102 protein-coding genes and 1 pseudogene (1 of these 103 running past the window's edge) are annotated in these 115,343 nt (G+C 59.5%); 51 read left to right on the top strand and 52 right to left on the bottom strand.

Translation table 11 applies throughout. The annotated features are described in order from the left end of the window. From ASC74_RS18450 to ASC74_RS18425, 6 genes are all read left to right on the top strand, one after another. Positions 1-183, top strand: partial view of a HopJ type III effector protein gene (locus ASC74_RS18450; protein WP_008037347.1) — the 3' portion only. Its footprint begins 156 nt before the window's first position; only the last 183 of its 339 coding nucleotides appear in the window; its start codon lies beyond the left edge, outside the window; the stop codon is at positions 181-183. Between the two features lie 123 nt (positions 184-306). Then, positions 307-1,557 (top strand): 2-aminoadipate transaminase, encoded by a 1,251-nt coding sequence (locus tag ASC74_RS18445; protein WP_056742991.1) that lies wholly within the window; start codon positions 307-309, stop codon positions 1,555-1,557. 131 nt (positions 1,558-1,688) lie between these two features. Further along, a complete protein-coding gene (locus ASC74_RS18440) occupies positions 1,689-2,663 on the top strand; it encodes an amino acid ABC transporter permease (protein WP_056742990.1) in 975 nt (324 codons plus the stop codon). Between the two features lie 6 nt (positions 2,664-2,669). After that, positions 2,670-3,461, top strand: coding sequence for an amino acid ABC transporter ATP-binding protein (locus ASC74_RS18435; protein WP_056742988.1), 792 nt, complete (start codon positions 2,670-2,672; stop codon positions 3,459-3,461). A gap of 46 nt (positions 3,462-3,507) precedes the next feature. Beyond that, positions 3,508-4,335 carry a transporter substrate-binding domain-containing protein gene (locus ASC74_RS18430; RefSeq protein WP_082555850.1) on the top strand — a complete coding sequence of 276 codons (828 nt, stop codon included), beginning with the start codon at positions 3,508-3,510 and terminating at the stop codon, positions 4,333-4,335. Positions 4,336-4,501: 166 nt separating this feature from the next. Then, positions 4,502-5,785, top strand: coding sequence for an NAD(P)/FAD-dependent oxidoreductase (locus ASC74_RS18425; protein ID WP_056742984.1), 1,284 nt, complete (start codon positions 4,502-4,504; stop codon positions 5,783-5,785). Between the two features lie 84 nt (positions 5,786-5,869). Here ASC74_RS18425 and trxB read toward each other — a convergent pair whose 3' ends face one another. After that, entirely contained in the window at positions 5,870-6,826 is a 957-nt protein-coding gene (gene trxB / locus ASC74_RS18420; RefSeq protein WP_008150707.1) for a thioredoxin-disulfide reductase, read from the bottom strand. Positions 6,827-7,142: 316 nt separating this feature from the next. Between trxB and cysZ the strand changes: the two genes are divergently transcribed. Together cysZ and ASC74_RS18410 are read left to right on the top strand one after the other, a co-directional pair. Beyond that, positions 7,143-7,895, top strand: a complete 753-nt coding sequence (cysZ, locus tag ASC74_RS18415; RefSeq protein WP_056742982.1) for a sulfate transporter CysZ — start codon at positions 7,143-7,145, stop codon at positions 7,893-7,895. 40 nt (positions 7,896-7,935) lie between these two features. Then, positions 7,936-9,135, top strand: coding sequence for a glycosyltransferase family 4 protein (locus tag ASC74_RS18410; protein ID WP_056742980.1), 1,200 nt, complete (start codon positions 7,936-7,938; stop codon positions 9,133-9,135). A gap of 126 nt (positions 9,136-9,261) precedes the next feature. On the opposite strand, the gene ASC74_RS18405 is transcribed toward ASC74_RS18410, so the two are convergent. The 3 genes from ASC74_RS18405 to ASC74_RS18395 form a co-directional block, all read right to left on the bottom strand. Continuing rightward, positions 9,262-10,365: an NADH:flavin oxidoreductase gene (locus ASC74_RS18405; RefSeq protein WP_056742978.1), complete on the bottom strand. Its 1,104-nt coding sequence runs from the start codon at positions 10,363-10,365 to the stop codon at positions 9,262-9,264. Between the two features lie 156 nt (positions 10,366-10,521). Then, complete coding sequence (locus tag ASC74_RS18400; RefSeq protein ID WP_056742975.1) at positions 10,522-11,004, bottom strand: glutathione peroxidase; 483 nt, start codon at positions 11,002-11,004, stop codon at positions 10,522-10,524. Positions 11,005-11,128: 124 nt separating this feature from the next. Further along, complete coding sequence (locus tag ASC74_RS18395; protein WP_007901600.1) at positions 11,129-11,614, bottom strand: FKBP-type peptidyl-prolyl cis-trans isomerase; 486 nt, start codon at positions 11,612-11,614, stop codon at positions 11,129-11,131. Between ASC74_RS18395 and ASC74_RS18390 the strand changes: the two genes are divergently transcribed. From ASC74_RS18390 to ASC74_RS18380, 3 genes are read left to right on the top strand one after another with little or no spacing between them, the layout of a single operon-like run. Next, the gene (locus ASC74_RS18390; protein ID WP_056742973.1) at positions 11,583-11,921 is read left to right on the top strand and encodes a DUF3565 domain-containing protein; all 339 of its coding nucleotides are present in this window, start codon (positions 11,583-11,585) and stop codon (positions 11,919-11,921) included. The two genes, ASC74_RS18395 and ASC74_RS18390, sit on opposite strands and share 32 nt — an antisense overlap. Positions 11,922-11,981: 60 nt before the next feature. Further along, entirely contained in the window at positions 11,982-14,081 is a 2,100-nt protein-coding gene (gene pta / locus ASC74_RS18385; protein WP_008150719.1) for a phosphate acetyltransferase, read from the top strand. Then, positions 14,082-14,990 carry an acyltransferase gene (locus ASC74_RS18380; RefSeq protein WP_056742971.1) on the top strand — a complete coding sequence of 303 codons (909 nt, stop codon included), beginning with the start codon at positions 14,082-14,084 and terminating at the stop codon, positions 14,988-14,990. A gap of 168 nt (positions 14,991-15,158) precedes the next feature. Here ASC74_RS18380 and cysN read toward each other — a convergent pair whose 3' ends face one another. The 3 genes from cysN to ASC74_RS18365 form a co-directional block, all read right to left on the bottom strand. Further along, positions 15,159-17,057, bottom strand: coding sequence for a sulfate adenylyltransferase subunit CysN (cysN, locus tag ASC74_RS18375; protein WP_056742969.1), 1,899 nt, complete (start codon positions 17,055-17,057; stop codon positions 15,159-15,161). Positions 17,058-17,066: 9 nt separating this feature from the next. After that, the gene (cysD, locus tag ASC74_RS18370; RefSeq protein ID WP_008008639.1) at positions 17,067-17,984 is read right to left on the bottom strand and encodes a sulfate adenylyltransferase subunit CysD; all 918 of its coding nucleotides are present in this window, start codon (positions 17,982-17,984) and stop codon (positions 17,067-17,069) included. A gap of 135 nt (positions 17,985-18,119) precedes the next feature. Then, a complete protein-coding gene (locus ASC74_RS18365; RefSeq protein WP_046045869.1) occupies positions 18,120-18,878 on the bottom strand; it encodes a Nif3-like dinuclear metal center hexameric protein in 759 nt (252 codons plus the stop codon). Between the two features lie 102 nt (positions 18,879-18,980). Between ASC74_RS18365 and algW the strand changes: the two genes are divergently transcribed. Beyond that, positions 18,981-20,141 carry a Do family serine endopeptidase AlgW gene (gene algW / locus ASC74_RS18360; RefSeq protein ID WP_046045868.1) on the top strand — a complete coding sequence of 387 codons (1,161 nt, stop codon included), beginning with the start codon at positions 18,981-18,983 and terminating at the stop codon, positions 20,139-20,141. Positions 20,142-20,261: 120 nt separating this feature from the next. Here the strand turns inward: algW and hisC are convergent, their stop codons facing one another. The 10 genes from hisC to ASC74_RS18310 form a co-directional block, all read right to left on the bottom strand. After that, positions 20,262-21,314 carry a histidinol-phosphate transaminase gene (gene hisC, locus ASC74_RS18355; protein ID WP_056742967.1) on the bottom strand — a complete coding sequence of 351 codons (1,053 nt, stop codon included), beginning with the start codon at positions 21,312-21,314 and terminating at the stop codon, positions 20,262-20,264. Positions 21,315-21,316: 2 nt separating this feature from the next. Beyond that, a complete protein-coding gene (hisD, locus tag ASC74_RS18350) occupies positions 21,317-22,642 on the bottom strand; it encodes a histidinol dehydrogenase (RefSeq protein WP_056742965.1) in 1,326 nt (441 codons plus the stop codon). Positions 22,643-22,766: 124 nt separating this feature from the next. Next, entirely contained in the window at positions 22,767-23,402 is a 636-nt protein-coding gene (gene hisG, locus ASC74_RS18345) for an ATP phosphoribosyltransferase (RefSeq protein WP_007901570.1), read from the bottom strand. A gap of 126 nt (positions 23,403-23,528) precedes the next feature. Beyond that, positions 23,529-24,794, bottom strand: coding sequence for a UDP-N-acetylglucosamine 1-carboxyvinyltransferase (gene murA / locus ASC74_RS18340; RefSeq protein WP_046045865.1), 1,266 nt, complete (start codon positions 24,792-24,794; stop codon positions 23,529-23,531). A 22-nt stretch (positions 24,795-24,816) separates the two neighbouring features. Beyond that, the gene (locus ASC74_RS18335) at positions 24,817-25,068 is read right to left on the bottom strand and encodes a BolA family protein (RefSeq protein ID WP_046045864.1); all 252 of its coding nucleotides are present in this window, start codon (positions 25,066-25,068) and stop codon (positions 24,817-24,819) included. Positions 25,069-25,181: 113 nt separating this feature from the next. Then, entirely contained in the window at positions 25,182-25,487 is a 306-nt protein-coding gene (locus tag ASC74_RS18330) for an STAS domain-containing protein (protein ID WP_056742963.1), read from the bottom strand. Next, entirely contained in the window at positions 25,484-26,140 is a 657-nt protein-coding gene (locus tag ASC74_RS18325; protein WP_056742961.1) for an MlaC/ttg2D family ABC transporter substrate-binding protein, read from the bottom strand. Before ASC74_RS18325 ends, ASC74_RS18330 begins: the two co-directional genes overlap by 4 nt. Positions 26,141-26,151: 11 nt before the next feature. Beyond that, positions 26,152-26,619: an outer membrane lipid asymmetry maintenance protein MlaD gene (gene mlaD, locus ASC74_RS18320; protein ID WP_046045861.1), complete on the bottom strand. Its 468-nt coding sequence runs from the start codon at positions 26,617-26,619 to the stop codon at positions 26,152-26,154. Then, a complete protein-coding gene (gene mlaE, locus ASC74_RS18315; protein ID WP_008150745.1) occupies positions 26,619-27,416 on the bottom strand; it encodes a lipid asymmetry maintenance ABC transporter permease subunit MlaE in 798 nt (265 codons plus the stop codon). Before mlaE ends, mlaD begins: the two co-directional genes overlap by 1 nt. Beyond that, the gene (locus ASC74_RS18310; RefSeq protein ID WP_056742959.1) at positions 27,416-28,225 is read right to left on the bottom strand and encodes an ATP-binding cassette domain-containing protein; all 810 of its coding nucleotides are present in this window, start codon (positions 28,223-28,225) and stop codon (positions 27,416-27,418) included. Before ASC74_RS18310 ends, mlaE begins: the two co-directional genes overlap by 1 nt. 276 nt (positions 28,226-28,501) lie before the next feature. Between ASC74_RS18310 and ASC74_RS18305 the strand changes: the two genes are divergently transcribed. The 10 genes from ASC74_RS18305 (at position 28,502) to ASC74_RS18260 (ending at position 35,529) form a co-directional block, all read left to right on the top strand. Next, on the top strand, positions 28,502-29,476 hold the full coding sequence (locus ASC74_RS18305) for a KpsF/GutQ family sugar-phosphate isomerase (RefSeq protein WP_008150750.1): 975 nt from the start codon (positions 28,502-28,504) through the stop codon (positions 29,474-29,476). Continuing rightward, positions 29,476-30,000, top strand: coding sequence for a KdsC family phosphatase (locus ASC74_RS18300; RefSeq protein ID WP_056742957.1), 525 nt, complete (start codon positions 29,476-29,478; stop codon positions 29,998-30,000). The genes ASC74_RS18305 and ASC74_RS18300 overlap by 1 nt, the downstream gene beginning before the upstream one ends. Positions 30,001-30,007: 7 nt before the next feature. Next, positions 30,008-30,580, top strand: coding sequence for an LPS export ABC transporter periplasmic protein LptC (gene lptC, locus ASC74_RS18295; RefSeq protein ID WP_056742955.1), 573 nt, complete (start codon positions 30,008-30,010; stop codon positions 30,578-30,580). Beyond that, the gene (lptA, locus tag ASC74_RS18290) at positions 30,567-31,115 is read left to right on the top strand and encodes a lipopolysaccharide transport periplasmic protein LptA (RefSeq protein ID WP_056742953.1); all 549 of its coding nucleotides are present in this window, start codon (positions 30,567-30,569) and stop codon (positions 31,113-31,115) included. Before lptC ends, lptA begins: the two co-directional genes overlap by 14 nt. Next, on the top strand, positions 31,115-31,840 hold the full coding sequence (gene lptB / locus ASC74_RS18285; RefSeq protein WP_033057997.1) for an LPS export ABC transporter ATP-binding protein: 726 nt from the start codon (positions 31,115-31,117) through the stop codon (positions 31,838-31,840). Before lptA ends, lptB begins: the two co-directional genes overlap by 1 nt. A gap of 184 nt (positions 31,841-32,024) precedes the next feature. Then, the gene (locus ASC74_RS18280; RefSeq protein ID WP_046045855.1) at positions 32,025-33,518 is read left to right on the top strand and encodes an RNA polymerase factor sigma-54; all 1,494 of its coding nucleotides are present in this window, start codon (positions 32,025-32,027) and stop codon (positions 33,516-33,518) included. A 74-nt stretch (positions 33,519-33,592) separates the two neighbouring features. Further along, a complete protein-coding gene (gene hpf, locus ASC74_RS18275) occupies positions 33,593-33,901 on the top strand; it encodes a ribosome hibernation-promoting factor, HPF/YfiA family (protein ID WP_007941242.1) in 309 nt (102 codons plus the stop codon). A 12-nt stretch (positions 33,902-33,913) separates the two neighbouring features. Further along, positions 33,914-34,378, top strand: a complete 465-nt coding sequence (gene ptsN / locus ASC74_RS18270) for a PTS IIA-like nitrogen regulatory protein PtsN (protein ID WP_056742951.1) — start codon at positions 33,914-33,916, stop codon at positions 34,376-34,378. 2 nt (positions 34,379-34,380) lie between these two features. Then, entirely contained in the window at positions 34,381-35,238 is an 858-nt protein-coding gene (rapZ, locus tag ASC74_RS18265) for an RNase adapter RapZ (RefSeq protein ID WP_046052884.1), read from the top strand. A gap of 15 nt (positions 35,239-35,253) precedes the next feature. Further along, on the top strand, positions 35,254-35,529 hold the full coding sequence (locus ASC74_RS18260) for an HPr family phosphocarrier protein (RefSeq protein ID WP_033058002.1): 276 nt from the start codon (positions 35,254-35,256) through the stop codon (positions 35,527-35,529). Between the two features lie 161 nt (positions 35,530-35,690). On the opposite strand, the gene ASC74_RS18255 is transcribed toward ASC74_RS18260, so the two are convergent. The 6 genes from ASC74_RS18255 to pmbA all read right to left on the bottom strand — a co-directional run bounded on the left by ASC74_RS18255 (position 35,691) and on the right by pmbA (position 40,932). Beyond that, positions 35,691-36,584 carry a ZIP family metal transporter gene (locus tag ASC74_RS18255; RefSeq protein WP_056742949.1) on the bottom strand — a complete coding sequence of 298 codons (894 nt, stop codon included), beginning with the start codon at positions 36,582-36,584 and terminating at the stop codon, positions 35,691-35,693. A 30-nt stretch (positions 36,585-36,614) separates the two neighbouring features. Beyond that, entirely contained in the window at positions 36,615-37,226 is a 612-nt protein-coding gene (locus ASC74_RS18250) for a superoxide dismutase (RefSeq protein WP_056742948.1), read from the bottom strand. A 1-nt stretch (position 37,227) separates the two neighbouring features. Further along, complete coding sequence (locus ASC74_RS18245) at positions 37,228-37,656, bottom strand: hypothetical protein (protein WP_056742946.1); 429 nt, start codon at positions 37,654-37,656, stop codon at positions 37,228-37,230. 27 nt (positions 37,657-37,683) lie between these two features. Next, positions 37,684-39,060: a class II fumarate hydratase gene (locus ASC74_RS18240; protein WP_056742945.1), complete on the bottom strand. Its 1,377-nt coding sequence runs from the start codon at positions 39,058-39,060 to the stop codon at positions 37,684-37,686. Further along, entirely contained in the window at positions 39,041-39,448 is a 408-nt protein-coding gene (locus ASC74_RS18235; RefSeq protein WP_056742943.1) for a hypothetical protein, read from the bottom strand. The genes ASC74_RS18240 and ASC74_RS18235 overlap by 20 nt, the downstream gene beginning before the upstream one ends. A gap of 137 nt (positions 39,449-39,585) precedes the next feature. Continuing rightward, positions 39,586-40,932 (bottom strand): metalloprotease PmbA, encoded by a 1,347-nt coding sequence (pmbA, locus tag ASC74_RS18230; RefSeq protein ID WP_056742941.1) that lies wholly within the window; start codon positions 40,930-40,932, stop codon positions 39,586-39,588. 108 nt (positions 40,933-41,040) lie between these two features. On the opposite strand from pmbA, the gene yjgA reads away from it, so the two are divergent. After that, positions 41,041-41,565: a ribosome biogenesis factor YjgA gene (gene yjgA, locus ASC74_RS18225; RefSeq protein ID WP_046045847.1), complete on the top strand. Its 525-nt coding sequence runs from the start codon at positions 41,041-41,043 to the stop codon at positions 41,563-41,565. Between the two features lie 48 nt (positions 41,566-41,613). On the opposite strand, the gene tldD is transcribed toward yjgA, so the two are convergent. From tldD to mreB, 8 genes are all read right to left on the bottom strand, one after another. Further along, the gene (gene tldD / locus ASC74_RS18220; protein WP_008148876.1) at positions 41,614-43,056 is read right to left on the bottom strand and encodes a metalloprotease TldD; all 1,443 of its coding nucleotides are present in this window, start codon (positions 43,054-43,056) and stop codon (positions 41,614-41,616) included. Positions 43,057-43,074: 18 nt separating this feature from the next. After that, positions 43,075-43,923 (bottom strand): carbon-nitrogen hydrolase family protein, encoded by an 849-nt coding sequence (locus ASC74_RS18215; RefSeq protein WP_056742939.1) that lies wholly within the window; start codon positions 43,921-43,923, stop codon positions 43,075-43,077. 88 nt (positions 43,924-44,011) lie between these two features. Further along, a complete protein-coding gene (locus ASC74_RS18210) occupies positions 44,012-47,815 on the bottom strand; it encodes a YhdP family protein (protein WP_056742937.1) in 3,804 nt (1,267 codons plus the stop codon). A gap of 75 nt (positions 47,816-47,890) precedes the next feature. Next, positions 47,891-49,348: a ribonuclease G gene (gene rng / locus ASC74_RS18205; RefSeq protein WP_033058026.1), complete on the bottom strand. Its 1,458-nt coding sequence runs from the start codon at positions 49,346-49,348 to the stop codon at positions 47,891-47,893. A gap of 57 nt (positions 49,349-49,405) precedes the next feature. After that, positions 49,406-50,002, bottom strand: a complete 597-nt coding sequence (locus ASC74_RS18200) for a Maf family protein (protein WP_056742936.1) — start codon at positions 50,000-50,002, stop codon at positions 49,406-49,408. 203 nt (positions 50,003-50,205) lie between these two features. After that, entirely contained in the window at positions 50,206-50,697 is a 492-nt protein-coding gene (mreD, locus tag ASC74_RS18195) for a rod shape-determining protein MreD (RefSeq protein WP_008148886.1), read from the bottom strand. Next, entirely contained in the window at positions 50,697-51,821 is a 1,125-nt protein-coding gene (gene mreC, locus ASC74_RS18190) for a rod shape-determining protein MreC (protein ID WP_082555844.1), read from the bottom strand. Before mreC ends, mreD begins: the two co-directional genes overlap by 1 nt. 143 nt (positions 51,822-51,964) lie before the next feature. Next, on the bottom strand, positions 51,965-53,002 hold the full coding sequence (gene mreB / locus ASC74_RS18185; RefSeq protein WP_002555108.1) for a rod shape-determining protein MreB: 1,038 nt from the start codon (positions 53,000-53,002) through the stop codon (positions 51,965-51,967). 214 nt (positions 53,003-53,216) lie between these two features. On the opposite strand from mreB, the gene gatC reads away from it, so the two are divergent. The 6 genes from gatC (at position 53,217) to ASC74_RS18155 (ending at position 58,441) form a co-directional block, all read left to right on the top strand. Beyond that, entirely contained in the window at positions 53,217-53,504 is a 288-nt protein-coding gene (gene gatC, locus ASC74_RS18180; RefSeq protein WP_008026876.1) for an Asp-tRNA(Asn)/Glu-tRNA(Gln) amidotransferase subunit GatC, read from the top strand. A 16-nt stretch (positions 53,505-53,520) separates the two neighbouring features. Beyond that, positions 53,521-54,972, top strand: a complete 1,452-nt coding sequence (gene gatA / locus ASC74_RS18175) for an Asp-tRNA(Asn)/Glu-tRNA(Gln) amidotransferase subunit GatA (protein ID WP_056742931.1) — start codon at positions 53,521-53,523, stop codon at positions 54,970-54,972. A gap of 10 nt (positions 54,973-54,982) precedes the next feature. Then, a complete protein-coding gene (gene gatB, locus ASC74_RS18170) occupies positions 54,983-56,428 on the top strand; it encodes an Asp-tRNA(Asn)/Glu-tRNA(Gln) amidotransferase subunit GatB (RefSeq protein WP_056742929.1) in 1,446 nt (481 codons plus the stop codon). Between the two features lie 149 nt (positions 56,429-56,577). After that, positions 56,578-56,952: a septal ring lytic transglycosylase RlpA family protein gene (locus ASC74_RS18165; protein WP_056742926.1), complete on the top strand. Its 375-nt coding sequence runs from the start codon at positions 56,578-56,580 to the stop codon at positions 56,950-56,952. A 50-nt stretch (positions 56,953-57,002) separates the two neighbouring features. Further along, on the top strand, positions 57,003-58,064 hold the full coding sequence (locus ASC74_RS18160) for a calcium/sodium antiporter (protein ID WP_056742924.1): 1,062 nt from the start codon (positions 57,003-57,005) through the stop codon (positions 58,062-58,064). Next, positions 58,061-58,441 carry a carboxymuconolactone decarboxylase family protein gene (locus ASC74_RS18155; RefSeq protein WP_008148900.1) on the top strand — a complete coding sequence of 127 codons (381 nt, stop codon included), beginning with the start codon at positions 58,061-58,063 and terminating at the stop codon, positions 58,439-58,441. The genes ASC74_RS18160 and ASC74_RS18155 overlap by 4 nt, the downstream gene beginning before the upstream one ends. A 143-nt stretch (positions 58,442-58,584) precedes the next feature. Here ASC74_RS18155 and ASC74_RS18150 read toward each other — a convergent pair whose 3' ends face one another. From ASC74_RS18150 to kdgD, 5 genes and pseudogenes are all read right to left on the bottom strand, one after another. Continuing rightward, entirely contained in the window at positions 58,585-59,526 is a 942-nt protein-coding gene (locus tag ASC74_RS18150) for an AEC family transporter (protein ID WP_056742922.1), read from the bottom strand. Between the two features lie 200 nt (positions 59,527-59,726). Next, the gene (gene garD, locus ASC74_RS18145; RefSeq protein ID WP_056742921.1) at positions 59,727-61,280 is read right to left on the bottom strand and encodes a galactarate dehydratase; all 1,554 of its coding nucleotides are present in this window, start codon (positions 61,278-61,280) and stop codon (positions 59,727-59,729) included. A gap of 11 nt (positions 61,281-61,291) precedes the next feature. After that, positions 61,292-62,689: pseudogene (locus tag ASC74_RS18140) on the bottom strand (MFS transporter); the annotation flags it as partial. 121 nt (positions 62,690-62,810) lie between these two features. After that, positions 62,811-64,256 carry an aldehyde dehydrogenase family protein gene (locus ASC74_RS18135; protein WP_056742919.1) on the bottom strand — a complete coding sequence of 482 codons (1,446 nt, stop codon included), beginning with the start codon at positions 64,254-64,256 and terminating at the stop codon, positions 62,811-62,813. A gap of 61 nt (positions 64,257-64,317) precedes the next feature. Then, positions 64,318-65,229 (bottom strand): 5-dehydro-4-deoxyglucarate dehydratase, encoded by a 912-nt coding sequence (gene kdgD, locus ASC74_RS18130; protein WP_046045831.1) that lies wholly within the window; start codon positions 65,227-65,229, stop codon positions 64,318-64,320. A 238-nt stretch (positions 65,230-65,467) separates the two neighbouring features. Between kdgD and ASC74_RS18125 the strand changes: the two genes are divergently transcribed. Together ASC74_RS18125 and ASC74_RS18120 are read left to right on the top strand one after the other, a co-directional pair. Next, on the top strand, positions 65,468-66,784 hold the full coding sequence (locus tag ASC74_RS18125) for a hypothetical protein (RefSeq protein WP_056742917.1): 1,317 nt from the start codon (positions 65,468-65,470) through the stop codon (positions 66,782-66,784). Positions 66,785-66,798: 14 nt separating this feature from the next. Next, positions 66,799-66,990 carry a hypothetical protein gene (locus tag ASC74_RS18120; protein WP_056742915.1) on the top strand — a complete coding sequence of 64 codons (192 nt, stop codon included), beginning with the start codon at positions 66,799-66,801 and terminating at the stop codon, positions 66,988-66,990. Between the two features lie 127 nt (positions 66,991-67,117). On the opposite strand, the gene ASC74_RS18115 is transcribed toward ASC74_RS18120, so the two are convergent. Together ASC74_RS18115 and ASC74_RS18110 are read right to left on the bottom strand one after the other, a co-directional pair. Next, on the bottom strand, positions 67,118-67,867 hold the full coding sequence (locus ASC74_RS18115) for a FadR/GntR family transcriptional regulator (protein WP_046045828.1): 750 nt from the start codon (positions 67,865-67,867) through the stop codon (positions 67,118-67,120). Between the two features lie 195 nt (positions 67,868-68,062). Next, on the bottom strand, positions 68,063-69,790 hold the full coding sequence (locus ASC74_RS18110) for an ABC transporter ATP-binding protein/permease (protein WP_056742913.1): 1,728 nt from the start codon (positions 69,788-69,790) through the stop codon (positions 68,063-68,065). A gap of 242 nt (positions 69,791-70,032) precedes the next feature. Here ASC74_RS18110 and ASC74_RS18105 point away from each other — a divergent pair, with 242 nt between their 5' ends. Further along, positions 70,033-70,392 carry a hypothetical protein gene (locus ASC74_RS18105; RefSeq protein ID WP_056742910.1) on the top strand — a complete coding sequence of 120 codons (360 nt, stop codon included), beginning with the start codon at positions 70,033-70,035 and terminating at the stop codon, positions 70,390-70,392. A gap of 136 nt (positions 70,393-70,528) precedes the next feature. Here the strand turns inward: ASC74_RS18105 and ASC74_RS18100 are convergent, their stop codons facing one another. Together ASC74_RS18100 and ASC74_RS18095 are read right to left on the bottom strand one after the other, a co-directional pair. Then, positions 70,529-71,095, bottom strand: a complete 567-nt coding sequence (locus ASC74_RS18100) for a response regulator transcription factor (RefSeq protein ID WP_008148925.1) — start codon at positions 71,093-71,095, stop codon at positions 70,529-70,531. Continuing rightward, positions 71,088-72,350: an ATP-binding protein gene (locus tag ASC74_RS18095; RefSeq protein WP_056742908.1), complete on the bottom strand. Its 1,263-nt coding sequence runs from the start codon at positions 72,348-72,350 to the stop codon at positions 71,088-71,090. The genes ASC74_RS18100 and ASC74_RS18095 overlap by 8 nt, the downstream gene beginning before the upstream one ends. Positions 72,351-72,668: 318 nt before the next feature. On the opposite strand from ASC74_RS18095, the gene ASC74_RS18090 reads away from it, so the two are divergent. The 9 genes from ASC74_RS18090 (at position 72,669) to ASC74_RS18050 (ending at position 84,734) form a co-directional block, all read left to right on the top strand. Further along, entirely contained in the window at positions 72,669-73,385 is a 717-nt protein-coding gene (locus ASC74_RS18090; protein WP_056742907.1) for an SIMPL domain-containing protein, read from the top strand. A gap of 573 nt (positions 73,386-73,958) precedes the next feature. Further along, positions 73,959-75,584, top strand: coding sequence for an ABC transporter substrate-binding protein (locus tag ASC74_RS18085; protein ID WP_056742905.1), 1,626 nt, complete (start codon positions 73,959-73,961; stop codon positions 75,582-75,584). Between the two features lie 309 nt (positions 75,585-75,893). Next, on the top strand, positions 75,894-77,495 hold the full coding sequence (locus ASC74_RS18080) for an ABC transporter substrate-binding protein (RefSeq protein ID WP_056742903.1): 1,602 nt from the start codon (positions 75,894-75,896) through the stop codon (positions 77,493-77,495). A gap of 173 nt (positions 77,496-77,668) precedes the next feature. Then, entirely contained in the window at positions 77,669-79,090 is a 1,422-nt protein-coding gene (locus ASC74_RS18075; protein WP_056742901.1) for an OprD family porin, read from the top strand. 79 nt (positions 79,091-79,169) lie between these two features. Further along, positions 79,170-80,765 carry an ABC transporter substrate-binding protein gene (locus tag ASC74_RS18070; protein WP_056742899.1) on the top strand — a complete coding sequence of 532 codons (1,596 nt, stop codon included), beginning with the start codon at positions 79,170-79,172 and terminating at the stop codon, positions 80,763-80,765. Positions 80,766-80,839: 74 nt separating this feature from the next. Further along, the gene (locus ASC74_RS18065; protein ID WP_008148942.1) at positions 80,840-81,850 is read left to right on the top strand and encodes an ABC transporter permease subunit; all 1,011 of its coding nucleotides are present in this window, start codon (positions 80,840-80,842) and stop codon (positions 81,848-81,850) included. 13 nt (positions 81,851-81,863) lie between these two features. Further along, positions 81,864-82,775 (top strand): ABC transporter permease subunit, encoded by a 912-nt coding sequence (locus ASC74_RS18060; RefSeq protein WP_056743242.1) that lies wholly within the window; start codon positions 81,864-81,866, stop codon positions 82,773-82,775. Positions 82,776-82,785: 10 nt separating this feature from the next. Beyond that, positions 82,786-83,754, top strand: coding sequence for an ABC transporter ATP-binding protein (locus ASC74_RS18055; protein WP_046045820.1), 969 nt, complete (start codon positions 82,786-82,788; stop codon positions 83,752-83,754). Next, the gene (locus ASC74_RS18050; RefSeq protein ID WP_046045819.1) at positions 83,754-84,734 is read left to right on the top strand and encodes a peptide ABC transporter ATP-binding protein; all 981 of its coding nucleotides are present in this window, start codon (positions 83,754-83,756) and stop codon (positions 84,732-84,734) included. The genes ASC74_RS18055 and ASC74_RS18050 overlap by 1 nt, the downstream gene beginning before the upstream one ends. 176 nt (positions 84,735-84,910) lie before the next feature. On the opposite strand, the gene ASC74_RS18045 is transcribed toward ASC74_RS18050, so the two are convergent. Continuing rightward, positions 84,911-85,156, bottom strand: coding sequence for a hypothetical protein (locus ASC74_RS18045; RefSeq protein WP_056742897.1), 246 nt, complete (start codon positions 85,154-85,156; stop codon positions 84,911-84,913). A gap of 165 nt (positions 85,157-85,321) precedes the next feature. Next, on the bottom strand, positions 85,322-86,551 hold the full coding sequence (locus tag ASC74_RS18040; RefSeq protein ID WP_056742895.1) for an MFS transporter: 1,230 nt from the start codon (positions 86,549-86,551) through the stop codon (positions 85,322-85,324). A 513-nt stretch (positions 86,552-87,064) separates the two neighbouring features. Here ASC74_RS18040 and ASC74_RS18035 point away from each other — a divergent pair. Next, positions 87,065-87,430, top strand: a complete 366-nt coding sequence (locus tag ASC74_RS18035) for a nuclear transport factor 2 family protein (RefSeq protein ID WP_056742892.1) — start codon at positions 87,065-87,067, stop codon at positions 87,428-87,430. Positions 87,431-87,615: 185 nt separating this feature from the next. Here ASC74_RS18035 and ASC74_RS18030 read toward each other — a convergent pair whose 3' ends face one another. Next, a complete protein-coding gene (locus ASC74_RS18030) occupies positions 87,616-89,199 on the bottom strand; it encodes a peptide chain release factor 3 (protein WP_056742891.1) in 1,584 nt (527 codons plus the stop codon). 489 nt (positions 89,200-89,688) lie between these two features. On the opposite strand from ASC74_RS18030, the gene ASC74_RS18025 reads away from it, so the two are divergent. The 5 genes from ASC74_RS18025 to ASC74_RS18005 all read left to right on the top strand — a co-directional run bounded on the left by ASC74_RS18025 (position 89,689) and on the right by ASC74_RS18005 (position 94,771). After that, the gene (locus ASC74_RS18025) at positions 89,689-90,405 is read left to right on the top strand and encodes an ABC transporter permease (protein ID WP_008148956.1); all 717 of its coding nucleotides are present in this window, start codon (positions 89,689-89,691) and stop codon (positions 90,403-90,405) included. A gap of 20 nt (positions 90,406-90,425) precedes the next feature. Beyond that, positions 90,426-91,319, top strand: coding sequence for a glycine betaine ABC transporter substrate-binding protein (locus ASC74_RS18020; protein WP_056742888.1), 894 nt, complete (start codon positions 90,426-90,428; stop codon positions 91,317-91,319). 12 nt (positions 91,320-91,331) lie between these two features. Continuing rightward, complete coding sequence (locus ASC74_RS18015; RefSeq protein ID WP_008148960.1) at positions 91,332-91,985, top strand: ABC transporter permease; 654 nt, start codon at positions 91,332-91,334, stop codon at positions 91,983-91,985. Beyond that, on the top strand, positions 91,982-93,139 hold the full coding sequence (locus ASC74_RS18010) for an osmoprotectant ABC transporter ATP-binding protein OsmV (RefSeq protein WP_056742886.1): 1,158 nt from the start codon (positions 91,982-91,984) through the stop codon (positions 93,137-93,139). The genes ASC74_RS18015 and ASC74_RS18010 overlap by 4 nt, the downstream gene beginning before the upstream one ends. A 468-nt stretch (positions 93,140-93,607) precedes the next feature. Then, positions 93,608-94,771, top strand: a complete 1,164-nt coding sequence (locus tag ASC74_RS18005) for a type III PLP-dependent enzyme (protein WP_033058084.1) — start codon at positions 93,608-93,610, stop codon at positions 94,769-94,771. 35 nt (positions 94,772-94,806) lie between these two features. On the opposite strand, the gene ASC74_RS18000 is transcribed toward ASC74_RS18005, so the two are convergent. Beyond that, positions 94,807-95,574 (bottom strand): tetratricopeptide repeat protein, encoded by a 768-nt coding sequence (locus tag ASC74_RS18000; RefSeq protein ID WP_056742884.1) that lies wholly within the window; start codon positions 95,572-95,574, stop codon positions 94,807-94,809. Next, positions 95,571-96,251 (bottom strand): Fe2+-dependent dioxygenase, encoded by a 681-nt coding sequence (locus tag ASC74_RS17995; protein WP_056742882.1) that lies wholly within the window; start codon positions 96,249-96,251, stop codon positions 95,571-95,573. Before ASC74_RS17995 ends, ASC74_RS18000 begins: the two co-directional genes overlap by 4 nt. Positions 96,252-96,457: 206 nt before the next feature. Here ASC74_RS17995 and ASC74_RS17990 point away from each other — a divergent pair, with 206 nt between their 5' ends. Beyond that, positions 96,458-98,800 (top strand): TonB-dependent receptor, encoded by a 2,343-nt coding sequence (locus tag ASC74_RS17990; RefSeq protein ID WP_056742881.1) that lies wholly within the window; start codon positions 96,458-96,460, stop codon positions 98,798-98,800. Between the two features lie 259 nt (positions 98,801-99,059). Further along, the gene (locus tag ASC74_RS17985; protein WP_056743240.1) at positions 99,060-101,588 is read left to right on the top strand and encodes a PepSY domain-containing protein; all 2,529 of its coding nucleotides are present in this window, start codon (positions 99,060-99,062) and stop codon (positions 101,586-101,588) included. Positions 101,589-101,645: 57 nt separating this feature from the next. On the opposite strand, the gene ASC74_RS17980 is transcribed toward ASC74_RS17985, so the two are convergent. The 4 genes from ASC74_RS17980 to ptsP form a co-directional block, all read right to left on the bottom strand. Further along, positions 101,646-103,187: an alkaline phosphatase D family protein gene (locus ASC74_RS17980; RefSeq protein ID WP_056742879.1), complete on the bottom strand. Its 1,542-nt coding sequence runs from the start codon at positions 103,185-103,187 to the stop codon at positions 101,646-101,648. 186 nt (positions 103,188-103,373) lie between these two features. Next, on the bottom strand, positions 103,374-105,113 hold the full coding sequence (locus ASC74_RS17975; protein WP_056742877.1) for a PTS fructose-like transporter subunit IIB: 1,740 nt from the start codon (positions 105,111-105,113) through the stop codon (positions 103,374-103,376). A gap of 11 nt (positions 105,114-105,124) precedes the next feature. After that, positions 105,125-106,066 carry a 1-phosphofructokinase gene (gene pfkB / locus ASC74_RS17970; protein WP_056742875.1) on the bottom strand — a complete coding sequence of 314 codons (942 nt, stop codon included), beginning with the start codon at positions 106,064-106,066 and terminating at the stop codon, positions 105,125-105,127. Then, entirely contained in the window at positions 106,066-108,927 is a 2,862-nt protein-coding gene (gene ptsP / locus ASC74_RS17965; RefSeq protein WP_056742873.1) for a phosphoenolpyruvate--protein phosphotransferase, read from the bottom strand. Before ptsP ends, pfkB begins: the two co-directional genes overlap by 1 nt. 301 nt (positions 108,928-109,228) lie before the next feature. On the opposite strand from ptsP, the gene cra reads away from it, so the two are divergent. Together cra and ASC74_RS17955 are read left to right on the top strand one after the other, a co-directional pair. Beyond that, entirely contained in the window at positions 109,229-110,224 is a 996-nt protein-coding gene (cra, locus tag ASC74_RS17960; RefSeq protein ID WP_056742871.1) for a catabolite repressor/activator, read from the top strand. Positions 110,225-110,227: 3 nt separating this feature from the next. After that, the gene (locus tag ASC74_RS17955; protein WP_056742869.1) at positions 110,228-111,004 is read left to right on the top strand and encodes a TatD family hydrolase; all 777 of its coding nucleotides are present in this window, start codon (positions 110,228-110,230) and stop codon (positions 111,002-111,004) included. On the opposite strand, the gene ASC74_RS17950 is transcribed toward ASC74_RS17955, so the two are convergent. From ASC74_RS17950 to ASC74_RS17940, 3 genes are all read right to left on the bottom strand, one after another. Beyond that, positions 111,005-111,394: a hypothetical protein gene (locus tag ASC74_RS17950; protein ID WP_056742867.1), complete on the bottom strand. Its 390-nt coding sequence runs from the start codon at positions 111,392-111,394 to the stop codon at positions 111,005-111,007. It lies immediately after the preceding gene. A 116-nt stretch (positions 111,395-111,510) separates the two neighbouring features. Then, positions 111,511-113,541 (bottom strand): methyl-accepting chemotaxis protein, encoded by a 2,031-nt coding sequence (locus tag ASC74_RS17945; RefSeq protein ID WP_056742865.1) that lies wholly within the window; start codon positions 113,539-113,541, stop codon positions 111,511-111,513. A 630-nt stretch (positions 113,542-114,171) separates the two neighbouring features. Next, positions 114,172-115,275 carry an IS110 family transposase gene (locus ASC74_RS17940; RefSeq protein ID WP_056742862.1) on the bottom strand — a complete coding sequence of 368 codons (1,104 nt, stop codon included), beginning with the start codon at positions 115,273-115,275 and terminating at the stop codon, positions 114,172-114,174. Between the last annotated feature and the right edge of the window lie 68 nt (positions 115,276-115,343).

The raw sequence follows: 115,343 nt of genomic DNA, 5'->3' as shown, positions 1-115,343 counted from the left end.
AAGACCCTGGGTCTGGCGCTGTTGGAAGGCTTGAGCGATGAAGAAGCGCTGTTGGCGTTCGGCGAGCATTATCGTTCGGTGGTGGCCACGCCTGAAGGCAGCGATCACGGCAATATCCGCGCGTTGATTGCTCATGGATTAGCCGGTGTGAAGTTCACTCAACAGCCGCTGACTCGCCGCTGATTCAACACCTTCCAAACACATCCCGACTTTTAAGATTGACCCGGCAACTTTATTTCGTTTGCCGGGCACCGCTGCTCACGGCTTAGATAAAAAGAAGCATCCCTTCTTCTGAGTCAGGTATCCATGAGCAGCGAAACCATCAGCCAGTCGATCAACATCGTTCATCCCGTCACACTAAGCCACGGCAAAAATGCCGAGGTCTGGGACACCGATGGCAAACGCTACATCGACTTCGTCGGTGGCATCGGTGTACTGAACCTCGGCCATTGCCATCCACGCATCGTCGAGGCCATTCGCGAACAAGCCACCCGGCTGACCCACTACGCGTTCAACGCCGCCCCGCATGTGCCCTACATCGAACTGATGGATCGTCTCACCGCATTTATTCCGGTGGACTACCCGGTCAGCGGCATGCTCACCAACAGCGGCGCGGAAGCGGCGGAAAACGCCCTGAAGATCGTCCGTGGCGCCACCGGTCGCACGGCCGTCATCGCCTTTGACGGCGCCTTCCATGGCCGCACCCTCGCCACGCTCAACCTCAACGGCAAAGTCGCGCCCTACAAACAGAAAGTCGGCGTGCTACCGGGTCCGGTTTTTCACCTGCCCTTCCCGAGCAAGGACAACGGCGTGACCTGCGCCGAGGCATTGAAGGCCATGGATCGACTGTTCAGCGTCGAAATCGATGTCGAAGACGTGGCGTGTTTCATCGTCGAACCGGTGCAAGGTGAAGCGGGCTTCCTGGCGATGGACGTGGAGTTCGCCCAGGCGCTACGTCGCTTCTGTGATGAAAAAAACATCTTGCTGATCGCTGATGAAATCCAGTCCGGCTTCGGTCGCACCGGCCAGCGTTTTGCGTTTTCGCGACTGGGTATTGAACCCGATCTGATCCTGCTCGCTAAAAGCATCGCCGGTGGCGTACCGCTGGGCGCGGTGGTCGGGCGCAAGTCGCTGCTCGACACCTTGCCAAAGGGCGGACTGGGAGGCACCTATTCAGGCAACCCGATTGCCTGCGCCGCAGCGTTGGCGACCCTGGACGAAATGACTGACGCGAATCTGCAAGCCTGGGGCGCACAACAGGAAGAAGCGATTGTCAGCCGTTACCAATCCTGGCGCACCCGCAAGCTGTCACCGTATCTGGGCCGCTTGACCGGCGTTGGCGCGATGCGCGGTATCGAGCTGACCAATGCCGACGGCACACCGGCCTCGGCGCAATTGACGCAGCTGCTGGCCCTGGCGCGAGACGCGGGTTTACTGCTGATGCCCAGCGGCAAGTCGCGGCACATCATTCGGCTTTTGGCGCCATTGACCACTGAGGCAGCGGTGCTGGAAGAAGGGCTGGATATTCTCGAGACCTGCCTGGCGAAGCTTTCCTGAAAAGCAAACTGCGATCTGGGACTGACATAGCGAATTATGTTCGCTTGTAGTCCCCGATTTTGCGTCGCAATACTGGCCAAATACCCCTTTTACCAAGCGAGATCACTACCACCTACAAGCCTGAGGCATTCATGTATCACGACAATATAATTTATAAAAAAAAGTCCAATGATCCTCAATTCCTGCTTGGCGTAGCCGTGGTGCTGTTTCTCGGCTCCTACCTGATGAACCTGGGTAACAGCGCCCTCAGTCATTTCCTGCATCCGTTGTTGGGCAATACCCCGGACAGCCTGACCGCTCGCAATATCGCCTTCGGCCTGGCGATTGCCGCACTGGGCACCCTGAACTTTCACGTCCTCGGACGCTTGAAGTTCAAGGTACAGACCACCGTGGTATGGATCGAACTGCTGATCCTGTTCCTGGCGTTCTTCGACACCTTCGACCTCTCCTACAGCTTCATCCTCGACAAGATCGGTTTCCTGATCATCCAGGGCGCGGCGACCACGCTGTACATCTCCGCCGTGGCGATCGTGATTGCCTTCGTGCTGGCGTTGATCGGTGCCGTAGCCAAGCTGTCGAACAACGGCCTGGCCAACGCCATCGCCTCGTTCTACACCTCGTTCTTTCGCGGTGTTCCGCTGCTGATCCAGATCTACCTGATTTACCTCGGACTGCCGCAACTGGGTTATGTGGTGGACGCAGTGCCGGCCGGCATCCTCGCGTTGTCGCTGTGCTACGGCGCCTACATGACCGAGATTTTTCGTGCGGGCATCCAGAGCATTCCGGTGGGCCAATGGGAAGCCTCACGAGCCCTGGGCATCAGCCCGCTCAAGACCCTGAGCCGGGTGATCATGCCGCAAGCCTTGCGGGTGATCATCCCGCCCACCGGCAACCAGTTCATCGCCATGCTCAAGGACAGTTCGCTGGTGTCGGTGATCGGCGTCTGGGAATTGATGTACCTGGCCAAGACCCAGGGCCGCGCGGACTTCCGCCACCTGGAAATGCTGATCACCGCCGCAATGATTTACTGGGCCCTGTCGTTCATTCTCGAACGGGTGCAGGCGCGAATCGAAAAACGGGTCAACCGATCCATTGCCAGGGGTTGATGCGTGATGACTCGAACCAATACCGCTGAACAACTCAACCTTGCGCCTGCAGCGCAACCCCGCCAGTCAATGATTTCCATCACCGGTCTGAACAAGTGGTACGGCGATTTTCACGCGTTGCGCGATGTCGACCTGAACGTCGCCACGGGCGAAATCCTGGTGGTGTGCGGGCCATCAGGCTCGGGTAAATCGACGATGATTCGTTGCATCAACCATCTGGAGAATTTCCAGAAAGGTCATATTCAGGTCAACGGCATCACCCTCACCAGCGAGGCCGAAAGTGTCAGCGCGGTACGCCGGGAAATCGGCATGGTGTTCCAGAGCTTCAACCTGTTCCCACACTTAAGCGTGATGGACAACCTGACCCTGGCCCCGCAACTGGTGCAAGGCGTGACATCTGCCGAAGCGAAAAAGCGCGCTCAGGTCTACCTGGAGCGGGTGCGAATTGCCGAACACGCCGACAAGTACCCTTCGCAACTGTCCGGTGGCCAGCAGCAACGCGTGGCGATTGCCCGGGCGCTGTGCATGAACCCCAAAGTGATGCTGTTCGACGAACCCACCTCGGCCCTCGATCCGGAAATGGTCCACGAAGTGCTGGACGTGATGGGTGAGTTGGCCACCGACGGCATGACCATGATTTGCGTAACCCACGAAATGGGTTTTGCCAGCAAGGTCGCCGACCGCGTGCTGTTCATGGACCAGGGCCAGGTCATCGAACAAGCCACCCCTTCCGAGTTTTTCAACAACCCGCAAACCGAACGCGCACAGAAATTCCTGTCACAGATCATTGGTCACTGAGCACCGCTTTGCCCCTTCATAACAATAACGATAAGTGGAGATGGACATGGTCAGCAAAAAACACGTAATCGCAGCCGCAATGTCGCTGGTGTTCGTCGGCACCGCCAACGCCGGAGCTGTACTGGACAAAATCCAGAGCAGTAAATCAATGACCGTCGCCACGTCGGCGACCTGGCCACCCCAAGGGTTTATCAACGACAAGAATGAAATCGACGGGTTTGATATCGACGTTTCCAAGGAGATCGCCAAGCGTCTCGGCGTCGAGGTCAAGTTCATTACCCCCGATTGGGACGTGATCACCGCCGGCAAGTGGAACGGGCGCTGGGACATGTCCGTGGGCTCGATGACCGCCACTAAAAGCCGCGCGCGAATTCTCGACTTCCCCGCGACCTATTACTACGTGCCCTACGTGTTTGCGGTTCACAACAAATCCACACTCACCGACCACAAAGCGCTCAATGGCAAAACGATCGGTGTCGAAGGCGGCACCACGTCCGAGGATTACCTGAACCAGGCACTGGCCATCGAAGCGACTGACATGCCGCCCGTCGCCTACGACGTACAGACCAAGAAGATGAAGACCTATGCCGGTTCCCTCGGGCCGTTGGATGACTTGCGTCTGGGTGACGGCGTTCGTCTCGACGGCATCCTCACTCAGCGCAGCACGCTGGAAGCGGCCATCAAGAAAAACTACCCGCTGCGTGCCGTCGATAACGACGTGGTGTTCTACGAGCCCCTGGCCATTGCCACCGACAAGGGTGACGCGGAATTGAAGGCCAAGCTCGGTGAAATCATCGGCGCGATGCACAAGGACGGCACGCTGACCAAGCTGTCGACCAAGTGGTACGGCGTGGATTACTCAACCGTCAAATAACCACATCGCCCACCTGTGGGAGCGAGCCTGCTCGCGATGAGGCCATAACATTCAATATCAATGTTGAATGTGAGACCGCCATCGTCGGAACGCCGCCCGGAGCAGGCTCACTCCCACAAAAGCCAGGCGTTCGCTTCATTGACCGGCAACTAGTCAAGGATTCAGCATGTCCTTCCCCACCACGTGGTATTCCCAAACCTCGCTACCCCGAGCGGCCAGGCCCGAACTGAGCACTGACGAAACTTGCGACGTCTGCATCATCGGCGCCGGGATCGCGGGCCTTACCGCTGCCCTGGAGCTGACCCGGCGCGGCAAACGCGTGATCATCCTCGAAGACCGGCAAGTTGCCTGGGGCGCGTCCGGTCGAAATGGCGGCGTGGTCTCGCCGGGCTGGGCTCAGGGTTCGGGAGCGATCCGCAAGAAGCTGGGACTGGAACAGGCCAAGGCGCTGTTTCAAATGTCGGTCGAGGGTGTGGAGATTGTCCGCCGCAACATCGCCGAACTGGCACTGACTGGCTGCGATCCATCCGCTGGCACGATTCAGGTCAAGCGTTACGACGACAGTGCTGGTGTGAAAAACCACATCGACACGATGCGCCGGGACTTCGGCTATGAACTCAACTACCTCGACACCCCTCAGGTCCGCGAGCGGGCCCACACCCTGCGTTATTTCCAAGGCATCGAAGATCCCAACGCCCTGCACTTTCATCCACTGAATTATTGCCTGGGACTGGCCCTCGCCATCGAAGCAGCGGGAGGCCGGATTTTCGAACAATCAAAAATGCTGGCCTGGCGGCGCGACGGCGCCGACAAAATCGTCCAGACCGCCAACGGCACCGTGTGCTGCCAGGACCTGGTGTTCTGCGCCGGCGGTTACGGCGGCCCGGAGTTGCAAAAACTCAGCCGAGCCTACCTGCCCATCGCAACCTATGTGGTGCTGACCGAACACTTGGGCGACTCGATCAAAAACGTCCTCGACTCCGGCGCCGCATTCTCCGACGACCGCCGCGCCTCGGACTACTACCGCGTGGTCGAAGGTGACCGCCTGCTGTGGGGCGGACGCATCACCACCCGCAACGAACAGAACGAAAAAGCCCTCGCCGCCATGCTCAAGGCCGACATGGTCTCGGTCTATCCACAACTGGCCCCGGTCAAAATCGAATTGGCTTGGTCCGGCCTGATGGGTTACTCCACCAACAAGATGCCCAACCTGGGATTGCTCGAACCGGGCGTCTGGGCCTGCACCTCGTTTGGTGGCCATGGCTTGAATACCGGCTCGATTGGCGGCAGGGTCATCGCCGAAGCGGTGTGTGGGGAAAGTACGCGTTATCAGCTGTTCAAACCGTACCTGCTTGACTGGAACGGCGGGCCATTCGGACGGATTGCCGCCAATGCCATCTATCAATCGTTGAAGGTCATGGACTTTGTCCAGGAGCGGCTAAAAGGCTGAGGGCTCCCACAGGGTTGATCGGACTTTTCGGTGGGTACAAAAAAACCGGCCGAGGCCGGTTTTTTGCTTTCTACAGAATCAGAATCAAGCGTTCTGCAGATCGTCGAGGTAGCGCTCGGCGTCCAGTGCCGCCATGCAGCCGGCGCCGGCCGAGGTGATGGCCTGACGGTAAACGTGGTCAGCCACGTCACCAGCAGCAAAGATACCCTCGAGGCTGGTGGCAGTGGCGTTGCCGTCACGGCCGCCCTGCACAACCAGGTAGCCGTCTTTCAACGTCAGCTGACCTTCGAACAGCGAAGTGTTCGGGGTGTGGCCGATGGCGATGAACACGCCGTCGACTGTCAGCTCGTCGAAGCTGCCATCGTTGTTCTTCAGGCGGGCACCGGTCACGCCCATGTTGTCGCCCAGGACTTCGTCCAGAGTCGAGTTCAGCTTCAAGACGATTTTGCCTTCGGCAACCCGGGCATTCAGCTTGTCGATCAGGATCTTCTCGGCGCGGAAGGTTTCGCGACGGTGGATCAGGGTGACCTTGCTGGCGATGTTGGCCAGGTACAACGCCTCTTCAACAGCGGTGTTACCGCCACCGACCACGGCCACTGGCTTGTTGCGGTAGAAGAAACCGTCGCAGGTTGCGCAGGCCGAAACACCTTTGCCCATGAACGCTTCTTCCGACGGCAGGCCCAGGTAACGAGCGCTGGCGCCGGTGGCGATGATCAGCGCATCGCAGGTGTAGGTCGCGCTGTCGCCGGTCAGGGTGTACGGCTTGGCAGCGAAGTCCACGGCATTGATGTGATCGAAGACGATTTCGGTTTCAAAGCGCTCGGCGTGCTCTTTCATGCGGTCCATCAGCGCCGGGCCGGTCAGGCCGTGGACGTCGCCAGGCCAGTTGTCGACTTCGGTCGTAGTGGTCAGTTGACCGCCGGCTTGCATGCCGGTGATCAGCAGTGGCTTGAGGTTGGCACGGGCGGCATAGACCGCAGCGCTGTAACCGGCAGGGCCGGAACCGAGAATAATCACTCGCGAATGACGGACTTCAGACATGACCTGCTCCTGTTGACCGGCCCGAAATATCTGGCACGGAACGCCGGGTTGCCGGCGGGAATAAAAAAGGACCGTTGAAAGCACTTGGGGAAGGCTTGAGCTCGACAGTCCTGTAAAAAAGATTGGGTGCAGCGTATCGAGGGGGCGAAGATTAAGGAAATACGGTTTAACAATCCAGCTCATAGGCGGTCTCTATCCCATCACGATGGAGACATAGGCGCCTTTGTTACAGTTAATGTCGATGCTGCTACCGAGCTTTCACCTATCAGGCAAAGCCGGTAAGGTCGGCGCGTTTCCCCTTTGCTCGGAGCACGTTATGCCCGCCCCCGTTCTGTCCGGCCCGCAATACCTGCGCGAAGGCCTCAAGCTGGTCCTGAGCCCAAGCCTGCGTTTGTTTGTGCTGTTGCCGCTGGTGATCAACCTGGTGCTGTTCGTCGGATTGATCTACCTGGCCAGCCATCAATTCAGCCTGTGGGTCGATACGTTGATGCCGTCCCTGCCCGACTGGCTGAGTTTTCTCAGTTACATCCTGTGGCCGATTTTTGTCGTGCTTGTCGTTTTGATGGTGTTCTTCACCTTCACCATGCTGGCCAACGTCATCGCTGCGCCATTCAACGGTTTCCTCGCGGAAAAAGTCGAAGTCGTGGTGCGCGGCACCGACGACTTCCCGTCCTTCAGTTGGGGCGAACTGATCGAAATGATCCCCCGCACCCTGGCCCGGGAGATGCGCAAACTCGGCTACTTCCTGCCGCGCGCCATCGGGTTGTTCATCCTCTCGTTCATTCCGGTGGTGAACATCATCGCTGCGCCACTGTGGCTGCTGTTCGGGGTGTGGATGATGGCGATCCAGTACATCGACTACCCGGCGGACAACCACAAACTGGGCTGGAACGAGATGCTCGCCTGGCTGCGCGAGAAGCGCTGGCAGAGCATGAGTTTCGGCGGCAGTGTTTATCTGGTGCTGCTGATTCCGGTGGTCAATATCCTGATGATGCCGGCCGCCGTGGCGGGTGCGACCTTGTTCTGGGTGCGTGAACGCGGAGCAGAAAACCTGGTGGCCCAGCGCTGACCCGGTCACAAATCCATCATCCCACCGTCACACTGACGACATGGCCTCAGCCGACACTGAGGTCATGACGACAGCTCTGCATATCACCCTGATCACCGAAACCTTCCCTCCCGAAATCAACGGAGTGGCCAATACCCTCGGCCGCTTGTACGACGGCTTGCGCGCGCGCGGGCATCAGGTGGAATTGGTGCGACCGCGTCAGGGTTGCGATCAGCAGTTGGGCAGCGACGATGCGTTGTTGCTGTGTCGAGGCTGGCCGCTGCCGGGTTATCCCGGTCTGCAATGGGGTCAGTCGTCGATGCACAAGCTGTTGCGGCGCTGGAAGCGTCATCGGCCGGACGTGCTGTACATCGCCACGGAAGGACCGCTGGGATTGTCCGCGTTGCGCGCGGCGCGGCGCTTGGGGATTTCGGTGGTCAGCGGCTTTCACACCAATTTCCAGCAGTACTCCAGCCAGTATGGGCTTGGACTGTTGACGCGATTGCTGACCCACTACCTGCGCTGGTTTCACAATCGCTCGACCTTGACCCTGGTGCCGAGCGTGAGCCAAAGAATGGAACTGGAGCGCCGGCATTTCGAGCGCCTGGCGTTGCTGTCGCGTGGGGTCGACAGCCAATTGTTTCACCCGACCAAGCGGCTGACGTCGCTACGCGAACAGTGGGGTTTGGCCGACAGTGACATTGCCGTCATCCATGTAGGTCGCCTGGCACCGGAGAAAAATCTCGGCTTGCTCAAGCGCAGTTTCGACAGGCTGCGTATGACTTATCCACAGAAAAACCTGAAGTTGATCGTGATCGGCGACGGCCCGCAACGAGTGGTCCTGGAAAAAGAACTGCCCGAGGCGATTTTCTGTGGCTCACAACGCGGCGAAGCCTTGGCCAGTCACTATGCCTCGGGGGATGTGTTTCTGTTTCCAAGCCTGACCGAGACTTTCGGCAACGTGGTGCTTGAGGCACTGGCTTCGGGTTTGGGTGTGGTGGCTTACGATCAAGCGGCGGCGGCTCAGCACATCCGCCATGGCTACAACGGCGTACTGGCGATGCCGGGGGATGAAGAGGCGTTCTGCGATGCGGCGTGTTGGCTGTTGGAGGAGCGCGAAACCTTGCGCTGCGTGCGGCTTAATGCGCGTCAGCATGCGAGTCGCCAGGGCTGGGCAGCGATTATCGAGCAGTTTGAAGGGCAGTTGCGGGGGGCTTGTTTCAGAGAGCAGTTGGTTCCAAATGCACCGACCGTACCCTGAAACTTTGGTGCTCTTTCGACCGCCTTCGCGAGCAGGCTCGCTCCCACAGGTGACCGAGTTCTCTCAGAGAAATGCGTTCAAATGTGGGAGCGAGCCTGCTCGTGATAGCGTCCTTCCAGTCGCTGCTTAAACCAGGGTCATCAACGCCTCACGGCTGAACGGCAGGATGTCTTCTTCACGGCCGTCACGCACTTTCTGCGCCCAGTCCGGGTCCACCAGCAATGCACGACCTACTGCCACCAGATCGAACTCATCATTGTTCAAACGCTCCAGCAGTTTTTCCAGGCTGGCCGGCTGCGCGATCTTGTCGGTGTTGACCATGAACTGCAGGAACTCGCCGTCCAGGCCGACGCTGCCCACGGTGATGGTCGGCTTGCCAGTGAGTTTGCGGGTCCAGCCGGCCAGGTTCAGCTCGGAACCGTCGAACTCCGGCTCCCAGAAACGGCGCGTCGAGCAGTGGAAAATATCCACACCGGCGTCGGACAACGGCTTGAGGAATTCGCCCAACGCTTCCGGTGTTTGCACCAGACGCGCGGTGTAATCCTGCTGCTTCCATTGAGAGAAACGGAAAATAATCGGGAAGCCTTCGCCGACCGCTGCACGCACCGCCTGGATCAGTTCAATGGCGAAACGCGAACGGTTGGCCAGGTTGCCGCCGTACTCGTCGGTGCGCTGGTTGCTGCCTTCCCAGAAAAACTGATCCACCAGATAACCGTGGGCACCGTGAATTTCCACGCCGTCCATGCCGATGCTCTGGGCATCTTTGGCGGCCTGGGCAAACGCGGCGATCACATCCTGGATATCTTGCTTGGTCATGCCGTGAACCACGACCTGACCGTCCTTCAATTTCTCCGACGGACCATAACCCGGCACGCTGGCATCCGGTTCGGTGCCGATGCGGCGCACGCTGCCGACATGCCACAGCTGCGGAACGATCTTGCCGCCTTCAGCGTGAACCGCGTCGACCACTTTCTTCCAGCCGGCCAGCGCTGCTTCACCGTAGAAATGCGGCACGTTCGGGTAGCCGTTGGAAGCCTGGTGGCCGACGGTGGTGCCTTCGGTGATGATCAGACCCACACCCGCAGCGGCGCGACGACGGTAGTACTCGATCACTTTGGAATTGGGAACGCCACCCGGCGAAAACGAACGGGTCATCGGCGCCATGACGACGCGGGTCGGCAATTCGAGGGTGCCGAGGTGGAACGGTTTGAACAGGGCTTTGACGGGCATGGGGCGCTCCACGAAAACGGTATCGACGGGACAGATGTTTTATGACGGCGATAATATGCGGAGCGACAAGCGATGCACAGCACTATTGATTGCGGTGATTAAGGTTCAAAAGGCAGGCATAAAAAATCGCAGCTCAGAGGCTGCGATTTTTTTGGTTCAGCTCAGCGCTTTTTCGATCGCATGAACGACAGTCGGATCATCCGGCGCCGTACGCGGCGAGAACCGCGCCAGCACGCGACCGTCCTTGCCCAGCAGGAATTTTTCGAAGTTCCAGGTAATGTCACCGGGAAATTCAGCACCCTCGCCCGCCAGCAGACGGTACAACTGATGACGATCGTGACCGTTGACTTCCAGCTTGCTGGACAACGGAAAGGTCACGCCATAATTGAGGCTGCAGAAATCCTGGATCTCTTGCTCGGAGCCCGGTTCCTGACCGGCAAACTGGTTGCACGGTAGGCCCAGCACGCTGAAGCCTTTGTCCTTGTATTGCTGGTAGAGGTTTTCCAGCGCCGCGTACTGTGGGGTCAAGCCGCATTTGGAGGCAACGTTGACCACCAGCACGACACGCCCCTTGAAAGGCGCCAGCGGTAGCTCCTGACCATCCAGGCCTGTCAATTTAAGGTCGTGAAAAGCACTCATGACGAACTCCAAATTCCCGTGTTCTTCTCGAAACAGCCACTTGGCGGTGTCACCAGGGACAGCCGCGGACTAAAAAGGCGCCCCTCGGGCGCCTCTCCAGTTCTCGAAAGCTTAGCGCAGAAAATCAGTGGTGATGGCCACCTTCGCCATGGACGTGACCATGAGCGATTTCTTCCTGGCTGGCGTCACGGATGTCGATGATCTTGACCTGGAAATTCAGGCGCTGACCGGCCAACGGGTGGTTGCCGTCGACGGTGACATCGTCGCCGTCCAGATCGCGAATGGTGACGATCTGCATCTGGCCGTCCGGAGCGGATGCGTGGAACTGCATGCCCACTTCCAGCTCGTCGACGCCTTCGAACATGCTGCGGCTCAACGTGCTGACCAGTTCGGCAGCGTATTCGCCGTAGGCATCTTCAGGTTCTACGGCGACAGTCAGTTCGTCACCGACTGCTTTGCCTTCCAGAGCCTTTTCCAGGCCCGGAATGATGTTACCTGCGCCTTGCAGGTAGACCAGCGGCGCGCCGCCGGCGGAACTGTCGATGACCTCACCAGCGTCGTTGGTCAGGGTATAGTCGATGGAGACAGCCTTATTGGCGGCGATCAGCATGGGGCGAGACCTTTTGCATAAGAATGAAGAATGGCCAAGTTTAGCGAAGCAATCGCCCGAAAGCGAACACAACCCGGACAGACGGGTGGCGGCGAAAGGCTCGACGGTCACAGGCTTCCATCAGGATGAGGACGGGCACTGGGTGGCCGAGCTTTCCTGCGGTCACACCCAGCACCTGCGCCACCAGCCACCGTGGCAATCGCGCGCCTGGGTCCTGGACCCCGCGCAACGTATTGAAAAAATAGGCCAGCCCTTTGATTGCGGTTGGTGCGCACAAGGCTCGGTTAGCGATAACCTTGGCGACTGAATTTCGGTAAACGGCCAGACATAGGTCGTCACCATTGCCATGCACCTCCAGAGAATTCGCATGCAAACTTTTTTTATCGCGCCCACCGATTTTGGTGTGGGTCTGACCTCCATCAGCCTCGGGCTGGTGCGTACCCTTGAGCGGGCCGGCCTCAAGGTCGGCTTTTTCAAACCGATTGCCCAGCCGCATCCGGGTGACACCGGGCCTGAACGGTCCACCGAACTGGTGGCGCGCACTCACGGTTTGAAACCGCCTCAACCGCTTGGTCTGGCGCACGTCGAGCGCATGCTCGGCGACGGTCAACTGGATGAGCTGCTCGAAGAAATCATCACCCTCTATCAACAGGCTGCAGTCGGCAAGGACGTGCTGATCGTCGAAGGCATGGTCCCGACCCGCAGCGCCAGTTACGCCGCGCGGGTCAATCTGCATCTGGCGAAAAGCCTCGACGCCGAAGTGATCCTGGTCTCGGCGCCGGAAAACGAAGTGCTGACCGAACTGTCCGGCCGAGTGGAATTGCAGGCGCAATTGTTCGGCGGCCCGAAAGACCCGAAAGTCCTCGGCGTGATCCTCAACAAGGTCAAAACCGATGAAAGCATGGAGGCATTCGCTTCGCGTTTGAAGGAACACTCACCGTTGCTGCGCAGTGGCGATTTCCGTCTGCTGGGTTGCATCCCGTTCCAGCCGGAATTGAACGCCCCGCGCACCCGCGACGTCGCCGACCTGATGGGCGCGCAGATTCTCAATGCCGGTGATTACGAAACCCGGCGCATGACCAACATCATCATCTGCGCCCGCACCGTGCGTAACACCGTGGAGCTGCTCAAGCCCGGCGTGTTGGTGGTGACGCCCGGTGATCGCGACGACATCATCCTCGCCGTCAGCCTCGCCGCCATGAATGGCGTGCCGCTGGCCGGCCTGTTGCTGACCAGCGACACCCTGCCCGACCCGCGCATCATGGACCTCTGTCGTGGCGCCTTGCAGGCGGGCCTGCCAGTGTTGTCGGTGAGCACCGGTTCCTACGACACCGCTAACCAGTTGAACGGTTTGAACAAGGAAATCCCGATCGACGACCGCGAGCGCGCGGAGATCATCACCGATTTCGTTGCCAGCCACCTCGACGCCAAGTGGTTGCACCAACGCTGCGGCACGCCACGGGAAATGCGCCTGTCGCCCGCCGTGTTCCGTTATCAATTGATCCAGCGCGCCCAGGCTGCCAACAAACGCATCGTTCTGCCTGAAGGCAGCGAGCCGTTGACCGTGCAAGCCGCGGCCATCTGTCAGGCGCGTGGTATCGCCCGTTGCGTACTGCTGGCGAAACCGGCGGACGTCGAAGCCGTCGCTCGCGCTCAAGGCATCGAGTTGCCACCGGGGCTGGAAATCCTCGACCCGGACCTGATTCGCGAGCGCTACGTCGAGCCGATGGTCGCCCTGCGCAAAACCAAAAGCCTCAACGCGCCGATGGCCGAGCAGCAACTGGAAGACACCGTGGTGATCGGCACCATGATGCTGGCATTGGATGAGGTGGACGGCCTGGTGTCCGGGGTCATTCACTCCACCGCCAACACCATCCGCCCGGCCCTGCAGCTGATTAAAACGGCGCCGGGCTGCACGCTGGTGTCGTCAGTGTTCTTCATGCTCTTCCCTGAGGAAGTGCTGGTCTACGGCGACTGCGTGATGAACCCGCACCCGAGCGCCAGCGAACTGGCCGAGATCGCCCTGCAAAGCGCCGACTCGGCAGCCGCCTTCGGCATCACTCCGCGCGTGGCGATGATCAGCTACTCCAGCGGTGAATCGGCCAGCGGTGAAGAAGTCGAGAAGGTGCGCGAAGCGACGTTGCTCGCCCACGAACAGCAGAACTCGCTACTGATCGACGGTCCGTTGCAATACGACGCCGCCGCCAACGAAACCGTTGCCCGGCAACTGGCGCCAAACAGCCAGGTCGCCGGTCGCGCCACGGTGTTCGTGTTCCCCGACCTGAACACCGGCAACACCACCCACAAAGCGGTGCAGCGCAGCGCCGACTGCGTCAGCCTCGGTCCGATGCTGCAAGGCCTGCGCAAACCGGTGAACGACCTGCCGCGCGGCGCGCAAGTCGACGACATCGTCTACACCATCGCGTTGACCGCGATTCAAGCTGCCAACCGACCTTTGGATCTTTAAATGCTGGATTCCCTACCTGCACCGCTGCGAGGCGTGATTGCCTCGCTGCTGTTGGCGCTGAACACCATTGCCTGTTGCACACCGTTGTTCATCGTGGCGATCTTCAAACTGCTGCTGCCCTTCTCCGCCGCCCAGCGTTTTACCGATTGGCTGATGAGCCACATCCACGAAGCCTGGATCAGCAACAACAAGGCCTGGATGGACTTGCTCGGCCACACGCGCTGGACGCTCAGCGGCCTGGAAGGCCTGGACTATCAGCACTCGTATTTGATCACCAGCAACCACCAGAGCTGGGTCGACATCATGGTGTTGCAGTACGTGCTTAACCGGAAGATTCGCCCGCTGAAGTTCTTCCTCAAACAGGAACTGATCTGGGTGCCGGTGATTGGTCTGGCGTGGTGGGCGCTCGGCTTTCCGTTCATGAAGCGCTACTCCAAGGCCTACCTGGAGAAGCACCCGGAGAAGAAAGGCAAAGACCTGGAAACCACCCGCAAGACCTGCGACAAGTTCCGCCATAACCCGGTGGGGATTTTCAACTTCGTCGAAGGCACGCGTTTCACCGAAAGCAAACATGCCCAGCAGAAATCGCCGTTCAAGCATCTGCTCAAACCGAAGGCTGGCGGCATTGCGTTTGTGCTGGATGCCATGGGTGAGCAACTGGAAGCCATCGTCAACGTGACCATTCACTACCCGGCCGGACGTCCCGGTTACTGGGATTTGCTCTGTGGGAACGTGAAGGATGTGGTGGTGCACTTTCAGGAGCTGAAGATTCCGCCGCAGTTCATCGGCAAGAACTACGACCAGGACGGCGAGTATCGATTGCAGTTTCAGGGTTGGATCAACCAGTTGTGGCAGGACAAGGATGCGCTGATGGGGCAGATGCATCGCGAGTATCCCGCCAAACACTGATCTCCTGTGGGAGCGGGCTTGCTCGCGAAAGCGGTGTGTCAGACGACATCAATGTTGAATGTCAGTCAGCTTTCGCGAGCAAGCCCGCTCCCACATTTGGAAAACACCAGACACAAAAAACCCGCCGATGATCACTCATCGGCGGGTTTTTTTATTAACGGCTAACGCTTAGATCGCGCCACGCTTGCGCAGCAGATCCAGCACTTGCTTGACGCTTTCTTCCAGCGACAGCGACTGGGTGTCGACCACAAGGTCGGCGTCCAGCGGCACGTCGTACGGGAAGGAATCGCCCGGAATGTTATCCCCGGCTGCCGCGTACAAGCCTTGTGGGTCACGCTCGGCACAGACTGTCGGAGAAGCCTGGACGTAGACCGTCAGCAGACGCTCCTTGCCGATCAGTTCCCTGGCCTGCTCACGACCTTCGGCACTCGGCGCAACAAACGCGGCCAGTGTCAGCAAACCCGCTTCGTTGAACTGACGCGCAACGTGCGCTGCACGACGCCAGTTCTCGGTACGCCCGGCGCGATCCTGTGGCAGACCTTTGTTCAGGTCGTGACGCAGGTTCTGGCCATCGAGTACAAACACCGCGCGGCCCATGTCGAACAGCTTGCGTTCAACGGCGTAAGCCAGGGTGCTTTTGCCGGCGCCCGACAAGCCGCTGAACAACACGGTGGCCGGTTGCTGGCCGAAGCGCTGGGCGCGTTCTTCGGTGGCGACGTGCGCCAGTTTGCCGTGATGCGTGCTGGTGCCATGGCTCAACGGCTGAGCGATGATCATGCCGGCCGCGACGGTGCCATTGGTCAAACGATCGATGACGATGAACGAACCAGTGGTGCGGTTGCTCGCGTAACCGTCCAGCGCGATGGCCGCGTCGAGGCTGATCTTGACCCGACCGATTTCGTTCAAGTGCAACGAACTGGCCGGACCTTCTTCCAGGGTGTTCACGTCAACGCGGTTGACGATGCTGGTGATCGAACCCGGCACGTAGGTGGTCGCGCGCTTGATGTCGTATTTTTTGCCCGGCAGCATCGGTTCTTCGGCCATCCATACCAGCATGGCGTCGAACGCGTCAGTCACTTGCGGCAGATTGTCAGCATGCACCAGCAAGTCGCCGCGAGAGATGTCGATCTCGTCTTCCATGGTCAGCGTCACCGCTTGACCCGGACCGGCGTGCTCCAGCTCACCTTCGAAGGTGACGATGGATTTCACACGGCTGCTCTTGCCCGACGGCAGCACAACGACTTCGTCGCCCTTGTGCACGACGCCGCTGGCCAGGGTGCCGGTGAAACCACGGAAGTTCAGGTTCGGACGGTTGACGTACTGCACCGGGAAACGCAGGTCGGTGTAGTTGCGGTCGTTGGCGATTTCGACGGTTTCAAGAATTTCCATCAGCGACTGGCCGGTGTACCACGGCGAGCGCTCGGACTTGTTCACCACGTTGTCGCCTTTCAGCGCCGACATCGGCACGAAGGCCATGGTGGTCGGCTTGAACGCGATGCCTTCGGCGAACTTCAGGTAATCGGCCTTGATCGACTCGAAGACTGTTTCGTCGAAGCCGTTGAGGTCCATCTTGTTGATGGCAACAACGATGTGCTTGATGCCCAGCAACGAGGCAATGAAGCTGTGGCGACGGGTCTGGGTCTGCACGCCATAACGGGCGTCGACCAGGATGATCGCCAGGTCACAGGTGGATGCACCGGTGGCCATGTTGCGGGTGTACTGCTCATGGCCAGGAGTGTCGGCGATGATGAATTTGCGTTTGGCGGTGGAGAAATAACGGTAAGCAACATCAATGGTGATGCCCTGCTCACGCTCGGCCTGCAGGCCGTCGACCAGCAATGCCAGGTCGATGTCATCGCCGGTGGTGCCGACTTTTTTCGAGTCGCGGGTAATGGCTTCCAGGTGATCTTCGTAGATCATTTTGGAGTCGTGCAGCAGGCGCCCGATCAGGGTGCTCTTGCCGTCGTCGACGTTGCCACAGGTAAGAAAGCGCAGCATTTCCTTGCGTTCGTGCTGGCCCAGATAGGCGAGGATGTCCTCGCTGATCAAATCAGATGCGTGCGACATGACAACCCCTTAGAAATAACCCTGACGTTTCTTTTCTTCCATCGAGCCTGCGCCATCGTGATCGATGACCCGGCCCTGGCGTTCGGAAGTTCGCGTCAGGAGCATTTCCTGAATGATGTCGGTCAGGCTGGTGGCCTCGGACTCGACCGCACCGGTCAGCGGGTAGTCGCCGAGCGTACGGAAGCGGACCTTCTTCTTGACGATGCGCGCCTTGTCTTCATCGCTCAGGTGATTGAGCAGGCGTTCGTCGTCGATCATGATCCAGGTGCCATTCATCTCGATGACGTCGCGCTCGGCGGCGAAATACAGCGGCACAATCGGGATGCCTTCGAGGTAGATGTACTGCCAGATGTCCAGTTCGGTCCAGTTCGACAACGGGAAAACACGGATCGATTCGCCCTTGTTGACCTTGCCGTTGTAGACGTTCCACAACTCGGGACGCTGGTTTTTCGGGTCCCAGCGGTGCTTGGTATCGCGGAAGGAATACACGCGCTCTTTGGCACGGGATTTCTCTTCGTCACGACGGGCACCACCAAAAGCGGCATCGAAACCATACTTGTCGAGGGCCTGCTTGAGGCCTTCGGTTTTCATGATATCGGTGTGTTTGGCGCTGCCGTGGGTCAGCGGGTTGATACCCTGCGCAACACCCTCGGGGTTCACGTGCACCAGCAGGTCCAGGCCGAGTTCTTCGACCATGCGGTCGCGGAACGCGTACATTTCCTTGAACTTCCACTGGGTGTCGACGTGCATCACCGGGAACGGCAGTTTGCCCGGGAAGAATGCCTTGCGCGCAAGGTGCAGCATCACGGCGGAGTCTTTACCGACGGAGTACAGCATCACCGGGTTATCGAACTCGGCGGCGACCTCGCGGATGATGTGGATGCTTTCGGCCTCCAGCTGTTTCAGATGCGTCAGTTTGTCGACCATGGCTACTCACGAAAACGATCTTATGGACGGCCAGCGGGCCGTGTTCGAGCGAGGAATCCTAGCACAGCGACCTCTTCTAATCAGGACGTGAGCTAGATCGAAAGGGTATATGAATATACCCCCGCGTTTGGGCAATCAGATGGGATTCGGGCAATCAATGAAGATGTGCTCAAGGGCAAAACGCCGCGCCAGATAGTCCCCAAGTGCCTGCACGCCATAGCGCTCAGTGGCGTGATGGCCGGCGGCGATGAAGCTGATGTCGTTTTCCCGGGCGCTGTGGAAGGTCTGCTCGGACGCCTCACCGCTGAGGTACAAGTCGACGCCAGCCAGCACGGCCTGATCGATGTAACCCTGACCGCCACCGGTGCACCAGCCAACGCGGCGGATCATCTCGCTGCCTTCGATCAGCAACGGCTCGCGGCCCATGACTTCTTGTACGCGACGGGCAAAATCGCGGGCCGTTACCGGCTCGTTCAATGAACCAACCAGGCCGACAACTTTAAGGTTGTCCGGGTCCAATGGGCCTTCCACGGTGATATCGAGCTGACGCGCCAGCTGCACGTTATTGCCAACTTCCGGGTGCAGATCCAGCGGCAGATGGTAGGACAACAGGCTGATATCGTGCTTGAGCAGGGTTTTCAACCGACGCTGCTTCATGCCGGTGATGCACGGATTCTCGCCTTTCCAGAAATAACCGTGATGCACCAGCACCAGGTCGGCACTGGCTTCCACAGCGGCGTCGAGCAACGCCTGGCTGGCGGTGACGCCACTGACGATGCGCATGACCTGCGGCCGACCTTCGACCTGCAACCCGTTGGGGCAGTAATCGGCAATCTTTGCACTGTTAAGGTAACGGTCGGCTTCTTCGACCAGGGTGCTCAAGGCGACGGCCATAAAAGACTCCTAAATATCCCGTTCAGAGGCACGCTTCGCCTCGTATAATGCGCGACATTATGGGCGGTCTCATACCGCCTGCAACCTCTCAGGACGTGCTTAATGCTCAAGGCGCTGCGTTTTTCCGGCTGGCCGCTGTTGGCCGGCGTGCTTATTGCTCTGTTAATCATCCAGCGTTACCCGCAGTGGGTCGGCCTCCCGAGCCTCGACGTCAACATGCAGCAAGCCCCGCAAACCACCACCATGCAACAAGGCCCCGTGTCCTATGCCGACGCAGTGACCACGGCTGCGCCGTCGGTGGTCAACCTGTACACCACCAAAGTCATCAACAAACCGAACCATCCGCTGTTCGAAGATCCGCAGTTTCGCCGCTTCTTCGGCGACAACTCGCCCAAGCAGAAGCGCATGGAGTCGAGCCTCGGTTCAGGTGTGATCATGAGCCCGGAAGGTTACCTGCTGACCAACAACCACGTGACCACCGGCGCCGACCAGATCGTGGTAGCGCTCAAGGACGGTCGTGAAACCCTGGCCCGAGTGATCGGCAGCGACCCGGAAACCGACCTCGCGGTCCTGAAGATCGACTTGAAGAATCTTCCATCGATCACTGTCGGGCGTTCCGACAACATCCGCATCGGCGACGTAGCTCTGGCCATCGGCAACCCGTTCGGTGTCGGCCAGACCGTGACCATGGGCATCATCAGCGCCACCGGGCGCAATCAGCTGGGCTTGAACAACTACGAAGACTTCATTCAGACCGACGCGGCGATCAACCCCGGCAACTCCGGCGGTGCGCTGGTGGATGCAAACGGCAACCTGACCGGCATCAACACGGCGATTTTCTCCAAGTCCGGCGGTTCGCAGGGCATCGGTTTCGCAATCCCGGTGAAACTGGCCATGGAAGTGATGAAGTCGATTATCGAACACGGCCAGGTGATTCGCGGCTGGCTCGGCATCGAAGTGCAGCCGTTGAGCCAGGAACTGGCGGAATCGTTTGGTCTGTCGGGGCGCCCCGGCATTGTGGTCGCGGGGATTTTCCGTGACGGTCCGGCGCAGAAGGCTGGCCTGCAACTGGGTGACGTGATTCTCAGCATCGACGGCGAGCCGGCCGGCGATGGTCGTCGTTCGATGAACCAGGTCGCGCGGATCAAGCCCACCGACCACGTCACGATCCAGGTGATGCGCAACGGCAAAGAGCTCAAGCTCACCGCCGAAATCGGTTTGCGTCCGCCACCTGCGCCGGTTAAAGAGAAAGAAGAAGAGTAAGCAACCAACACAAAACCACTGTGGGAGCCTGCTCGCGATAGCGGTTTAACAGTCAACGATGATGTTGAATGTTATGGCCTCATCGCGAGCAGGCTCGCTCCCACAGGATCGGGGGATGCTTTAGAGAGTGCCCAAGCCGTCGATCAACGCCTGATTCTGCTCCGGCGTGCCAATCGAGATCCGCAGGAACTGGGCAATCCGCTCCTGTTTGAAGTGCCGAACGATCACGCCTTGTTCACGCAACTTCGCCGCCAGCCCCGCCGCATCGTGTTTCGGATGACGGGCGAAAATGAAGTTCGCCGCCGACGGCAACACTTCAAAGCCCTTCGCTTCCAATTGCATTACGACCCATTCACGATTCTCGATGACCAACCGGCAGGTCTTGTCGAAGTACTCACGATCTTCGAACGCTGCGGCTGCACCGACATTCGCCAGACGATCCAGCGGATAGGAGTTGAAGCTGTTCTTGATCCGCTCCAGCGCCTCGATCAAATCCGGATGCCCCACCGCCAAACCAACCCGCAGGCCGGCCAGCGAACGGGACTTGGACAGGGTCTGGGTCACCAGCAGGTTCGGATAACGGTCCACCAGGCTGATCGCCGTCTCACCGCCAAAATCGATGTAGGCCTCATCCACCACGACCACTGAATCCGGGCTGGCCTTGAGGATTTGCTCAACCGCATCCAGCGCCAACAGGCAGCCCGTCGGTGCGTTCGGGTTAGGGAAGATGATCCCGCCGTTCGGCTTGGCGTAGTCCGCCGGGTTGATCTGGAACTGCTCGTCCAGCGGCACCGCGTCGAAGGTGATGCCGTACAAGCCGCAGTAAACCGGATAGAAGCTGTAGCTGATGTCCGGGAACAGGACCGGATTATCATGTTGCAGCAAACCGTGAAAGATGTGCGCCAGGACTTCATCGGAACCGTTGCCGAGAAACACCTGATTGCTCTGCACGCCGTAGTACTTGGCGACTGCTTGCTTGAGCACATCACTGTTCGGATCCGGGTACAGACGCAAATTGTCGTTCAGTTCGGTCTGCATCGCCGCCAAAGCTTTTGGCGAGGGACCGTACGGGTTTTCGTTGGTGTTGAGCTTCACCAGTTTCGCCAGTTTCGGCTGCTCGCCCGGCACGTAAGGCACCAGGCTCTTGACGAAGGGACTCCAGAATTTACTCATGTTCAGTTGCCCTTCTTGTCGTCAACGATGCGGTATTCGGCGCTACGGGCGTGAGCGGTCAGCGACTCCCCACGGGCCAGCACGGAAGCGGTTTTGCCCAGTTCCGACGCACCCTGCTCGGAGCAGAAGATGATCGACGAACGCTTTTGGAAGTCGTACACACCCAGCGGCGAGGAGAAACGCGCGGTGCCGGAGGTTGGCAACACGTGGTTCGGACCGGCGCAGTAGTCGCCCAATGCTTCGGAGGTGTGACGGCCCATGAAGATCGCGCCAGCATGGCGAATCTTCGGCAGCCAGGCCTGCGGATCAGCAACGGACAACTCAAGGTGTTCCGGCGCGATGCGGTTGGCCACTTCGATGGCTTGGTCCATGTCGCGGACCTTGATCAGCGCACCACGGCCATTGATCGACGTTTCGATGATCTCGGCGCGTTCCATGGTCGGCAGCAGTTTGGCGATGCTGGCGGCGACCTTGTCGAGGAACTCGGCGTCCGGGCTGACCAGAATCGCCTGGGCGTCTTCGTCGTGCTCGGCCTGGGAGAACAGGTCCATGGCGATCCAGTCCGGATCAGTCTGGCCATCGCAGACCACGAGGATTTCGGATGGGCCGGCGATCATGTCGATGCCGACCTGGCCGAACACGTGGCGCTTGGCGGTGGCGACGTAGATGTTGCCCGGACCGACCACCTTGTCGACCTTCGGTACGCTTTCGGTGCCGTAAGCCAGCGCGGCGACCGCTTGAGCGCCGCCGATGGTGAACACGCGGTCGACGCCGGCGATGCACGCTGCGGCCAGCACCAGCTCGTTGATTTCGCCACGAGGTGTCGGCACCACCATGACCACTTCGGTCACGCCGGCCACCTTGGCCGGAATCGCGTTCATCAGCACCGAAGACGGGTACGACGCCTTGCCGCCCGGTACGTACAGACCGGCGCGATCCAGCGGCGTGACCTTCTGGCCCAGCACGGTGCCGTCGGCTTCGGTGTAGCTCCAGGAATCCTGCTTCTGTTTCTCGTGGTAGCTGCGTACTCGCGACGCGGCTTTTTCCAGCGCTTCACGCTGAGGCACGGTGATTCGGGTCAGGGCCAGTTCCAGGCGCTCACGAGGCAGGATCAGGTCCGCCATGGACGCGACCTGCAGGCCGTCGAACTTCTGAGTGAATTCCACCAGCGCCGCATCGCCGCGCTCGCGCACGGCCTTGATGATGTCCAGCACCCGCTGATTGACCGAGTCGTCAGACACACTTTCCCAGCTCAGCAGATGATCCAGATGATGTGCGAAATCCGGGTCAGCAGCGTTGAGTCGGCGAATTGCAGTCGGTGCGGTCATAGCGAGAGCCTCATAGGAATGGCGAAAACTCAGGTACCCGAAGCTACCATCGATCCGCTTGGGCACCTGAGAATTCTGGCTATGAGGCGGATAGACGGGCGCGACTTAACGTCGCGCAGGTGAATCAGCCGCGGTGTCGAGACTCCACTGCCTTGCGCAGGGTGTCGATCAACGCCTGGATACGGGCGTGCTGCATTTTCATTGAAGCTTTGTTCACGATCAGCCGGGAGCTGATGTCGGCAATGAAATCCTGGGGTTCCAGGCCATTGGCACGCAGGGTGTTGCCGGTGTCGACCACGTCGATGATCTTGTCTGCCAGACCGATCAGCGGCGCCAGTTCCATCGAGCCATAGAGCTTGATGATGTCGACCTGACGGCCCTGTTCGGCGTAGTAGCGCTTGGCAACGTTGACGAACTTGGTCGCCACACGCAGGCGGCCCTTGGGCTCGACATCGCCGACACGGCCGGCGGTCATCAGCTTGCAGAGGGCAATTCGCAGGTCCAATGGCTCGTACAAGCCCTGGCCGCCGTATTCCATCAGCACATCTTTACCGGCGACGCCCAGGTCAGCAGCACCATGTTCGACGTATGTTGGTACATCGGTGGCACGCACGATCAACAGGCGCACATCGGCCTGAGTCGTGGGGATGATCAGCTTGCGGCTCTTGTCCGGATTCTCGGTCGGCACGATGCCCGCTTCAGCCAGAAGCGGCAGGGTGTCGTCAAGGATGCGGCCCTTGGACAGTGCGATGGTCAACATGGGAAACGTCAGTCCTTATCAAGGTACTCATGCCCGGTCGCAAATGGCGCCGGACACACATCGAGCCGGAAACCGGCTCGACTTCAACAAATCAACGGGCGCGTCCCTGCGCCCATGCAGCAGAAACTAGCCCGGTACGCGGCGGATCTTGGCGCCGAGCATCTGCAGTTTCTCTTCGATGCACTCGTAACCACGGTCGATGTGGTAGATGCGATCGATCAGGGTGTCACCTTCAGCGATCAACGCCGAGATCACCAGGCTGGCCGAAGCACGCAGGTCGGTGGCCATGACTGGCGCGCCCTTGAGCTTTTCGGTACCGGTGACGATGGCAGTGTTGCCTTCGACCTGGATCTTGGCGCCCATGCGGTGCAGTTCGTAAACGTGCATGAAGCGGTTTTCGAAGATCGTCTCGATCACGGCACCGGTGCCTTCGGCAATGGCGTTGAGCGAGATGAACTGCGCTTGCATGTCCGTCGGGAACGCCGGGTACGGAGCGGTGCGCACGTTAACGGCTTTTGGCCGCTTGCCGTGCATGTTCAGCTCGATCCAGTCTTCACCGCAGGTGATTTCGGCACCCGATTCCTTGAGTTTTTCAAGAACGGCTTCGAGGATGGTCGGATCGGTGTCCTTGACCTTCACACGACCGCCGGTCACAGCCGCTGCGACCAGGTAGGTGCCGGTCTCGATACGGTCAGGCATCACTTTGTAAGTGGTCGGGTGCAGACGCTCGACGCCATCGATGGTGATGGTGTCAGTGCCGGCGCCGGTGATCTTGGCGCCCATGGCGATCAGGAAGTTCGCCAGGTCGATGACTTCAGGTTCGCGAGCGGCGTTTGCCAGAACGCTGCGACCCTTGGCCAGAGCGGCCGCCATCATGATGTTTTCGGTACCGGTCACACTGACGGTGTCGAAGAAGAAGTGCGCGCCGCGCAGGCCACCTTCAGGCGCCTTGGCCTTGATGTAGCCGCCTTCGACGTCGATGACCGCGCCCATGGCTTCGAGACCACGGATGTGCAGGTCAACCGGACGCGAACCAATGGCGCAACCGCCAGGCAGTGCGACTTCGGCTTCACCGAAACGGGCAACCATCGGGCCCAGCACCAGGATCGACGCACGCATGGTTTTAACCAGTTCGTACGGAGCGATCAGGGTCTTGATGGTGCGCGGGTCGATTTCGACGCTGAGTTTCTCGTCGATCACCGGCTCGATGCCCATACGACCGAACAGCTCGATCATGGTGGTGATGTCGTGCAGGTGCGGCAGGTTGGCAACAGTCACCGGGCCATCGCACAGCAAGGTTGCAGCCAGGATCGGCAGGGCAGAGTTCTTTGCCCCGGAGATGCGGATTTCGCCATCAAGACGAACGCCACCGGTAATTATCAATTTATCCATAAGAATCTCGACGCCCTTGGGCTCAGGTGCGCTCGGCCCAGGCCGCGCTGCTGAAAAATTTCATAGTGACCGCATGGATGCTGCCATCGGTGATCCATGGGTTCAAATGGGCATAGATCTGCTGCTGACGCTTCACCGGGCTCAACGCCGCCAGTTCATCGCTAATCACGTTCAGCTGAAAGTTGCAGCCTTCGCCCTCAACTTCAACTTGCACTGGCAAATGAGTCTCGGACAGCTTTTCTTCAAGGAAGCTCTTAACTTCGTAGGCCTGCATGCTCAACCTCAATCGGCGCCCTGTGCGCGCGGGTCGGACATCATACAAAAAAGCCCCGCGCCTGCGAACCCCGCGAAGCAGGACTCTGACGGGGGGCTTCTTAATAGATGCGATTAGGGATGCGCCAACAGCTCGGTCAATTCGCTGACCTGAGCGATTTCGCGCATGTCTTCTGGCATCCCACGGATGCTCAACGCCTTGCCGGCCGACTCTGCATCACGCATGAAGCACAGCAGCAGCGACAAGCCGACACTGCTGGACTTCAACACTGCCGAGCAATCGACCACCAGTGCAGCGGCCTTGCTGGATTTGATCAGCGCCTGCCCCTGCTTACGCAAACCGGGGCCAGTGCGGTAATCCAGCATGCCGCTAAGCGTCAGCTCGCCGGATTCGCTCATGCGAATGGCCGACACACTCATTGAGCTTTTGTCTCGGTTGTTTGCTTCTGACTGGCTTCCTTGGCTTTGGCGACTTCCCCGGCCCAACCATTGATGGTCTTGTCCAGGTCGTTGCCATTGCGCTGCATCGCATCAGCGAACTGATCACGGAACAGCTTGCCGATGTTAATGCCGTTGATGATCACGTTGCGCAGTTTCCACTCGCCATTGATCTTTTCGAGTGTGTAAGACACAGGATAAATCGCGCCGTTGCTACCTTTGACCGTCATGGCGACGCTTGTACGATCTCCCGACTCATCCTTGGCAGGGTCGACGACGATCCCCTGATTGTTGTATTCGAGCAAAGCGTTGCCATAGAACTGGAACAGACCCTTTTTGAAGTTTTCTTCAAAGGTCTTCATTTGCGCAGGCGTGGCTTTGCGCGAGTATTTGACCGTCATGATGCTCTTGGAAATACCCTCGGCATCCACAACAGGTCCGACGATCGTGTCCAGCGCGGTATAAAAGTCTTTCGGATCCTGCTTGTACTTCTCTTTATTGGTCGCCAGATCGGCAAGTAACCGATTGGTGGTGTCCTGTACCAGTTCGTGCGCGGAAGGCGCCGCCACGGCGTTAGCCATCAACGGCAGGGCCGCGAGCAATACCAACAGGCCACGTCGCAAGGTAGAGATCATTTAAAAGCTCCTCATTTAGCGTCTTTACTAACGGTATTGAGCAGAAACTTACCGATCAGGTCTTCGAGTACCAGCGACGACTGCGTGTCGTGGATGGTTCCACCATCCTTGAGCAAGCCTTCTTCGCCGCCCACGCTGAGACCGATGTACTTCTCGCCCAACAGTCCAGCGGTCAGGATAGATGCAGTGGAGTCAGTCGGCAGGTTATCTACGCGCTTTTCCAGCTGCATGGTTACTCGACCGGTGAAACTGTCGCGATCCAGATCGATCGCCGTAACCTTGCCGATGGTCACACCGGCCATGGTCACTTTAGCTCTGACAGTCAAACCGGCGATATTGTCGAAATACGCATAAAGTTTATAAGTGTCGGTGGTTGCGCTCGGGGACAGGCCACTTACCCGCAACGCCAGCAACAGCAAAGCCAGGATGCCAGCCAGCAAGAAAAGGCCGACACCGATTTCCAGGGTGCGGTTTTGCATCAGAAATCTCCAAACATCAAGGCGGTCAGAATAAAGTCCAGGCCGAGTACAGCCAAAGAGGCATACACCACGGTCTTGGTAGTGGCACGACTGATCCCCTCGGAAGTGGGCTCACAGTCATAGCCTTGGAATACGGCAATCCAGGTCACGACAAAGGCGAAAACGATGCTTTTGATGATGCCGTTGAGCACATCGTCTGCAAAGGTCACGCTGTTCTGCATGTTGGACCAGTAGGAACCTTCATAGACACCCAGCCAGTCGACGGCCACCCACGAACCACCCCAGATGCCCACCACGCTGAAGATCATTGCCAGCACGGGAAGGGAAATGAAGCCGGCCCACAGGCGCGGGGCAATGATGTACTTGAGCGGGTCGACGCCAATCATTTCCAGACTGGACAACTGCTCGGTGGACTTCATGTTGCCGATTTCGGCAGTCAATGCCGAACCGGCGCGCCCGGCGAACAGCAATGCCGTGACCACGGGCCCCAGTTCGCGCAACAGCGTCAGCGCAACCATCTGGCCGACCGCTTGCTCAGAACCATAGCTGGATAGAATATTGAAGCCTTGCAGCGCCAGCACCATGCCGATGAATACCCCGGAGACCACGATGATCACCAGGGACATTACGCCCACCGAATGCAGTTGCTTGATCAGCAAGCCAAAACCGCCGCCAATGCCGCCACGGCCAAGCAAGGCATGAAACAGGAATATCGCCGAACGGCCGAACACCCCCAGCACGTCAATGCCAGAGTGGCCGAACCGGCGAACCCGTTCTATTAGTGAAATCTTGCGCATCAACGCTGCCCCAGAAGATCTGCGCGGTAATCCGTCGCTGGAAAGTGATAGGCGACCGGACCGTCAGGCTCGCCTGTCATGAATTGACGGATGCGTGGCTCCTGCGAGTTCATCAGCTCCTCGGGAGTGCCCTGCCCCAACACCTGCCCTTCGCCGACGACATAGATGTAATCGGCAATGCTCGCGGTCTCGGCCAGGTCGTGGGAGACCACGATACTGGTGATGCCCAGCGCATCGTTGAGCAGCCGGATCAGACGCACCAGCACACCCATGGCGATGGGGTCCTGGCCGACAAAAGGCTCGTCATACATGAGGATCTGCGGATCGAGGGCGATCGCCCGGGCCAGCGCGACGCGACGTTTCATGCCGCCGGACAACTCGTCAGGCATCAGGTCGATGGCGCCACGCAAGCCCACGGCCTGCAATTTGAGCAGGACAATGTCCCGGATCATTTCTTCCGGCAGTTCGGTATGAACGCGTAGCGGAAAGGCGACGTTCTCGAACACATCGAGATCGGTGAACAGTGCGCCACTCTGAAACAGCACGCCCATGTGCTTTCGCGCATCGAACAGATCACTGCGCGACAGTTTCGGCAGGTTCTGTCCATTGACCCAGACTTCGCCTTTGGTGGGCCGCAACTGTGCGCCCATCAACCGCAACAGCGTAGTCTTGCCACACCCGGAAGGCCCCATGATGCCGGTGACCTTGCCGCGCGGGATGCGTATATCGACGTTATTGAAAATGCTGCGCGTTCCGCGCTTGAAGGACAGTCCCTTCAGCTCGACCGCGTAGGCTTTATCGGCACTCATCTAAACTCCTTGCGATGCAGCCTCTCACTCGGACGCCTGACTTTCTGGCGAAAGCACATACCTCCCGGGCAGGCCGAACTGGCGGCGAACTATATCACCGCAATGGCCAAGCGCCCAAGGCCCAAGCCAGGCCATGTTCAGCAACATGACGGGGTAAAAGCTTATATTTAAGGGTATTCGGTAACCGGCAATGACAAAGCGCGACGAACTTGCGTGAGGGTTTTGATCATTACCGCTATAATCGCCGCCTTTTCATCAGGCTATACGATTTCTGACATGAGCCAATCCAGCGACCTGATTCAATCAGCACAACGCACCATCCGCCTCGAACTGGAAGCCGTACAAGGCTTGTTGCCCCGTATCGACGCAGATTTCGTACGCGCTTGCGAGATGATTCTGGCCAGCAAAGGCCGCGTAGTCGTGGTCGGCATGGGCAAATCCGGGCACATCGGCAACAAGATCGCCGCCACCCTGGCCAGCACCGGCACCACGGCCTTTTTCGTGCACCCGGCCGAAGCCAGCCACGGCGATATGGGCATGATCACCCGCGACGACATCATCCTGGCGCTGTCGAACTCCGGTTCCACCAATGAAATCGTCACCCTGCTGCCGCTGATCAAACGCCTGGGCATTCAATTGATCAGCATGACCGGCAACCCTGACTCACCGCTGGCGAAGGCTGCCGAAGTCAACCTCAACGTGCACGTCGAGCACGAAGCCTGCCCGCTAAACCTGGCACCGACCTCGTCGACCACTGCCGCGCTGGTCATGGGCGACGCCCTGGCCGTTGCGCTGCTGGAAGCCCGCGGTTTTACCGCTGAAGATTTCGCCTTTTCCCACCCCGGCGGCGCGCTTGGCCGACGCCTGCTGCTGAAAGTGGAAACCGTCATGCACGCCGGCGCAGAGCTGCCCCAGGTGCAACGTGGCACGCTACTCAAGGACGCCTTGATGGAAATGACCCGCAAGGGCCTGGGCATGACCGCGATTGTGGAGGCCGACGGCAAACTGGCCGGGATCTTCACCGACGGCGACTTGCGCCGCACCCTTGACCGGACCATCGACATCCACCATACGACCATCGACGAGGTCATGACTGTTCATGGCAAGACCGCCCGGGCCGATATGCTGGCAGCCGAAGCCCTGAAAATCATGGAAGACCATCGAATCAACGCGCTGGTAGTGGTGGACAAGGAGGACCGTCCGATCGGCGCCTTCAACCTGTCCGATCTGCTGCGCGCAGGAGTAATGTGATGAGCACCGACCTGCTGCAACGCGGCAAGAACATCAAACTGGCGGTTTTCGACGTCGATGGCGTACTGACCGACGGACGCCTGTACTTCCTCGAAGACGGCAGCGAATTCAAGACGTTCAACACCCTCGACGGCCAAGGCATCAAGATGTTGATGGCAGCCGGTGTGCAGACCGCTATCATCAGCGGCCGCAAGACCCCGGTGGTCGAGCGACGAGCGAAGAACCTCGGTATTCCACACGTGTACCAGGGGCGCGAAGACAAACTGGTGGTGCTCGACGAACTTCTTGCCCAACTCAACCTAAGCTATGAGCAAGTAGCCTATCTCGGCGACGACCTGCCGGACCTGCCGGTGATTCGCCGCGTCGGCCTGGGCATGGCGGTGGCAAACGCTGCCAGTTTCGTCCGTGAACACGCCCACGGCATCACCCAGGCCCGCGGTGGCGAGGGTGCCGCTCGAGAATTCTGCGAATTGATCCTGCTCGCGCAGGGCCGCCTTGATGCGGCAAACGCCGCGTACCTGTGAGCCAACTATGCTGAGCAAAAAGATTCGCAAATTCCTGGTGTTCGGTTGCATCGCAGCGATATTCGCGGCGGTCGGCTACTGGAACATCAGCCCGGAACGCTTCCTCGACCAGCCGGTGGCAAAGATCGATGAAACCGCGATCGACTATTACGCGATCAACGCCCACAGCGTGCAATACCTGCCGGACGGCAAACTGCAATACGAAATGACGTCCGACAAGGTTGAACACCTGAAAGCCACCGAAGTGACGCTGTTGACCAATCCCGACCTGAACATGTTCCGCGGCACCGAGTTTCCGTGGCATATCCAGAGCGAGCACGGCGAAGTGAATCCCGACGGCACCCAGGTCGAACTGATTGACTCGGTGCGCATCACGCGCTTCGACGAGAAAAACCGCAAGACCCTGATTACCAGCACCCGCATGACAGTGTTCCCGCAGCAGCAATATGCGCAAACCGAGCAACCCGTTAGAATCGACGGCGCTGGTGGTGTGTCGACTGGCAAGGGAATGAAAGCGTATTTGAAAGAAAGCAGGATACACCTGCTATCTAACGTAAGAGGACAGTATGAGGCTCGTTAAAACCCTCCCTATTTTGCTCGGTCTGAGCGCAGCACTGGGAAGCGTGAGCGCCTGGGCTCTGCCGACCGATCAAGCGCAGCCTATCCGCATCCAGGCCGACGACGCCCAGCTGGACGACAAGAATGGCATTGCCACCTATAAAGGTGACGTGATCATCACTCAGGGCTCGATGATCGTTAAAGGCAATACTGTGACCATCACCCGCACCCCGACCGGCGACATCGACGTGGTGACTTCGGTGGGCAACCTCGCCTATTTCGAGCAACTGCAAACCCAGGGCGACACCAAGCCTGTTCAGGGCTGGGGAGTGACTATTCAGTACCACGCCTCGCAAAACCGCGTTGTGCTGATCGACAAGGCGAAAGTCATCGACAAGGACAACAACGTCACCCAAGGCGAGAAAATCGTCTACGACACGGTCAAAAAGCTTGCGAGCGCCGGTCGTGCGACGGGCAACAAGGTCACCGAGTCGCGTCCGCGCATCGACATGGTGATCCAGCCGAAGAAGAAAACCGACGAGCAAAAGGCCCAGTAATGGCAACTCTGAAAGCTCAGCATCTGGCCAAGAGCTACAAGAGCCGCCAGGTCGTGCGCGACGTCAGCCTGTCGATCGACAGCGGTCAGATCGTCGGCCTGCTGGGTCCCAACGGCGCCGGCAAGACCACCTGCTTTTACATGATTGTCGGCCTGGTACAGGCCGATCAGGGCCGCGTACTGATTGACGACATGGATGTCAGCCACCAGCCTATGCACGGTCGTGCGAAGGCCGGCATCGGCTATCTTCCGCAAGAAGCATCGATCTTCCGCAAACTCTCGGTAGCCGACAACATCATGGCGATCCTCGAGACCCGCAAGGAACTCGACAAGGCCGGTCGTCGCAAAGAGCTGGAAAGCCTGCTGCAGGAATTCCACATCAGCCACATCCGCGACAACCTCGGGATGAGCCTGTCCGGTGGTGAACGCCGCCGTGTGGAAATAGCCCGGGCACTGGCCACCAACCCGAAATTCATCCTGCTCGACGAACCGTTCGCCGGCGTGGACCCGATTTCGGTGGGCGACATCAAGCAGATCATCTATCACCTCAAGGCCAAGGGCATTGGCGTGCTGATTACTGACCACAACGTCCGTGAAACCCTGGATATCTGCGAAACCGCCTACATCGTCAACGATGGCCAGCTGATCGCCGAAGGTGACTCTGCCACCATCCTGGCCAACGACCTGGTCAAGGAAGTGTATCTGGGCCATGAGTTCCGCCTGTAAGCACTGAGGTGTCTGGCTGGTTGCTCGGGCGCTTGTCTCGATAAAAAATCAACATTTTTTTATTGTTACAGCGCTCTAGGCAAACGCTGCAGTTTCGGGCATATAATTTGCTTATGTTTGGCGCTCCGGCGCCCTGTAGTGGATGGCGCATGTGCGCCGGCGAATAAGGTGTTAAGCCCCTGCCATGAAACCATCGCTAGTCTTGAGAATGGGCCAGCAGCTGACGATGACACCGCAGCTGCAACAGGCCATCCGCCTGCTCCAATTGTCGACCCTGGACCTGCAACAGGAAATCCAGGAGGCCCTGGAGTCCAATCCGATGCTCGAACGCCAGGAAGAAGGCGACGACTTCGATAACGCCGACCCCTTGGCCGACAAAGCCGAACAGCAACCCAACGTCGACATTCAGGAACCCTCCTACCAGGAAACCGCCCCGACGGTTGATAACCTCGAGGAAGGCGACTGGAACGAACGCATCCCCAACGAACTGCCCGTCGATACTGCGTGGGAAGACGTCTACCAGACCAGCGCCAGCAGCCTGCCGAGCAACGACGATGACGAGTGGGACTTCACCACCCGTACATCGGCCGGCGAAAGCCTGCAAAGCCACCTGCTGTGGCAACTGAATCTGGCACCGATGTCCGACACTGATCGCCTGATCGCCGTGACCCTGATCGACTGCATCAACAATCAGGGCTACCTGGACGAAACCCTCGAGGAGATTCTCGAAGCCTTCGACCCGGAACTGGACATCGAACTGGACGAAATCGAAGCCGTCCTGCACCGCATCCAGCAATTCGAACCCGCTGGCATCGGTGCCCGCAACCTGGGCGAATGCCTGCTGCTGCAATTGCGTCAGTTGCCCGCCAAGACGCCTTGGCTGGTCGAGGCCAAACGCCTGGTCACCGATTACATCGACCTGCTCGGCAGCCGCGATTACAGCCAGCTGATGCGTCGCATGAAGCTCAAGGAAGACGAACTGCGCCAAGTGATTGAACTGGTGCAGAGCCTCAACCCGCGCCCAGGCTCGCAGATCGAGTCCAGCGAAGCCGAATACGTCGTTCCCGACGTGATCGTACGCAAGGACAACGAGCGCTGGCTGGTCGAGCTGAACCAGGAGTCCGTGCCACGACTGCGGGTCAACGCTCAATACGCCGGTTTCGTGCGCCGCGCCGACACCAGCGCTGACAACACCTTCATGCGCAATCAGTTGCAAGAGGCCCGCTGGTTCATCAAGAGCCTGCAAAGCCGCAACGAAACCCTGATGAAAGTAGCCACTCAGATCGTCGAGCATCAGCGCGGTTTTCTTGAATACGGCGACGAAGCCATGAAACCGCTGGTCCTGCATGACATCGCCGAAGCGGTGGGCATGCACGAGTCGACGATTTCACGGGTGACCACGCAGAAATTCATGCATACCCCTCGGGGCATATATGAACTGAAATACTTTTTCTCCAGCCACGTCAGCACCTCCGAGGGCGGTGAATGCTCGTCCACGGCGATCCGCGCGATCATCAAAAAACTGGTTGCCGCGGAAAATCAGAAAAAGCCGTTGAGTGACAGCAAGATCGCTGGTTTACTGGAGGCACAAGGCATTCAGGTGGCTCGCCGCACCGTCGCCAAGTACCGCGAATCCCTCGGGATCGCGCCTTCGAGCGAACGTAAGCGGTTGATGTAGAGCCACGCCACAGCGTTCCAGTGGCAGGCATTTCTGCCTGCCGCTTTATGCACTGGCAACGAAGGAGAAGCTGTATGCAAGTCAACATCAGTGGACACCAACTGGAAGTGACCGAACCTCTTCGCACCTACATCGGCGAAAAACTCGAACGATTAGAGAGGCATTTCGACAAAATCACCAACGTGCAAGTCACGATGACGGTCGAAAAGCTCAAGCAGAAAATCGAAGCCACGCTGCATATTCCCGGCAATGAAGTGGTCGCAAACGCGGAGCATACCGATATGTACGCGGCGATCGACGCACTGACCGACAAGCTGGATAAACAACTCAAAAAGCATAAGGAAAAGACCCAAAGCCTCCTCCAGGGCGCGACCGGTCGTTAACACTCCCAACCCATGATCCGACTTGAAAGCATCCTGACCCCCGGCCGTTCCCTCGTGAACGTGCCGGGCGGCAGTAAAAAGAAAGCCCTTGAGCAAATTGCCAACCTTATCCACAAAGAAGTGCCGGATCTGGAGATGCAAGATGTCTTCGAGGCTCTGATTGCCCGTGAAAAACTCGGCTCAACCGGTTTTGGCAACGGCATCGCCATTCCCCACTGCCGCCTGAAGGGCTGCACCTCGCCCATCAGCGCCCTGATGCACCTTGATGCACCCATTGATTTCGACGCCATCGACGGTGCCCCGGTTGACCTGCTGTTCGTTCTGCTGGTCCCGGAAGCCGCTACCGATGCGCACCTGGAGTTACTGCGCCAGATCGCCAGCATGCTCGACCGCAAGGAAGTGCGCGAAAAACTGCGCAGCGCCCCGAGCAATGAAGCCTTGTATCAGGTTGTCCTGGACGAGCAAAACGGTCATTAATCATGCGCTTGATCATCGTCAGTGGCCGCTCCGGCTCAGGTAAAAGTACCGCACTCGATGTTCTCGAGGACAACGGCTACTACTGCATCGACAACCTGCCCGCCGGCCTGCTGCCGGAACTGGCCGAACGCGCGTTGATTCACACCGAGCTGGCACAACCGCTGGTTGCCGTATCCATCGATGCGCGCAACTTGCCGAGTCACCTGTCGCGGTTTCCCGAACTACTGGAAGAAGTGCGCAGCCGGCATATCCAGTGTGATGTGCTTTATCTGGACGCCGACGAAGAAACCTTGCTTAAACGTTTCTCGGAAACCCGCCGTCGTCACCCGCTAAGCAATGCCAATCGCTCGCTGGCCGAAGCCATCGACGATGAGACCGCCCTGCTCGGGCCGATTGCCGACCTCGCCGATCTCAAAGTAAACACCACCAACCTGAACCTGTATCAGCTGCGAGACACCATCAAGCTGCGCCTGCTGAACCAGCCGGAACCCGGTACGGCGTTCCTGGTGGAGTCTTTCGGCTTCAAGCGTGGCATGCCGGTGGACGCTGATCTGGTGTTCGACGTGCGCTGCCTGCCGAACCCTTACTGGAAGCCAGAGTTGCGCGATCAGTCCGGGCTCGACCAACCGGTTGCCGAGTACCTGGCGGCACAGCCGGACGTCGAAGAGATGTTCCAGGACATATCCACCTACTTGTTCAAGTGGCTACCACGCTTTGCCGCCAGCAACCGCGCTTATGTCACCATTGCCATTGGTTGCACCGGCGGCCATCACCGCTCCGTCTACCTGACCGAACGTCTGGGCCAGGCCCTGCAAAAATCCCTGAAGAACGTCCAGGTTCGCCACCGCGACCTCAGCTAAAGGATTCACACCGCGATGCCTGCTCTGGAAATTGAAATCATCAACAAGCTGGGCCTGCATGCCCGCGCTTCTGCAAAATTCGTTGGCGTCGCCGGTGAGTTCAAGGATTGCACGATCAGAGTAGGACGCACGCCGGAATCCACGGTCGACGGAAAAAGCATCATGGCAATGATGATGCTCGCTGCGGGCAAGGGCACCAAAATCCACCTGAGCACCGAAGGTGAACAGGCTGATGAGGCGCTGCAGGCATTGGTGAATTTGATCAATGACTACTTCGGCGAAGGCGAATAACAACTCGCCCCTGTAGCAGCTGCCGAAGGCTGCGTTCGGCTGCGTAGCAGTCGTAAAATTGGGCTCTGCGGTATGTCAGGCAGACCGTGTGAGCAGGGTTCACGACTGCTACGCAGCCGAACGCAGGCTTCGCCAGCTGCTACAAAGATCGTGTTCAGCCGTTAAGCCAACGCTGTATCCATCACCATCATCAAGCAAAACCCGATCAGCAACCCAAGACTTGCAAGCTTGTCGTGACCATTGCGGCGCGACTCGGGGATGACTTCATGGGTGACCACCAGCAACATTGCCCCGGCCGCCAGCGCCAACCCCAAGGGCAACAACAATTCGGCCAGGCTCACTAGCCAGGCGCACAACAACGCGAAGACCGGCTCGACCAGACCTGACGCAGCACCCATCAGGAACGCCTTGACCCGCGACATCCCTGCCCCGGCCAATACCAGCGCGATCACCAGACCTTCCGGCACATCCTGCAACGCGATGCCCATGGCCAGGCTATCGGCGTCGGGCATGCCACCCCCCGCCGACACACCGACCGCCATGCCTTCGGGGATGTTGTGGGCAATGATCGCAAACACAAACAACCAGATCCGCGGCGGGATGACCGGTCGCTCCAGCGTGCCTACGAGCATTTCCGGCGACGCACCTGACACCTTGCGATCAACCAGGAACAATCCGAACGCACCCAGCATGATGCCGAAACTGATCAGTCCGCTGGCCGCCCAAGGCGTCAGCCCCAGGTATTCAGCGGCAGAGATCCCCGGAACGATCAACGAAAACGCTGTCGCCGCGAGCATCACCCCAGCCCCGAAGCCGAGCAGCGTATCGCAGACCGCCTGAGGCATCCGTCGAATCACCAGCACGGGCACCGCACCCAACGCTGTGCCCAGAGCGCAGATCGCCCCGCCTTGCAGCGCGCGCAGCAGTTTCGGCTCGAGGTCCAGCCACGCCAAGCCTTGGGCAACCAATAACGTCATGCCTGCCAGCAGTAGCAGCGATCCGAATGCGTAACGAAACATTCGTCCACTTCCGATCGCCAGTGTTTCAGTGCCCATAGCCAGCCTTGGATTGTTTTTGCAGAAGTCTTAAACCAGTGCAGCCTGATAGCGCGTAGCGACTTCAGGCCAATTGATCACGTTGTAAAACGCGTTGATGTATTCCGGGCGACGGTTCTGGTATTGCAGGTAATAAGCGTGCTCCCAGACATCCAGGCCGAGGATTGGCGTATTGCCGTTCATCAATGGACTGTCCTGATTGCCGCTGCTTTCAACGACCAGCGTCTTTTGCGGCGTCACACTGAGCCACGCCCAGCCGCTGCCGAAACGAGTCAGCGCGGCTTTGGTGAAGGCTTCCTTGAAACTGCTCAGGCCGCCCAGTTGCTCATCGATCGCCTCAGCCAAGGAGCCGTCAGGATTGCCGCCGCCGTTGGGGGCCATCACTTCCCAGAACAGCGAATGGTTGGCATGCCCGCCGCCCTGATTGATCACCGCCGCGCGCTGCTTCTCCGGCAGTTGCTGGACAGCAGACACCAGTTTTTCCACCGGCCACTCGGCAAACTCTGTGCCTTCCACCGCAGCGTTGAGGTTGTTGATGTAAGTCTGGTGGTGCTTGGTGTAGTGGATTTCCATGGTCTGCGCATCGATGTGCGGTTCCAGGGCGTCGTAGGCGTAGGGCAAGGCAGGCAAGGTAAAAGCCATTTCAATGAACTCCATGATGTAGGGGCGCAGGCGAGGCGGCATCGATGTGCAGCAGACGATGGGTGCGCGGATATTCGCCGTGTTCGCTGATGAAATTCAGCAGCTCGACGTAGGTCTTGCTGCTCTGGCGCAACGCTGCTTCACGCAGGGCCGGCGCCAGTCGTGGGTCCTGCATGGTCTGCAACAATCGCTGATGGATGGCGCACAGGTACTCGGCGCTCTCCTCTGGCTGGTTCAGACGCAAATGCAGATCCGCCAGGTTGTGGTGGGAAATCACGCAGGCCGCCACCGCTTCGTCGGCATCCGCCCAGCGCTCGAACAACACCTGGGCCAGGGCCAATGCCTGCAAGTAAGCCTCGCGGGCATCGACGTATTCGCCCAGCATGAAACAACGATTTGCCCGTTCGATCGTGCGTTTCCAGTGTTCCATGGTGAGCCTCCAAAGCGGTTGCGGTGGTTACACGCCGCCTGCGGTGAGTTTTTCCGGGTCCAGCAAAACCTCAAGCTGGCTGCGGGTCAGGTCGGTGTGTTCGAGAGCGACATCGATTACCGGACGGCCCTGTTGATAGGCCTTCTTGGCGATCTCCGCGGCTTTTTGGTAACCAATGATCGGGTTGAGTGCGGTAACGAGGATCGGGTTTCGCGACAGCGCTTCCTTCAGCCTGGCTTCGTTGACCTTGAAGCTGGCGATGGCCTTTTCACCCAGCAGAAGGCTGGAGTTGGCCAGCAACTCGATGCTGCTCAGCAGGTTCTGGGCGATGATCGGCAGCATCACATTCAGCTCAAAATTGCCCGACTGACCGGCGATAGTGATAACCGTGTCATTGCCGATGACCTGAGCGGCGACCATGGCGGTCGCTTCCGGGATCACCGGGTTGACCTTGCCAGGCATGATCGAAGAACCCGGCTGCAAGGCTTCGAGTTCGATTTCACCAAGACCGGCCAGCGGGCCGGAGTTCATCCAGCGCAGGTCGTTGGCGATTTTCATCAGCGAAACGGCCGTGGCCTTGAGCTGGCCGGAAACACTGACCGCCGTGTCCTGAGAGCCGATCAGCGCAAACAGATCCTCGCCCGGTTTGAATTGCACTTGGGTCAGCTTGCTCATCTGCTCACTGAAACGCGCCGCGAATTGCGGATGGGCGTTGATTCCGGTGCCCACTGCCGTGCCGCCCTGAGCCAGGGATTGCAGACTCGGCAGCAGATCCTGCAGATGACCGATGTTGGCCTTGAGCTGCTGCGCCCAACCGTTGAGCACCTGGCTCATGCGCACCGGCATGGCGTCCATCAAGTGAGTGCGACCAGTTTTGACGTGGTGATGAACCTCTTCGGCCTTGCGTTCGATCACCTGAACCAGACGCACCAGCGCCGGCAACAATTGCTCGTGCAACGCCAACGCCGCACTGACGTGGAGGGAGGTCGGGATGATGTCGTTGCTGCTTTGGCCGCAATTGACGTGATCGTTGGGGTTCACCGGCTCGCCGAGCAGGCGGCTGGCCAAGGTGGCGATCACTTCGTTGGCGTTCATGTTCGAACTGGTGCCGGAACCGGTCTGGAAGATATCCACCGGAAAATGCTGCATGAAGTCGCTTTGGAGCAGACCCAGCGCCGCATCGACAATGGCTGTGCCCTGGGATTCGCTGATTTGTTCGAGCTCGACGTTGGCTCGGGCAGCGGCGGCCTTGGCCAGGATCAGCGCGCGGATGAACTGCACGGGCATCGGTTTGCCGCTGATGGGAAAGTTATCCACCGCGCGCTGGGTCTGCGCGCCATAGAGCGCATCCATTGGGACCTGAAGTTCGCCCATGCTGTCGCGCTCAATACGAGTCTTGTTCATCAGAAAATCCTTGCACCAGTTCTATGAGAGGAATCGAAGGCTGCAACTCGCAGGTCGCCAGTTGCCAGGTGTAGCTTTGCCAGCGCTTGAGGCGGCATTTGCACAGAGAGAGGCGTTCGAGTTCGCGCAATGGGCGCCAGGCCTGGTCCAGGCAGTAGGTGCGCCAGTGCCAGGGCAGCGCGACATCGGCGGCGGTGTCGAGCAACAGACGGAAAGAAGTTTCGGCGATGGTCCAGGGAGAGGTTGCCGTGCAACAGGCGAGATACCGACCTTCGGCCAGGTAATGTTCGATCAGGCGAGGCTCATCGGGGGCCATCGCGCAACGGATCTGGCGACTCATCCAGCGCCAGCTTTCGAGGTAAGGCTGCTCGTGCAAGGCAGAACTCATGATCCGGGCTCATTCGGTAATGAGATTTATTATTAGATGATAATGAGAACCAAAACAACCCCGCGAAAATCAACCCACAAAAAAGGCGCGCCACCCAACGATGGGTGGCGCGCCTTTCTTTGTGTAACGGTAAGGGTTTAGCTACCCGCTACTGTCATCCGCTCGATCAGCACCGAACCTGTACGAATGTTGCTGCGCAGTTCCAGGTCATTACCGACCGCAACGATCTGTTTGAACATGTCACGCATGTTGCCGGCGATGGTCACTTCCTGAACCGCAAACTGGATTTCGCCATTCTCGACCCAGTAACCCGCCGCGCCACGGGAGTAATCGCCGGTGACCATGTTCAGGCCCTGACCCATCAATTCAGTCACCAGCAGGCCACGACCCATGCGGCGCAGCAAGGCCGCCTGATCTTCGTCGCCATGGGTGACGAACAGGTTGTGCACGCCACCAGCGTTGGCAGTGCTCGGCATCCCGAGTTTACGGCCCGAGTACGTGCCGAGAATGTACGAGACCAACTCGCCTTTTTCGACGAACGGTTTGGCGTAAGTCGCCAGACCATCGCCATCGAACGCCGAACTGCCCATGGCGCGCATCAAGTGCGGACGCTCATCGATGGTCAGCCATTCCGGGAACAGTTTCTGTCCCAGCGTGCCTTCAAGGAACGAGGATTTGCGATACAGACTGCCGCCGGAAATCGCCGAGAGGAAACTGCCGAACAAACCACCGGCCAGTTCCGCGGAAAACAGCACCGGCACTTCGCAGGTCGGCACCGGACGCGCGCCCAGACGGCTCGCCGCCCGTTGCGCGGCACGTTGGCCGATGCTCTCCGCAGAGGCCAGCAAATTGCCCTGACGGTTCACGTCGTACCAGTAATCGCGCTGCATCTGGCCGTCGGCTTCGGCGATCATCACGCAGCTCAGGCTGTGCCGGGTCGACGCGTAGCCGCCGATAAAACCGTGGCTGTTGCCGTAAACACGGCAGCCCTGATGGGTGCTGAGGGTGGTGCCGTCGGCGTTCTTGATCCGGCTGTCGGTGGCAAATGCCGCCGCTTCACAGGCTAGGGCCTGCTCGATGGCTTGCTCCGGGGTGATGTCCCATTCGTGGAACAGGTCGAAATCCTGCAGATCCTTGGCCATCAGCGCCGCATCTGCCAGACCCGAGGCTTCGTCTTCGGAGGTGTGTTTGGCGATGGCCAGCGCCGCAGCGACGGTTTCGCGAATGGCTTCAGGACCGCTGGCGGACGTGCTGGCCGAGCCCTTGCGCTGGCCAACGTACAAGGTGATGCCGAAGCCCTGATCGCGGTTGAATTCGACGGTTTCGACTTCACGCTGACGTACCGAGGTGGACAGGCCCTGCTCCAGGGACACCGCCACTTCACAGGCACTGGCACCTTGGCGCTTGGCTTCAGCGATGATCTGCTCGACTTGTTCTTGCAGTGCCGGCAACGCTTGTGGGCCGACGCTTTCAACTGCACTCATGCTGTTCTCCACTCAAATTCTGCTTTCGGCTAAGGCCTTCGAGCGACCGGGCCGGACAAGCGGCCCCCGACTGGTTATCATGGCGGCGTTTCTTTGCGGACGGCCACCATGGTTGATTCTTACGACGACTCCCTCGATACGGGAGAAAAAAGCAAAACCCAGGTTAAACGCGAGCTTCATGCTCTGGTTGACCTTGGCGAGCGCCTTACAACGCTCAAGCCTGACTTGCTGGCAAAACTGCCGTTGACCGACGCTATGCGCCGGGCCCTGGCCGATGCGCCCAAGCACACCGCGAATATCGCGCGCAAACGGCACCTTATGTTCATCGGCAAACTGATGCGCGATCAGGACACTGACGCCATTCTGACTCTGCTCGATCAACTCGATGCCTCCACTCGGCAGTACAACGAACGTTTCCATGGCCTGGAACGCTGGCGCGATCGCTTGATCGCGGGCGACGATGCGGTCCTGGAGAAGTTCGTGGTCGACTACCCGGAGGCTGATCGTCAGCAATTGCGCTCCCTGATCCGTCAGGCCCAGCACGAACTGGCGACCAACAAGCCACCGGCATCGAGCCGTAAAATCTTCAAGTACATCCGTGAGCTGGACGAGACTCAACGCGGTCTGCGTTAAGTCCCGAATCGGGTGAGTTGCCTCGCAACTCACCCGAAGCTCCATCCTTTACGATCCTGTGCCACCCACAGTGATCGCATCGATTTTCAGCGTTGGCTGGCCGACACCCACCGGCACCGACTGCCCATCCTTGCCACACGTCCCCACGCCGCTGTCCAGCGCCAGATCGTTACCGACCATCGACACCTTGCTCATGGCCTCCGGCCCGTTGCCGATCAACGTCGCGCCTTTGACCGGGGCCGTGATTTTGCCGTCTTCGATCAGGTACGCCTCACTGGTGGAGAACACGAATTTGCCGCTGGTGATGTCCACCTGACCACCGCCGAGGTTGGCGCAGTAGATGCCTCGCTTCACCGAGGCGATGATTTCTGCCGGGTCGCTTTCGCCCGCCAGCATGTAGGTGTTGGTCATGCGCGGCATTGGCAGGTGCGCATAGGATTCGCGACGACCGTTACCGGTTCGGGCCACGCCCATCAGACGGGCGTTGAGTTTGTCCTGCATGTAGCCTTTGAGTACGCCGTTTTCGATCAGCGTCGTGCACTCGGTCGGGGTGCCTTCATCATCGACGCTCAGGGAACCGCGACGACCGGCCAGCGTGCCGTCATCGACGATGGTGCAGAGCTTGGACGCAACCATTTCGCCCATGCGCCCGCTGTAGGCGGAACTGCCCTTGCGGTTGAAGTCGCCTTCCAGGCCGTGGCCGACCGCTTCGTGCAGCAATACGCCGGACCAGCCCGAACCCAGCACCACCGGCAACGTACCGGCCGGCGCAGGAATGGCTTCCAGATTCACCAACGCCTGACGCAGCGCTTCACGGGCATAGCTCATGGCGCGGTCATCGCTGAGGAAATAACGGTAATCGGTACGACCGCCACCGCCATGCCCGCCGCGCTCACGGCGACCGTTCTGCTCGACGATCACGCTGACGTTAAAGCGCACCAACGGCCGTACATCGGCTGCCAGGCCGCCGTCGGTGGAAGCGACGAGGATTCGTTCCCAGACACCGGCCATGCTCACGGTAACTTGCTGGATACGCGGGTCGAGGGCGCGAGTCGCGACGTCGATGCGTTTGAGCAGTTCGACCTTCTCGGCACGGGTCATCACTTCCAACGGGTTGTCCGGCCCGTACAACTGGGCGACATCCTGAGTCGTGAAGGCTTGCACCGTGCCGTTCTGACCGGCGCGGGAGATCGAACGCGCCGCACGGGCTGCGGCGCCGAGGGCTTCGAGGGTAATGGCATTGCTGTAGGCAAAACCGGTTTTCTCACCCGATTGCGCGCGCACGCCGACACCTTGGTCGAGGTTGAAGCTGCCTTCCTTGACGATCCCGTCTTCCAGCGCCCAGGACTCGGAAATCTGCCCTTGGAAATACAGGTCGGCGGCATCGATGCCCGGGCCGGCCAGATCGCCGAGCACACCTTGCAGGCTCTCGATCGTTACGCCGCCGGGCGCCAGGAGGTGTTCACTGACTGAGGACAACAACTCGCTCATATGCTTTACGCCTTAAATTCATCGTTCTGAGGCAGGTCGCCGGGCGCCCTGCGAGAAAAAGCGCCGGTGACTGGACACCGGCATCCGCGCCCTGATGGACGCCTGTTCGCTGCTATCGCGTTCGGCCAGCAGCACGGCCTCGCCTTGATCCTGTTGCGCCAGCACACGTCCCCACGGGTCGATAATCGCGGCATGGCCATAGGTTTCCCGTGGCCCCGGATGCGTCCCACCCTGGGCAGCCGCGAGCACATAACATTGAGTTTCGATGGCCCGCGCGCGAATCAATACCTCCCAATGCGCCGCGCCGGTCACCGCGGTAAAGGCCGACGGCGCGGTAATCAACTCCGCACCGGCAGCGCGTAATTCGCTGTACAGCTCCGGGAAGCGCAGGTCGTAACACACCGTCAGCCCGACTCGACCGACGGGCGTGTCCGCCACGACAACCCCACTGCCATAAGCATAGTCATCGGATTCGCGATAACGCCCGCGATTGTCCGCCACATCGACGTCGAAGAGGTGCAACTTGTCATACCGTGCAACGGTTTCGCCGCGGTCATCCACCAGCAGCGAGCAGGCATGCACTTTGGCCGTCGGTTGATCCACCGGCGGCAACGGCAATGTGCCGGCCACTATCCATAACTTGAGGTCGCGGGCGGTCTGTTTCAACCATGGCAGGATCGGGCCTTCGCCCAACGCCTCGGCGCGGCCGATGTCGGCAATGTCGCGACGGCCCATGGCGGCGAAGTTTTCCGGCAGTACGGCAAGCTGCGCACCACTGGACGCCGCTTGCTCGAGCAGCAGACGGGCCTGGGCCAGATTGGCCAGCACATCGCTCTGGCTGACCATTTGAATCACCGCTACAGACATGGCTTTCCCTAATCTGGAATCAACACATACAGGGGACTTACGGCCATGCTACTCCATCGGCCCGAGACGTGGCTTTTCAAAAAGAAAGTCAAAAAGGCTTGTCGAAGGTGATTTTCGGCTCTTTCCACGGCCCCTTGACGGTGTATTGGACGCTGGCGAAACGCGCCACACGGTCACCGATGAGCTTATCGATCAGGAACAGCGCGCCGCCGATAGCCGGTGCACCGACGATCAGCGCGGCAATCGGCAGGTTGTTGGTCACGGGCAACGTCACCAATAACTTGGCATCGACCTTATCGCCCACCAGGTCCAGCGTCCCGTTGAGTTCGATATTGCTCGACGGACCGGTCAGCCGGATCGGCTCACGCGTCACATATACGCCGTTGGTCCCGACCAGCAGGCCTTTGACCCGGTCGTAACTCAAGCCTTTGCCGAACAGGTCGGAGAAGTCCAGACGCAGCCGGCGGCCGATGGAGTTGAAGTTCAGCAAGCCAAACACGCGCAACGCCTGGGCGCTGCCCTCAACTTCAACAAATTGGCCTTTATTCAGCGAAGCATCGAGGGTTCCAGAGAAGCGCTTGGTGGCCAGCCAGGCCGGCGAACCGGGCCAGCGACCATCGACATCCATATGAAAATCTTCACTGGTGACACTCGGTGCAAAGCCCCAGCCCTTCAGTACATCGGCGAGATTCTTGCCGCTGATCCGGCCCTTGTACCAACTGCTGCTGGAACCGGGCACACCTTCCCAACCGCCGCTGCCCTGCAGGAGAATGCCCTTGAGGCCCAGATCCAGCGTGGTAAACGCAATGCCCTTGGCGGTCGGACGGACTTTCAGATACCAGGCCCCGACGAGGTCTTGGCCCTGGAACAGCTGATTGATGGTGATATCCAGTGCCGGGATCTTCGTCGGATCCACCGAGACCAGCGGATCTGGCGAGTTTTCGTCGGCCAGGACCTTCGGGTCTGGCGCCGGTAAACGCACGTATTGCAGATTGATCGCAATCGGCGCGGCTTTCGCATCGGGGATGCTGGCACTGCCCTTCACTTGCTGACTGTCGAGTTGCAAAGCCCACGCGGCAGGTTTGCGGTTCAACTGTACGGAAGCCTGATCGAGCGTAGTGCCGACACCGCTGAGCGTTCCAATCTTGAAATCCGCACTGCTGAGCAACTGTTTGGCGTTGCCGCCCGGATCCTGGCCGGCGTACTTGTCTACCAGGTCCTTCCAGGGGCCGACGTCCAGTTCCGACAGCACACCGCGCACCCGCAGGCCTTTGGCGCCGGGTAGCACGGCATTACCGCCACCCAGGAACAACTCGCCACGACCGTCGGCAAAATTGCCGGGCGGTGCCGCAAACGTGAAGTTAGCCAGCTCACCGTAATTGACCCAGTAGCGCCGCTCCGCCCCCTGCAGGGTCATGCGGAACGTGGTGTCACGGCCGACGTCGGCCGCCATGCCGAACGGCGCCGGTAAATCGATTGCTACGCCCTTGAGGTTGGAGCTGACCGCCAATTGACTGTCGGCCCCATCAAGGTTCAATTGCAGCTGATAAGGGATCACACCGGACACTGGCAACGGCTGAGTCACACTCAGCCAGTCAGTCAGTTTCTTGACCTCGACCTGGCCCGAGGCGGCGACGCGAGTCTTGAGGTTGCCGGGGCCGCCATCGGCGAAAATCTGTGCGGTGACGGGTTTATCAAAAGCGCGCGCGGTGATGTTTTGCCCGCTCAAACCCTTGGTGCTGTCGAAACGGAAATCGCCCTTGAGCTGAGTCAGCTCCAGGGTGGGTTCGGCCAGTTTCAGACGGGCCTTGGCGGTCTTGAAGTCGACGAGGATCTTCGGCTGCTCGCCTTTGACCAGCGGAATATCCAGTTTCAGTTTGCCTTGCAGATCGCCTTCGCCTTCCCAACCGGCAAAGGTCGCTGCGGTGCCGATCGGCGCTTCCTGAAGAATTTTCAGGCCATCGCCCAACCCGCCCGCGAATCCTCCGTCGAGGAACAAATGGACGCTTTGCCCCGCTGGCACATGAGGAATATTGACGTAAACGTCGCTGACCTGGGTATCGAGCAACTGCCCCTTGCTGGCCAATATCCGCACACCGCTGTCTTCAACAAACACGTCACCCGTGACCTTGCTGACATGTGGCCAGCCTGGCTGGAAGGCCAGTTCGGCATCGTGAACCTTGAAGAACAGACTGATGCTGCGGGCAGTCTCGGCGGCCCCGTGGTTCAGCGAACCCTGGTACTGGAAGAAGCCTTCGTCCACCGCACCTTTGAGAATCGCCGTACGCAGCCATTCGTCCAGTCCCGGGCTGAGCATGGCCGGTAAGTACTTGGCGGTGTAACGACCGTCGCCGTCCACCAGACCGACCCGCAGGTCCATGTAGTCTTCCTGGGTGTGGTCGAAATGCAGGCGGATCAGGAAGTCGCCGGCAATCTTGCCCTCCTCGCCCAGCACCTTCAGGTACGGCGCGATCAAGGTGAAGGCGTCTTTATCGAGTTTCCAGGTCAGTCGGGCATTGGCCTGAATGTACTGCCATGGCTTGGCGAAAATCGGGTCCAGATGCAGGGAAAAATCCTTGCTGTCCATGCGCAACTCGCCACCGCCCAGATCACCACTGATGCTGCCACTGACATTTCGCGCCGCCGGAGCGCCGTGATAGGCATCGAAGCCGACCCGATCCAGGTTGGCGGCAAAGCTGAACTTGCTGTCGTCGGTGGCATTGGGCCGTAAGTCGATCAGCACGTTGCGCAGGCCGCCGGTCACTTTGAGGCGCTCGACGGCCGTAGCAACGCCTTCGGGCAGCGGACCCAAGGCATTCAGTATCGGGGTGATCGGAGTGAGGTCGAGGCGGTCGGCTTGCAGATGCCAAAGCTCTTCAGTCTTGTCGGTCGCCTCGTTTTGCTTGAGTTGCAGATGCGATTCCCAGCGGGTCTCGCCAAGGTTCATGGCCAAGGAGTCCAGGGTCACCAGAACGCCTTCGGAACTACGCTGGAAATAGCCGTTCAACGCCAGATTGTTGATCTGGATCGGCTTGCGCTCGGCGTAGGCACCCTTGAGTTGCGGCGCATTCAAGCGTATCGCGCCGCTTTGCAGGGCGCCTTTGTCCCAGTTCACCCAGAGCTCGCCACCCGCCTTGATCTCGGAGAAATTCCATTGTTGGGTCAGGCGCTCAGGCAACCATTTTGACCAGTCGCTTTGCGGCAGGCTCAAATAAGCTTCGGCCTCGCCGTCCTTCCACTCGCTGGCACGCAGACGGGTGCGCAGACTCATGGCCACCGGCTGACCGTCGGGCAGGGTCAGACGAACGTCGAGTCGCTGGCGGGAGGCGCCGGTTTTCAGATTCAGACCGACGTAAGTCAGGGTCAGCGGTTGTTCTTGCAGTGGCTGCAAAGTGACCTGGCTATCGAGTACCGACAGTTGCTGAACCATCTGCATACGATTGAGCAATTGCTCAGGATCCAGCGGCTGATCCTGCTGCACCGGCAAACCTTCCAGCGCCCAAGTCCCGTCCTCGCCTTCCTTGAGGCTGATCTTCAGCCCGCTGAGTTCCAGGTGAGCGATGCGCACTTCGCGAGCCATCAGACTGGCCCAAAGATCCGGCACCGCGCGCACCTGATCCAGACGCAGGGCATTGGCGCCCTCGCCGACCATCACGTCGTGAGCCAGCATGATCGGCGCAAAGCCGCTCCAGTTACCTTCCAGTTCGCCGATATTCAGCGGCATGCCCAAGGCAGCGCTGGCTTTGGCTTCGACTTCGGCACGGTACTCGGCCACCAGCGGGGTCAGCTCTCGGCCGAGGCTGACGTATAACGCCAACAACACCAACACCAACGCACACAGCCCCAGACCCCAGCGGGTCAGTGCGGCCAAAATGCGTGTCAGACGTTCCATGTCAGTTGGCTCCCATGGCAAAAACACTGCAAAAAGCTGAGGCCAGCCGTTCTAACAGGGTTGAAATACAGCGATTCAGAGCAGCACCACGTCGTATTGTTCCTGGGAATACATGGTTTCCACCTGGAACCGGATGGTGCGTCCGATAAAACCTTCGAGCTCGGCGACATTGCCCGATTCTTCATCGAGCAAACGGTCGACCACTTTCTGGTTTGCCAATACACGATAGCCTTCCGCCTGATAGGCGCGAGCCTCTCGGAGGATTTCGCGGAAAATCTCGTAGCAAACGGTTTCCGGCGTCTTGAGCTTGCCGCGGCCCTGGCAGCTGCTGCACGGTTCGCACAGCACTTGTTCGAGACTTTCGCGGGTGCGCTTGCGAGTCATCTGCACCAGGCCCAACTCGGTGATGCCGATGATGTTGGTCTTGGCGTGATCGCGTTCCAGCTGCTTCTCGAGGGTGCGCAGCACCTGACGTTGGTGCTCTTCATCTTCCATGTCGATGAAGTCGATGATGATGATCCCGCCCAAGTTGCGCAGGCGCAGCTGACGAGCGATGGCGGTCGCGGCTTCGAGGTTGGTCTTGAAGATGGTTTCTTCGAGGTTGCGATGACCGACGAACGCCCCGGTGTTGACGTCGATGGTGCTCATGGCTTCCGCCGGATCGACCACCAGGTAACCGCCGGATTTCAGCGGGACTTTGCGCTCCAGCGCTTTCTGGATTTCGTCTTCAACGCCGTACAGGTCGAAGATCGGCCGTTCGCCAGGGTAATGCTCAAGACGATCGGCAATTTCCGGCATCAGTTCGGCGACGAACTGCGTAGTTTTCTGGAAGGTTTCCCGGGAGTCGATGCGGATCTTCTCGATCTTCGGGCTCACCAGGTCACGCAAGGTGCGCAGCGCCAGGCCGAGGTCTTCGTAGATCACACTCGGTGCGCTGATGGTTTTGATCTGCTCGTTGATCTGATCCCAGAGGCGACGCAGGTAGCGAATGTCCATGAGGATTTCATCGGCACCGGCACCTTCGGCAGCGGTACGCAAGATGAAGCCACCGGCCTCTTGAATGCCTTCTTTGGCCACGCAATCGGTGACCACTTGCTTGAGACGTTCACGCTCGGCTTCGTCTTCGATCTTCAACGAAATGCCAACGTGCGCGGTGCGCGGCATGTACACCAGATAACGCGATGGAATCGACAACTGAGTCGTCAGGCGTGCGCCTTTTGAGCCGATCGGGTCCTTGGTGACTTGCACCACCAGGCTCTGACCCTCGTGAACCAGGGCGCTGATGCTCTCGACCGCCGGACCTTCGCGCAGGGAGATTTCCGAGGCATGAATGAACGCGGCGCGGTCCAGACCAATGTCGACGAATGCCGCCTGCATGCCGGGCAATACCCGCACGACCTTGCCTTTATAGATATTGCCGACGATCCCGCGCTTTTGCGTGCGCTCGACGTGGACCTCTTGCAGAACACCGTTTTCAACCACCGCCACGCGCGATTCCATCGGCGTGATGTTGATCAGGATCTCTTCACTCATGGCAGGGTCTCGTTCAGGCATGTTCACGATAATGGCCGCATCTTGTCAGTACGACGCTCAACGCGCGTTAAGGGTTTGCCAACAGGGTATGCCGAAATGGCCAAGCAGCTCAGCGGTTTCGCACAGCGGTAACCCGACCACCGCCGAGTAACTGCCATTTATCCCGGCGACAAACACCGCGCCGAGCCCTTGAATGCCGTAGCCGCCGGCCTTGTCCTGCGGCTCGCCGCTGGCCCAGTAGGCCACCGCCTCATCGCGATTGATGTTGCGAAAACGCACCAGACTGCGCACCACCCGAGACTCGCAACGCTCACCCTCTCGCACCGCAATCGCCGTCAGGACTTCATGTTCACAGCCGGACAACATCATAAGCATGGCGCATGCCTCGGCTTCATCAACCGGCTTGCCGAGAATTTTTCCGTCCAGCACCACGGCGGTGTCGGCGCCCAGCACGCAAAAATCTGCGTCAGACACGACAGCCCCGCGCCCGGCCTCGGCTTTGCCGCGCGCCAGGCGCTCGACATAGGCCGACGGGGATTCATCTTCTAAAGGGGTTTCATCGATGTCCGCACTGATGGCGGAGAACGGCACGCCGATCTGCGTGAGCAGTTCACGCCGACGCGGCGAGCCTGAGGCGAGGTACAGCTGTTTCATCAAGACATCTCCCTTGTTTAGTGCCCCGTCTCACAAATACTGTTCCTTTTTGGCGGCGTCTGGTGTTGCCATACTGCGTTGCCGCTCCTCGCCATAGCCAGCTATGACTTGTCGCGGCGCCTTGCCTGGCAATAACAGCCACTCGCCAAAAAAGAAACATATTTGCGAGACAGGGCACCGGTGCGGGCAAATGCCTGACCGAATTAATTGATTTTGTAGCGTCGACGCAAACCGCGCAAACCGTAGCTGATCCATGGCCAGAGCAATGCACTGACCAGTGCCGGCAAGACCAGCGCCAGCGTCGGCTGACGATTGCCGGTCAGGGCGCTGAGCCATAGTTGAACAAGCTGTGCGAGGCCGAAGATCACCAGGATCACCAGGCTCTGTTGCCACATCGGGAACATGCGCAGGCGTTGTTGCAGCGCCAGCACCAGGTACGTGATCAGCGTCAGGATCAACGCGTTTTGGCCCAGCAGCGTGCCATAAAGCACGTCTTCGGCCAGGCCCAGGCACCATGCGGTGACCATCCCGACTTTCTGCGGCATGGCCAACGCCCAGAATGCCAGCAGCAAGGCCAGCCACAGTGGACGGAGGATTTCCATGAATTGCGGCAGCGGCGAAACGCTGAGCAGCATGCCGATGGCGAATGTCAGCCAGACCATCCAGCCGTTTCGGGAGGCAGTAGCACCCACCATTATTCTCGTCCCCCAGTGGTAGCCGGCGCAGAGACAGGCGGTTTAGCAGCAGGCTTCACGGCAGCGGGCGGTTTGCTGGCGGCAGGTTTCGCAGCAGCAGGATGAGTCGCCGCAGGTTTGGGCGGAGTTGTGGCAGCAGGGGCAGCAGGGGTAGCCGTCGGCGCAACCGGCGTCACGGGCGCAGCAACTGCAGCCGGGACGATGGCAGGTCTCGGCACGGTCGCTGGAATGATTGGCCCGCCACCGTGCTGGTCCAAGGCTTCTTGAGCCTGGGCAGCTTCGTTGGCGCGCTCTTCGGCTGTACGACCGTCGGTGAACACCAGCAGCAGGTAACGGCTGCGGTTCAAGGCGGCGGTCGGTACGGCGCGCACAATAGCGAACGGCTGACCGGAATCGTGAATCACTTCCCTGACCGTCGCCACCGGGTAACCCGCCGGGAACCGCTGCCCCAGACCGGAGCTGACCAGCAGATCGCCTTCTTTAATGTCGGCGGTATCAGCCACGTGACGCAGCTCCAGGCGTTCCGGGTTGCCGGTGCCGCTGGCAATCGCCCGCAGACCGTTGCGGTTCACCTGCACCGGAATACTGTGAGTGGTGTCGGTCAGCAACAGCACACGAGAGGTGTACGGCATCAACTCGACCACCTGGCCCATCAGGCCGCGGGCATCGAGCACCGGCTGACCGAGGACCACACCGTCGCGCTCACCTTTATTGATGATGATGCGGTGGGTAAAGGGGTTAGGGTCCATGCCGATCAGCTCGGCCACTTCGACCTTCTCGTTGACCAGCGCGGAGGAGTTGAGCAACTCGCGCAGCCGAACGTTCTGCTCGGTGAGGGCGGCAAGCTTTTGCATGCGGCCCTGCAACAGCAGGTTTTCGGTTTTGAGTTTTTCGTTTTCGGCGACGAGCTCGGTACGGCTGCCAAATTGGCTGGCCACACCCTGCCATAGCCGCTGCGGCAGGTCGGTGATCCAGTAAGACTGCATCAGCACCAGCGACATTTGGCTACGCACTGGCTTGAGCAGTGTGAAGCGGGCATCGACCACCATCAGCGCGACCGATAGCACGACCAGCACCAACAAGCGCACGCCCAGTGAAGGCCCTTTGGTGAAAAGCGGTTTAATAAGCCGCTCCTCCCAGGCAAATGTTCTCTTTATTCATACGGCATCAAACCGGCCTGGATGCAGACTGACAGAAGATAAACGCCAACAGGCAGCACTGCAAAGTGCTGCCTGCGCGCTCAACAGCATAGATGCGTCGGGCGAGATCACTCGCTCGACAGCAGGTCCATGGTGTGTTTATCCATCATTTCCAATGCACGGCCACCGCCGCGAGCAACGCAGGTCAGCGGGTCTTCGGCAACGATTACCGGCAGACCGGTTTCCTGGGCCAGCAACTTGTCGAGGTCACGCAGCAAGGCGCCACCACCGGTCAGCACCAGACCACGCTCGGCGATATCGGAAGCCAGTTCCGGAGGCGATTGCTCCAGTGCACTCTTCACAGCCTGAACGATGGTGGCCAGGGACTCTTGCAGAGCTTCCAGCACTTCATTGGAGTTCAGGGTGAATGCGCGTGGAACGCCTTCGGCCAGGTTACGGCCGCGAACGTCGACTTCGCGAACTTCGCCGCCCGGGTAGGCAGTACCGATTTCCTGCTTGATGCGCTCGGCAGTGGATTCACCGATCAGGCTGCCGTAGTTGCGACGCACGTAAGTGATGATCGCTTCGTCGAAGCGGTCGCCGCCAACCCGTACGGACTCGGCGTAAACCACACCGTTCAGGGAGATCAGCGCGATTTCAGTGGTACCACCACCGATATCGACAACCATCGAGCCGCGAGCTTCTTCAACCGGCAGGCCGGCACCGATCGCAGCAGCCATTGGCTCTTCGATCAGGAACACTTCACGGGCACCGGCACCGAGGGCCGATTCACGGATGGCACGACGCTCAACCTGGGTGGATTTGCACGGAACGCAGATCAACACACGAGGGCTAGGCTGCAGGAAGCTGTTTTCGTGAACCTTGTTGATAAAGTATTGCAGCATCTTTTCGCAAACGCTGAAGTCGGCGATCACACCGTCCTTCATCGGACGAATGGCAGCAATGTTGCCCGGCGTACGGCCGAGCATGCGCTTGGCCTCGGTGCCGACAGCAACGACACTTTTCTGGTTACCGTGTGTCCGAATAGCCACAACCGAGGGCTCATTCAGGACGATACCGCGCTCGCGCACGTAAATAAGGGTGTTGGCAGTGCCCAGGTCAATGGAAAGATCGCTGGAAAACATGCCACGCAGTTTCTTGAACATGGGAAAGGGACCCTAGGCAACGCGTGGGTAAAAAAGTGCGGCAAACTCTAACAACGACAGGGATTTTGGGCAAGGCGCCAATATGTTAAATTGGCCGCTTTTCTGTGCACCAACCCCCACAATCGCGGCCTTATGACCGTAGAAATGCGGTAGTGTTCCGACAATCTAACACACGGATAGCATCCGTTCTGTTTTCCTTCCACTGGAGAATCCCATGACGCTTGAACGCTCCGACGTGGAAAAAATCGCTCATCTGGCCTGTTTGGGCCTTAATGATGCCGATCTTCCACACATCACTTCGGCCCTGAACAGCATTCTGGGGCTGGTCGACGAAATGCAGGCGGTCAATACCGACGGTATCGAGCCGCTCGCCCACCCACTGGAAGCCAGCCAGCGCCTGCGTGCAGACGTCGTGACCGAGACCAATCATCGCGAGGCCTATCAGTCCATCGCACCAGCGGTCGAAAACGGCCTGTACCTGGTTCCGAAAGTCATCGACTAAAGGGAAAGAGCCTGCAATGCATCAATTGACTCTGGCCGAGATCGCCCGCGGTCTCGCCGATAAAAAGTTTTCTTCCGAAGAGCTGACCAAAACCCTGCTGGCGCGTATCGCCCAGCTCGACCCTCAGCTCAACAGTTTCATCAGCCTCACCGAAGACCTGGCGCTCCAGCAGGCGAAAGCCGCTGACGCACGCCGCGCCAATGGTGAGAGCGGCGCCCTGCTCGGTGCGCCGATCGCCCACAAAGACCTGTTCTGCACTCAAGGCATTCGCACCAGCTGCGGCTCGAAGATGCTCGACAACTTTAAAGCACCGTACGACGCCACCGTGGTCGCCAAGCTGGCCGCCGCGGGTGCCGTGACCCTGGGCAAGACCAACATGGACGAATTCGCCATGGGTTCGGCCAACGAGTCGAGCTACTACGGCGCAGTGAAAAACCCGTGGAACCTGGAACACGTGCCCGGCGGTTCGTCCGGTGGTTCGGCTGCTGCGGTTGCCGCTCGTCTGTTGCCAGCGGCGACGGGCACCGACACTGGCGGTTCGATCCGTCAGCCCGCCGCGCTGACCAACCTTACCGGCCTGAAACCGACGTACGGTCGCGTTTCGCGCTGGGGCATGATCGCTTACGCGTCCAGTCTCGATCAGGGCGGCCCATTGGCCCGCACCGCCGAAGACTGCGCCATCCTGTTGCAAGGCATGGCCGGTTTCGATCCGCAAGACTCCACCAGCATCGACGAACCCGTGCCTGACTACAGCGCCAGCCTCAACGGTTCGCTGCAAGGCCTGCGCATCGGCGTGCCGAAGGAATACTTCAGCGCCGGTCTGGACCCGCGCATCGCCGACCTGGTCATGGCCAGTGTTGAAGCGCTGAAAAAGCTCGGTGCCGTGGTCAAGGAAATCAGCCTGCCGAACATGCAGCACGCGATCCCTGCGTACTACGTGATCGCCCCGGCGGAAGCGTCTTCCAACCTGTCGCGTTTCGACGGTGTACGTTTCGGCTATCGCTGCGAAGACCCGAAAAACCTGGAAGACCTGTACAAGCGTTCCCGTGGTGAAGGCTTCGGTCCGGAAGTGCAGCGCCGGATCATGGTCGGTGCCTACGCGCTGTCGGCCGGTTACTACGACGCCTACTACCTGAAGGCGCAGAAAATTCGTCGCCTGATCAAGAACGACTTCATGGCAGCCTTCAATGAGGTCGACATCATCCTCGGCCCAACCACGCCGAACCCGGCCTGGAAGCTCGGCGCCAAGAACAGCGACCCGGTTGCTGCGTACCTGGAAGACGTCTACACCATCACCGCCAACCTCGCTGGTCTGCCGGGCTTGTCCATGCCAGCCGGTTTTGTCGATGGCCTGCCGGTCGGCGTGCAACTGCTCGCCCCGTATTTCCAGGAAGGTCGCCTGTTGAACGTTGCCCACCAGTATCAGCTCAACACTGACTGGCACACCCGCACCCCAACCGGCTTCTGAGGAGAAACACATGCAATGGGAAGTCGTGATCGGGCTGGAGATTCACACCCAGCTCACCACCCGGTCGAAAATCTTTTCCGGTAGCTCCACCACTTTCGGTTCCGAGCCGAACACCCAGGCCAGCCTGGTTGATCTCGGTATGCCTGGCGTATTGCCGGTGCTGAACCAGGAAGCAGTGCGCATGGCGGTGATGTTCGGTCTGGCGATTGATGCCGAGATCGGCCAGCACAACGTGTTCGCCCGTAAAAACTATTTCTATCCGGACCTGCCGAAGGGCTACCAGATCAGCCAGATGGAATTGCCGATCGTCGGCAAGGGCCACCTGGACATCGCCATGGAAGACGGCACGATCAAACGTGTCGGCGTGACTCGTGCGCATCTGGAAGAAGACGCCGGCAAAAGCCTGCACGAAGAATTCACCGGTGCCACCGGCATCGACCTGAACCGTGCCGGTACGCCGCTGCTTGAAATCGTTTCCGAGCCGGACATGCGCAGTGCCAAGGAAGCCGTGGCCTACGTCAAGACGGTCCATGCGCTGGTGCGCTACCTCGGCATCTGCGACGGCAACATGGCCGAAGGCTCGCTGCGTTGCGACTGCAACGTGTCGATCCGTCCAAAAGGCCAGGTTGAATTCGGCACGCGCTGCGAGATCAAGAACGTCAACTCGTTCCGCTTCATCGAGAAGGCGATCAACAGCGAAGTGCAACGTCAGATCGAGCTGATCGAAGATGGCGGCAAGGTGATCCAGCAGACCCGTCTGTACGATCCGAACAAGGACGAAACCCGTCCGATGCGCAGCAAAGAGGAAGCCAACGACTACCGTTACTTCCCCGATCCGGACCTGCTGCCAGTGGTCATCGAAGACTCGTTCCTCGACGACGTGCGCGCCACCCTGCCGGAACTGCCACCGCAGAAACGCGAGCGCTTCCAGGCGCAGTTCGGTCTGTCGGTCTACGACGCCAGCGTCCTGGCTACCAGCCGCGAGCAAGCCGATTACTTCGAGAAAGTCGTGAGCATCGGCGGCGACGCCAAACTGGCAGCGAACTGGGTGATGGTTGAATTGGGCAGCCTGTTGAACAAACAGGGCCTGGACATCGATCAGTCGCCGGTCTCGGCCGAGCAACTGGGCGGCATGCTGCTGCGCATTACCGACAACACCATCTCCGGCAAAATCGCCAAAGTGGTGTTTGAGGCCATGGCCAACGGCGAAGGCAGCGCGGACGAGATCATCGACAAGCGCGGCTTGAAGCAAGTGACCGACACCGGTGCGATCTCGGCAGTGTTGGACGAAATGCTCGCGGCCAATGCCGAACAAGTTGAACAGTACCGCGCGGCAGACGAAGCCAAACGCGGCAAGATGTTCGGCTTCTTCGTCGGCCAGGCCATGAAAGCCTCCAAAGGCAAGGCCAACCCGCAACAGGTCAACGAACTGCTCAAAAGCAAGCTCGAAGGCTGATTGCAATGGAGCCAGTTTTAAAGCCTGGCTCCATTCCCTGTGGGAGCGAGCCTGCTCGCGATGACGGCGGCACATCCATCATTGATGTGACTGACAGTCCGCCATCGCGAGCAGGCTCGCTCCCACATTTGTTTTTGGGAGCTTTCTAAATGAAGCGTCTGCTCAGTGCCTGTGCCCTGTTCTCTCTGCTGGCCGGTTGCGCCAGCACCGACACCATCGATCCTCATGGCTACGACAAGACCGGCGTTGCCTCGTATTACGGCGCCAAACACCAAGGTAAACGCACCGCCAGCGGCGAGCGTTTCAACAAGAATTCCCTGACCGCCGCCCATCGCCAGCTGCCCTTCGGCACGCGGGTGAAGGTCACTAATCTGAACAACGACAAGTCCTGTGTGGTTCGCATCAACGATCGCGGACCGCACACCCGTGGGCGTCTGATCGATGTTTCACATGAAGCGGCCGAACAACTGGGTATGCTCAGAAGTGGCACCGCACGAGTTCGCGTGCAAGCCCTCGACGACTGATAGACGGAGCGCTGACCATTTTCGGACTTGCCGATATACCCCTGATCAGCGTGATTGAATTGCTCAGCGGCTTGCTGCTGCTGATCGCCGGCGCCGAACTGATGGTGCGCGCGGCCGTGCGCCTCGCCGCGCGCCTGCATGTACGACCGCTGATTATCGGTCTGACCATCGTCGCCCTCGGCAGCAGCGCACCGCAGATGGCGGTCAGCCTGCAAGCCACCCTGGCGCAGAACGCCGACATCGCCGTCGGCAGCGTGATCGGCAGTAGCATCTTCAACATCCTCGTCACCCTCGGGCTCTCGGCGCTGATCATCCCGCTGCGGGTTTCACGGCAACTGGTGCGCCTGGATATTCCGCTGATGATCGGCGCCAGCCTGCTGGTGTTCGTCTTGGCGTGGAACGAAGAACTGACCCGCGTCGATGGCGTGCTGCTGCTGGCGGCACTGATGCTGTATCTGGGCCTGCTGCTGCGCCAGTCACGACACTCGGTCCGTCCACAATCGACCACCCACGAAGTCCCGCAAGCGCCATGGATCAGCAGTCTGCTGATGATCGTCGTGGGTTTGGCGATGCTGGTCTACGCCGGGCACTTGCTGTTGGGCGCGGCGGTTTCGGTCGCGACCGATCTGGGATTATCGGAGCGGATCATCGGCCTGACCATCGTCGCCGTCAGCACCTCTCTGCCGGAACTGGCGACCTCGTTGATCGCCGCCTTGCGCGGTCAGCGCGACATCGCCGTGGGCAACGTGATCGGCAGCAATCTGTTCAATCTTTTGGGCGTGCTGGGCTTCACTGCGTTGATTGCGCCATCGCCGCTGTCGGTGTCGCCAAACGCCCTGGATTTCGACTTGCCGGTGATGCTCGGTGTCGCGGTGTTGTGCCTGCCGGTGTTCTATTCCGGTTACCGGGTGACCCGCGCCGAAGGTCTGATGTTTTTGGGTTTGTATCTGGCTTACGGTCTGCACGTGGTGTCGTTCACCACCGGCATGCCGCTGGCCGGCAAGCTTGAACACCTGATGCTGTTTTTTGTCCTGCCGGCGCTGATGGCGTTTTTGCTGTTCACGTCGCTGCGCGCCTGGCGTCGCCAACACCACAGTAAGGAATTGCCATGACCGATGATAAAAAGCCTGGGGTTGAAGTCCGCCGTCAAGTGATGGGCGACGCCTTCGTCGACCGCGCGCTGGGCAATGCCACCGAGTTCACGCAACCGCTGCAGGATTTCGTCAACGAGCACGCCTGGGGCGGCGTCTGGAACCGCGAAGGTTTGCCATTGAAAACCCGCAGCCTGATCACCCTCGCCGCGCTGACCGCGTTGAAGTGCCCGCAGGAATTGAAAGGTCACGTGCGCGGTGCGCTGAACAATGGCTGCACCGTGGAAGAGATTCGTGAAGCGCTGCTGCATTGCGCGGTGTATGCCGGTGTCCCAGCGGCCATCGATGCGTTTCGGGCGGCGCAGGAAGTGATCGACACCTACCAGAAGCCTGAGTAAATCCCGGCATTTTTTGGCGTCAGTGACATTGCTATCGTCGGAACGCCGCCCGGAGCCGGCTCGCTCCCACAGTTGAAATGCATTCCCATGTGGGAGCGAGCCTGCTCGCGATGAGACCCTGAAGAACACCGTAAATCCCGGGGCTAGATCCACCCGCCCCACTGCAACAGGAAGATCCCGATGTTGGTGGTGACCGCCGCCATCAACGTGGTGATCACGATGATCGCCGCCGCCAGTTCATGATTGCCATTGGCCTGACGGGCCATGACAAAACTGGCCGCGGCGGTCGGGCTGCCGAAGTACAGGAACAGAATCCCCAACTCCGCACCACGAAACCCCCAGAGCCACGCCCCCAGTGTCGCCAGAATCGGCAGGCTGATCATCTTCACCAGGCTTGAACTCATCGCCATGTTGCCGCTCTTGCGCAGAGCCGCCAGTGACAGCGTGCCGCCAATGCAGATCAGCGCCAACGGCAAGGTGGTTTGCGCCAGGTATTGGCCGGACGTCTCCAGCCATCCCGGCAAGCCGATCTTGAAGTAGGCAAACGGCGCCGCCACAAACACGCTGATGATCAGCGGATTGACCATCACGCTTTTGCAGATGCTCCAGGGGTCGGACTTGATCACCGGGCTGTACACCGCCAGCACAATGGTCGAGAGCGTGTTGTAAAACAGGATGACCAACGCAGCGAGAATCGCACCGAGGGAAATCCCGTAGTCGCCGTACATGCTTGCCGCCAGCGCCAGCCCGATCACCCCGTTATTACCGCGAAAGGCGCCCTGGGTGTAGATCCCCCGGTCTTCCCGCGGGCACTTCCAGATCGCCCAGCCCCAGGCGATAGCAAAACACACCAGCGTGGCGAGCGAGAAATAGATCAGTAACGCCGGTTGCAACGCGGCGTGGAGGTCGGCATGCAGGATGCCCAGAAACAGCAACGCCGGCATGGTGACGTTGAACACCAGGGCCGACGCAGTGTGGATGAAATTGTCGTTGATCCAGTCGATGCGTTTGAGCAGCGCCCCCAGAAACAGCATGGCAAACACCGGCGCGGTGATGTTCAGGGTTTCGAGGAAGATAGCCAGCATGCCGGGGGAACCTTGGGTGAGCGTCGTTAGGGGGCTAATGATAAGCCAGCAAGTCCCCTGGCGTCTGTTAGACCGCTATCGTCGGATCGCCGCCCGGAGCAAGCTCGCTCCCACAGGGGACCTTCTTTGTTGCACAAATTGCGTGAACGCTGAAGATCACTGTGGGAGCGAGCCTGCTCGCGAAGAACGATAACGCGGTATCAGGTTATGGGTGCAGGGTTGAACAAGGTGATGTCGTTATGCAGCTTGTGCTTCTCAGCCCAGGTTTGCTTCTTGCCGCTGGCCACGTCCAGGTAGTAGTGAAACAACTCCCAGCCAAGGTCCTCAATCGACGCCCGCCCGGTCGCAATCCGTCCGGCATCAATGTCGATCAAATCCGGCCAGCGTTGCGCCAGCTCGGTCCGGGTCGACACCTTCACCACCGGCGCCATCGCCAAGCCATACGGCGTGCCACGCCCGGTAGTGAACACATGCAGGTTCATTCCCGCCGCCAATTGCAACGTCCCGCAGACAAAGTCACTGGCCGGGGTCGCACAGAAAATCAGGCCTTTGCGCTTGAACCGCTCGCCAGGGCCAAGCACCCCGTTGATCGCGCTGCTGCCGGATTTGACGATCGAGCCCAACGACTTCTCGACAATGTTCGACAACCCGCCCTTCTTGTTCCCCGGCGTGGTGTTGGCGCTGCGATCCGCTTCGCCCTTGGCCAGGTAACGGTCGTACCAGTCCATTTCCCGCACCAGCTCCTGAGCCACTTCCTCAGTTTCGGCGCGAGACGTCAGCAGGTAAATCGCGTCGCGCACTTCGGTGACTTCGGAAAACATCACCGTCGCACCCGCGCGCAATAACAGGTCCGAGGCATAACCCAGCGCCGGGTTGGCGGTGATGCCGGAAAACGCATCGCTGCCGCCGCACTGCATGCCGAGGATCAGCTCGGACGCCGGCACGGTTTCCCGGCGACGTTGATCGAGCTTCTTCAAACGGGTTTCGGCCAGCGCCATGATCTGCTCGATCATCTCGGTGAAACCGTGACTGGAATCCTGCAAGCGGTACAACCACGGCTCGCTCAAATCCACCGAGCTGTCGTTCTCGTGCATCACCTGCCCGGCCTGCAATTTCTCGCAGCCCAGGCTGATGACCAAGGCTTCGCCACCCAGGTTCGGGTTGCGCGCCAGGTTGCGCACGGTACGGATCGGGATGTACGCGTCAGTCGCGGTAATCGCCACGCCACAGCCGTAGCTGTGAGTCAGCGCGACCACGTCATCAACGTGCGGATACTTGGGCAGCAACTCGTCCTTGATGCGCTTGACCGCATGGTCCAGCACGCCGGTGACGCACTGAACAGTCGTGGTGATCCCGAGAATGTTGCGCGTACCGACGGTGCCGTCGGCGTTGCGATAACCCTCGAACGTGAAGCCTTCCAGCGGTGCCTGCGCGGCCGGCACTTCGGTGGACAGCGGCAAGCTGTCCAGCGGCGGCGCGATGGGCATGCGCAGTTGATCTTCCTTGACCCAGCTGCCGCGCGGAATCGGCTGCAAGGCATAGCCGATGGTCTGCCCGTAACGAATCACCTGCCCGCCTTCGGGAATGTCTTCCAGGGTGACCTTGTGGCTCTGTGGCACGAAATCCACGGTGACCAGGCCGTCCGGAAATTCGGTGCCCGCCGGTACGCCTTGGTCATTGACCACGATCACTACGTTGTCCCGCTCGTGCAGGCGGATGTAGCGCGGCGAGTCGGAATGTTCAATCAACTGCATGACGCCGCTCCTCAGGAATGCGCTTGAGACAATTTGTTATGGGTTTCAGGACCGCTGACGGGCGGCTCCTTGAGTACCACACGTTTGATCGGACCGACGATTACCAGGTAGCTGAACACCGCGACCAGGGCGTTGCAACCGACAAACACCAGCGCCCATTTGAACGAACCGGTGGAGCTGATGATGTAGCCGATGACAATCGGGGTGGTGATCGAAGCGATGTTGCCGAACATGTTGAACAGGCCGCCACTCAAACCGGCGATCTGTTTCGGCGAGGTGTCGGACACCACCGCCCAGCCCAACGCGCCCACGCCTTTGCCGAAGAATGCCAAGGCCATGAAGCCAACGACCATCCATTCGATGTCCACGTAGTTGCAGGCCACGATACTGCTGGAAACCAGCAAACCGGCAATGATCGGCGCCTTGCGGGCGAAGGTCAGGGAATGGCCTTTGCGCAGCAGGTAGTCGGAAATTACGCCGCCGAGCACACCACCGATGAAGCCGCAGATCGCCGGCAACGAGGCAATGAAACCCGCCTTGAGGATGGTCATGCCGCGTTCTTGCACCAGGTACACCGGGAACCAGGTCAGGAAGAAATACGTGATGCCGTTGATGCAGTACTGACCCAAATACACGCCGAGCATCATGCGGTTGGTCAGCAACTGGCGGATGTAGTCCCACTTCGGTCCATCGACCTTTTTACCTTTGCCTTTGTCCTGGTCCATGTCGACCATACCGCCGTTGTCGGCGATGTGTTTGAACTCGGCGTCATTGATCATCGGGTGCTGACGCGGGCTGTGGATAACCTTCAGCCAGATCCCCGAGAAGATGATGCCGATCACGCCCATGACGATAAACACGTGCTGCCAGCCGAAGCTGTAAACGATCCAGCCCATCAGCGGCGCAAACAGCACCGTGGCGAAGTATTGCGCCGAGTTGAAAATCGCAGACGCCGTACCGCGTTCAGCGGTCGGGAACCAGGCCGCCACAATGCGTGCGTTGCCGGGGAAGGATGGCGCTTCGGCCAGGCCCACCAGGAAGCGCAGCATGAACAGCGCAACCACCGCCGTGGACATGCCGAACTCACCGACATAGCCCTGCAGCACGGTGAACAGCGACCAGGTGAAAATGCTCAGTGCGTACACTTTTTTCGAGCCGAAACGGTCCAGCAACCAGCCACCGGGAATTTGCCCGGCCACGTAGGCCCAACCGAATGCAGAGAAGATATAACCGAGGGTGACCGCGTCGATGCCGAGGTCTTTTTGCAGGCTGGAGCCCGCGATGGCGATGGTAGCCCGGTCGGCGTAGTTGATCGTGGTCACCAGAAAAAGCATGAGCAAAATCAAATAGCGGACGTGGGTCGGCTTGGTCGCTTGCATGTAGATGTACTCCCACTGATTATTTTTATGCGCGGGTGAATCTTGGTGTGTTCCCTGTAGGAGCTGTCGAGTGAAACGAGGCTGCGATCTTTTGATTTTTAAAAGCAAAGATCGCAGCCTGCGGCAGCTCCTACAGGGGTATTGCGGTGTGTCAGGAGCCGACGTAGGCAGTTTTTACGACCGTGTAGAACTCTTGCGCGTAGCGACCTTGCTCGCGGGACCCATAGGATGAACCTTTACGCCCACCGAATGGAACGTGGTAATCCACGCCCGCCGTCGGCAGGTTGACCATCACCATCCCGGCCTGGGAGTGGCGTTTGAAGTGGTTGGCGTACTTCAACGACGTGGTGGCGATGCCCGCCGACAGACCGAATTCGGTGTCGTTGGCCATGGCCAGCGCGGCCTCGTAATCCGCGACGCGAACCACGTTGGCCACCGGGCCGAAGATCTCTTCGCGGCTGATACGCATCGCAGCTTCGCTGTCGGCAAACAGCGTTGGCGCGAGGTAATAGCCTTCGGTATCGCAGGTCACCAAACCGCCCCCGCTGACCAGACGTGCACCTTCGGACTGGCCGATGTCGATGTACTTCATGTCCTGTTCAAGCTGCGCCTGCGAGACGACCGGACCGATGTCAGTGCCGGCTTTCAGCGCGTGACCGACCTTGATCGACTTCATGCGCTCAGCCACGGCTTCGACGAACTTGTCGTGAATCCCGGCAGTGACAATGAAGCGGCTCGAGGCGGTGCAACGCTGGCCGGTGGAGTAGAACGCGCTCTGTACCGACAGCTCGACCGCTTGCTTGAGGTCGGCGTCGTCGAGAATGATCTGCGGGTTCTTGCCACCCATTTCCAACTGAACCTTGGCCTGGCGCGACACGCAGTTGACTGCGATCTGACGACCGACGCCCACGGAACCGGTGAAGCTGATGCCGTCGACTTTCGGGCTCTGCACCAGCGCATCGCCAACCACTCGACCGCTGCCCATCACCAGGTTGAACACGCCGGCGGGGAAGCCTGCGCGGGAGATGATTTCGGCCAGCGCCCAGGCGCAACCCGGCACCAGATCCGCCGGTTTCAGCACGACGCAGTTGCCGTAAGCCAGGGCCGGGGCGATTTTCCACGCAGGGATCGCGATCGGGAAGTTCCATGGTGTGATCAGACCGACCACGCCCAGCGCTTCGCGAGTCACTTCGACATTCACACCCGGACGTACCGACGGCAGATAGTCGCCGGACAGACGCAGGCATTCACCGGCGAAGAACTTGAAGATGTTACCGGCGCGTGTCACTTCGCCGATGGCTTCAGGCAGGGTCTTGCCCTCTTCCCGAGCCAGCAAGGTGCCGAGCTCTTCGCGGCGAGCGAGGATTTCAGTGCCGACTTTATCCAGGGAATCGTGACGCGCCTGGATGCCCGAAGTGGACCAGGTCGGGAACGCTGCACGGGCGGCGTCGATGGCGGCGTGAACCTGAGCGAGATCGGCTTTGGCGTACTCGCCAATGGTGTCGGTCAACTCCGACGGGTTGATGTTGTTGGAGTAATCGCTACCCGCAACCCATTCACCGTTGATGTAGTTATCAAAACGCTTTGCATTTGCCACGAGATGTTCTCCTCACGCAAAAGGCCGCTGAATACTCAGCGGCCTTGTTTAATCGGATGTGTTACTGCGCACCTTGCTTGTCGATCAGCGCGGCGAGCATTTCGTACTCTTCGCCCGTCAGATCGGTCAGCGGCGCACGCACAGGACCTGCGTCATAGCCGACAATTTTTGCCCCGGCCTTGACGATGCTCACCGCGTAGCCCGCTTTGCGGTTACGGATGTCCAGGTATGGCAGGAAGAAGTCGTCGATGATCTTGCCGACGGTGGCGTGATCTTCGCGAGCAATGGCGTGGTAGAAATCCATCGCGGTTTTCGGGATGAAGTTGAACACCGCCGAGGAGTAAACCGGTACGCCCAGGGCCTTGTAGGCGGCGGCGTAGACTTCGGCGGTCGGCAAACCGCCCAGGTAGCTGAAGCGATCACCGAGGCGGCGACGGATCGACACCATCAACTCGATGTCGCCCAGGCCATCCTTGTAGCCGATCAGGTTCGGGCAGCGCTCGGCCAGACGTTCCAGCAGCGGCGCGGTCAGGCGGCAGACGTTGCGGTTGTAAACCACCACGCCGATTTTCACCGATTTGCACACGGCTTCAACGTGGGCGGCAACGCCGTCCTGGCTGGCTTCGGTCAGGTAGTGCGGCAGCAGCAACAGACCTTTGGCGCCCAGACGCTCGGCTTCCTGTGCGTATTCGATGGCTTGACGAGTCGAACCGCCAACGCCGGCCAGAATCGGCACGCTGGTTTCGCAGGTGTCGACGGCAGTCTTGATGATTTCCGAATATTCGCTGGCCGCCAGAGAGAAGAACTCACCGGTGCCGCCCGCGGCGAACAATGCCGAGGCGCCGTATGGGGCCAGCCATTCGAGACGTTTGATATAGCCCGCGCGATGGAAGTCGCCCTGAGCATTGAAATCGGTAACCGGGAAAGACAGCAGACCGGAAGAGAGGATGGACTTCAGTTCTTGTGGATTCATTATTCGAACACCCTGGATAGCGACGTATGTGTGTGAGGAAACCGTTCAGCCTTCGCCGAAGTTGTAGGTCATCGTACAACTTAAATAATAACCGTCAACTGCATTTCATCGCCAACCGCAGAATTTGAGTCGGAAAGGTATTTTCTTGACGTAGGAAATTTCTCATCTATGATCCAGATAACTGTATATACATACAGTTATTTTTAGATCGTACCGACGACATATCAAGGAGATAGAAATGTCAGGTCTACACGCACAACCGAAGGAAAAACCGAAACAGGTCATCGCCGAACTGGATGATCTTTTTACCGAGCATGGCATCCCTCTGATAGGGAATAACCAACACGTGGTCTTGCAGATTGCTGATCATCACAACTCTGCGTCTGCCCTTTCCGCGTCGCTACCCACAGCCTCTGGTAAAGCCCCGAAAGGCAAGCCACAGCTGAGGTTTGAGGGTGGCGAACACACCGCCATCGGCGACAGCACCCTGCTGCGTTTCGTCAAAGATGCACCGGCTATCCCCGCTTCACAGGTGGAGCTGCACTTGCCCAATGGGCTGGCGCTGACCTATGGCCAGGTCATTGCGCTGGGGGGTGATTTCTATGGAATTCCCGATCAACCGATCAGCGAAGGCGCGACAGGCGCCGACCGAATCCAGCGGTTTACCAATGCCTTCAACTCGCTGGCCGTGCTGCCTGCTGCTAATGCTGAGGCCAAGCTGATCCTCGGTGTGATGCAAAAGGAAATCGCCGCGATCAAGCAGGCGATCAAGGACGGTAAACAACCTCACGAGGCGTATGACGCCCTCGGTGATACGTTGTCGGAAGAGTGGAACAAGATCACCGGCGGCGGCAGTGTCGTCTCGGCGCTGTTTCCATTTGGCCGCTACCTGAAACTGGCCGCCAACAATGCCGATCACTTCGCCGAATGGGCGCTGCTGGCCTATATCGCCGGGCACACGGCTGCGCTGCAACAGGCGGTGGTTGCCCATAACAGCGGCAACGACTCGGCGCTGGAACAGGCTTACGCGATGAACGCTTTCGCCGATCACTACCTGACCGATCTGTTTTCCGCCGGCCACCTGCGCGTGCCGCGCAAACAATTGGCAGCGGTGGTGACACCGAGCGATCTGGGCTCGCTGATCACCCGCTTCATGCACGATGAAGACAGCAAGTTCGGGCTCAATGTGCGTAACGGCGACGGCGCTCAATGGCACGCCTATGGCGACAAGCGCTATTTCGACGCTATCGATAGCGCCAATCGCGCCCAGGTCAATCAAGCGGTCCAAGTGTCTGCGGATGAAATATTCGCCGCGTACCTCAGCGGCATCGCTCCGTCGCCCGGCAGTTTTGCAGCGTTGAAAAAGCTGCCGGATCTGCAAGCGGTACTGAGCCCGACGGGCAATTTTTCGCCACTGTTCAAGGTCGAGGGCAACAAGGTGCTGCGGCGCAAGGACGTCAACAACCTGAACGACACCGCCACCGTGGATGACTGGTGGGGCTGGAGCACTTATTTGCTGCTCAAGGATTACAAACCCACTGGCAACGTTGCCTGATAAGGAGATCGATAATGACTATCAAATTGAAACTGGAACTGGCTTCGGGCCAATCGCTGAAGGGGGCGCCGTTGGAGTTGTTGGCCAAGGGAGTGCCGATTGCCCGGGCGGTGGTTGATGAGCATGGGCATGTGGCATTCGATGCCAAGGCTGGGGCTTCTGAGTGGGCCGTGAGGGTGGATCGTTCGATTCTCAGGACCGGCTGATTCCCCGCACCTGATCGTTCCCGCGCTCTGCGTGGGAATGCAGCCCGGGACGCTCTGCGTCCCAAAGCGTGACGCGGAGCGTCACAAGAGGCATTCCCACGCAGAGCGTGGGAACGATCTATAACTCTTACCCCCGCTGTGCCTCAGCTTCTTCATGCGCATGACGCAGCCGCTCGCGGCTGTTCGTCAGATGCAAGCGCATTGCTGCCCGCGCCGCATCCGAATCCTGACGCGCAATCGCATCGTAAATCTCTTCGTGCTCTCGGCTCAGGCGATTCATGTAGTGCTGCTGGTCGTCATGGGCCAGGCGCGCGGAGTTGAGGCGCGTACGCGGAATGATGCTGGTGCCCAGGTGGGTCATGATGTCGGTGAAGTAGCGGTTGCCCGTCGCCAGGGCGATTTGCAGGTGGAACTGGAAGTCGGACGCCACCGCATCGCTGGCATGGGAAACACTTTCATTCAATGCATCCAGCGCAGCTCGCATCAATGCCAGCTGCTCGGGGCTGCGGCGTTGCGCGGCGAGGCCGGCGGACTCCACTTCGAGGCTGATGCGCAATTCCAGAATCGCCAGCACGTCACGCAGCGTGACCACGGTCGCCGGGTCGATACGGAAACCGCTCGGGCTCGGGGTGTCGAGCACGAAGGTGCCGATGCCGTGGCGGGTTTCAACCTGGCCTGCCGCCTGCAAACGGGAAATCGCTTCGCGCACCACGGTGCGGCTGACGCCATGGGCATCCATGATCGCCGACTCGGTGGGCAACTTGTCGCCACGTTTGAGGTGACCGTCGCGGATCTGCTCGGACAGCACCGTCACCAGTTCCTGAGCGAGGCTGCGGCGCTTGCGAGGGAGGCGTGGTGCGTCGATCGGGTTTTCCATGGTGAACGTCTTTCTCGAAAGTTGCGGCTGAAACCGCATCATAGCTCAACGCGGTTGTACGATCACCGTTGGGGTGAACACCATTCCCCTTGTGGGAGCGAGCCTGCTCGCGAAAGCGGAGTGTCAGACACCTCAAGGCTGAATGTCAGACCGCTTTCGCGAGCAGGCTCGCTCCCACAGGAGGGGTTTTGGTGTTTATGCGGTCACGGTCTGGTCCACCAGATGCCCATTCTCGATACGAACATGCCGTGGATGGAAGCGCTTCAGGCTGCTGCGATGCCCGACGCTGACAATGCTCAAGCCCGGAATCTCATCGATCAAGGCCTGATACAGCGACGCTTCATCCTCCTCATCCATCGCCGAGGTCGCTTCGTCCATGTACAGCCATTGCGGTGCATACAGCAGCGCACGGGCAAAGGCCAGACGCTGTTGCTCACCCGGCGACAGCATGCGCTGCCAGTGATTGGCTTCATCAAGACGCGACACCAGATGCGGTAAACGACAGGCTTCCAGCACATGAACGTAGCGTTCGTGCGGATAGGTATCGCCAGACTGTGGATAACTCAGCGCCTCACACAAGGTGCCAATCGGCAGATAAGGTTTTTGCGGCAGGAACAAATAACGCGCCGCCGGCAGACGTATGCTGCCATGGCCAGCCGGCCACAGATGCCCCATCGCCCGCAGCAAGGTCGACTTGCCGCTGCCGGATCGACCGCTGAGCATGACGCGCTCGCCCTCTTCCACGGTCATGTCGGCGTTGGTCAGCAGATGACGACCATCCGCCAGATCGAGGCCAAGGTTATGCACCTTCAACGCCGAGCCATGGTTTTGCACATCAATCGCCGGCGCCCGCTCTTCGTTGTCGCTCATGGCCTGGCGGAAACTCAGCAGACGATCACAGGTGGCGCGCCACGCGGCGAGGTCCTGGTACGCGCTGATGAACCAGCTGAAGTTCTCTTGGACATTGCCGAAGGCGGAGTTGATTTGCATCAGCTCACCGAGCTCGATCTTGCCGGCAAAGTAGCGTGGCGCGGCGACCATGAACGGGAAGATGATTGCGATCTGGCCATAACCGGAAGTGAAAAACGTCAAGCGCTTGGACACGCGCATGATGTCCCAGAAGTTGTGCCAGACCAGCCCGAAGCGGCTGCTCAGACGACGGTTCTCGTTGGGTTCGCCGTTGTACAGCGCGATGCTTTCGGCATTCTCGCGAACCCGGACCATGGAAAAACGCAAGTCGGCTTCGAAGCGTTGTTGATTGTTGTTGAGACCGATCAAGCGACGACCGATCAAATGCGTCAGCCAGCTGCCGACCGCGGCGTAAACCAGCGCGCACCAGAACATGTAGCCGGGAATGGTGAAACCGAACACTTCAATGCTGCCCGACACGCCCCACAAGATGATTGAAAACGACACCAGGCTGACCACGTTGCGGATCAGGCCCAAGCCCAGGCCCAGGGTATTGGACGTGAAGCTGTTAAGGTCTTCGGAAATCCGCTGGTCCGGGTTATCGGTGTAACCGCCCTGCTCCAGCTGATAGTAATTCTTGTTGCCCAGCCAGCGGGCGAAGTGCTTCTCGGTGAGCCAGGCCCGCCAGCGAATCGTCAGCATCTGCGTCAGGTAGAGCCGATACACCGCGCCAAGAATCGCCACCGCCGCAATACCGCAGAAATACAGGATCAACTGCCAGAAGGCCGCTTCGTCCTTTTTCTGCAGGGCATTGTAGAAGTCCTTGTACCAACTGTTGATCCACACCGAAATCGCCACGCTGAACAGCGACAGCGCGATCACGGCAATCAACAACGTCCAGGCCTTGCCCTTCTCTTCGCTGCGCCAGTAAGGCGTGGTCATCGCCCAGACTTTGCGAAAAAACTGCCCGCGTACAGCATCATTGACCGCGGAATATTCAGCGTTCTGATTCATGGATAAGGCTCGATAAAGAAAAGAACACACTCGAACCGATCATAGATGATCGGCTCGGGTTGTCGCGAGGTCTGGTGATAAGCGTTCAGCGCCGGTTCAGCGGCGAACGGCTGTGCGGTGGCGCTTGGAGAGTGTGCTTACCGTCGGTCAGCACTGTCATATTTGACAGTAGGAATTAAAATTCTAACTGCGCTTACTGAGCTCGCACTCTTTCGCTTCCCCGCACACAAAGGAGCTTCTCAATGAGCACTCATAACACAGGCAAAGAAAGCGACATCGTCCGTCCCATGCAGCCAGTTTTCAAAGAGATCAAAGGTGAAATTATCTACCTCTCCAAATTATCAGGCGAGTCGACAGAAGTATCGGGGGGAGGGGTAATCATTCCAATTCCAGATGATCAGCTATACAGGTTCAGTGCAAAAATCCATCTAGGTACTGATGAATGGACTTCCGACTATAGCAAAGCTCTCAAGGCGCAGTTTCCGGTGGACTTCCTACGCCGTAACGTTAACAAAAGCGTCGAATTAAGGTTTCATGTAAAAGGGCCGGATGGTGTAGAAACAGCCTCGAAAGAAAGTGTTTATGCCATTAGAGAATTTTAACCCATCCGATCAATGCCTCTCGATTTCGACAGCCAGACCCATTTGAAACCAGCTGAAGTTATCGCAAAAGGTACATTAACCATGTTGCGACACTCCATCGAGTGTCGCTTTTTGATCTTCCCCCAACAACATCCGCTCAACGCCGAACCGGCCGCTTCTGCAATTTACGCTGCAATGTGCGCCGATGCATGCCCAGGGCGCGGGCAGTGGCGGAGATGTTGCCTTCGTGCTCGGTCAGCACGCGCTGGATATGTTCCCACTGCAGGCGATCCACCGACATCGGGTTTTCCGGCACCAGCGTGTCGAGGTCGGCATGCTCGGAGAGCAGCGCGGCCAGCACGTCATCGGCGTCCGCCGGTTTGCACAGGTAATTGCAGGCGCCGCGCTTGATCGCCTCGACGGCGGTGGCGATGCTCGAGTAACCGGTGAGGATCACCACGCGCATTTCCGGGTCCAGCTCAAGCAGCTTGGGCAACAGCACCAGGCCGGAATCGCCGTCCATTTTCAGGTCCAGCGCGGCGTAGTCCGGCAAGTCGGCCTGAGCGATGGTCAGGCCTTCTTCGGCGGAACCGGCGGTGCTGACGCGAAAGCCGCGGCGGGCCATGGCACGGGCCATCACCCGGGTAAACGTTGCGTCGTCGTCGACCAGCAGCAAATGCGGCAGTTCTTCGCCTTCGCCTTCGACTTGGATCTCGTCACTCATGTTCGTCTCCTCGGGCGACACGGGGCAGGCGCAGCTCGGTGAGCGTGCCGCCTTCCTCATGACTGTAGAGTTTCACTGAGCCGCCGGCGCGTGTCACGCTGGCCTTGCTCAAAAACAGGCCCAGGCCGAAACCTTTGCCCTTGGTGGTAAAAAATGGTTTGCCGATCTGCTCGGCGATGGCCAGCGGCACACCGGCGCCGTGGTCGCGGATGCTGATGGTCAAGTCCTCGGCATTCCAGTCCAGCGTCACTTGCAGCCCTTCGGGGCAAGCGTCGGCGGCGTTGTTGAGCAAATTCAGCAGCGCCTGGGTCAGGTCCGGTGGCGGCGCCATGCGCGGCACGGTGCCTTGGCCCAAGCGCTGGAAGCGATAACTGGCTTCCGGGCGCATCAGGTGCCAACGATTCAGGGCTTCGTCGAGCCAATCGGTGACGTCCTGCATCTCCACCGCCAATCGACGATTGGCCTCGGCGGCGCGCACCAATTGCTGCAAGGTTTCTTTGCAGAGTTTGACCTGATCCTGCAGCACGCTCAGGTCGTCCTGCAACATCGGGTCGTGATGGTCCTGACGCATTTCCTTGAGCAACACACTCATGGTCGCCAGCGGCGTGCCCAGTTCATGGGCAGCACCGGCGGCCTGAGTGGCGACGGCCAGCAGTTGCTGATCGCGCAGGCCCTCTTCGCGACGGATGGCACGCAGTTCTTCCTGACGGCGCAGCTCTTCGGCCATGCGTGCGGCGAAGAAGGTGATGACCGCCGCGGCCAGGGCGAAACTCAGCCACATCCCGTACACCTGCAGGTTTTCCCGAGCGATCGGGAAGGTTTGCAGCGGATAGAAGCGCGCCAGCAGCAAGGTGTACATCGTCAACGCGATACCGGACAGAATCACCGAGTAACGCCAAGGCAACGTCACCGCCGCGATGGTCAGCGGCACCAGGTAATAAGAGACGAAGGGGTTGGTCGACCCGCCGGAGAAATACAGCAAGGCACTGTGGATAAACAGGTCACAGGCCAGTTGCACGGCGTATTCGAGTTCGGTAACCGGCCATGTGGTGCGCAGGCGAATCGCCGTGAACGCGCACAGCAACATCGAGCAACCAAGGGTTGCGGCCAGTTGGAACCAAGGCAGCGGCAGCAAGTCGAGCCAGTAGGCCAGACCCACGGAACCGGCCTGAGCGGCCAACACCAATGTGCGGATGAACGTCAGCCGCCAGAGATTCTGACGAGTAGCGGAAGTGATTTGAACGGGGGCGAGCATGAGCTCTCCTGATGAGCGCTCCAGGCGGATCGCACGGAGTATAACCAAGCCACGCCGTCAGAGGCGCAAGTGCGGCAAACGACCACATGGCAAAAAAACCGGCTGCGACTATAAGGCCGCCTTCGCGAGCAGGCTCGCTCCCACAGGTGAACGCGTTCCAATGTGGGAGCGAGCCTGCTCGCGATTGGCCGCGCAGCGGTCACCGTCTATCCATCTGTATAGAAGTTGTAACTGTGCGAACCGGATCATAAAAGCTAGAGTCTGATGGTTTCACGCAGGCTCGGACCTTAACCCCTGCGCACCGTCCAAGGAGTTTTCATGCACAGTTTCAGCCGCAGCGCCGCCCTTCTTGCCCTTAGCGTTGGCACCGTCGTCAGCCTCCCGGCCTTGGCCGCCGACGAACTTCATTACAACCAGATCGCCCTGCGCGCCGAAGTCAGTCAGGAAGTGGCCCGCGACCTGATGATCGTGACCCTCTACACCGAAGAACAAAACACCGACCCGGCCAAACTCGCCGCCGACGTCAGCACCACCATGAACAAAGCGCTGGCCCAGGCCAAACAGGTCAAGGAAGTCACCCTGCGCCAGGGCAGCCGCAACAGCTACCCGATCTACGACACCAAGGGCCAGAAAATCACCGGCTGGCGCGAACGCGCCGAACTGCGCCTGGAAAGCTCCGACTTCGCCGCGCTGTCGAAACTGACCGGCGAACTGCTCACCGACCTGAAAATGGGCGGCATGGACTTCGCCATCGCCACACCAACCCGCAAGGCCAGCGAAGATGCACTGCTTAAAGAAGCCGTGACAGCCTTCAAGGCCCGCGCTCAACTGGCGACCGATGCACTGGGCGGCAAGGGTTATAGAATTGTTAACCTGAACTTGAACAGCAACGGTTATCCACAACCGTACATGCGCGCGCCGATGATGATGAAAGCGGCGAGCATGGACTCGGCACCGGTGACGCCTGAGGTTGAGGCGGGTACGAGCCAGGTGAGCATGACGGCGGATGGTTCAATTGAAGTGTTGATGCCTTGATTCGATAACCCGTACACAAAAACGGCGATCACCAAAGTGATCGCCGTTTTTTTATTGCCTGCGCAAAGACAAGTCGGACCAGCAAGCAGCAAAGGTTGCACCCCCGGTACTACCAACACGCCCACGCAGCCCCCACCAAATCCCAAAGCCAGCATCACCCACAGATGTCCACTGACAAACAGTAACGGAACAATCTGCCCCCACAGACACAACAACCCTTTAAACAACAAGCACCTACCTGCCAAACCAGAACTCAATCTCATTCACGCCCGCACTCCCGTTCACACCCCTCAATGATGGGTATAAATAAGTAACACCGCGCTCCAATCGGGTGCGCAAAACGTCCAGATCGCCCCGTACAGGTGCGCCATATGCACTGAAAAAAACCTGCGCAAACGGTCAAATGTGCGTGAATTTATACAAATGCGACATTAAGGTACGTTCGTGCCACTGTTTAACGCCTGTGGTCGCTCAGGATCTTGCATTGGGTATGGCCCCTGCATAAGTATCCGCAGGCACGACTCACGAGGTCGTCCTCTAATTCCAAAAATGACAACAAATCATGAGGCCACCATGCTTAAACACGCGGTCATTCCGTTTTTAGTCGGCGCAGGCTTGTTAGCTAGCGCACCTTTCGCCCAAGCGGCGACTAACCTGGTGTTTTGCTCCGAAGGGAGCCCGGCCGGTTTTGATCCTGGTCAGTACACCACCGGAACCGACTTCGACGCCTCTGCAGAAACCATGTTCAACCGTCTGACTCAGTTCGAGCGCGGCGGCACCGCCGTTATTCCTGGTTTGGCGACCAAATGGGACATCTCCGATGATGGCCTGACTTACACCTTCCACCTGCGTGAAGGCGTCAAGTTCCACACCACCCCGTACTTCAAGCCGACTCGTGAGTTCAACGCCGACGACGTGCTGTTCACCTTTAATCGCATGATTAACAAGGATGATCCGTTCCGTAAGGCGTACCCAACCGAATTCCCGTACTTCACCGACATGGGGATGGACACCAACATCACCAAGATCGATAAAGTCGACGACAAAACTGTCAAGTTCACCCTGAAAGAAGTCGACGCCGCGTTCATCCAGAACATGGCCATGAGTTTCGCTTCCGTCCAGTCCGCCGAGTACGCCGCCCAGCTGCTGAAAGAAGGCAAAGCCGCCGACATCAACCAGAAGCCGGTCGGCACTGGTCCGTTCGTGTTCAAGAGCTACCAGAAAGACTCCAACATCCGCTACACCGGGAACAAGGACTACTGGAAGCCTGACGACGTCAAGATCGACAACCTGATCTTCGCCATCACCACCGACCCGTCGGTGCGTATCCAGAAGCTGAAGAAGAACGAGTGCCAGATCACTCTGTTCCCTCGTCCGGCCGACCTGAAGGCTCTTCAGGAAGACAAGACTCTGAAAGTGCCTAACCAGGCTGGTTTCAACCTGGGTTACATCGCCTACAACGTGATGGACAAGATCAAGGGCAGCGATCAGCCGAACCCGATGGCCCAACTGAAAGTGCGTCAAGCGCTGGACATGGCCGTCAACAAGCAGCAGATCATCGATTCCGTTTATCAGGGTGCTGGTCAGCTGGCCGTCAACGCCATGCCGCCAACCCAGTGGTCTTACGACACCACCATCAAGGATGCGCCGTACAACCCTGAGAAAGCCAAAGAGCTGCTCAAGGAAGCCGGCGTCAAGGAAGGCACCGAGATCAACCTGTGGGCGATGCCGGTACAGCGTCCGTACAACCCGAACGCCAAGCTGATGGCTGAAATGCTGCAGTCCGACTGGGCCAAGATCGGTATCAAGGCCAAGATCGTGACCTACGAGTGGGGCGAGTACATCAAGCGCTCCAAAGGCGGCGAAAACGGCGCGATGCTGATTGGCTGGAGCGGCGACAACGGTGACCCGGACAACTGGCTGAACGTGCTGTTCGGCTGCGACTCCCTGCAAGGCAACAACTTCTCCAAGTGGTGCGACAAGAAGTTCGACGGCATCGTAAAAGAAGCCAAGCGCACGACCGATCAGTCCAAGCGCACCGAACTGTACAAACAGGCGCAACACGTCCTCAAAGATGCCGTTCCAATGACACCTATCGCTCACTCGACGGTGTTCCAACCCATGCGCGACAACGTGCAGGACTTCAAGATCAGCCCGTTTGGCTTGAACTCCTTCTACGGCGTCAGCGTCAGCAAATAAGGTTTTGCAGCGGCGACGTTTTTAACGTCGCCGTTGCTTTATCTGCCGAGAAAGTAGGAAACCACCTACATCCAATTCCGCTGAGCATTACAGCAGCGGCGTCGGACGCGTTGCCATTTCCTACGAGTCTTTAGGACTCTACGCATTTACTGCCAGACCCACGGCTTCTACCGTCGGGATCTGACCAGTTCGTGCGTGGGCTCTCGGTTACTGCTGCCTGTCATGGTTTGAGATCAATGATGCCTCCACGTCCCCGGACGAGGCGGCGGGTCATTGAAAAACACTTAGAGAAAGAGAAAAGGGAGCGTCATGCGCCATACCTTGGTTTTATCCGCATTGCTGGGCACCGGCCTGCTGGCCGCCACGTCCATCAGCCAGGCCGCCAATAACAGCCTGGTGTTCTGCTCCGAAGGCAGCCCGGCTGGCTTCGACACCGCGCAGTACACCACTGCGACCGACAATGACGCCGCCGAGCCGTTGTACAACCGACTGGCAGAGTTCGAAAAAGGCGCCACCAATGTCGTACCAGGCCTGGCCACTCGCTGGGATATTTCCGAGGACGGCCTCAAATACACTTTTCACCTGCGCGAAGGGGTGAAATTTCACACAACCAAATACTTCACGCCGACCCGTGATTTCAACGCCGATGACGTGCTGTTCACGTTCAATCGCATGCTCGATCCGCAGCAACCTTTCCGTAAGGCTTATCCGACCGAGTTCCCGTACTTCAACGGGATGAGCCTGAACAAGAACATCGCCAAGGTCGAGAAGACCGGGCCGCTGACCGTGGTCATGACGCTCAACAGCGTGGACGCCGCGTTCATCCAGAACATCGCCATGAGCTTCGCCGCCATCCTGTCCGCCGAATACGCCGACAAACTGCTGGCCGAAGGCAAGCCGAGCGACATCAACCAGAAGCCGATCGGCACCGGGCCGTTCGTGTTCAAGAGCTACCAGAAAGATTCCAACATCCGTTACACCGGCAACAAACAGTACTGGGACCCGAGCAGGGTCAAGCTTGAGAACCTGATTTTCGCCATCAACACCGATGCCTCGGTGCGGGTACAGAAGCTCAAGGCCAACGAGTGCCAGATCACCCTGCACCCGCGCCCTGCCGACGTGACCGCGCTGAAGAACGACCCGACACTCAAGCTCATCGAGAAGCCCGGTTTCAACCTCGGTTACATCGCCTACAACGTGCGCCACAAGCCTTTCGACCAGCTCGAAGTGCGCCAGGCGCTGGACATGGCGGTGAACAAGCAAGGGATTCTCAACGCCGTCTATCAAGGCGCCGGTCAACTGGCGGTCAACGCCATGCCACCGACCCAATGGTCCTACGACGAGACCATTAAAGACGCCGCCTACAACCCGGAAAAAGCCAAGGAATTGCTCAAGGCTGCCGGCGTGAAAGAAGGCACTGAAATTACCCTCTGGGCCATGCCGGTCCAGCGCCCGTATAACCCCAACGCCAAGTTGATGGCCGAAATGCTCCAGGCTGACTGGGCAAAAATCGGCCTCAAAGTGAAGATCGTCAGCTACGAATGGGGCGAGTACATCAAGCGCACCAAGAATGGCGAGCACGACGTCAGCCTGATCGGTTGGACCGGTGACAACGGGGACCCGGACAACTGGCTCGGCACGCTTTACAGCTGCGACGCCATTGGCGGCAACAACTACTCCATGTGGTGTGACCCGGCTTACGACAAGCTGATCAAGCAGGCCAAGGTCGTCACCGACCGCGACCAGCGCACCGTGCTTTACAAACAGGCGCAGCAGTACCTCAAGCAGCAGGTGCCGATTACGCCAGTCGCCCACTCGACGGTTAACCAGCCGTTGAGCGCCAAAATCGAAGGATTCAAGGTGAGTCCTTTCGGTCGTAACGTGTTCTCGGGCGTCAGCATAGAAAAATAACCGATTAGCCAAAAACGCTGGGGGCGGATTCCGCCCTCACGCAAGCGTATTGCCGTAATTCGTCAATCCGGCCTACAGCAAACGTTTGCGATGCCTTGTATGAGTTCGAAACCAAATAGCCGGATCACCAAAAAAGACCGGCATTAAAAAAAGAAAGAAAGGAGCTTCACCCCATGAAACTGAGTAGCACCGCGTTATTGGCCCTGGCCATCAGCAGCATCACCGCCACAGCGTACGCAGAACCTGCAAGTCAGGAGTTCGTCCCTACCACATTGGCCGGCAGTAGCGCCCAAAGCGAGGCCAAAGGCTTTATCGATGGACAAAGCCTGGGCGGCACAACGCGTAACTGGTATGCCAACGAACTGAAACGTCGTGACGACACTTTCAGCTACAAGAAAAACAGCGTGAAGAACGATCCGACCGCCCCTAAAACCCCGACACAACGTCGTATCAACTGGGTTCAAGGCACCATCGTCAACTACTCCTCGGGCTTCACCCAAGGCACCGTTGGCGTCAGCACCGAAGTCGCCGCCTACAACGCCATCGTTCTGGACCGTGACCGCAAGGACATTGCAGGTGGCTCCAACCGCACCCTGGCAGACTCCAACGGCGATGCCGTAGACCAGTGGAGCAAACTGGGCCTGGCCAACGTCAAATTTCGTGTCTCGAACTCCACGCTGACCGCCGGTCGCCAGAACTTCAGCACGCCGATCGTCGACGTCATCGGCAACCGTCCGCTGCCTTCGAGCTTTGAAGGTATCAGCCTGCACAGCGAAGAATTCAACAACCTGTCGTTCGACCTGGCCGGTTTCGACCGCGTTTCGCCACGTACCGAACAGAGCCTGTCAAAGTTCCGCAGCGAGTACTCCGCCACCGGCGTTGAAACCGACAAGGTCTACACCGCAGGCGTGAACTACCAGCCGTTCAATAGCCTGAAAACCAGCCTGTACGGCGCCAACGTCGAAGACTTCTGGAACCAGTACTACTTCGGCGCCACCCACGAACTGGGTGACAGCCAGGTGCTGAGCCTGACCACCGGCCTGAACTACTACAAAACCGTCGACGAAGGCAAAAAGTTGATGGGTGAGATCGACAACGACACCTACTCGCTGTCGCTCGGCCTGACTCACCAGGCCCACAGCCTGACCTTCTCGTACCAGGAAGTGAACGGTAACGAGTACTTCGACTACCTGCACGAAACCAACGGCATCTACCTGGCCAACTCCCTGCTGTCGGACTTCAACGGCCCGAACGAGAAGTCCTTCCAAATCGCCTACGGCCTCAACATGGCTGAATACGGCGTACCCGGTCTGAAGTTCAACATCTACCAGGCTCGCGGCTGGGGTATTGACGGTACTCACTACCGCGGCACGGCTTACACCGATCCGGGCGCCAAGCGCGGCGACCTGAGCCTGATGGACGGCGAAACCCACTACGAATACGGCATTGGTGCGTCCTACGCCGTGCAGAGCGGCCCACTCAAGGCCACCGCCATTCGCGCGTCGTACACCACTCACCGTGCCAGCGAAAACCAGGCTGATGGCAACATCAACGAGTTCCGTCTCGTGACCACCATCCCGTTCAACATTCTGTAAAAACGCACGCCTGCGGCTGACTCATGACGAGTCGGCCGTTTGGTTTTCTTCAGTTCAACCGATTGCAGAGGGTTCTTTGATGAAAATGCTTCCCCTACGTGCGGCCATCGCGGCCGCGTTGCTGAGTGTCGCTGTTGGCGTCTCGGCCAAACCCCTGGTGGTCTGCACCGAAGCCAGTCCGGAAGGCTTCGACATGGTCCAGTACACGACTGCAGTCACCGCCGATGCGGTGGCCGAAACCATCTTCAATCGTCTGGCGGACTTCAAGCCCGGCACCACTGAAGTGATTCCGGCACTGGCCGACTCCTGGGACATCAGCGAAGACGGTCTGACCTACACGTTCCACCTGCGCAAAGGCGTCAAGTTCCACACCACCGAATACTTCAAGCCGACCCGCGACATGAACGCTGACGACGTGGTCTGGAGCTTCCAGCGTCAGCTGGACCCGAATCACCCGTGGCACAAACTGTCGAGCGTGGGCTTCCCGTACTTTGAAAGCATGGGCTTCAAGGAACTGCTCAAAAGTGTCGAGAAGATCGACGACAACACGGTCACCTTCACCCTGACCCGCCGCGAAGCGCCGTTCCTGGCCGACATCGCCATGGCCTTCTCCTCGATCTACTCCGCCGAGTATGCCGACCAGCTGCTCAAGGCCAACAAGACCGGCGACCTGAACAACAAGCCTGTCGGCACCGGCCCGTTCGTTTTCCAGCGTTACAACAAGGACGCTCAAGTCCGCTTCAAGGCCAACGCGGATTACTTCCGTGGCAAGCCACCGGCTGATTCGCTGATCCTGGCCATCGCCACCGACAACAACGTGCGCCTGCAAAAACTGAAAGCCAACGAATGCCAGATTGCGCTGTATCCAAAGCCAGATGACATTCCGAGCATCAAGAAAGACGCCAAACTGAGTGTCGATGAACTGAACGCGATGACGGTCTCGTACATCGCCATGAACACCTCGCACAAGTACATGAGCGATGTGCGCGTACGTAAAGCCATCGATATCGCCTTCGACAAGGCCGCATACGTCAACGCGCTGTTCGGCAAAGGCAATGCGACCGTGGCGGTCAATCCGTACCCGGACACCCTGCTGGGCTACAACCACGACCTGAAGAATCCACCACGTGATCTGGACAAGGCTCGCGCCTTGCTCAAGGAAGCCGGCGTGCCGGATGGCACTACGTTTACCCTGTTCACCCGTAACGGCGGCGGTCCAACCAACCCGAACCCGATGCTCGGCGCACAGATGATGCAGGCCGACCTGGCCCAGGTCGGGATCAAGGTCGATATTCGCGTCATGGAGTGGGGCGAAATGCTCAAGCGCGCGAAAAACGGCGAGCACGACATGGTGTCTGCCGGATGGGCGGGCGATAACGGCGACCCGGATAACTTCCTGACGCCTATGCTCAGTTGCGAGGCCGCCAAAAACGGCGAAAACTATGCACGTTGGTGCAATGAGAAGTTCCAGACGCTGATCGATGAAGCCAGGGCTAAAGTTAACCCGGCGGAACGTGCAGCGCTCTATGAGCAAGCCCAAGAAGTCTTTAACCAGGACCAACCTTGGATCAGTATGGCGCACACCCGTATGTTCACCGCAATGCGCAACAACGTAGAGGGCTATCACATTAGCCCGCTCACCACTAATAACTTCGCCACCACCCAGGTGAAGTAGATAAGAAAACTCCCGGCGTCCCTGACCCCAGGGACGCCAGGCACGCCTAACCGGCTGATGAGGTACACCACAAGATGTTTAGTTTTATTGCCCGCCGATTGGGGTTATTGATCCCCACGTTCTTCGGCATCACCTTGCTGACTTTCGCGTTGATTCGCATGATTCCTGGCGACCCCGTGGAAGTAATGATGGGCGAACGTCGAGTCGACCCCGAAATGCACGCTCAGGCAATGGAACGCCTAGGTCTGAACAAACCCCTGTATGCCCAATACCTGGATTACGTTGGCAAACTGGCCCACGGCGATCTCGGCGAATCCCTGCGTACCCGTGAAAGTGTCTGGAGCGAATTCACTTCTCTATTCCCCGCGACCCTGGAACTGTCCATGGCCGCCCTGTTGTTCGCCGGCATCCTGGGCCTTCTGGCCGGTGTGATCGCGGCACTCAAGCGAGGATCCCTGTTCGACCATGGGGTGATGGGCGTCTCCCTGGCGGGATACTCGATGCCGATCTTCTGGTGGGGCCTGATCCTGATCATGTTCTTCTCGGTGTCCCTGGGCTGGACCCCGGTGTCCGGGCGGATCGACCTGCTCTATGACATCGAGCCGCGGACCGGTTTCATGCTCATCGACACGCTGCTGGCCGATGACGTCGGTGCGTTCTTCGATGCGCTGCACCACCTGATCCTGCCGGCCATTGTGCTCGGTACCATTCCGCTGGCAGTGATCGCGCGGATGACCCGTTCTTCGATGCTCGAAGTGCTGCGTGAAGACTACATCCGTACCGCCCGCGCCAAAGGCCTGTCGCCGTCGCGCGTGGTGTTCGTTCACGGCCTGCGTAACGCGCTGATTCCGGTACTGACCGTGGTTGGCCTGCAAGTCGGCACATTGCTGGCCGGTGCGGTCCTGACCGAAACCATCTTCTCCTGGCCCGGCATCGGCAAATGGCTGATCGAAGCCATTGGCGCACGGGATTATCCCGTGGTGCAAAACGGCATCCTGTTAATCGCCTGCCTGGTGATTCTGGTCAACTTCGTGGTGGACATCCTCTACGGCTTTGCCAACCCACGCATTCGTCACCAGCGCTGAGATCATTATGACCATGACCACTTCAATTCCAGCGGTAGCAGTCGATCAAAGTCTGCTGTATCCGTCTCCATACAAAGAATTCTGGCAAGCGTTCTCCAAGAACAAAGGCGCCGTCGCCGGCCTGCTGTTCATGCTGCTGGTGATTTTCTGCGCCCTGTTCGCCCCTTGGGTCGCGCCGCATAACCCGAGCGAGCAATTCCGCGACTTCCTGCTCACCCCGCCGTCCTGGCTGGAAGGTGGGCAAATCCAGTTCCTGCTCGGCACCGATGAACTGGGTCGCGACCTGCTGTCGCGGCTGATCCACGGTTCGCGCCTGTCCCTGCTGATCGGTTTGTCGTCGGTGGTGATGTCGCTGATTCCGGGCATCCTTTTGGGTCTGTTCGCCGGGTTCTTCCCGCGCTTGCTCGGCCCGACCATCATGCGTCTGATGGACATCATGCTGGCCCTGCCGTCCCTGCTGCTGGCGGTGGCGATTGTCGCCATCCTCGGCCCTGGCCTGATCAACACCATTATTGCCATCGCCGTGGTTTCGTTGCCGTCCTATGTTCGTCTGACCCGCGCCGCGGTGATGGGCGAACTGAACCGCGACTACGTGACCGCCGCGCGCCTGGCCGGTGCCAATCTGCCACGCCTGATGTTCGTCACCGTGCTGCCTAACTGCATGGCGCCGCTGATCGTTCAGGCGACCTTGAGTTTCTCCTCGGCGATCCTCGATGCCGCCGCACTGGGCTTCCTCGGCCTTGGCGTACAACCGCCAACCCCTGAGTGGGGCACCATGCTGGCTTCGGCTCGCGACTACATCGAACGCGCCTGGTGGGTCGTCAGTCTGCCTGGTTTGACCATTTTGCTCAGCGTGCTGGCAATCAACTTGATGGGCGACGGCCTGCGCGATGCGCTGGACCCGAAACTCAAGAACGCCGCCTGAGGAGATTCAAATGTCACTGTTAGAAATCAAGAATCTCAACGTTCGCTTCGGCGACAAGAACGCCGTTCCGGTGGTCGACGGTCTCGACATTACCGTGGACAAGGGCGAAGTGCTGGCCATCGTTGGTGAATCGGGTTCCGGCAAGTCCGTGACCATGATGGCGCTGATGGGCCTGATCGAACATCCGGGGATCGTCACCGCCGACGCCCTGAATTTCGATGGCAAGAACATGCTCAAACTCAGCAACCGTCAGCGTCGGCAGATTGTTGGCAAAGACCTGGCCATGGTGTTCCAGGACCCGATGACCGCGCTGAACCCGAGCTACACCGTCGGTTTCCAGATCGAAGAAGTGCTGCGCCTGCACCTGAAAATGTCCGGCAAGCAAGCCCGCAAGCGCGCCATCGAACTGCTGGAAAAAGTTGAAATCCCGGGCGCCGCCAGCCGTATGGATGCTTACCCGCATCAACTCTCCGGTGGTATGAGCCAGCGTGTTGCGATCGCCATGGCGATTGCCGGCGAACCGAAACTGCTGATCGCCGACGAACCAACCACAGCACTGGACGTAACGATTCAGGCGCAGATCATGGACCTGCTGTTGGCCCTGCAGAAAGAGCAGAACATGGGCCTGGTGCTGATCACTCACGACCTCGCGGTCGTGGCCGAAACCGCTCAGCGCGTGTGCGTGATGTACGCCGGCCAAGCGGTCGAAGTGGGTCAGGTGCCTCAGCTGTTCGACATTCCGGCGCATCCGTACAGCGAAGCGCTGCTCAAGGCGATTCCGGAACACAGCCTGGGCGCCACGCGCCTGGCGACGCTGCCGGGCATCGTTCCCGGTCGTTATGACCGTCCGCAGGGTTGCCTGCTGTCGCCGCGCTGCCCGTATGTGCAGGATACCTGCCGTCAGCAACGTCCAACCCTTGACCCGAAAAGCAACAGCCTCGCCCGCTGCTTCTACCCGCTGAATCAGGAGGTGGCGTAATGGCCGTCGTACTTACCGCCCGCGACCTGACCCGTCACTACGAAGTGTCCCGTGGCCTGTTCAAGGGCCATGCGACCGTTCGCGCCCTGAATGGTGTGTCGTTCGAACTGGAAGCCGGCAAGACCCTCGCTGTCGTCGGCGAATCGGGCTGCGGCAAATCCACCCTGGCCCGTGCCCTGACGCTGATCGAAGAGCCGTCCTCCGGTTCCTTGAAAATCGCCGGGCAGGAAGTCACCGGTGCCGACAAGGCTCAGCGCAAGCAACTGCGCAAAGACGTGCAGATGGTGTTCCAGAGCCCTTACGCGTCGTTGAACCCACGGCAAAAAGTCGGTGATCAGCTCGGCGAGCCGCTGCTGATCAACACCAACCTTTCCGCCGCCGAACGTCGCGAGAAAGTGCAGGCGATGATGAAGCAGGTGGGCTTGCGTCCTGAGCACTACCAGCGTTATCCGCACATGTTCTCTGGTGGTCAGCGTCAGCGGATCGCCCTGGCCCGCGCGATGATGTTGCAGCCTAAAGTGCTGGTCGCGGATGAACCGACCTCAGCGCTGGACGTGTCCATTCAGGCGCAGGTGCTGAACCTGTTCATGGACTTGCAGCAAGAGTTCAACACCGCTTACGTGTTCATCTCCCACAACCTGGCGGTGGTGCAACACGTCGCCGATGACGTGATGGTAATGTACCTCGGTCGCCCGGTGGAAATGGGTCCGAAAAACGACATCTATGAGCGTCCTCTGCACCCGTACACCCAGGCGTTGCTGTCGGCCACCCCGACCATTCACCCGGACCCGAACAAGCCGAAAATCAAGATCGTCGGTGAATTGCCCAACCCGCTGAACCCGCCGTCCGGCTGCGCTTTCCACAAGCGCTGCCCGTACGCGACCGAGCGCTGCAGCACTGAAGAGCCGGCCTTGCGCCTGCTCGACAGCCGCCAGGTGGCTTGCCACTACGCCGAGCAGTTTCTCGACGGCGCCGCGTAACAAAATGTGGGAGCGAGCCTGCTCGCGAAAGCAGTCTTTCAGTCGACATTGGTGGTGACTGATAAAACGCCTTCGCGAGCAGGCTCGCTCCCACAGGGATATCTGAGCTGTTCAATAACCTCTTCTGCCCCGGCTGCGCATCAGTCGAGCAGGAGGGGTTTTCTTTTGCCTGTCATTTAAGCCCCTTCATCTTCGTCAGTGTCCGGTTCATCAGTAGTCGAGTCGTCATCGTCAGCGCTGCCGCCCTGCCCCTGATCACCGGGCTCGGATTCCGATTTGGCGATCATCATGCCACTGTGCGCCACCGGCCCACTCGAAGCCTGCTCTCCGTGATCCTCGCACTCGGCCCACGCCGCCGACATACCAACGGACAGCATCACCAAAACCTTAAGCAACAGCACAATGCGTTGAAAAATGCTCATAGCCGATTCCATCCTTTCTTGAGTGGTGCATGGGGTGCTTGTCTGGCGCTGTGTGAAATCTAGTTCCGATTCACCCGATTCTCCAGATAGGACGCTAACGAATGGACAGAATGCCGCCGAGAGGGAGATTGGTTTTGCATAATGTCTATAACCAGATCAGCTAAGTTAAGCAGGCTCGCCGTGCGCCGAGGAGAGAACCCGTTGCCGCTCCGACAAACGTGTTGCTTGATAAAACAGCGGTATGGACAACACCGCCAGCGCCGCGCTTGCGAGCCAGACACTGTGGCCACCGAAATGACCGTAAAGCTGCCCGCCAAGCACAGGCGAAAGCAGCGCGCTCGCACTCCAGCACATGAAGAACAGGCCGAAGTACTGGCCGCTTTTTCCGGCCTGCGCGTGCTGCATGACGAGTACATTCAGCGGCGGCATGAACAGGGCTTCCCCCAGGGTCCAGACCACAGTCGAAAGGCAGGCGTAAAACACCCCGGAACCGAGCGGCAACATGCCGAGTCCGACCGCCAGCAACACACATCCCGCCGCCAGTTGCCGGCGCGCGCCCCAGCGTTCACCCCAGTGCGAAAGCGGTATTTGCAATACCACAATCAGCATCGCATTGAGCCCGAACTGCCAACCGATGGCTTCAGTGCTCAACCGGTAGTAATCCCGCAGGTAATTGCCGAGCATGCTGTAGATCGAGTCGAACGCCATGCCGAGCAGGATCACTGCTGCCAGCAACCAGAGGAACGGTCGATCTCGATAGGGGACGCCTGTGCCTGTGCCGACATCGGGCGTTTCGTCAGGAATCAGCACTGGTCGATGCCATGTCGTGCGGACAAACCAAAGCAATGCCAGCAGGGTCATGGCCGCGCTGACAAAAAACACCCAGCGAAAATCGGTCTGCGCCAGCACCCCGCCCGCCAAGCCAGCGGCAGCCATTCCGAGGTTTCTGGCGACACGGCTCAAGGTCTGCGCGCGAGGACGCTGCGCCACCTCGCAGTACTCCATGATCAGCCGCTGATGCAGCGTACGAATAGCTCCGTCGAGTGTCCCGCTGAGCAAAAGCAAACCTGCCAGCAGCGGCACCTGCGTGGTCAGCCCGAGCAAGACCAGCGTCCACACCGAGGCAAAAAACAGCGCAGCCGTCAGCCGCGCCGTGGGCACATGATCGCTCAGCCATCCACCCAGCATCGAACCGATCAGCAGTCCGGCGCCATAAGCGGACAGCAGCCAGCCGACTGTTTCAATGGCCAGCCCCAGTTCCTGACGCAGGTACAGCGCCATGAACAGCTTGACCATGCTGCTCAAGCGATTGATGAAAAGCAGCGCCGCCAGCACCCAGGCCATGGTGCAGAAATAGCCGTCCAGCCGCAGCAGGTGAGTCAGCCGAATTGTCATTCCATTGATCCCTTGTGCTCCTGCTCGTGGAAAGTCGCTGCTTGCGAAATGTCCTCTGAACACTAGACGTCGACGAGTTCATTGTCGCGAGGAAAAGCCCCGATAATGGAAAACCAGAGTCAAGCTACGAAATCACGGGAAAATACCTACAGAAAAACCTCACACGCAGATCGCTTGGTACTGATCAAAGATCAGGGGCACCACACAACCCGTAGGAGCAAAGCTTGCTCGCGATGACAATTTCGAAACCGCCATCGCCGGCAAGCCGTGCTCCTACATACTCAAGATCAATGCACGCAGCCTGTCAGAAATCTGGGTCGTTGCGAACCATGATAATTCCTTGCAGGATTGAAGCCTCGCGCGAGGCAACGTCTGGCACAGATTCGCCATGAACGCTTGAAAGGATTTAGAGAACAGTTCAAGGAAGACATCCGGCTGATCCACAGCCGTGGAGTAAAGCACAAGCCCTAACTACGCAAGCTGAGAGTGAGCACTCAGACAAAGGCTACCGCCATGGATCTATCGCAGACACTGCTGCAACTCGAACAACGCCTCCAGTCGCAAGATGTTCGGTGCGATGCCGAAGAAATCGCCCTTCTGATCGCCGACGACTTCATCGAGTTTGGCGCCAGCGGCAGCACTTGGACCAAAGCCGACCTAGTCGAGCATTTGCCCGATCAGCCCTTTACCAAACGCACGATCAGCGAATTCGCAGTCAAACAGCTGTCAGAACACACCGTGCTTGTGACCTACCACTGTCACACCGCCACCAGCAGCCAGCGCGCCCCTGCCAACAGCTTGCGTTGTTCGATTTGGCGTAAGCAAGATGAGCAATGGCAGATGGTTTTCCATCAAGGGACATTTATCCTGCAGCAGTGAGCACAAAACCTGTGGGAGCGGGCTTGCTCGCGAAGGGGCCATCAGCCTCATCACTTCTGTTGGCGGGTCTATTGCTTTCGCGAGCAAGCCCGCTCCCACAGGGATTTCGCTTAACTGGCTGAAATCGGGTCAGCAAAAAACCCCACTGCTTTCGCAACGGGGTTTTTGATGTAGCCGATCAGCGCTTAGTGATGCTCACGCGTCGCCCTGAATTTCACGTCCGGCCAGCGCTCTTCCATCAACGCCAGGTTGACCCGCGTCGGGGCCAGGTAGGTCAGGTGACCGCCGCCGTCAATCGCGAGGTTTTCCACAGCCTTGACGCTGAACTCTTCGAGCTTCTTCTTATCGCTGCAATCGATCCAGCGCGCGGAATAAACGGTGATCGGCTCATAGGAGCACTCGACCTTGTATTCCTCTTTCAAACGGCTGGCGACCACATCGAACTGCAGCACACCGACGGCGCCGAGGATGATGTCGTTGCTGCGCGTCGGGAAGAACACTTGGGTCGCGCCCTCTTCCGCCAATTGCTGCAGCCCCTGACGCAGTTGCTTGGATTTCAGCGGATCGCGCAGACGCACGCGACGGAACAGTTCCGGGGCGAAGTGCGGAATGCCGGTGAAGCCCAGGACTTCGCCTTCGGTGAAGGTGTCGCCGATCTGGATGGTGCCGTGGTTGTGCAAACCAATGATGTCGCCGGCAAACGCTTCTTCCAGTTGCTCACGCTCGGAGGAGAAGAAGGTCAGCGCATCGCCGATCCGCACATCTTTGCCGGTGCGCACGTGGCGCATCTTCATGCCTTTTTCGTATTTGCCGGAGCAGATACGCATGAAGGCGATACGGTCGCGGTGTTTCGGGTCCATGTTCGCCTGGATCTTGAACACGAAGCCGGCGAATTTCTCTTCAACTGGCTCAACAGTGCGCTCGTTGGCGACACGGGCCAGCGGTTTCGGCGCCCAGTTGACCACGGCGTCGAGCACATGATCGACACCGAAGTTGCCCAGTGCAGTACCGAAGAACACCGGGGTCAGTTGGCCGTCGAGGAATTCCTGTTGATTGAATTCGTGACAGGCGCCCTGCACCAGTTCCAGCTGATCGACGAAGCGATCGTACTCGTCGCCCAAGTGCGCGCGGGCTTCATCGGAGTCGAGTTTCTCGATGATTTTCACATCGGTGCGCTCGTGGCCGTGGCCAGCGGTGTACACGATGATGTAGTCGTCGGCGAGGTGATAAACGCCCTTGAAATCGCGGTAGCAACCGATCGGCCAGGTGATCGGCGCTGCCTTGATCTTCAGGACCGCTTCGATTTCGTCGAGCAGTTCGATCGGGTCGCGGATGTCACGGTCGAGTTTGTTGATGAAGCTCACAATCGGCGTGTCACGCAGACGGCAGACGTCCATCAGCGCGATGGTGCGTGGCTCTACACCCTTACCGCCGTCGAGAACCATCAAGGCCGAGTCAACCGCCGTCAGGGTGCGGTAGGTATCTTCGGAGAAGTCTTCGTGGCCCGGGGTGTCGAGCAGGTTGATCATGTGGTCGCGATACGGGAACTGCATGACCGACGTGGTAATGGAAATACCCCGTTGTTTTTCCATTTCCATCCAGTCGGAGGTGGCATGGCGGTCAGACTTGCGAGATTTCACCGTGCCAGCAATCGCAATCGCCTTGCCCATCAGCAAGAGCTTCTCGGTGATGGTGGTTTTACCGGCATCGGGGTGGGAAATAATGGCGAAAGTGCGGCGTTTCGCGACTTCGGCGGCCTGTTTGGTCATGGGAAATCGCCTGGCAGGTGATTCAAAAAAGGGCGGCGAGTATAGCGCAAACCGAGCCTTACGGACCACCGTTCGCCCGTAGCAGCTGCCGAGCCTGCGAGGCTGCGTTCGGCGGCGAAGCCGTCGTAAAACCTGACGCTGCGGTGTATCAGGCAGACCGCGTGAGTGAACTCTACGACGGCTCCGCCGCCGAACGCAGCCTCGCAGGCTCGACAGCTGCTACGGGCGGCAAGATGAGATGCGTGGTAGCTAAATGCTGTTAATTATGGAACCTTTTAAAAGGTGCAGACGTCCACTCCCCTGTTACGGCACTCGTACCAGGGGCTGAAAAATCAGCAAGTTGGCCTGACGAGGCTGCGCTTATGGCTCGATCTCATGCGGTTTCATCAGCATGAAGAGCTGCTTCTCGCGAACGTTGATAATCCCGGCAGCCAGGAATGGCATTGCCACTCGGGACTGCGTTCGCCGACAAAGAAAAGGAGTCTGCCTGTGGCTATTCGCTATGGCAAAGGGCTGATAGGAGGTGCGGTTGTCGTCGCCCTTCTGGCCCTGCTGGTCCACTGGATTGGCATCAACACGATCGAACATTACCGCGACGATTTGTTGTTTTACCTGCAAGCCCATTTGATTCTCGTCCTCGCTTCCATGCTGGCCGCCCTCGTTGTGGGCATACCCGCCGGTATCTTTCTCAGCCGCCCGACCATGGTGGGCCGCGCTGAACGCTTCATGCAGATCTTCAACATCGGCAACACCGTGCCGCCTCTTGCCGTACTGGCCATCGCCCTGGGTATCCTCGGCATCGGCAGCGGCCCCGCGATTTTCGCCCTGTTCCTCGCCTCGCTGCTGCCGATCGTGCGCAACACCTATGAAGGCCTGAAAAACGTTCAGGGTTCGCTCAAGGAAGCGGCCGTCGGCATCGGCATGACACCGACTCAGGTGCTGTGGCGGGTAGAACTGCCGAACGCCGTGCCGATCATCATCGGTGGCGTGCGTGTGGCGCTGGCGATCAACGTCGGTACCGCACCGCTGGCGTTCCTGATTGGCGCCAACAGTCTGGGCAGCCTGATTTTCCCCGGCATCGCCCTGAACAATCAGCCGCAACTGCTGCTCGGCGCGGCCTGCACCGCCCTGCTGGCCTTGCTGCTCGACGGTCTGGTGACACTCGCCAGCCGCCTCTGGCTCGAACGCGGCTTGCGCCCGTCTTAAGCCTCGGCAAAGGAATTTTTATGAAGACATTAAGCTTTTTAACAGGCTGCGTTCTGCTGTTCGCAGGATTTGCCCAAGCCGCTGAAAAACCGGTGATCCGCATCGGCGCCCGGGTGTTCACCGAACAAACCCTGCTGGCGGAAATCACTTCCCAATACCTGAACACCAAGGGTTACGACACCCAGGTGACCGGCGGTCTGGGCAGCACCCTGGCCCGAAGCGCCCACGAAAGTGGTCAGCTGGATTTGATGTGGGAATACACCGGCGTGTCGCTGGTGGCTTACAACCACATCACCGACAAGCTCGACAGCGCTCAGTCCTACGCCAAGGTGAAAGAACTCGACGCGAAAAAAGGCCTGATCTGGCTCACCCCATCGAAGTTCAGCAACACCTACGCCCTGGCCCTGCCGGAAAACACCGCGAAGGCGTATCCGCAGATCAACACCATCAGCGAGCTGAACACGGTGCTGCAGGCTGAGGCGAAGACCAACCACCTGGTGGCGCTGGATACCGAGTTCGCCAACCGCTCCGACGGTCTGGAAGGCATGGTCGATCTCTACGGCATGAACCTGACCCGCAAAAACATCAGGCAGATGGATGCTGGTTTGGTCTACACCGCCCTGCGTAATGGCCAGGTGTTTGCCGGTCTGGTCTACACCACGGATGGTCGTTTGAACGCCTTCAAGCTGAAACTGCTGGAAGACGACAAGCACTACTTCCCGGACTACACCGCCGCACCAGTGGTGCGTCAGGCCTACCTCGACGCTCACCCGAAACTCGCGGAAGAACTCAAGCCGCTGGCCGAACTGTTCGACGACGTCACCATGCGCCAGCTCAACGCGCGGGTCGATGTCGATCACGAAAGCCCTTCATCCGTTGCCGCCGATTTCCTGCGCCAGCACCCCATCAAATAAGGAGGAAAAGACATGGAATTTCTGAACGCCTTTTCCCATCTCGACTGGCCGCTGGTCCTGCAACTGACCGGGCAGCACATCACCCTGGTCGGCATTGCTGTGACCCTGGCGATTCTGGTCGGCGTGCCGCTCGGCATCCTGATGACGCGCTTCCCGACCCTCGCCGGCCCGTTGCAAGCCAGCGCCACGGTGCTGCTGACCGTGCCGTCGATTGCGCTGTTCGGCCTGCTGCTGCCGTTCTACTCCAAATTCGGCCAGGGCCTGGGCCCGATGCCGGCGATCACTGCGGTGTTTTTGTACTCGCTGCTGCCGATCATGCGTAACACCTACCTCGCCCTGACCGGCGTAGACCCCGGTATTCGTGAAGCCGCCCGCGGCATCGGCATGACCTTCGGCCAGCGCCTGCGCATGGTCGAACTGCCGATCGCGGTGCCAGTGATCCTCGCCGGTGTGCGCACCGCCGTGGTCATGAACATTGGTGTGATGACCATCGCCGCGACCATCGGCGCCGGTGGCCTCGGTGTACTCATTCTCGCTTCCATCAGCCGCAGCGACATGTCGATGCTGATCGTCGGCGCCGTGCTGGTCAGTCTCCTGGCCATCTTCGCCGACCTGCTTCTGCAATGGCTGCAACGCACGCTGACTCCAAAAGGACTCCTGAAATGATCGAACTTCAAAACCTCAGCAAGACCTTCCAAAGCAACGGCAAAGATGTGAAAGCCGTGGACTCGGTAAGCCTGACCGTCAATGAAGGCGAGATCTGTGTGTTCCTCGGGCCATCGGGCTGCGGCAAAAGCACCACGCTGAAAATGATCAATCGCCTGATCAAGCCGACTTCCGGCAAGATCCTGATCAACGGCGAAGACACCACCGACCTCGACGCCGTGACCCTGCGCCGCAACATCGGTTATGTGATCCAGCAGATCGGTCTGTTCCCGAACATGACCATCGAGGAAAACATCACCATCGTTCCGCGCCTGCTGGGCTGGGACAAACAGAAATGCCACGACCGCGCTCGCGAGTTGATGAGCATGATCAAGCTTGAGCCCAAGCAGTATCTGACTCGCTACCCGCGTGAATTGTCCGGTGGACAACAGCAACGGATCGGCGTGATTCGTGCGCTGGCGGCGGATGCGCCGTTGTTGCTGATGGACGAACCGTTTGGCGCGGTCGACCCGATCAACCGCGAGATGATTCAGAACGAGTTCTTCGAAATGCAGCGCGCGCTGAACAAGACCGTGATCATGGTCAGCCACGACATCGATGAAGCCATCAAGCTGGGCGACAAGATCGCAATCTTCCGCGCCGGCAAACTGCTGCAGATCGATCACCCGGACACGCTGCTGGCGCACCCGGCGGATGACTTTGTCAGTAACTTCGTCGGCCAGGACAGCACCCTCAAGCGACTGTTGCTGGTGAAAGCCGAAGACGCAGCGGACAACGCGCCGTCGGTGAGCCCGGAAACGCCCGTGGCTGAAGCCCTGGAGTTGATGGACGAACTGGACCGTCGCTACGTGGTGGTCACTTGCGCCGACAATAAAGCACTGGGCTACGTACGACGTCGCGACCTGCACCGTCAGACCGGCACGTGCGCGCAATACCTGCGCGAGTTCAACGCCACCGCGGTGTACGACGAGCATTTGCGCATCCTGCTGTCGCGCATGTACGAATTCAACCGCTCGTGGTTGCCGGTGATGGATGCGGAGCGGGTGTTCCTGGGGGAAGTGACACAGGAATCGATTGCCGAGTATTTGAGCTCCGGCAAGTCCCGTGGCGGCAAGACCAGCATTGTTTCGCCGGCTGAAACTGCAGTCGCCTGATCTGACGCCTTCGCGAGCAAGCCCGCTCCCACATTGGTCCGTGTTCAGCCACAAAATAGTGGAATGTCGCAGATCCAATGTGGGAGCGGGCTTGCTCGCGAATGGGGCACCACAAATCCCGCTGAACCACCTCAAGTATCCCTCCTACGGGAACATCACACTGTCATGCAGGTCGGTTACATCAGTAGTTGCCCAGGACCGCACGACGGATGTGTGTAAAAACGCGACATTTTTTGTTGATCTCAAGCCCCTCACGCCCTAAAGTTCGCGCCGAACGTCCATGCTGGAAACGATCCATCCGGCTCAAGTACTGACGACGAGACAGCAAGGCCAAGGGAAAGCACCGCTTCCCATGGCCTTTTTGCTTTCGGCGACATGCCTTGGGAAGTAGGCGAACCAAAGTGGGGATACGGAGGACGTTCATTTGCACCCATTGTTAATTTCAGTTTGCCAGTAGGAGTTCCCAGCATGTCGATCAACGTCGAAGACTATTTCGCGCGCGATACCTTCAACAAAATGAAGGCCTTCGCCGACAAACAAGAAACCCCGTTCGTGGTGATCGACACCGCGATGATCAGCCAGGCCTATGACGACCTGCGCGCCGGTTTCGAATTCGCCAAGGTCTACTACGCGGTCAAGGCCAACCCGGCCGTCGAAATCATCGACCTGCTCAAAGAGAAAGGTTCGAACTTCGACATCGCTTCGATCTACGAGCTCGACAAAGTGATGAACCAGGGCGTCGGCCCGGATCGCATCAGCTACGGCAACACCATCAAGAAATCCAAAGACATTCGCTACTTCTACGAGAAGGGCGTGCGTCTGTATGCCACCGACTCCGAAGCCGACCTGCGCAACATCGCCAAGGCTGCACCGGGTTCGAAAGTCTATGTGCGCATCCTCACCGAAGGCTCGACCACCGCTGACTGGCCTCTGTCGCGCAAATTCGGCTGCCAGACCGACATGGCCATGGACCTGCTGATCCTCGCTCGCGACCTGGGCCTGGTGCCGTACGGCATCTCGTTCCACGTCGGCTCGCAACAACGCGACATCAGCGTCTGGGACGCGGCGATCGCCAAGGTCAAAGTGATCTTCGAACGCCTGAAAGAAGAAGACGGCATTCACCTGAAGCTGATCAACATGGGCGGCGGCTTCCCGGCCAACTACATCACCCGCACCAACAGCCTGGAAACCTACGCTGAAGAAATCATCCGCTTCCTCAAGGAAGACTTCGGCGACGAGCTGCCGGAAATCATCCTGGAACCGGGCCGTTCACTGATCGCCAACGCCGGCATCCTGGTCAGCGAAGTGGTGTTGGTGGCGCGTAAATCCCGTACCGCCGTAGAGCGATGGGTGTACACGGATGTGGGCAAGTTCTCCGGCCTGATCGAAACCATGGACGAAGCCATCAAGTTCCCGATCTGGACCGAGAAGAAAGGCGAGATGGAAGAAGTGGTCATCGCCGGTCCGACCTGCGACAGCGCCGACATCATGTACGAAAACTACAAGTACGGCCTGCCGCTGAACCTGGCGATTGGTGATCGCTTGTACTGGTTGTCGACCGGTGCGTATACCACCAGCTACAGCGCCGTTGAGTTCAATGGCTTCCCGCCGCTGAAGTCGTTTTACGTGTAAGCGCTACGCGTAGAAATGAAAAAGCCCATGACGTGTCATGGGCTTTTTTGTATCTGAGTCAGCTCCCGAGCACGCTGTTGATACTCGCTGGCCAGCCCATGAATCCTTGGATCGGTCGACGTCGATAACGTCTGAGTCGCCACCCGCAGGAAATTCAGATTCCCCCCGGCCAGTGCTTTGTGCAACCAACCCAGCGCCTCGTCGATATTGCCTTCATCCGCCAGCACAGCGGCATAACTGAACTGCCCTCGAAAATCCCCGCCGAGCGCTGAGCGTCGATACCAGTCACGCGCAGCTTGCGGATCTGCCGAACACACCCGCCCGTCTTCCAGATAACGCCCCAGCAGGTTCATCGACTTCGCATGACCCAGCTCAGCCGCCTGGCGATACAGGTTAAGTGCTTGCAACTGATCCTCGATCACGCCGCGCCCGGTGGCCAGCAGATTTGCGTAGTTGTACATCGCCCAATCCAGACCACTTTCAGCTGCAACGCGATAATGCTTGGCGGCAACTGACGCATCGGCAATACAACCCCAGCCATGCTCATGACAACGACCGAGCATGTTCCGCGCCATCAAGTGCCCACCCTGAGTGGCTATCGCGAACCAGCGCAAGGCCAGCGGCTGATCCTGCTCGATGCCCTGCCCATCCAGCAGAATCTGCCCGAGCAACGCCTGAGCATCGAGTACACCTTCGCGGGCGGCGATGAGAATCGCCTGTGCCGCGCGCGCCGGGCTTTCGATGAGCATGGCTTTGAGCTGATCACCGTCGAGGATTTCCTCACGGCGCAGTTGATAACTCATACCTCGACCCAGCGACGCAACAGGTTGTGATAGGTGCCGGTGAGGCGAATCAGCGAAGGGTGATCGGGCATGTCCTGGGTCAGCTGCTGGATCGCCCCGTCCATCTCGAACAACAAGGCGCGCTGGCTGTCTTCGCGGACCAGGCTTTGGGTCCAGAAGAACGAGGCGTAGCGAGTGCCGCGCGTCACGACGCTGACCTTGTGCAGGCTGGTACCGGGGTACAAAACCATGTCGCCGGCCGGCAACTTCACCCGTTGGGTGCCGAAGGTGTCCTGGATTTCCAGTTCGCCGCCGTCGTAGTCGTCCGGTTCGCTGAAGAACAGAGTGGCCGACAAATCGGTGCGCACCCGCTCGATGCTGCCCTTGGGCTGGCGCACGGCGTTGTCGATGTGAAAGTCGAAACTGCCACCAGCCGTGTAACAGTTCAGCAACGGAGGGAAAACCTTGTGCGGCAACGCGGCTGACATGAACAGCGGATTTTTCCACAACCGTTCCAGCATCGCCGCGCCGACTTCCTTGGCCAGCGGATGACCTTCCGGCAGCTGCAGATTGTGCTTGGCTTTGGCCGACTGGTAGCCGGCAGTGATTTTGCCGTCGGCCCAATCTGCCTGCTCCAGAGCCTCGCGGATGCGCTGCACTTCTTCTTTCGCGAACACGCCGGGAATGTGCAGCAGCATGGGATGACACCTGAGGACAAAGAGGCGGCAATGGTATTGATTCTTATTGCCTGTGTAAAACCCCTGTGACGAACGAGACAGCAAAAACCGTAAGGGCAAATTGTAAAGAATGTAAATTTGTCGCGAATAGTAACGTTTCGCAATTGATACAAATACCTGTTTACCCTATATTCCGCGGCCTCAAATCCTTGGGGAGGGGAATTCTCATGTCACGCCAACAACTACAATTACCGGCCAGTTCACCGCGTTTGCTCGCATCTGCAATTGGCGTGGCGCTCACTGCCAGCTCTGCGGGCCATATGGCTTTCGCGGCTGAACAGACCGAGGAAAAAGCACCGAGCAACGTGATTTCCCTGGGCGCTACCGCTATCAACGGCGAAGCCCAGGACGAGACTTCCTACCACGTCGAAAAAGCCTCCTCGCCCAAGTACACCGCGCCGCTTGTGGACACGCCGCGTTCGATCACCGTCATCCCGCAACAAGTGCTCAAGGACACTGGCGCCCTCAACATGCAGGACGCGCTGCGCACTGTTCCAGGCATCACCTTCGGTGCCGGTGAAGGCGGCAACCCGCAAGGCGACCGCCCATTCATTCGCGGCTTCGATGCCCAGGGCGATACGTATCTGGACGGCGTGCGCGATACCGGTTCGCAGAGCCGCGAGATCTTCGCCGTTGAGTCGATCGAAGTCAGCAAAGGCCCGAACTCGGCCATGGGCGGCCGTGGCGCTGCCGGTGGCAGCATCAACCTGGTGAGCAAAAAGGCGCACCTTGGCAATTCGCTCGATGGCGGTTTCACCTGGGGTTCCGACCAGACCCAGCGTTACACCATGGATGGCAACTATCAGTTCACCGACACCGCCGCTGGCCGTCTGAACCTGATGAGCCACGAAAGCAACGTCGCCGGCCGTGACACCGTCGATTACGATCGCTGGGGCATCGCACCGTCGCTGGCCTTCGGCCTGGGCACCGACACTCGCGTCAACCTCGACTACTACCACCTGGAAAGCAACGACACGCCAGATTCCGGCATTCCATACTCCATCCCGACCGGGCTGGCAGCTGCCCGTACCAAAGCCAATCCGGACAAACCGAACGATGGCGGCGACAGCAGCAACTTCTACGGTCTCGACGGCCGCGACTTCCGCAAGGGCCGCACCGACACCGCAACCATCGCCATCGAGCACGACCTGAACGACGCGCTGACCGTCAAGAACACCCTGCGCCACGGCACCAGCATGCAGGACTACATCCTGACCCAGCCGGACGACAGCAAGGGCAACGTCAACAACGGCAGCGTCTGGCGTCGGGCCAACACCCGGGTCAGCAATACCGAAACCACCACTAACCAGACCGATCTGTTTGGCGACGTCTACATCGCCGGATTCAAAAACAGCTTCTCTACCGGTATCGAGTTGAGCCACGAGGAAAGCGAAAAGTCCTCGTACAACGTCGACACCGACACCACCCCGAGAACGACCGCTCCTCCTGCAAGCACCAACTGCACACCGGCGATGATTGGCGCACCGAGCGGTTACAACTGTACCTCGCTGTCCAACCCGAACCCGAACGACCCATGGAACGGTGCAATCTCGCGTAACTACGCTGGCACCGACACCAAAGCCAACACCTATGCGCTGTATGTGTTCGACACACTGGAGTTGTCCGAGCAATGGCTGGTGAACATGGGCCTGCGTTACGACCATTTCGACACCCAATACCGCACCTTTGACAGCGCAGGGGCGACGGTCGTAAACAAAGGCGTACCTGCAAAAGGCAAAGACACCAGCGAATTCGTCACCGGTCAATTCGGTGTGGTCTACAAGCCGGCCGAAAACGGCAGCATTTATGCGTCCTACGCAACTTCTGCCACTCCACCAGGCGCCACCCTCGGCGAAGGCATGGACGGCAACCCGCTGGGTGGCACGGTTGACCGCAACAAAGATGTGCTCAAAAGCGACATGGAGCCGGAAACCACCAAGAACTACGAAATCGGTACCAAGTGGGACCTGCTGAACGATCGCCTGTCGTTGACCGCCGACATCTTCCGCACCGAGAAAGAAAACGCTCGCGTTCAAGTCGACACCACCGGCTATGAAAACGCCGGCAAAACCCGCGTTCAAGGTATCGAACTGTCGGCCAGCGGCAAGATCACCGACAAATGGCAAGTGTTCGCCGGTTACGCCTACATGGACAGCGAGCAGGTCGATGGCGGCCCGCTGAACCGCGCCACCGAAGGCAACGAGCTGCCTAACACACCGAAAAACAGTGCCAGCTTGTGGACGACTTATCAGGTCACGCCGAAGCTGACCATCGGTGGCGGTGCGTTTTATGTCGATGATGTCTTCGGCAGCGTGGCCAACACCACCATGGTTGATTCCTACGTTCGTTACGACGCAATGGCCGCGTACAAGCTGAGCAAAAACGTCGACCTGCAACTGAACGTGCAGAACCTGACCGATGAAACCTACTACGACAAAGCTTTCTCGACCCACTTCGCCAACCAGGCGGCGGGGCGTACAGCATTGCTGAGCACCAACTTCCACTTCTGATTGCCTGTCACACCGCAATCCCTGTGGGAGCGGGCTTGCTCGCGAAGACGGAGTGTCAGTCGCCATCAATGCCACCTGACACACCGCTTTCGCGAGCAAGCCCGCTCCCACAAGGGATAGCGGGTGAAGACTGAAATCAGGGACTGGCCCCGTTCATCCAGGTGAACGGGGCTTTTGTGCGTAAAAAAGAATGTTTCTCGACAACCCACGGCATAATGCGCGCCGTGATCATTATTTTCGAACGAACAAGGCGAGCGACGTGTTGAAGAAAACCCTGTTCCAGTTGCACTGGTTTTTCGGCATCAGCGCCGGACTGGTCCTGGCCCTGATGGGCATCACCGGGGCGACGGTATCGTTTCAGGATGAAATCCTGCGCGCGCTGAACCCTTCTGTGTTGCAGGTCGAGAAGCAGGTCGCCGGCGTCCTGCCGCCCGCTGAACTGGTGGAAAAAATCGAAGGCGCCTCGGGCAAGAAAGTCTCGATGCTCTGGGTCGAGACCGACAGTGGTAACGCCGCGCGCGTGAACTTTACTCCGCCACCGGGCGAGCGCCGTGGGCAGATGCGCTACTTCGACCCGTACACCGCCGAGTTCATGGGCGACGCCACCGGCCAGGATTTCTTCGGCCTGATGCTGCAACTGCACCGCTTCCTCGCCATGGGCGATAGCGGTCGGCAGATCACCGGTGCCTGTACGCTGATTCTGGTGTTCTTCTGCCTGTCCGGTCTTTACCTGCGCTGGCCGCGCCAATGGAAAAGCTGGCGCGCCTGGCTGACCCTCGACTGGAAGAAAAAAGGCCGCAGCTTCAACTGGGATTTGCACTCGGTGGCCGGCACCTGGTGCCTGGTGTTTTACCTCCTGGCAGCGCTCACCGGGTTGTCCTGGTCCTATGAGTGGTACAACAAGGGCCTGACCCGATTGCTTTCCGACTCACCGCAGAACGAGCGCGTTCGCGGCGGTCGCGGTCCTGCGCCAAGCGGCCCGGCCCCCACCGCCGACTATGCTGCGATGTGGAGCAGCATCTACAGCGCTGCCGGTCCGGCACTGAGTGCCTACAACATCCGCATGCCGCCCGTGGCCGGGCAGCCGGCCACCGTGTTCTACCTGTTGAACACCTCACCTCACGACAGCGCGTTGAACCAGATCTCGCTGGATCCGGCCACCGGCGTCGTCAAGCGCCATGATCGCTACAGCGACAAGAGCCTCAAGGCGCAACTGCTGACCAGCATTTACGCGCTGCACGTCGGCAGCTACTTCGGAATCATCGGGCGGATCATCCTGACGATCAGCGCGCTGACGATGCCGCTGTTTTTCGTCACCGGCTGGTTGTTGTACCTCGATCGTCGACGCAAGAAAAAGCAGATCAAGGATGCCCGCAAAGACCTTGCACAACCGGACAATGACGCACCGGCATGGCTGATCGGCTTCGCCAGCCAGAGCGGCTTTGCCGAGCAACTGGCATGGCAGACCGCCGGGCAATTGCAGGCTGCGGGCCTGCCGGTGAAGGTTCAGCCGCTGGCGGACGTCAGCGAGCAAGACTTGCGTGATTCCAGCAATGCGTTGTTCGTGGTCAGCACCTTCGGCGACGGTGAAGCGCCGGACAGCGCCCGGGGGTTTGAGCGCAAAGTGCTGGGCCGGACGTTGAGCCTGGAAAGCCTGAACTACGCCGTGCTTGGGCTTGGCGATCGACAGTATCAGCACTTCTGCGGCTTCGCTCGACGCTTGCACACGTGGCTGGGCGAGCACGGCGGCAAGACCCTGTTCGCCCCGGTGGAGGTCGACAGCGGCGACCCTTACGCCTTGCGTCACTGGCAGCAGCAACTGGGTCTGCTGACCGGACAGGCGCCCGTGGACACCTGGCAAGCGCCAAGCTACGACAACTGGAACCTGACCCGCCGTGAGTTGCTCAACCCTGACAGCAGCGGTTCGGGCGTTTACCTGCTCGGCCTCACCGCCCCCAGCACCAGCAGTTGGCTGGCCGGTGACCTGGTGGAAGTGTTGCCGCGCAATTGTCCGTGGGCGATCGAACACTTCCTCGATGGCCTGGGCATTGACGGTCGCGCCACGGTTGCGCTCGGTGGCCTGTCACAACCGCTGGAGCAAGCCCTCGCCAGTCGACAACTGCCGGAAAACAGAACTCACCTAGTCGGCCTGCATGCCCAGGCGCTGGTGGATGCGCTGGTGCCCCTGGCCATGCGCGAATACTCCATCGCCTCGATCGCCGCCGATGGCATCCTCGAACTGATCGTGCGCCAGGAACTGCATCCCGACGGCAGCCTGGGCGTCGGCTCCGGCTGGCTGACCGAACACGCCCCGGTGGGCGGCACCATCAGCCTGCGCGTACGACGAAACAGCGGTTTCCACCTGCCGGTCGAACCGGCACCGATGATCCTGCTGGGCAACGGCACCGGCCTGGCCGGGCTGCGCAGCTTGCTCAAGGCGCGGATCGCCGATGGGCAGCAACGTCATTGGCTGTTGTTCGGCGAACGCAATCGCGAGCATGACTATCTGTGTCGCGATGAGCTGGAAGAATGGTTGATTTCGGGGGATCTTGAGCGGCTGGACCTGGCGTTCTCGCGGGATCAGGCCGAGAAGATCTACGTGCAGGATCAACTGCGCGAGTCGGCGGACGAGCTGAAAAAATGGCTGGCCGAGGGTGCGGTCATTTACATCTGCGGCAGCTTGCAAGGGATGGCTTCAGGCGTGGATCACGTGCTGAACGAAGTGCTCGGGATTGCAGAGGTTGACCGCCTGATCGAGCAAGGCCGGTATCGCCGCGACGTCTACTGACCCTCCTGTGTCTGATCGTTCCCACGCTCTGCGTGGGAACGATCATGTGCTGATATCTCAGACCGGTTGTAACCGCTGTTCAAACACCCCAACCCCATCCAGATCCCGCAACACCACACTCATCTCCCCCGTCTGCCCATCAATGTTCACCTCACCAAAAAACTGAAACCCGGCAAACGGTGAGGTGTTCTGTGCCGGTGGTGCTTTCTCGAACACCACCTCGGGACCAAAGGTCTTATCCAGCGAATCAGGCCCGAAGCTCCCCGCATTCAAAGGTCCGGCGACAAACTCCCAGAACGGTTCGAAATCCTGAAACGCCGCACGGTCCGGGTGGTAATGGTGCGCTGCGCAGTAATGCACATCCGCCGTCAGCCAGACAAAATTGCGCACCTGCTGCGCCCGCAGAAAACCCAACAATTCGGCAATTTCCAGTTCACGCCCCTGGGCCGGTCCCGGATCACCGTTGGCCACGGCTTCCCAACGCGCCACACCGGGGCTGACTTCACCATCCGATACCCCAAGGCCAATCGGCATATCAGCAGCGATGACTTTCCACTGGGCATTGGAAGCCTTCAACTCACGTTTGAGCCAGTCCAGCTGTTCACGTCCGAGGAACGGTTTAGCGGCCCCCAGGTTGTCGTCATTGGCCCCGCGGTAGCTGCGCATATCGAGCACGAACACATCGAGCAATGGACCGTAACCGAGCTTGCGATAAATCCGCCCGCCGCCATCGGCGCTCTGCAACCGCATCGGTGCGTATTCGAGCCAGGCCTGACGCGCGCGGCCGACCAGGCTGTGGATATCTTTGCTCTTGTAGCGATCATCCAACTGCTTGCCCGGCGACCAGTTGTTGACCACTTCATGATCGTCCCACTGCCAGATCTGCGGGACCTCGGCGTTGAAGCGGCGGATGTTTTCGTCCATCAGGTTGTAGCGGTAATTGCCGCGATAGTCGTCGAGGGTTTCGGCGACTTTGCTCTTGGCTTCAGTGGTGATGTTTCGCCACACGCGGCCGCCCTCTGTGGTGAGCTGCGCAGGTATGGGACCGTCGGCGTAGATGGTGTCGCCGCTGTGGATAAAGAAGTCTGGCAGGCGCAAACGCATGGCTTCGTAGATGCGCATGCCGCCGATGTCCGGGTTGATGCCGAAGCCCTGGCCAGCGGTGTCGCCGCTCCAGACGAAACGGATGTCGCGACGGGTTTGCGGCACGCTGCGCAGGTGGCCGAACCAGGGCTCGCTGGCGACGCCGCTCTGGGCGTCTTCGAAGTGCACGCGGTAGAAAATCGCCTGGTCGGCGGGCAGGCCAGTGAGTTCGACGCGGGCAGTGAAATCGGTATTGGAATCGGCCAATGGCGAGACAAAACGACGAGGGTTGCTGAACAGGCTGCGGGTGTCCCACTCCACCACCATTCGCGCCGGACGATCACAACGACTCCAGATCATCGCCCGGTCGCCCAGCACGTCGCCGGACTGCACGCCATCGGTGAGTTGCGGACGATCCTTGACCGAGGCAATGACCGCCGGCGCCAGGCCTGGCAACAACAGCCCGGCGCCGACGGCTTGTATGACACGACGGCGACCGAGGTCGAATTCGCTCATGGTGTTCTCCCTGAAAAGGAAAACTTAAGCACATGCCCATGAAACCGGTGTGACACCGCCCTACCCTGTGGGAGTGAGCCGGCTCCGGGCGGCGTTCCGACGATAACGGTGTAACAGTCAACTTATCTATTGAATGTTAAGCAGCCATCGCGAGCAGGCTCACTCCTACAGCAGTGCGGTGGGGTGTCAGGCGTTGGCGGGTTCCAGTGCCAGCTCGACCGCTTCCGGTCGCTTGACCACCGCATAAACCACCGCCGTCAACAAACTCCCCGCCACAATCGCCAGCAGGTACAACAGCGCATGGTTGATCGCATTCGGGATCGCCAGCACGAACAACCCGCCGTGCGGCGCCATCAGTTTGCAGCCGAAATACATCGACAACGCACCGGTCAGCGCACCACCGGCAATGCTCGCCGGGATCACCCGCAGCGGGTCTTTCGCGGCAAACGGAATCGCGCCTTCGGAGATAAAGCACAGCCCCAATACCAACGCCGCTTTACCGGCCTCGCGTTCGGTCTGGGCAAACTTGCGCCGAGCGATAAACGTAGCGATGCCCAGCCCAATCGGCGGCACCATGCCGGCCGCCATGGTCGCGGCCATCGGTGCATAACTTTGCGACGCCAGCAGCCCTACCGAGAACGCATACGCGGCTTTGTTGATCGGCCCGCCAAGGTCGACGCACATCATCCCGCCCAGCAACACACCGAGCAGAATCGCGTTGGTGGTGCCCATGCTGTCGAGGAAATGCGTGAGGGCTTCGAGCATCCCGGCCACCGGTTTGCCGACCACGTAGATCATCACCAGACCGGTGAACAAACTCGCCAGCAACGGGATGATCAGGATCGGTTTCAGCGCCTCAAGACTTTGTGGCAAGCGCGCATAACGGTTGATCGCCTGCGCCGCGTAACCGGCGATGAAACCGGCAACGATCCCGCCGATAAAACCGGCGCCCAGGGTACTTGCCAGCAAACCACCAATCATCCCCGGCGCCAGGCCCGGACGGTCGGCGATCGAGTAGGCGATGTAACCCGCCAGCAGCGGCACCATCAGCTTGAACGCGGTCTCGCCGCCGATCTGCATCAGCGCCGCCGCCAATGTGCCCGGTTCCTTGAACGCAGTGATGCCGAACACGAACGACAAGGCGATCATCAACCCACCCGCCACCACCATCGGCAGCATGAACGACACGCCGGTCAGCAGGTGTTTGTAGACGCCGGTTTTCTCTTGCTTGGCCGGGCCTTTGGCGCCGCTCGAAGCGGTTTCCTGCGTGCCTTCGGCCAACGCTTTATTCAGCGTCGCCTCGGCTTGTTTGAGGGCGATGCCGGTGCCGCAACGGTAAATCTTCTTGCCGGCGAAACGCTCGGTGGCGACTTCGATATCGCAGGCCAGCAGCACTACATCCGCATCGGCAATGGCTGCGGCACTCAGCGGATTGCGCGCACCGACCGAGCCCTGGGTTTCCACTTGCAGGTCGTAACCCAGACGCTTGGCCGCTTGCTGCAAGGCTTCGGCGGCCATGAAAGTGTGAGCGACGCCGGTCGGGCACGCGGTAATCGCGACCAGGCGCGGGGCGTTTTTCACGAGGGCGGCAGGCTCGGCCACGGCTTCGGGGGCGACGTAAACCTGAGCCTCTTCAGCACCGCGACGCAGCACCGCTTCAACATCTTGCAGGGCTTGCGCCGGAGTGCTTTGGAACACCCGCTTGCCGACGAATCGCGACATATCCACCGGCGCGCTGGTCACCAGCAACACCCATTCGGCGGCCTCGATCGTGGCCGCCGATAGTTGACGTTCCGGGTGCGCGGCATCGTTGACTTCGACACTGGTGCTCCAGCCCTGACGCTGGGCCGCCGCATCAAGCAAACGGGCGCACAGCACACTGGTGACCATGCCGTTCGGGCAGGCCGTAACAATGGCTAACTTCATGACAAACCCTCTTATTGTTCTGTCAGGGTGCGCATGCGCACACCCTGTTCGAGCCGCGCCAACTGCGTGGCGTCGCCGATACCGAAACCGATCTGGGTGACCGCCATCGCGGCAATCGCCGTGGCGGTGCGCAAGGTCTGTTCAGGCGTGTCGGCGCTGAGCAGACCGTGGAGCATGCCGGCCAGTAACGAATCGCCTGCGCCCACGGTGCTGACGACACTGACCTTGGGCGGCGTGGCATGCATCGCCGAGCCGACACTGAACCAGTTCACACCATCGGCGCCGTCGGAGATCACCACGTGCTCGATGCCTTGAGCATGCAAGCGGCTCGCGGCTTGCGCTTGCGCAGCCACCGAAACCACCTCACAACCCAGCGCGTCGGCCAGCTCTTCGGTGTTGGGTTTGATCAGCCACGGGCCGGCCTTGAGCGCCCCCCGCAAGGCTTCCCCGCTGGTGTCCAGCGCCACGTTCAAACCGAGATTTTTCAAGCGAACAATCAACGCCTGCAGCCACTGCGGACTGATGCCTTGGGGCAGGCTGCCGGCAACGACGACCGCGTCATGACCGGGTGCAATCTGATCAAGTCGATCAAGCAATGCCTGCTGCGCGGCTTCACTCACCAAGGGTCCGGGACCGTTGATGTCGGTGATGCGCCCATCGCTTTCCGCCAGTTTGATGTTGCTGCGCGTCTCACCCGGGACACGGATGAACGCGTCGACAAAACCGCGTTTGGCGAACAGGGTTTCAAACGCTTGAAGGTTGTCTTCCCCGAGGAAACCGCTGACCGTGAGCTGATGCCCGAGGTCCGCCAGCACTTGTGCCACGTTCACGCCTTTACCGGCGGCATGGGTGTGCATCTCGTCGCTACGATTGACTTGGCCGGGGGCAAGTAACGGCAACTGGACGGTGAGGTCCAGCGCCGGGTTGAGGGTCAGTGTCAGGATCTTGGCCATTACAGGGCCTCCACTAATGCGCGTACTTCATTTGCGCTGCCCACGGCCAAGGCCTGTTGGGCAAGAATTTTGGTCTGCGCCAGGCTGAGTTCGCGAACCCGCGCCTTGACCTCGGCAATGCTGCGACCCGACACACTGAGCTCATCCACACCCAGACCGACCAGCACCGGCACTGCCAGCGGATCGGCCGCCAACTCGCCGCACACGCCGACCCACTTGCCGTTGGCATGCGCCGCACGCACGGTGATGTCGATCAGTTGCAGCACCGCCGGGTGCAAGCCGTCGGCCTGGGCCGACAAGGTTGGATGACCACGGTCGATGGCCAAGGTGTATTGGGTCAGGTCATTGGTGCCGACGCTGAAGAAGTCGACCTCTTTGGCCAGCACCGGCGCCAACAATGCAGCCGACGGCACTTCAATCATGATCCCCAATTGCAGGTCGGCAACCGGAATTTCCAGACGCAGACGTTCGGTCATGTCCCGCGCCTGGCGCCACTCGTCGACGCTGCCGACCATGGGAAACATGATCCGCAGCGGACGGTTGTCCGCCGCACGCAGCAACGCGCGCAATTGCGCTTCCATGATGTGCGGACGTTGCAGGGTCAGGCGAATACCGCGCACGCCGAGAAACGGGTTTTCCTCTTTGGCGATCGGCCAATACGGCAGCGGTTTGTCACCGCCAACGTCGAGGGTGCGCACCACCAGCGGCCGACCGGCCAGACCATCGAGGACGCGACGGTATTCGACTTCCTGAGTCGCCTCGTCCGGCGCTTGCGAGTGGGCCATGAAAATCAGTTCGGTGCGCAACAGGCCAATGCCTTCGGCGCCCTGCTCCACCGCGCTGGTCACGCCGGCGCTTTCGCCGATGTTGGCGAACACTTCGACCGCATGGCCGTCAGTGGTCAGTGCCGGTTGATGGCGTTGTTCGGCGGCCGCTTTCAGACGTTGCTCGCGGGTGTCGCGCTCTTCGGTGGCGCGTTGCAAGGTCGCCGCGTCGGCGTCCACGTGCAGGCGGCCGCGCTGACCATCAATCAGCAACGGCGTGCCCGGCGCCAGCAGCAACACGGCCGGACCGGCGCCGACCAGCGCCGGAATACCGAGGGCTCGGGCGACGATCGCACTGTGCGCGGTGGCGCCGCCTCGGGCGGTGAGGATGCCGGCAACGCGCGCCGGATCAAGGCGGGCGACGTCGGACGGACCGACTTCATCCATCACCAGAATGTACGGCTGTTCAGGCTCGCTCGGGGTTTCGACGCCACTCAGTTGCGCCAGCACTCGACGGCCGATATCACGCAAGTCGGCGGCGCGTTCGGCGAGCAAGGCGTCCTGCAGCGATTCCTGTTGTTTGGCCGCCGCTTCAATCACCGCCATCCAAGCCGCTTCGGCGCTTTCGCCCTGCTTGAGACGGGTGTCGACTTCATCGGTCAATTCCGGGTCGTCGAGCATTTCCTGGTGGGTGATGAAAATTTCGCGGATGGCCTTGGACTTGCTGCGTTCGATCAAGCCTTCGATGTCGCGACGCACGTCCGCCAACGCCTGTTGGAGACGCTCGCGTTCGATGGCGGCAGACTCACCGCGCAGCGGGTATTCAATGGTTTGCAGCACTTGTATGTGCGCCGGGCCGATGGCGATGCCCGGTGCGGCGGCGATGGCCTGAACCAGACTGCCGGACGCTGGCGCGAGGATTACCTCGGCCACATCGGCGATCACTTCGCGTTGTTGACTCACAGCCGGCAGCGGCTCGACTTCTTCACCGAGGCCTTCTTCGATGGCGGCCAGCAAAGCTGGCAAGGCATCGGCGGCGATGCTCGGTTCGGCGACAAATTCCAGCACCTGACCGCGACGGGCGCCGAGGCTGAGCAGTTTGCTCAAGCTCTTCACCGACACCGCGCTGTCCTGGCCATCGACGATGCGTACGCGGATTTCACCTTCAAAACTTTTCGCCAGTTGCGCGAGGATCTTCGCCGGACGTGCGTGCAAGCCGTGGGCGTTGGCCAGGGCGATGCGAGCGCTGGGCCAATCGGCCGGCAGCTCACCGCCCAAGACTTCGAGGACTTTACGGCTGCTGGTGGCGCGACCCAATTCGTGGCCGCGACCTTCGATCAGCAACGCACACAGGCGTTCGAGCAGGGCCTGATGGGCCTCACCTAGGCTGGCCAGGCAGAACAGACCGCTGAGCGGCTGGCCGAGGTAGCGCATGGGTTTGTCCGGCGTGACGAAGGCCAGGCCCGGACGCTTGACCGTTTGTTCGCTGTGCAACCACCAAAGGCCATCGCCCAGTGGCAGCGCATCAACTTGTTGCAACACGGCCGAGAAACCGTTGCTCACGCAGTCTGCCTGACGCAGCAAGCGTGCACCGCGCCAGACCAGCTCTTCAAAGTCATCGGCGGACACACCGAGGCCGATCATCTGCGCATCCAGCGCCAGTTCTTGCGGCGCGCCTTGCAGCAGTTTCAGCAGGGCTTCGGCGGAACTGGCGCGACGCAGCGCCTGGCCCAGGTCGGTTTCGCCGAGGGCACGGGTCAGCAGTTGCAACAAACGCAGGTGTTCGTCGGATTTGGCCGCAATACCAATCGCCAGGTAGACGATCTGACCGTCGCCCCAATCCACGCCTTCAGGAAACTGCATCAGCCGCACGCCGGTGGAAAACACCAGATCGCGGGTTTCCGGCGTACCGTGGGGGATGGCAATACCTTGACCGAGAAAGGTCGAGCCCTGGGCTTCGCGCGCCTGCAAACCGGCGAGATAACCCTCGGCGACCAATCCATCGGTGACCAGATGCTGGGCCAGCAGGTGCAGCGCTGCGGACTTATCCACAGCCGACTGGCCCATGGATATCTGCTCTATGGTGAGCTCGAGCATGCTTTCTCCTTTTTGGCGTCTTGTGACACCAGGTATTGTTTTGAATGATTCAGCTTAGGCTCTTAGACACACCTTTTCAGGGGCAGTTTTGGCGGTTTCGCGGCAGAACCGGAAAAGGAGCCCATAACGTAGAAAATACGCTTGCTGAAACGTTTAATCTAGAATGATTGGCACGTTACTCGATAATGTCTCATCCTTGAAGTCCAATTGTCGGATGCGTCGCGACGATGGTCGTCTGCCTTAATCGGGTAGGATTGGCGAAAATGTCGAGGCAAGCTCGAAAAAACAAGGAAAACCCGGGTTGAAACTCAGTGATATCGCCCAGTTGGCCGGTGTGTCCGTTACCACCGCCAGCTATGTCATCAATGGCAAGGCAGAACAACAACGTATCAGCAGTGCCACCGTCGAGCGCGTGCGCGCGGTCGTCGAACAACATGGCTTTACGCCCAATCCCCAGGCTGCCGGGCTGCGCAGTCGGCATACCCGCACCTTGGGTTTCATTCTGCCGGACCTGGAAAACCCCAGTTACGCGCGAATCGCCAAACTGCTGGAACAAGGCGCCCGGGCTCGCGGCTATCAGCTGCTGATCGCCAGTTCCGACGATGCGCCGGACAGCGAACGGCAATTGCTGAAGCTGTTCCGGGCCCGGCGTTGCGATGCGTTGATCGTTGCCAGTTGCCTGCCGGCCGGCGATGACAGCTATCGCCAATTGCAGGCCAAGGGCATTCCGATCATCGCGATCGACCGGGTCATGGAGCCTGAGCATTTCTGTTCGGTGATCAGCGATGACCGCGAGGCCAGCCTGCAACTGACCCGCAGTCTACTGGACCCGCTGCCCAAGCAGATCGCACTGATCGGCGCACGCCCCGAACTGAGCATCAGCCAGGAGCGGGCGGGCGGTTTCAAAGAAGCGTTGGACGGGTTCAAAGGCGAGGTGCTGATCGAACACGGCGAATCGTTCAGCCGTGAGTGCGGCAAACAGTTGATGGAAGAACTGCTACAGCGTCTGGGCCATTTGCCGGATGCGCTGGTGACAACTTCCTACGTGCTGCTTCAGGGCGTATTCGATGCCTTGCACGACTTCCCGCTCAAAACCCGCCCGCTGCGCCTCGGCACATTCGGCGACACGCAGCTGCTGGATTTCCTGCCGCTGCCGGTCAACGCCATGGCCCAACAGCATCAGCTTATCGCCGACAAAGCGCTGGAACTGGCCCTGGCCGCCATCGAGCAATCGGATTACCGACCCGGCGTGCAGGCCATCGCGCGGACCTTCAAGCAGCGTATTCGCCAGGACTGAACCGTGGAGCTGATCGACAGCCACACTCATCTGGATTTCCCGGACTTCGACGAGGATCGCACGGCGTTGTTGGCCGAGAGCCGCGCCCTCGGGGTGCGGCGGATGGTGGTGCTGGGGGTTTATCAGGGAAATTGGCAGCGCGTCTGGGATCTGGTGCAAAGCGATCCCGACCTGTATGCGGCGTTCGGTTTGCATCCGGTGTATCTGGATGATCATCGTCCCGAAGACCTGACCGAACTCGGTGACTGGCTGACTCGGTTAGCCGGCCATCGACAGTTGTGCGCGGTGGGCGAGATCGGTCTGGATTACTTTATCGAAACCCTGGACCGTGAACGCCAACAGGCGTTGTTCGACGCGCAACTGCAACTGGCGGCGGACTTCAATCTTCCCGCGCTGATTCATGTGCGACGCAGCCACGCGGCGGTGATTGCCACGCTTAAACGGTTTCGCTTGAAACGCGCGGGGATCATTCATGCCTTTGCCGGCAGCAAAGAAGAAGCCCGCGAATACATTAAGCTCGGTTTCAAATTGGGCCTGGGCGGTGCCGCGACCTGGCCTCAGGCCCTGCGCATGCACCGTGTACTGGCCGAGTTGCCGCTTGAATCGGTGGTACTGGAAACCGATTCGCCGGACATGGCGCCTGCCATGTTCCCCGGCCAACGCAACAGCCCGGCGCATCTGCCGGCCATCTGCTCGGCACTGGCCGGGATCATGGTGATCAGCCCCAAGCAATTGGCCGCCGCCAGCACTGCCAACGCTTGTGAGCTGTTCAACTGGTAATCAGTCGGAGTGGGCTTTCGCGGCTTCCAGCGTCAGTGTCATGTGTTGCCGGTGCCGGGCAAACCGCATGACGGCGAAATAGACGAAAATCGCCAACAGCGAAAAATTCAGCTGCTCCACGACGCTGAACATCCCGATCCACTCCAACACCAACGCCACCAGCAACGCGGTGCACACCATGATCAACGTGCTCGCCCGCAGCAATGCCAGGGAGTCGAGCGACTTGAAGCGCTTGATCTGTTTCGGATCGTTCAGTTGTAAAGCTTTCTGGCAGTGGGAACACGTGAACGCTTCATTGATGGCAATTGCATTGAGTTGCCAGGGTTTGAGCAGGAGCGTGCTCCCGCAATGAGCGCAATGACCCTGGATTCCAATCGTTACCGCAGACATAACCGAGCCTCCTCAGGGCGGGTCCAAGTGATTGATCTTCCTTCATTAAAGACCAAAAACCAGACGGCGGAGGAAAAATTGCCCTCCCGTTCAAACTGTAGGAGTCGGGGTGTTTTTCAGACCCGGAACGCGCTGATCAGTTGCTTGAGCTCCACCACCTGAGCCGACAACGCACGGCTGGCATCCTCGGTCTGGTGTGCACCTTCGGCAGTACGCTCACCGGCGCGGTTGATTTCGACAATATTCTGGTCGATGTCATGGGCCACGGCGGTCTGCTGCTCTACCGCGGCGGCGATCTGCTGGTTCTGATCGACGATCATGCCGACGGCACCGAGTATGTTTTCCAGCGCTTGCTGAACCTTTTCCGACTGCCCCACCGTGCCGTTGGCCATCTGATGACTGGTCCCCATCGCCTTCACCGCAGCGCCGACACCGCTGTGCAGCTTGGCGATCATCTGCTCGATTTCCTCGGTCGATTGCTGGGTGCGCTTGGCCAGTGTCCGGACCTCGTCCGCCACCACCGCAAAACCACGGCCCTGCTCACCGGCCCGAGCGGCTTCGATGGCCGCGTTGAGCGCCAGGAGGTTGGTCTGTTCGGCGATGCTCTTGATCACCTCCAGCACGCGGCTGATGGACTGGCTGTCGCTGGCCAGTTGATTGATCACCAGCACCGACTGATCGATCTCACTGGCCAGTGCAGCGATGCTGCCCTGCTGGGATTCCACCAGCCCGCGACCGCTGATGGTCTCGTCGTTGACGCTATGGGCGCTGCTGACCGCCGCGGCGGCACTGCGCGCCACCTCAAGTGAGGTGGCCGACATCTGGTTCATGGCCGTGGCGACCTGCTCGATCTGCGTGCGCTGCCCCGCCACCGCCTGGTTGCTCTGGGCGGAAACGTTCTCCACCTGCCCGGCCTGGCGCTCGACCTCACTGACGGTCTGGCCGACCCGCTCGATCAGGTCATGGATTTTCTTCACGGTGCCGTTGAACACCTCGCCCAACTCGCCCAGTTCATCGCGGCTGTTGGCGCTGAAGGTCACCGTCATGTCGCCGGCCGCGACCTTGTCCATCACCGCGCCAAGACGCTTGAGGGTGGTGCGGGTCGAGGCGTAGAAGCCGCCGTAAAGGTAAAAAATCAACACGAACACCACCGACAGCGCCACGGCCTGCAAGACCATGTGGGTGCGGTTCTGCTCCAGTCGCTGTTGCAGCTGGGTGCCGAGAAACTTCAGGGTGGCTTCGTTGAGTTGGTAGGTCTGGTCCATCAGGCCCGTGACCTGATCGTAAAAGCCCTGCCACGGTGCATCGAGCGTGTCGGCCATCACTACCTGCTCTTCGAACAGTTCACTGGCCTTTTTCAACGACGCCTTGCTGCTATCGGCCTGAGCGGCCAGGGTTTCCCGTGCCGCTTTGCTGGAGCCCATCGCGTCCTGCAACTTCAGGGCATATTCGGCGTGCAGTTTTTCGATCTGCGCCAGCAACTCATCAAAACGGGTACTCGATGCCGAGTTGAGAAAGCCCTGCCCCAGCGAAAAAGAGCCCATCGCCCGGCCTTCGCCCAGAAGCTGGGTCACGGGCGGGGTGACATTGGTAATGAGTTCGCTCAGCTGGCGCATGTCGCTCTGGGTATCGCGGCTGAGGCCGGCCTGACTGGCGATGATCTGGCTGAAAATTTGCGCGTTGCCGAGCAACTTGCCAATCATCGCGCTTTTGCTTTGCAGGGAGTTTTCCGCTTGCTGAGCCTTGAATGCGGCGATCATTTCATCGCGTTTGCCATCGAAAACCATGATTTGCTCGGGGTCAGCGGTCATAGCCGTCAGCCCTTGCAAACGGGTCAGCACATTTTGCCCCAGAGTACTGATCTGCGACTCGACATTACCGGCCTTGCCGGACTGACCGAGGGTGACGTTGATCTGCACCAGGTTGTTCAGGGTTTCCAGATCGCGCCGTAACGTCAGGCTGCTGCCCAGCAGGTCGAGGCTTTGCAGTTCGACCCGGGTGCCCTGGAACTCTCGATAAGAATCACGCACCAGATAGAAGTTGGTCACCAGCATCGGCACAAGGAACAGCACGCTGATCAGGCTGAACTTCATGCCAAAGCTCAGGCGGTTCATCAGCGCGACGGCGGGATAGAGCAAGCTCTTCACTGGAAGTCTCCCTTTGATTTCTTATTTTTATTGGCAGGCGCGGGTCGACAGCAGATAGCCACTATTCGGCGCTGTCTCTGTATAGCTCAAATCGGCGGGAGGTTTTGTAACTTAAGGTTAACGGCGGGGGGACGCGGACTTGTAGCAGCTGCCGAAGGCTGCGTTCGGCTGCGCAGCAGTCGTAAATCCTGATCACGCGGTGAGTTAGCCAAACCGCGGTGTCTGAGTTGGCGACTGCTGCACAGCCGGACGCAGGCTGCGCCAGCTGCTATGTATGGACTCGCCCCCACTGTCTACCCGCTTTTAAAAAAACTGCCGCCCCGTTGCATCTATGTATTAGGCCTGTCCGAGGAAGCCNAGGCTTCGCCAGCTGCTATGTATGGACTCGCCCCCACTGTCTACCCGCTTTTAAAAAAACTGCCGCCCCGTTGCATCTATGTATTAGGCCTGTCCGMGGAAGCCGTCGTCGGCTTCTGGCCAAAATTGGAAGAGCTCGTGGCATGCCGATTACAGTCAGGCCTCGAAGGCCACTAGCAGCTTAGGCATCAATCCACGCCGGTCTTACCAGGGGTCAATGTTTTTTCAGCAACAGGTTGGTCAGYAGGTACCTCGGTGGCAGAACTCGGTGGATCAGTGGCTCATCGTCGCTTGCTGGCCGTCGGCGGGCTGGCGACGATAAGTCTGGTCATTCTGTAAAAGCACCCAGACGATGCGCAGGTTGCGATTGGCCAACCTGACCGCTGCGTCCTTGCGGCCCAATCGACTCATCCAGCGCAACAAACGGCGGTCGTCGGGCTGTTGGGAATCAGGTCGCAACTGCTGCAATACCGCGTGGGCACCCTGGATCATCAGGCTGCGCAAATAGCTATCGCCTCGCTTGGTCATGTCCCCCAGTTGAATCGTCTTCCCGCTGCTGTGCTGATCAGGGACCATGCCGAAGTACGCGGCGAACATGCGAGCATTGGGAAAACGCTCAGGCTTGGTTTCCTTGGCCACCAGCGCCGTAGCGGTGATTGGGCCGATACCGCGCACAGTCATCAAYCGTTTGGCTGTCTTGTCGGCGTTCGCGGCCACTTCCAGGCGTCCCGTCAGGACGTTGATGCGCTCGCCCAAATGGCGCCACTCGGCCAACAGTTCGTCGATCAGCTCGCGCAACAGGGCAGGCACCGGCTGAGTGGCATCCTCCAATATCCGCGGGATTCTCTGGCTGATCGCGACGTCGCCCTGTGCCAGCGCAATCCCGTGCTCAAGCAGCAGGCCGCGTATCTGATTACTCACGGCGGTGCGGCGACGCACGTAACCTTGRCGAGCGCGATGCAGTGCCTGCATGGCCAGCGCTGCGACACTCTTGACCGGCACCGCGCAGATCTTTTCGTCGCGACCGGCACGCAGGATTGCCAGCGCATCGTTACGATCATTTTTAGGGCCGCTGCGATGCTTGGCCACCAGACCGGCAGGAAGGATCCGCGCCAGGTTGCCTTGATCCTGCAGCTGCCGGGCCCAAGCTTGAGCGCCCGGGCCGGTCTCCATCAGGACCACGACATGAGGCGGCAGCTGGCGGAGAAACTCGTAGAACGCCTCGCGCGACTTGATCCGCTGCTCATAATGCACCTTGCCGAGGGCGTCTTCGCCGGCGAGCTGGAAAACATGCTTGGCCAGGTCGACCGCCACGGTAGTGCAGGCCGATAAAWCGGCAGAAGACAAGGATTGATCAATCGAAGTATGCTTTTTCATGGACTCGCCCTCGCTGTCGTTGGCTGTTTAGACTGCCACCGTGGCGCATTGACGCCTCGGCGTGGGCG

This window comes from Pseudomonas sp. Root329, from assembly GCF_001424925.1.
GTDB classification, from domain to species: domain Bacteria; phylum Pseudomonadota; class Gammaproteobacteria; order Pseudomonadales; family Pseudomonadaceae; genus Aquipseudomonas; species Aquipseudomonas arabinosi.
Note: the sequence above shows the minus strand (reverse complement) of the source record. Positions and strands in the feature narration are given on the sequence as shown.

Excerpts from the sequence above, each read along its gene's own strand:
- kdgD (WP_046045831.1), bottom strand. The coding sequence starts at position 65,229 with ATGAATCCACAAGAACTGAAGTCCATCCTCTCTTCCGGTCTGCTGTCT.
- ASC74_RS18325 (WP_056742961.1), bottom strand. The coding sequence starts at position 26,140 with ATGATCTCTACCTTGCGACGTGGCCTGTTGGTATTGCTCGCGGCCCTG.
- lptA (WP_056742953.1), top strand. The coding sequence starts at position 30,567 with ATGAGGCTCGTTAAAACCCTCCCTATTTTGCTCGGTCTGAGCGCAGCA.
- ASC74_RS18210 (WP_056742937.1), bottom strand. The coding sequence starts at position 47,815 with ATGGAACGTCTGACACGCATTTTGGCCGCACTGACCCGCTGGGGTCTG.
- ASC74_RS18330 (WP_056742963.1), bottom strand. The coding sequence starts at position 25,487 with ATGAGTGTGTCGGCCATTCGCATGAGCGAATCCGGCGAGCTGACGCTT.
- mlaD (WP_046045861.1), bottom strand. The coding sequence starts at position 26,619 with ATGCAAAACCGCACCCTGGAAATCGGTGTCGGCCTTTTCTTGCTGGCT.
- gatC (WP_008026876.1), top strand. The coding sequence starts at position 53,217 with ATGACGCTTGAACGCTCCGACGTGGAAAAAATCGCTCATCTGGCCTGT.
- ASC74_RS18425 (WP_056742984.1), top strand. The coding sequence starts at position 4,502 with ATGTCCTTCCCCACCACGTGGTATTCCCAAACCTCGCTACCCCGAGCG.
- rapZ (WP_046052884.1), top strand. The coding sequence starts at position 34,381 with ATGCGCTTGATCATCGTCAGTGGCCGCTCCGGCTCAGGTAAAAGTACC.
- ASC74_RS18030 (WP_056742891.1), bottom strand. The coding sequence starts at position 89,199 with ATGACCAAACAGGCCGCCGAAGTCGCGAAACGCCGCACTTTCGCCATT.
- ASC74_RS18440 (WP_056742990.1), top strand. The coding sequence starts at position 1,689 with ATGTATCACGACAATATAATTTATAAAAAAAAGTCCAATGATCCTCAA.
- ptsP (WP_056742873.1), bottom strand. The coding sequence starts at position 108,927 with ATGCTCGAGCTCACCATAGAGCAGATATCCATGGGCCAGTCGGCTGTG.
- ASC74_RS18125 (WP_056742917.1), top strand. The coding sequence starts at position 65,468 with ATGTCAGGTCTACACGCACAACCGAAGGAAAAACCGAAACAGGTCATC.
- ASC74_RS18115 (WP_046045828.1), bottom strand. The coding sequence starts at position 67,867 with ATGGAAAACCCGATCGACGCACCACGCCTCCCTCGCAAGCGCCGCAGC.
- ASC74_RS18430 (WP_082555850.1), top strand. The coding sequence starts at position 3,508 with ATGGTCAGCAAAAAACACGTAATCGCAGCCGCAATGTCGCTGGTGTTC.
- ASC74_RS18085 (WP_056742905.1), top strand. The coding sequence starts at position 73,959 with ATGCTTAAACACGCGGTCATTCCGTTTTTAGTCGGCGCAGGCTTGTTA.
- ASC74_RS18005 (WP_033058084.1), top strand. The coding sequence starts at position 93,608 with ATGTCGATCAACGTCGAAGACTATTTCGCGCGCGATACCTTCAACAAA.
- ASC74_RS18335 (WP_046045864.1), bottom strand. The coding sequence starts at position 25,068 with ATGCAGGCCTACGAAGTTAAGAGCTTCCTTGAAGAAAAGCTGTCCGAG.
- cysD (WP_008008639.1), bottom strand. The coding sequence starts at position 17,984 with ATGGTCGACAAACTGACGCATCTGAAACAGCTGGAGGCCGAAAGCATC.
- ASC74_RS17995 (WP_056742882.1), bottom strand. The coding sequence starts at position 96,251 with ATGCTGCTGCACATTCCCGGCGTGTTCGCGAAAGAAGAAGTGCAGCGC.
- ASC74_RS18300 (WP_056742957.1), top strand. The coding sequence starts at position 29,476 with ATGAGCACCGACCTGCTGCAACGCGGCAAGAACATCAAACTGGCGGTT.
- algW (WP_046045868.1), top strand. The coding sequence starts at position 18,981 with ATGCTCAAGGCGCTGCGTTTTTCCGGCTGGCCGCTGTTGGCCGGCGTG.
- ASC74_RS18165 (WP_056742926.1), top strand. The coding sequence starts at position 56,578 with ATGAAGCGTCTGCTCAGTGCCTGTGCCCTGTTCTCTCTGCTGGCCGGT.
- ASC74_RS17950 (WP_056742867.1), bottom strand. The coding sequence starts at position 111,394 with ATGTCTGCGGTAACGATTGGAATCCAGGGTCATTGCGCTCATTGCGGG.
- mreD (WP_008148886.1), bottom strand. The coding sequence starts at position 50,697 with ATGGTGGGTGCTACTGCCTCCCGAAACGGCTGGATGGTCTGGCTGACA.
- ASC74_RS18150 (WP_056742922.1), bottom strand. The coding sequence starts at position 59,526 with ATGCTGGCTATCTTCCTCGAAACCCTGAACATCACCGCGCCGGTGTTT.
- ASC74_RS17990 (WP_056742881.1), top strand. The coding sequence starts at position 96,458 with ATGTCACGCCAACAACTACAATTACCGGCCAGTTCACCGCGTTTGCTC.
- ASC74_RS18095 (WP_056742908.1), bottom strand. The coding sequence starts at position 72,350 with ATGCTCGCCCCCGTTCAAATCACTTCCGCTACTCGTCAGAATCTCTGG.
- ASC74_RS18250 (WP_056742948.1), bottom strand. The coding sequence starts at position 37,226 with ATGGCTTTTACCTTGCCTGCCTTGCCCTACGCCTACGACGCCCTGGAA.
- ASC74_RS18365 (WP_046045869.1), bottom strand. The coding sequence starts at position 18,878 with ATGGCCGTCGCCTTGAGCACCCTGGTCGAAGAAGCCGACCGTTACCTT.
- ASC74_RS18010 (WP_056742886.1), top strand. The coding sequence starts at position 91,982 with ATGATCGAACTTCAAAACCTCAGCAAGACCTTCCAAAGCAACGGCAAA.
- ASC74_RS18390 (WP_056742973.1), top strand. The coding sequence starts at position 11,583 with ATGGAGACAGCCTTATTGGCGGCGATCAGCATGGGGCGAGACCTTTTG.
- ASC74_RS18090 (WP_056742907.1), top strand. The coding sequence starts at position 72,669 with ATGCACAGTTTCAGCCGCAGCGCCGCCCTTCTTGCCCTTAGCGTTGGC.
- cysZ (WP_056742982.1), top strand. The coding sequence starts at position 7,143 with ATGCCCGCCCCCGTTCTGTCCGGCCCGCAATACCTGCGCGAAGGCCTC.
- lptC (WP_056742955.1), top strand. The coding sequence starts at position 30,008 with ATGCTGAGCAAAAAGATTCGCAAATTCCTGGTGTTCGGTTGCATCGCA.
- ASC74_RS18075 (WP_056742901.1), top strand. The coding sequence starts at position 77,669 with ATGAAACTGAGTAGCACCGCGTTATTGGCCCTGGCCATCAGCAGCATC.
- ASC74_RS18070 (WP_056742899.1), top strand. The coding sequence starts at position 79,170 with ATGAAAATGCTTCCCCTACGTGCGGCCATCGCGGCCGCGTTGCTGAGT.
- ASC74_RS18245 (WP_056742946.1), bottom strand. The coding sequence starts at position 37,656 with ATGGAACACTGGAAACGCACGATCGAACGGGCAAATCGTTGTTTCATG.
- ASC74_RS18235 (WP_056742943.1), bottom strand. The coding sequence starts at position 39,448 with ATGAGTTCTGCCTTGCACGAGCAGCCTTACCTCGAAAGCTGGCGCTGG.
- ASC74_RS18215 (WP_056742939.1), bottom strand. The coding sequence starts at position 43,923 with ATGTCTGTAGCGGTGATTCAAATGGTCAGCCAGAGCGATGTGCTGGCC.
- gatB (WP_056742929.1), top strand. The coding sequence starts at position 54,983 with ATGCAATGGGAAGTCGTGATCGGGCTGGAGATTCACACCCAGCTCACC.
- ASC74_RS18100 (WP_008148925.1), bottom strand. The coding sequence starts at position 71,095 with ATGAGTGACGAGATCCAAGTCGAAGGCGAAGGCGAAGAACTGCCGCAT.
- ASC74_RS18435 (WP_056742988.1), top strand. The coding sequence starts at position 2,670 with ATGACTCGAACCAATACCGCTGAACAACTCAACCTTGCGCCTGCAGCG.
- ASC74_RS18400 (WP_056742975.1), bottom strand. The coding sequence starts at position 11,004 with ATGAGTGCTTTTCACGACCTTAAATTGACAGGCCTGGATGGTCAGGAG.
- ASC74_RS18105 (WP_056742910.1), top strand. The coding sequence starts at position 70,033 with ATGAGCACTCATAACACAGGCAAAGAAAGCGACATCGTCCGTCCCATG.
- ASC74_RS18045 (WP_056742897.1), bottom strand. The coding sequence starts at position 85,156 with ATGAGCATTTTTCAACGCATTGTGCTGTTGCTTAAGGTTTTGGTGATG.
- ASC74_RS18255 (WP_056742949.1), bottom strand. The coding sequence starts at position 36,584 with ATGGGCACTGAAACACTGGCGATCGGAAGTGGACGAATGTTTCGTTAC.
- ASC74_RS18040 (WP_056742895.1), bottom strand. The coding sequence starts at position 86,551 with ATGACAATTCGGCTGACTCACCTGCTGCGGCTGGACGGCTATTTCTGC.
- murA (WP_046045865.1), bottom strand. The coding sequence starts at position 24,794 with ATGGATAAATTGATAATTACCGGTGGCGTTCGTCTTGATGGCGAAATC.
- trxB (WP_008150707.1), bottom strand. The coding sequence starts at position 6,826 with ATGTCTGAAGTCCGTCATTCGCGAGTGATTATTCTCGGTTCCGGCCCT.
- ASC74_RS18310 (WP_056742959.1), bottom strand. The coding sequence starts at position 28,225 with ATGAGTGCCGATAAAGCCTACGCGGTCGAGCTGAAGGGACTGTCCTTC.
- ASC74_RS18120 (WP_056742915.1), top strand. The coding sequence starts at position 66,799 with ATGACTATCAAATTGAAACTGGAACTGGCTTCGGGCCAATCGCTGAAG.
- rng (WP_033058026.1), bottom strand. The coding sequence starts at position 49,348 with ATGAGTGAAGAGATCCTGATCAACATCACGCCGATGGAATCGCGCGTG.
- pmbA (WP_056742941.1), bottom strand. The coding sequence starts at position 40,932 with ATGAGTGCAGTTGAAAGCGTCGGCCCACAAGCGTTGCCGGCACTGCAA.
- tldD (WP_008148876.1), bottom strand. The coding sequence starts at position 43,056 with ATGAGCGAGTTGTTGTCCTCAGTCAGTGAACACCTCCTGGCGCCCGGC.
- ASC74_RS18015 (WP_008148960.1), top strand. The coding sequence starts at position 91,332 with ATGGAATTTCTGAACGCCTTTTCCCATCTCGACTGGCCGCTGGTCCTG.
- ASC74_RS18020 (WP_056742888.1), top strand. The coding sequence starts at position 90,426 with ATGAAGACATTAAGCTTTTTAACAGGCTGCGTTCTGCTGTTCGCAGGA.
- ASC74_RS18395 (WP_007901600.1), bottom strand. The coding sequence starts at position 11,614 with ATGCTGATCGCCGCCAATAAGGCTGTCTCCATCGACTATACCCTGACC.
- mreB (WP_002555108.1), bottom strand. The coding sequence starts at position 53,002 with ATGTTCAAGAAACTGCGTGGCATGTTTTCCAGCGATCTTTCCATTGAC.
- yjgA (WP_046045847.1), top strand. The coding sequence starts at position 41,041 with ATGGTTGATTCTTACGACGACTCCCTCGATACGGGAGAAAAAAGCAAA.
- ASC74_RS18200 (WP_056742936.1), bottom strand. The coding sequence starts at position 50,002 with ATGAAACAGCTGTACCTCGCCTCAGGCTCGCCGCGTCGGCGTGAACTG.
- ASC74_RS18260 (WP_033058002.1), top strand. The coding sequence starts at position 35,254 with ATGCCTGCTCTGGAAATTGAAATCATCAACAAGCTGGGCCTGCATGCC.
- ptsN (WP_056742951.1), top strand. The coding sequence starts at position 33,914 with ATGATCCGACTTGAAAGCATCCTGACCCCCGGCCGTTCCCTCGTGAAC.
- ASC74_RS17975 (WP_056742877.1), bottom strand. The coding sequence starts at position 105,113 with ATGAAGTTAGCCATTGTTACGGCCTGCCCGAACGGCATGGTCACCAGT.
- lptB (WP_033057997.1), top strand. The coding sequence starts at position 31,115 with ATGGCAACTCTGAAAGCTCAGCATCTGGCCAAGAGCTACAAGAGCCGC.
- ASC74_RS18080 (WP_056742903.1), top strand. The coding sequence starts at position 75,894 with ATGCGCCATACCTTGGTTTTATCCGCATTGCTGGGCACCGGCCTGCTG.
- mlaE (WP_008150745.1), bottom strand. The coding sequence starts at position 27,416 with ATGCGCAAGATTTCACTAATAGAACGGGTTCGCCGGTTCGGCCACTCT.
- cysN (WP_056742969.1), bottom strand. The coding sequence starts at position 17,057 with ATGTCGCACGCATCTGATTTGATCAGCGAGGACATCCTCGCCTATCTG.
- hisC (WP_056742967.1), bottom strand. The coding sequence starts at position 21,314 with ATGAGTAAATTCTGGAGTCCCTTCGTCAAGAGCCTGGTGCCTTACGTG.
- ASC74_RS18050 (WP_046045819.1), top strand. The coding sequence starts at position 83,754 with ATGGCCGTCGTACTTACCGCCCGCGACCTGACCCGTCACTACGAAGTG.
- ASC74_RS18000 (WP_056742884.1), bottom strand. The coding sequence starts at position 95,574 with ATGAGTTATCAACTGCGCCGTGAGGAAATCCTCGACGGTGATCAGCTC.
- ASC74_RS18405 (WP_056742978.1), bottom strand. The coding sequence starts at position 10,365 with ATGCCCGTCAAAGCCCTGTTCAAACCGTTCCACCTCGGCACCCTCGAA.
- ASC74_RS18445 (WP_056742991.1), top strand. The coding sequence starts at position 307 with ATGAGCAGCGAAACCATCAGCCAGTCGATCAACATCGTTCATCCCGTC.
- ASC74_RS18035 (WP_056742892.1), top strand. The coding sequence starts at position 87,065 with ATGGATCTATCGCAGACACTGCTGCAACTCGAACAACGCCTCCAGTCG.
- ASC74_RS18055 (WP_046045820.1), top strand. The coding sequence starts at position 82,786 with ATGTCACTGTTAGAAATCAAGAATCTCAACGTTCGCTTCGGCGACAAG.
- ASC74_RS18110 (WP_056742913.1), bottom strand. The coding sequence starts at position 69,790 with ATGAATCAGAACGCTGAATATTCCGCGGTCAATGATGCTGTACGCGGG.
- ASC74_RS18410 (WP_056742980.1), top strand. The coding sequence starts at position 7,936 with ATGGCCTCAGCCGACACTGAGGTCATGACGACAGCTCTGCATATCACC.
- ASC74_RS18155 (WP_008148900.1), top strand. The coding sequence starts at position 58,061 with ATGACCGATGATAAAAAGCCTGGGGTTGAAGTCCGCCGTCAAGTGATG.
- ASC74_RS18060 (WP_056743242.1), top strand. The coding sequence starts at position 81,864 with ATGACCACTTCAATTCCAGCGGTAGCAGTCGATCAAAGTCTGCTGTAT.
- garD (WP_056742921.1), bottom strand. The coding sequence starts at position 61,280 with ATGCAGTTGATTGAACATTCCGACTCGCCGCGCTACATCCGCCTGCAC.
- pfkB (WP_056742875.1), bottom strand. The coding sequence starts at position 106,066 with ATGGCCAAGATCCTGACACTGACCCTCAACCCGGCGCTGGACCTCACC.
- ASC74_RS18065 (WP_008148942.1), top strand. The coding sequence starts at position 80,840 with ATGTTTAGTTTTATTGCCCGCCGATTGGGGTTATTGATCCCCACGTTC.
- ASC74_RS17980 (WP_056742879.1), bottom strand. The coding sequence starts at position 103,187 with ATGAGCGAATTCGACCTCGGTCGCCGTCGTGTCATACAAGCCGTCGGC.
- ASC74_RS18280 (WP_046045855.1), top strand. The coding sequence starts at position 32,025 with ATGAAACCATCGCTAGTCTTGAGAATGGGCCAGCAGCTGACGATGACA.
- hisG (WP_007901570.1), bottom strand. The coding sequence starts at position 23,402 with ATGTTGACCATCGCACTGTCCAAGGGCCGCATCCTTGACGACACCCTG.
- pta (WP_008150719.1), top strand. The coding sequence starts at position 11,982 with ATGCAAACTTTTTTTATCGCGCCCACCGATTTTGGTGTGGGTCTGACC.
- hpf (WP_007941242.1), top strand. The coding sequence starts at position 33,593 with ATGCAAGTCAACATCAGTGGACACCAACTGGAAGTGACCGAACCTCTT.
- hisD (WP_056742965.1), bottom strand. The coding sequence starts at position 22,642 with ATGACCGCACCGACTGCAATTCGCCGACTCAACGCTGCTGACCCGGAT.
- gatA (WP_056742931.1), top strand. The coding sequence starts at position 53,521 with ATGCATCAATTGACTCTGGCCGAGATCGCCCGCGGTCTCGCCGATAAA.
- ASC74_RS18305 (WP_008150750.1), top strand. The coding sequence starts at position 28,502 with ATGAGCCAATCCAGCGACCTGATTCAATCAGCACAACGCACCATCCGC.
- ASC74_RS18380 (WP_056742971.1), top strand. The coding sequence starts at position 14,082 with ATGCTGGATTCCCTACCTGCACCGCTGCGAGGCGTGATTGCCTCGCTG.
- ASC74_RS18240 (WP_056742945.1), bottom strand. The coding sequence starts at position 39,060 with ATGAACAAGACTCGTATTGAGCGCGACAGCATGGGCGAACTTCAGGTC.